We start from the raw sequence: 115,343 nt of genomic DNA on the forward strand, positions 1-115,343 counted from the left end.
GAAAAAATTGAAATTGACTCTCTGAATGTAACACACAGAGAATTAGAAAACATAATAAGAACATATAGAATACGAAATAATAAAAACTACCGCTAACAAAGTACTGTGGTAAAAAACAAGTAAATCTAGGTCAATTTTTCACTAAATTACTTCTATGAGAATCATCATAAAGCAACCCTGATTTTGCTATGGCAAAAGCTTGTTTTAGTAGCTTGTTGTATACAGCAATTAAAGCCAATTTTTTGCTCTTTCCATTGTAAGCATCCCTTAAATGCTGTTTAGGTGCTAATCGAGGCTGTATATATTTGTTTTGGCGCTGTTTTAGATAAAAGATAATTTAATTATATTTGGAGAAGTGATATAGGGTAGATAAACGCAATAGCGTTTATTTGCATGTTGGCAATAATTATGAAGAACCTACTATTATTAAATTTTATTATTCTTCTATGTTCATCAAATCTGATTGGGCAAAGTAGTTCTGAAGTTTATCGAATTGTAGAAGGAGGAACTAAAAAAATAAATATTGACACTAAGACTGACTTAGAAACTTTGATTTTGAAGCTTGAAAATGATTGGGAGTTAGAAATGACAGGAAAACGATATTGGATTGGTTATACAGATTTGATGTATTCAATAGCTTCAAGAAAAGAAGAAGCAATAAAACCACTTACAGATTTTTACAATTCTACAAGTACTGAAAATGGGAAATTCGGTGTTCTGTACACTTTACATTTAATTGGAATTGAAAGTAATATCACAGGAAGATTTACTGAAAGCTTTGTAAATTCAAAAGCTCGAAAAACCATTCTTGAATTTGTGTATTCAAAGAATGAAAAAATAAGAGATTTGTCTATTGAACTGCTTATGAGAGACCCTTGGCAGTCTGACGTTCCGATTTTAATGGATGCAATGCAAAAAAGTATTAATGACTCTTGGACTATTGTTAACGCATTAATTAGATACATTGACAAAGATGCACCTATTCAAAATGAAATAAACGATAGTTTAAAACAAAGGATAATAGAATTTAAAACGCCGGATGATATTTGCGATAAAGAGTTTATTCCTAACATTTTAAAATCAATAAAAAGTAATTTATCTGAATCCGTATATATTGAGAAAGAGTTGTTCAAACAGAACTTAAATGGATATTCTTGTACAGGATTCCAAAGCGGTCGTTTTGGAGAATTAATCAAGGATATAACAAACAACAATGTATTTAATTACTGTAGTCTTGGTTATAAAGTTCAATATTATGTAGAAGATAATAAAGTCTATATATGTTCATCAGAAACAGCTAAGAAAAGATGGCTGGATTGGTGGAAAAATAGACAAAACGATTGGAATAAAAAATAACTATTGCCAACAATGTATCCTATGAAAAGCCTTAGTCCAAGTTCTTTAAAGGGACTATTTAAATTTTAATTATCTCATAATAATGATGTTGTGGTGTTGAAATGTTTATAATTCCGATAGGCTTATCCATCTTCCATACCTATATCACTTGCTCATATTCCTCTTTTAAGCATCCCTTAAAAGCTGTTGGGGGGCTAAGCGAGGCTGTATATATTTGTTTTAGCGCTGTTTTAGATAAAAGATAATTTAATTATCTTTGGAGAAGTGATATAGGGTAGATAAACGCAATAGCGTTTATTTGCATGTTGCCAGTAATGCGAAAAATGAAAAAAGTCCTAAAAATAATACTTGGAATTATTTTAATAATAGTTCTCATTCTTGGCGGAACTTATCTCTATCTGACTGATTTTGGGCGAAAAGGGATTTTATCTAATGAACCTCGAAAACCAAAAATAGAGATACCTATAACTTACAATGTCTCTTGGTGGTCTTACCAAGAAGATTTGACAATAGAAGATTTAAAAGTAGATATTGTTGAAAGTAAATTGAACTTATTTAATAGTAAATCATTGATCTCTTATAAAATTAAAGGAGAAATAAAATATGACGGACATTGGAAACCATATATAAAAGAAGTTCACATATCCGAAAGAATTAATAAAGACAGTTTTCAAAATATCAATCGAATAATTGAATTGACGCCAATAGTAAAAGTTGAGAATGACGAAAATGCAAATGGTGGAATTAAAAAATTTGAATTTAAAAATGAACATATGATAACCTCGGGAAATTGGGGTTTAAATAGAATAAAAGTTATTTGCGGAAATAAAGAAGTAATTATTGAATTGCAACAGCGGAAATAAAACACTACTGGCAACAAAGTACTGTGGTAAAAAACAAGTAAAAACTCATTAATTTTTCACTAAATTACTTCTATGAGAATCATCATAAAGGAGTCCTGATTTTGCTATCGCAAAAGCCTGTTTTAATAGCTTATTACATACGGCAATTAAAGCCAATTTTTTACTCTTTCCATTATAAGCATCCCTTAAAGGCTGTTTAGGTGCTAAGTGAGGCTGAACATTTGCTTTGGCGCTATTTTAGATAAACGATAATTTAATTATATTTGGAGAAGTGATATATTGTAGATAAACGCAATAGCGTTTATTCGCATGTTAGCAGACATTTTCAAAAAAAATCCGTTATATAATAAAATATGAGTTATGGAATTTAAAACTTTTGATGAATTACAAGCACACAATAATCGTTACTTTGAGAACAGTCCATTGGGTCAAATCCAATTGCAATCGCCTGAAAACATTGATATAGATGGATTGACTTACTTTGAGCGTATTACTTTAAATTCACAACCTCATAATGTATTTAAATTAGATTGGTCTTCTTATGGGAGTTTAGATTTTGCTGATACTTTTCTACCAAAAGTTGGTGGTTATAAGGGAAAAGCAATGTGGATTTTTGATGGAGCAGAACTATTTCCTAATCTAAAAAAGTCTGACAGAAAAACTCTGTCCCTATCAAATGACAACAAACTGATTAACTTATTATCATACACATACCCTAAAGGAGTATTAGCTGGAGAAAAAAAACAATCTGTTTCCGTTGGCAAACATGAAATATGTGCATTTATAGAATTGAAAAAGGACAATTCAATAGAAGTTTCGTTCAAATTTGGAGATAACTTCAAGGATTTTCTAAAAAATAAATTTGTAAGTATTCCAAATTCACAATCCATTTCTACAATTGAAACAACCACATATAAAACTAATAAATTAGAGTTTCAAAATTACTTCAAAAATCAATTAGTGCATTATGATATGATGTGTTTTCTAATTGATACAATTGGTATCAAAAAAATAGAAAAAACTTTAGATGAAATAGAGGATGATTTTATTCCACTAATTTCAGTTAACTCTGAACAGAAAGAATTAGGTTTCAAAATTTCAAACAATCTAAAGGAAACAATTGAACTATCAAAGTATATCGATGAAGATAAAAGAACTATTAAGCTAAAAGGTATCAAACTTGAAACTGATGCTACCATTGAATTTAATGTAGAACAAGGAAATGAAAAAGCGAAAGACAATGAAGGGAATATTACAATTAAAGCAAAAGGTGTTGAATTTATTAGTAAAAAGAAAATAACAAAACTTAATGACGGTTTATATAATTACAGCATAGATATTAATGACGTTCAATATGGTTGGAAAATAAAACTTAAATTAACAGAAAGAACTTTAGAGAAAGATGCGTATTTAGATTTTTATGCAAATGATGACGATTTTTTGTTTTATAGCGTATCGAATGTCCATTGTGGTCGTGTATTAATTTCAAGTGGTAAAAAATGTACTTGTCAAAAATCAAATCCTGCAAAAAACTTCGCAGGATTAATTAAACTTGTAAAACAAAGCGAAGATATTCTGATTGAGAATGGTTACGATGATGTAAATGATAGAATAAGCATAATTAGAGGAATATACTATGGAACAGAATGGAGTTTAGATTACCAAAATGAAAAGAGTAAACAGAGAAATTTTGCGTTTAATGAATATACAAATAGCGAAGTTGTTGCTGATGCGAGAAAAGAACTAAAGTGTTCTAGTACTTGCGAAGCAGATCTTTTCGAATCATTATTTAATAGTTTTGAAGTCTTTGACAGCAAATATAAGGCTGTAGATTTTGGTCATTTAATTATCGGTTTAGATTCACGAAGAAGTTGGCGTTCAATCAATTTCAGTATTCCTACTCAAGGTGGAACTGGGTTGGAATTAAATACTTGGGTTGGCGATTTAGGTGCTGGTACAGGTAAACTTGCTTTAGATAGGGTTACAACACCTGAAAAGCGTTCTGCTACGTTATTTCCAGTCTTTGGTAGTAGTTATGGAGCAATGGTAAATCTTGAAGGAGATATTGCATCTTATGTCGTAGGTATGGACATAAATAATGAAAATAAAATAGATGATGCAACCGATAACTTCCAAACAATCCACGAAGCGTTAAAAGATTATTTTGAAAACAAATGGGATAAACGAACTTATTATTTTTTAAAAATGATAGATGGAGAGTTTGAAGGAAATATATTAATAAATCGTGATGAACTAATAAATAAATGTGCTGAAAATTTTGAGGACTTTGCTTATTGGTATCTTGGAGTGCGAGAGGGGTTTGAAGCTCTAAAATCTGCTATGGGATACTTTAAACCTATATCGGAAGAAGTAGCATCAATTTTTATCGATGGTTTAATACACGTTATTGAAAACCCACAAGATATGATTACAAAAAGAACTGACCCAGACCCAAAACCAAAAGAAGTTACTGCGACGGATAAAGCAAATGATATAATAAATAATATTAAAGATTGGTTCGATTGATTATGAAAAAAATATGGAAATACAACATTATCGCAAGTATTATTTTATTTTTCTTGTTCGTTTCATTATTATATTTTGGGCTTAAAAATGACAATGTCATGTATTTATCTATTTCAAAAAACATTGCACTAATAACCTTCATTCAATTAGTGTTATGTGTTATATATTCTATTTTCAAATATAAATCTCAATCTTTTTGGACATTCATTTATTTGGGAATAATAGGATTATTATGTTTTATTGAAATAAATTTATTTTATGGAGTTTTATCTGGTTTACTGGGAGATATGTAACTAAATGAGCGAACAAAACGTTTGCCAACAAAGTACTGTGGTAAAAAACAAGTAAAAACTCATTAATTTTTCACTAAATTACTTCTATGAGAATCATCATAAAGTAGTCCTTATTTTGCTATCGCAAAAGCCTGTTTTAATAGCTTATTACATACGGCAATTAAAGCCAATTTTTTGCTCTTTCTATTGTAAGCTACCCTTAAAGGCTGTTTGGTTGCTAAGCGAGGCTGTATATATTTGTTTTGGCGCTGTTTTAGATAAAAGATAATTTAATTATATTTGGAGAAGTGATATAGTGTAGATAAACGCCATGCGTTTATTCGCATGTTAGGCAAAATTTGAAAAAAATAATTTACATATTAATTTTTATATCAACTACAGTATTTATTTCCTGTAAAACAGTTAAAAAATCTGTTGAATTAAAAAGTTTTTTAAATAAAATGATTTCTGAAAATGAAAAAATTGCTAAAATTAAATTTAATAAATATAATTCTGATTTAGTTGATGATATTGAAAGTCAACTTAAAATTGATCTTTGTGATAGAAGTAATTTTATCGCATTATCAAATACGAACGGGCTTAACATTAAATTTCCAGCATTTGTACTAAAAGAATGTGATTATTTTACTTCGGTACACGGCGTAGTTACTATTCAAATTAATTCTAATAACGAAACTTTAGTTGATAATGAGTTTGTTTCATCTGGTTCAAATATAGAAAATGAAGTTTTAGAAGCTACAAGAGGATGGATGCAAAATGAGTATAGAAAAAGACTTGTATATTTAATTTCTTGGGATAGTTTGACAAAACCTACCCAAATAGAAAATAAACTTAAAGAAACACTTTTTGCTGTAAAAAGTTATAGTGATTCAATTGCAATCTCAAAATTCAAAAAAAAAGTAGCTGAATTAAACTTGAGTGAAATTAAAACATTGAAAGATAAATTTGATTTTAAAGTAGGTTTTCGCGGTTATAAAATGCCTACTCCGCCACCTCCACCACCAGAATCAAAGGATATTGAATAAAAAAACATTGCCTAACAGCGTATCCTATAAAAAACCTTAGTCCAAGTTCTTTAAAGGGACTATTTAAATTTTAATTATATCCTAATGTTGTTTTTGGATTGTAGAATCGTTCATAATTCCGATAGGATTATCCACCTTCAATTCCTATGTCATTCGCTCATATTCCTCTTTTAAGCTTTCCTTAAAGGCTGTTTAGGTGCTAAGTGAGACTGAACATTTGCTTTGGCGCTGTTTTAGATAAAAGATAATTTAATTATATTTGGAGAAGTTATATAGTGTAGATAAACGCCATGCGTTTATTTGCATGTTGGCTATAATTAGAAACAAATGAATTTAAAAAATAAACAAATGAAATTAAACACATTATCAATCATTGTATCAATTTTCTTTTTATTATCATGTTCTTCTGACGATAACAATGATAATCAAAATACTATAGCAAATGTTGAATTTGAAGTTGTTATTACAAATAACGGAGATTTTGGTCCTGACGCAATTATTACAACCCAAATAAACAATATCTCTGAAGAACAAGCGGTTGGAAGCTTTCCTTTTTCCAGAACTTATAGTGAAGTTGAAGCTAGTGAAGGAAATATTCTCATTCTCAACTATGAAGATGATAGTGATTGTGCATCCGGAGTTAACTGCGACTATTCAATCCGAATGAGAATTTACGTAGATAAAGAAATTGTTGAAGAACAATCTGCAACATTTGCGGGAAGTGTTAGTTCTGCAAATATTAGTTACACATTCTAAAATGACATAACTATAGCCAACAAAATATAAATGTAATAGCGGTTAAAGTTTTAACAATAAAGTTAATGTTTAAAATAAAATTTATACATTAACTTAAATCTCGGACATTTTAAGCCACTAGTACATTTATACAAAACGTTATAAGTAATTAAAGCGAACTCTTGAAAATTGAATTGGATAATAAAAAATATAAGTAAATTAGAATATCACACGAATTTAAGTGTATTGCTAAAGCCGATTGAAAAAGATATTCAAAATTTGAAATGGCTGATTTCGGATTTAGAATTTAGCAGTTGGAATGCTGAAAACCTTCCAATTAATCACGAAGAAGATTATTTTATAATTTCATCGCAAGAAATGAAAACGATTTGCGAAACTAAAACTCAAATTGTTTGGGGAGCATTTTCTGGAATTGACAAAAATTTAGAATTAGATACTGAAAAAATAAAAACACCATATGCAGAAGGAAATGCAGAAATTTGGAAAAATGGAAATTTACAAATTGAGAATTCTAAAGTGGAAATAATCGCTTGGGACAGTTCTTACACAATTGTAAAATTTACTGAAAAAGGAATGTCTGATAGGTTTAAAGCATATTTTGACGAAGCAATTGAATTGGAAAAGTATAAATGGAAGAAATAACTGCATACAACATGTATAACCGTAATTACGGCAGATTTTACTACATCCGGCACGAGCACGAAGTGCGAACTGGCAAAGCAATCAACTCGAAATTGCAAGCGTCAGTGCTTAACCGAAAAACAGTAACTTTAAACCCTTAACTGACGGTTATACGAGACCGTTGGGCATAATTTGAGAAAATTGTAAAAATGAAAAAATTGAATTGGAAAAATATTTTATGGATTATAATTGAAGTTATGATTTCAGTATCCATTTATTATTTAATTCAATGGACTCTGGAGAATACGGAATTTCCTTTTACGAATGATATGGTGGCTGGAGTATTTCTTTTATTTTTAGCAACTGGAATTGTTTACGGAATTACGATTTTTGGATTTATTAAAATTGACGAATTAATTACTGGAAAGAAACTGAATATTGGAAAAGGAATTTTACTTCTGATTATCGGAGCAGTAGTTTCAATAATTGGAATGAACTTACTTGTGGAAATGAAAATAATTGATTCAGACTTTCCGCTGTTATTGTTCATTTTAATTGTAATGACTATTCCTGTGATTAATTTGAACTATGGATTACGAATGAAAAAAACTATGCACACATAGGTCATTGCTTCTGACTTTACTCGCGGAAAGTCCTCGCAAATTTGCTATCCCTGCCCGCCGGCAGAGGTAGGTTCGGTTTACGACGGAAAATCTTCTCGGATATTCATGCCACAAAACCATATCCAAACACATTATCAACCAAAAATGCTTGGATTCAATAACACCTATAATTAATTACTTTGATCGTTGCTTATTTGGAAAATTCCGAAGGAATTTTCTTTGCAAGTTTTTGTTTGCTAAATTAGTCGACTGACAAGCAACTAACCACAACACCGTTATATGAAAACGGAAGAGCAACACAGAAAATAGAATTAAAGTATGAATACCTTAAGTTCACACGACGTTGATTTATTGCATACTTTTCTAAAAGCAGACCATCAGCTTACTGATAAAACATTTGAAGAAATAAGCAAATATTTTACGAAGTATGTATACAATAAAGGAGAATCCATTTTAAAGATTGGAGAGGTCGAAACAAAGGCAAACATAGTAGTAAAGGGGGTTGTGCACCAATATATTTTTGACGAAGAAGATTCTAAGACCATCAATATTACGCCTGAAGGCTTGAGTTTTAATAATCTTAAAAGTTATCTCGATGGCTCACCATCGCTAGAAGTGCACGAAGCCATAATGGATACAGAAATCATTTCAATTGAAAAGAATGATATCGAAATTTTAGCGCAAAACAACCATGAGTTCAGTTACGTCATGTTTAAAGTATATGAACAAATTCTTCTCGATCGCGAAAATAGAATGATTGTATTGCAATATCGAAATCCATCAAAACGCTTTTCACTTTTTCATGAAATAGTAGGGAGGGCCAACTGGATTCTGAAAAATACACAAGATAAATACGTAGCAAGTTATTTAAATATGACACTGCAACAATACAGTAGGGAAAAGCATATTTTTTTAAAAGCAAAAAAGCTCAATAACTTATCCTGAGGCAACTTCACACTGTAGAACATTCTATTAATTTGCAAAGGCAAATAACTTTTAGAATGAAAACAAAAATCACAAACAACATTAAATCCATACTATTTGCAGCAAGTATGGTACTTACTGTAAACACAACTCATGCTCAAACACAAAAAGGTGCAGATATAGACGGAGAGGCGGCTGGTGATGAATCAGGCCACTCTGTAAGCATGCCCGATGCCAATACCATAGCCATTGGGGCTTATAGGAATGACGGAAACGGAGAAAATGCTGGCCATGTTCGTATTTATCAATGGAATGGCACAATATGGACACAAAAAGGAGCAGACATTGATGGAGAGGCGGCTGGTGACCGGGCAGGCTACTCGGTAAGTATGCCAGACGTCAATACCATAGCAATTGGAGCTCCCTACAATGAAGGAAACGGAACATATGCCGGTCATGTACGTATTTACCAATGGAATGGTACAGTATGGACACAAAAAGGAGCAGACATTGATGGAGAGGCGTTTGGTGATGAGTCAGGCCATTCTGTAAGCATGCCCGATGCCAATACCATAGCCATTGGAGCCTTACGGAACGACGGAAACGGAACATCTTCCGGTCATGTACGTATTTATCAATGGGATGGTACCATATGGACACAAAAAGGAGCAAACATTGATGGAGAGGCGGCTGGCGACCAATCCGGAAACTCGGTAAGCATGCCCGATGCCAATACCATAGCCATTGGAGCTTTTAGAAACGACGGAAACGGAGCAGATGCTGGTCAAGTGCGTATTTACCAATGGAATGGTACCATATGGACACAAAAAGGCGCAGACATTGATGGAGAGGCGGCTGGTGACAACTCAGGCCATTCTATAAGCATGCCCGACGCCAATACCATAGCCATTGGAGCATTTAGAAATGATGGAAACGGAACAGATGCTGGCCAAGTGCGTATTTACCAATGGAATGGTACCATATGGACACAAAAAGGCACAGACATTGATGGAGAGGCGGCTGGCGACAACTTAGGCTATTCTGTAAGTATGCCCGATGCCAATACCATAGCCATTGGGGCTCCCTATAATGACGGAAACGGAACAACTTTAGGTCGTGTGCGTATTTTCCAATGGAATGGCACAATATGGGCACAAAAAGGCGCAAACATTAATGGAGAAACCGCTTTTGGCCAATCAGGCCACTCTGTATGCATGCCCGATGCCAATACCATAGCTATTGGAGCTCCCTTCAATGGTATAAGCGTAAGCTTTACTGGACATGTGCAGGTGTATGATTTATCAGTCTTAAGCGTTATAGATAGTGGATTTGAAAGCAGGCCAAAGGTATATCCCAACCCAACCAATGGCACATTAACCATTAATTTAAATGAAAACTATAATCATACCAATGTAATTGTACGCAATACATTAGGGCAAGAAGTACTTAAAAAATCATTTGCAGCTACTAACTTGTTACAACTTAATATTCCAGGAGAAGTAGGTGTATATTTTTTAGAAATAAATGCAGCAGGTAAAAAGGCATTTATTCGGGTGATTAAAAGATAACATTCGTTAATTTTGGTTGACGACCTAACAGTTATGTCGTTCCATTCCAAAAAGAATCTAGATTCAATAACTTAACGCAACAACTCCAAAGCTTTCATCGCTAAAAAGCTTAAAAGAGCCAGCTGCACCATAACCCGAGAGATCAATAAATGGATGATCTCTTCTGATGATAAATATGATACAACCTTAGCTAACAGGATGGCCAAAGATGATTACCTCAACAAAAAAACTTGATAAAATAAATACATATAAAAGGCTCAAGTTCTTTGTTTATAAAGGTTTATTAAAAGGCTGGGGTCCTAATCAAATTCATGGAGATGAAAAGATAAATACCCCAATGATCCGGTGATGACTATTTCTTATCGAGCTATCTATATGCATATTTATAGACACAGGCTAGTCTGAACAAAATACGAATCAAACTACTACCTTATCTAAAATCGCAGCGGAGAAGGCCTAATGTGAAGACAAAATCAATAACAGATATAGGAAAATTATTAACTATAAAACCCCTAACGAAATATTTAAGCAAAATGCAGCTTAATTTTTATAAATTATACTAAATTGTACTAAACCCAAAATAGCAACACTTGTTGCGTTAGAACCTTGAATGCGCCAACTCGCAACAATAATATTTACATCATTTTTGATATTTAGTTATAATCAAAACACGAAAAACGGTAATCCAATGGGAATATTTGAAAAATTTTTCGGAAAGAAAGAACCTGCCCAAAAACAAGCGCCAAAAACTTACAATCACGAAATTGAGAAAACGAGTGAAATGTTGGACGAAACAATATTCTGGAATATAATTGACTCTTCGGTAAAGAATACTAAAAATCAAGATGAACAAGAATGGTTTTTAGTGAAAGAAATTGAAAAATTGACACCAAAACAAATGATTGGTTTTAGATTGAGGACTGACAAACTTCTTTACGACACATATAATTCTGAAATGTGGTGTGCTGGATATATAATGAATGAAGGTTGTTCGGACGATGGATTTGAATATTTTAGAAATTGGATAATATCACGAGGTAAAGACACTTATTATAAAGCAAAGCAAAATCCAGACAGTTTAATTTCGGAATTAGTAGAAGGTGAAGAATATTATGACTTTGAAAGTTTTTGGTATGTAGCATTAACAGCATTTGAAAATAAAACAGGAAAAGAATTATACGACTACATATCTGACGATTTCAAAACAAACGAAGAGAATTATCCGAATTTCGAGTTTACTTGGAAGGAGGAAGAGCCTGAAACTTTGAAAGCGATTTGTCCGAGGTTATTTGAGAAAATGTGGAATTAAAAAACTGGTGGCAACAATAGTAGCCGTTGCACAAGCCTATATTTCTAAAAAAGAGTTGTCCTGATTCATTACAACAGTTAAGTTGTTGTTTTTTCAGTTGTATAGTATTTCTTAAAACTGTTTTTAATTCGAAGTTTGATTCAAAAAGAACTTATGCAACAGCCACACCGTATAACAATAATTTCGGCTCTGTGCCCTGAGTACACAATCACGTAAGCATAAAAGTCGGTAATTTTAGCTATCTTAGTTTCTAAACAACCTGCAACTGATTGTTATTAAATAACGTTATTATACATTTGAGAAAAACGTTAAGCATATCATTAATTTTAGTTCTATTCCTTATAGCTTGTCAAACTGATAAAGACTTAAAAGGAACTTGGATTGGAGAATATACCTCAAACTCAAAAACTGGAAAAATAAATATGGTTTTTGCGGAACAAAATCTATTGACTTTTAAAAACAATAAGTGTTTTGCAAAAGGCTCAAAATACTCTTATGGAACTAAAATCAGAGAAAGTAACAATATGACGTTTTCCAATAACATCATTTTTGAAAGTCAAAACGTTGACGAAATTCCTGAACAATATGAAATTGTTAAAATGGAAAATGATTCGTTAGTCATAAAAACACCGAATAGTGACTTTTTAAAAATTTATAGGAAGTTACCAAATAATCTAAAACATAATCAAAAGATTGACTTGATTGGAAAAAAGTTCTTCTGGAAAAATAGAATGTTTCAAGACACAATCTATTTTAAAACTGATTCAACTCTAATGAGAGTATCAATTAAACAACAGAATTACAAAACATCGTCTTGGGAACGGATTAACTTTGAAGGTTTTGACATACTTTTTATGGATGGAGATGTCCCGTATTTGATTGAAAATCAAATTGGAAAAACAATAAATTTAAGAACATTTCACAAGACTGATATTGGACATAAAATGATAGAACTGAAATAAAAAAACGTGTAGTAACAATCTATAACCATAATTACGGCAGATTTTACTACATCCGACATGAGCACGAAGTGCGAACTGGCAAAGCAATACACTCGGAATTGCTAACGTCAGTTCCTAACCGAAAAATAGTAACTTTAAAACCGTAACAGATGGTTATACGAGACTGTTAGCGGTAATGTGAAAAAAAAATTAAACGTCACACCTGCCATGAAAGATCAGGACATGAAGAGAATTTCAAGACTGACTGCAATTTTAACCCAATTGCAAACAAAACAACTTATTACTTCCACAAGTCTTGCTGAAAAATTTGGGGTAAGTGTTCGAACAATTTATCGCGACATTAGAGCTTTAGAAAAAGCAGGAGTGCCTATATTGACCGAAGAAGGAAAAGGATATTCCCTGATGGAGGGGTATAAAATTCCACCAATAATGTTTTCTGAAAGCGAGGCAAATGCTTTAATTACAGTTGAACAATTAGTACTTAAAAACAGAGACAGTTCACTTATTAAAGAATATATAAAAGCCATCAATAAGATAAAAGCAGTTCTGCGATATTCCACCCGGGAAAAAACAGAATTGATAGCAAAACGAGTTGCTGTAAGTCCTGTAATATCAGGCGTAAATACAAGTAATTCGCTCATGTTAATTCAAAATGCGTTGACAAACTTTCAAGCGCTTACGATTACCTATCAAAGTGAAGGTGCAAACAAAACAACCGAAAGGCTAATAGAGCCTTTTGCGTTCTATTACAGTTTACAAGAGAATTGGACACTTATAGCGTATTGTAGGTTAAGAAAGGATTACAGAATGTTTCGGTTGGACAGAATTCTGAAAATTGATCAAACCCAATTAAAATTTACTCCTCATACGCTCACCGTACAGGAGTATTTGGCAGAAAAAGAAAAAAAGTTCAAGACCCCTGACATACCTGTGTCATAACCTGAAATTACTTTTGCAGCGTAATTAAAAACCTAAAAAAATGAGTTTAGTATCCATTCGTATCATTACTGCCAATTTAAACGGTTTGGTAAAATTTTATGAGCACGTAACAGGTATGCCCGTAGTGCAATACACACCTGATTTTGCCGAGCTGCAAACAAAAACAGCAACCTTAGCTATAGGAAGCACGAGAACATTACAATTTTTTGGTGGAGCAGATGTAGCACAGGCTTCACAAAACCGCAGTGCGATTATCGAGTTTTTAGTAGATGATGTAGAAAAAGATTATAAACGCTTAGTTGATTTCTTAAAACCTTACCTCGTTCAGAAACCCACAACAATGCCTTGGGGAAACAAATCGCTTTTATTCCGTGATCCTGACGGTAATTTAGTTAATTTGTTTACACCGGTAACTCCTGAAACAATTAAAAAATTTGAAACTAAAACATAAGCCCTAACCATCACAAGCCATATGAAAAACGTTGGCAGAATTTTAAAACAAAAAATAGATGAAAAGAAAATATTTAAGAGATAAGGTAACGGTAGTCCTTTTTTTTATACTCACGCTCAATTTCTCATTTGGCCAATCTTTAGAAGTACTTTCTGTAGACAAAGAATATCATGACATTTCCCTTAAAAAAGATTCAGATGTTACATATCAGCTAAATCTAAAAAAAGATGGGCTTTATAAATTTAAAGTCTTACAAAACGGAATAGACATTAGACTTCAATTATTCGATTCAGATGGGCGTGAACTTTTTAATAAAGACACCCCTAATTCCTACACGGGTTATGAATTAATAGAATACTCGCCTACGAAAACAGATAATTACATTTTAAAATTTGTTCCTCGTACCTATGAAAGAAACCCAGAGCAGGGAAAAATTAACATCTTTATCCATAAGTTGACCAAATCAGAATTAAAACGAAGAGAAGAAATAGCCAAAGAACTTGAAGCCGAAAATGAAAAACTAATACAGACTTTAGATATAGAACATTTTTGGGAAGCTTTTGATGCTTTAAAAAAAGCAAAAACGTATAGAGATAGCATTAATTTAATGCAGACGGTTTACATTGACAGAGCAACTAACGGATTTAAGGATTTTATTAAAAAGTGGAGCATTACGCCAGAATCGATGATTAAAGCAATTGCTAAGTATCCCAAATTTTATAATTCTATAAAGCAAAACACGTTTAAAGTTAAAAATTCAGATTCAACGATTAAGGAAATCGTAGAAAACTTCAGAGCAATTTATCCGGGTTTCAAAGACAAAAGAGTCTGTTTTTTTATTGGAAATATGAATGTAGGGGGAACAGTATCAGATAATTTTTTATTGATAGGAACAGAAATTATGGCAGCCACACAATTTAATGATCTTTCTGAGTTAAATCCATCCTTCAAGGAAATGTTTAAAGATAATGTAAATGTAGTTCAGGAAATTAAAAAATTGGTGGCTCACGAATATGTGCACACACAACAAACCGACCAATATGATGAGGAAGCTATAATTTGTCCACTATTATACGATACTTTACAAGAAGGAATAGCCGATTTTATTGGCGAACTGATTTCAGATGTCAAGTTAAATTCTGAAATGTATAGTTATGGTGATAAACACGAAGCCGAACTTTGGGAAGACTTTAAAAATGAATTGTGTAATACAGTTAGTGATAATTGGCTTTTTAATGGTGAAATCAAAGATAAACCAAGTGATTTAGGCTATTATATCGGTTATAAAATTGCAGAAGAGTATATGAAAAATGCTGAAAATAAAGATGAAGCAATCATTGAAATGATAGAAATGAATGACCCGATACGTTTTTTACAAAAAAGCAACTACGACCAAAAGAAAAAGCAATAATACGTCTGTCGTATCTAGCAAATAGCGGGCTTTGTGGATAAACCGGAAATTTTGGGCTATTTGATTTGCCGTCAAATCCTGTGATGTACGGTCGTTGTTGTTTTCTATTTGGGTAACTGTAGTCCTTAGGTGGGATTTTTGAACTATAAAAGCTAAAAACAAAACCTGATCGTCCGGCAGGCGTTTAAAAAAGTTTTGGTTGGTGGCGAGATTGAAAAATAACTCATAATAACTCGCTACTTGCTATATATAAATACCTTGTAATTAATTGTATATGAATGGAATAGAAAAAATAATTGATAAAAATCTTAAAAAAGCTATTATTGATACGGGTGCTAAAAGTTTAGATTCAATCCTGGCATTACATGCAAGAAATAAAGAGATAGAAGATCTTTCTGGTATTGAGTATTTGAAAAACCTTAGAAAGATTCACTTAGGTAGAAATAAGATAGCTGATATAACTCCAATTGGTGAACTCAAGAATCTTACGGGACTTTTCCTGGAAAAAAACTCAATATCCGATATAGCTCCAATAAATAAGCTTGTCACCTTACCTGCTTTGAATCTGGCAAATAATCATATTAATAGCCTGGATTGTTTTTCATCCAAACACAAAATTACTTGGTTGGATCTTAGAAATAACAATTTAAAAGATGCAACAGGTATTGAACATTGTGAATTTCTCACCAATTTAGATCTAAGTGGAAATCAGTTAGTTTCTTTTGATCACTTCAGAAAACATAATAGGCTTCGCTATCTGGACATTTCTGATAATTTTATTAATGGAAAACTTAATATTGAACATATACCCAATCTGAAGAGTTTAACTATTGAAAAAAATCAGATTGACGAAATCATAATTCATAAAGAACATGTAAACTTAAGCAACTTAAATGTTTCGTCAAATTCAATCAATCATCTAAAATTTCTAAAATTTACTCCCCATTTAAAACAGTTTATAGCATCTGATAATCCTCTTAAGGAAATTGAAAGCATCAATTATTTAAAAGAAATTGAAACGTTATATTTATGGCACACAGGTATTACTAATTTAAATGGTTTTGAAGAATTAGAAAACCTTCAAGAACTTGGAATAGCTGACAACGAACTACAAACGGTGAAGCCTCTCAATAAGTTAAAAAAACTGGATATGTTATTACTAGGTGGAAACTTGAATATTAGTCAGGAAGAAATAAATCAATTACAAGAAGCTGTTAAGCAGGATTTTAGAACGCCAAACTGGAAAGAAAAATAGGTATAAAATATATAATCATTGCCAAACTGTTGTGCGGCATACGAAGAATCACTCAAATGCATACATATCCAAATCTAATTTTAATAATTTCAATGCTTTTCATTTTTAATACATGTAAAGCTCAATCGGATACAAATGACAACCAATTAAAAAATACGATTGAAGTTAGAGCAGATATTGCAAAAAAATTGAGTGAATCAAAATCAAAACTTGAAAAAATATATAAAGAAACTGTTGAGTTTCTCGACAGTATAGGATCCTCTGATGCTCAAAATTATAAGACTTATCTGATTCAAAGCCAAAACGGTTGGAAAAATTATTGTGAAGGAAAATGTAGAATAACAGAATACAAAAGTAGGGATGCTGCCCAAGGAGGTTTTGCTTTTTACAATATTTGTATGACGGAATTAAATGAAAAGAGAACAATGGAGTTGAAAAACTTGTTGATGGAATGGAAATCTGAACTCGACAACTAATTAATGATAAAACGTGCTAAAAAGTACTACTGAAAACACCTTATCAAATAATTGCAAATTTCCCCCATAGTAGATTGTAAGAAATCATAAGCTATAAAGAAAATTTTTTTTCCTGTTCCCACAACCACGCAAGCATAAAAGCCGTTAATTTTAGGTTCTTCTAGCATAGGCGAATAAGTATAAAATCAGAAATTTTCTTCCTTCGCTTTAAATAGGATTACTTATCTTCACAACATTAAATAAACCATCTAAGAATGAAAATATTAGTTACCGGAGGTCTTGGATTTATAGGGTCGCATACGGTTGTTGCCTTATTAAACGAAGGCTTTGAAGTAGTTATTATCGATAACCTTTCTAATTCATCCATTTCGGTATTAGAAGGAATTGCTTCCATCTCTAACCAAACCCCAGAATTTTGCAAATTAGATTTAAAGGATAAAGCACTAGTTTCCAATTTTTTTGAAGAGCATTCCGATATCAAAGGAATCATTCATTTTGCCGCCTCAAAGGCCGTAGGAGAAAGTGTAGAAGAACCTTTATTGTATTATGAAAATAATATCAACACCTTGGTGTATATACTTCAGGAAATGAAAAAAAGGGAGTTGACTAATTTTATCTTTAGCTCTTCGTGTACAGTCTATGGCCAAGCTGATGAATTACCAATTACAGAAAATGCGCCGGTGAAAAAAGCAGAATCACCTTACGGCAATACCAAACAAATAGGAGAGGAGATTCTTAATGACTTTGCGAAAGCCAACGATATTTTTAAAGCTATTTCACTTCGGTATTTTAACCCTATAGGAGCGCATCCTTCTGCAGAAATTGGGGAATTACCCATAGGAACCCCACAAAATTTAATTCCATACATCACGCAGACCGCAGCCGGGATAAGAGAGGAACTTTCAGTATTTGGAGATGATTATCCTACAGAAGATGGTACGTGTATTCGGGATTATATTCATGTGATGGATTTAGCAGAGGCTCATGTAGTCGCGTTAAAACGTTTATTGGAAGATAAAAACAAAAAGAATTATGAAGTTTTTAATCTAGGTACCGGTAAAGGAAACTCGGTATTAGAGGTAATCAATACTTTTGAAAAGGTATCCCATCAAAAGCTTGCTTACAAAATTGTAGGAAGAAGGGAAGGAGATATTATGTCGGCATTCGCAGATACTACCAAAGCAAATTCCGATTTAGGCTGGACAGCCCGTTTTAATATAGAAGATGCTTTGGCTAGTGCCTGGAAGTGGCAACAAAACCAGTAAATTATCTTTTACTGGTTACATAAAAAGCATGGATTACACCAGGCAACCAAAAAATAAGGGTAAGGATAAGATTAATTAAAAAATCTTTTCCTAAACCTTTGTTTACGAAAACACCTAAAGGTGGTAATACAATGTTTAAAATAATAGTTAGTATAGACATAGTTTTTTGTTTAAAACTAGACAATATCTACTTACTGTGAAACTATTTAAAGATAAGTATAACACAATTTAACTAGAATTTAATTACAGTTAAATTCAATATCATACACAGGATAGCTGTAAGCAGCTCCAAAATCGTAATGCCACCATTCCGTTCGTATGATATGGAAGCCGAATTTTTCCATTCCTTCCCGCAAGGTTTTTCGGTGATTCAAAATCTCTTCCGTTAAGTTTTTATAATCCTGATGAGCCTCTTTACCAAAGTAATCGTAAGAAGTACCCATTTCGATAGGTTGCCCGGTTTCTAAATCGACTAAGGTTAAATCTACGGCAGCACCCCGATTGTGAACAGATTTTTTAGTGTAGGGATTTGCCACATAACGAGCATCCGGATAAATCTTCCACATTTTCTTTTGGGCACTTAAGGGTCGGTAACAATCAAAAATTTTGATTTGATAACCTAAATCACAAAAATAATTATTGGCTTTAGCTAAGGCTTCGGCTGCTTCCGGAAGCAATAAACATTTCTCACACTCGTAAATAGGTTCTTCTAAAAAATTATTCGAAGTCGCATACCGAATATCATACGTAAAGTTATTGGCATATTCCTCTAAATCTATAAATTGGGATAAACTGTCGTTTGTTTGAGAAAAGCAGACAAAAGAAGAGAAGAACACAAGAAGAAAGTATTTCATAAAGTATGATTTTGAAATTTCAATATATACAAAATGAAATTAAAAAGCCTTTAGTAACATACCAAAGGCTTTTCAATAATTCATAGAGTAGAAGGTCTATCCTTCGTATTCTTGAAGGGCATTGTTGTATTCCCTAATTTCTTCTATGTTCATTTTATTATCAGAATTTTTAATCAGGTTGATCAAGTATATTAAACTCTCGTCTGCATTAAAATCATCTGTTTCAAAACCTTCTTCTTCACCTTCAATTGGATCATCCTCGGGGATAGGAATATCAAATGTAAAATTTTCTTCTAGATGTTCACATGTAAGACGTATAGCTTTTGCTACCACGGGTTGCTTTTCTTCAACAGCATAAGGGCGCAAGGCTTTTAAATCTTCTACCAAAGTATTGGTAATAATACCAACATGATCCAAATCGTCTAAAATTTTCTTTATTAATTTCTGTGCTTTCGGATTATTCACAATAGGGGGTTTTATAGTTAAACGCACTACAAAAATAATTTAATAAAACTTCCTTGCTTTATCATGCCACCAAAATTTTCATAAAAATGGCATATTTTTTTCAACTACTTTTTTTGAACGTTTTTTTCTGAAATCTATTAGATTTTAAGCTTTTGATTACTAGTGATATAGATTAAAATTAAGATTTCAGGCCAAAAAATTTCTATAAACCTTTAAAACTCGTTAATTTTGCAAGGTTTTATTTTAATAATGATAAGTTTAGGAATACGTATTTATGGCAGAAAAAGTTGCAGAAAAAACTTTATATGATTATCAGGAAAAGGATTTAAATAAAATTTTTGAATACCTAGAGGAGGAGTCGGATGATTTTAATTTGCTTTACCAACTTCCTACAGGAGGGGGTAAAACTGTGGTTTTTTCGGAGATCATAAGAAGGTATATTGAGCAAACCAATAAAAAAGTAGTTATCCTTACCCACAGAATCGAGCTTTGTAAGCAAACATCTAAAATGCTGAATGGTTTTGGGGTGCGCAATAAAATTATAAATAGTAAAGTAAAAGAACTACCAGATCAAGACGAATACCAGTGTTTTGTAGCAATGGTAGAAACCTTGAATAACCGTTTGAGTGACGATAAATTAGAGGTGAGTAATGTTGGTTTAGTCATTATTGATGAAGCCCATTACAATTCGTTTACCAAGCTGTTTAAGTATTTTGAAAAGTCTTTTATTTTAGGAGTAACCGCAACTCCTTTAAGTTCTAACATTAAGTTACCGATGAAGGATAACTATAAAGAACTTATTGTAGGAGAGTCTATTCCTTCTTTAATTAATAAAGGTTTTTTAGCCCGGGCAAATACATTTAGTTATGATGTGGGCTTAACTTCTTTACAGGTGGGAATTAATGGAGATTATACCGTAAAGTCTTCAGAAGATTTATATACCAATTTTTCGATGCAAGAAAAATTGATGCAAGCCTATGAAGAACGTTGTAAAGGTAAGAAAACATTAATTTTCAATAACGGTATCAATACGTCATGGTATGTTTATCAAACTTTTAAAGATGCTGGTTACGAGGTAAAGCATTTAGATAATACCCATAGTAAGAAAGAACGTAAAGAGATTTTAAGATGGTTCCGCGAAAAACCAGATGCTATTTTAACTTCTGTGAGTATTCTTACTACCGGTTTTGATGAACCAAGCGTAGAAAATATTATTTTAAACAGAGCAACAAAATCACTGACCTTATATTACCAGATGATTGGTCGTGGATCACGTAAAATTCCTAATAAAGATGAATTTAATGTGATTGATTTAGGAAACAACGCTGCTCGTTTTGGTCTTTGGGATGCTCCCGTAGATTGGCATTTAATCTTTAAAAATCCTGATTACTTCTTAGAGAACATCGTTTCTGATGAAGACATTGAGCGAGAATTTAAATACAGAATGCCGGAAGAGGTAAGAGAGCTCTTTAAAAACACTGAGAATATAGATTTTGATATCAAAGAAGAATATGAGTCTGCCGTAAATAATGGCGAGAAATCGAAAATGGTACTCGAGAAATCTATAGATCAGCATGCGCAAATGTGTGCCGAAAATAGTGAAGACGTTTTTGATGCGCGTATTTTAGCAAGAGAATTAAAAGATGATATCCGTGATCGTGTAAAACGTTATTCACGTTGTATTATTAACAATACCAAGAATTATAGAGATTGGCTTTTTGAAGATTATAACCGAAAGTTACGCTCTCGAATTAATGAAATGTTTCAGGAATAAAATAATTTCTGATAATATTAAAAAATCCTCTCAAGTTGAGAGGATTTTTTGTTTTTATGAGTTGATGAAGTTTTCAGTTTACTTCAAAATCACCCGAACAGATTAATAGTTAGTATGATTTCCATCGACGTTATACACAAAAGCCCTATATTTTAGTAAAGCTACAAATACTGCTCCGCCAATTGCATTTCCGAGGATGGCAAAACATATAAATTTTAAATAATCGATAAATTCAATTTGAGGAGAAGTAATCATTCCCGAGAAAACTTCAATATTCCCAATAATACTGTGATGCAATCCGGTAAACGACATCGTTGCAGTGATTACAAAAATAATAACAATTCTACTTATTGTTTCAGAAGAAGAAGTAAGGAGCCAAGATAAAAGTCCCATAAGCCATCCTGCCAAAATAGCACTTACAAAAATGGTTAGGGAATCAGGTTTGGTTACATGTTTGGCAATAGCTTCAAAAGTAGAAAATTCAAAAATACCGAGTTTGGGACCAATCCAAATCAAGACCAAGGACATTAGATAACCACCCAATAAATTTCCGAAGATCACCAACCCCCAAATTCTAAATAAACTTCCGGCTTCTCGCTTATTATTAAGTATAGGTAATGTTAAGAGGGAAGTTTGTTCCGTAAAAAGAATAGATTGCCCCAGGATGACAAGAATAAATCCTACCGGATACACCAGTGAAATGAGCTTAAAAAGTGTTTCTTCAGAAAAACTACCTCCTGCATAATAAAATAAAGTACAAATAAGTAAAAAACTAAACCCAATTTCTAAGCCCGCGGTTAACGAACTTAATATAATACTACTGGCTTTTTTATTATAGGTTTCTTGGCCCTCACATATCTGTTCTTTTAAAATCTCACCGTGTGATTTTTTAGAACTATTATTCTGTTTTGAGTCAGATTTTTTTAATTCTGAATCTATATTTTCTTGAATTTCTTCTTCCTGTTTGGTCATGGGTCAAAAGTAATCTCTAAGCATTATATTTTTATTAAATTAAAGATTTTTTTAACAGGAACAATAAACTTGTGTTATATAACAAAGTATTAATAAAAATTGCCTAAACAAGCCATAGTTTTGAAGAAAAAACAAAAAAGCTATGTCACAGAAAATTAAAACCATTAATCCCGCTACAGAAGAAGTAATTAAAGAATATACCTTAATGCAGGAAGCTGAAGCAATAAAAGCGGTAGAAGATTGTCACGAAGCATTTTCCAAATGGAAATTCACTTCATTTGAAGAAAGAACAAGTAAGTTAAAAGCAATTGCTGCTGAGTTGAAAAAAAATAAGCAACAATTAGTGGAATTGATGACCCAAGAAATGGGAAAATTGTTGAAACAAGGAGAACAGGAAATAGATTTATGTATCGCTATTTGTGAATGGACCGCAGAGAATGGACCTGAAAATTTAAAAGACGAAGAGAGAACTTTACCTGAAGGAGGAAAAGGATTAATCACCTATTCACCACTAGGGGTGATTTATGGTATCCAACCTTGGAACTTCCCTGCATATCAAGTAATAAGATATGCTATTGCTAATCTAATGGCAGGAAATGGAGTTTTGCTTAAACACGCCGAAAGTGTTACCGGTTCAGGATTAATGATTGAAAAAATATTTAATGATGCCGGCTTACCTGAAAATCTTTTTAAAGTATTAGTCATAGATCACGATTTATCCGATAAAATCATTGATCATGAACTAGTGAGAGGGGTAACCTTAACCGGAAGTCCATCTGCTGGTAGAATTATCGCCAAAAAAGCAGGAGAAAAATTAAAGAAAACCGTATTAGAATTAGGTTCTAATGATGCCTATATTGTCTTAAAAGATGCTGATCTTGAATTAGCCGTGAAAAAATGTGTACAAGGTAGGGTGTATAATAATGGAGAAACCTGTGTAGCTGCCAAACGCTTTATTGTAGAAGAAGAGATTTATGAAGATTTCAAAAAAGCATTTGTAGAAAAAATGAAAACCATCACCTTTGGAGACCCTACCGGTGATGAAGCAAAAATTGGTCCGATGGCTAGAAAAGATCTACGTGACGAATTACACGATCAAGTTCAGGAAAGTGTTAACAAAGGAGCTAAAGTATTATGTGGGGGAGAAATACCTAACCAAAAAGGATACTATTATCCCGCTACTATTCTCGACAATTTAAAACCGGGAATGCCGGCTTACGACGATGAACTTTTTGGTCCGGTAGCTTCATTAATAAAAGCAAAAGATGAAGAAGATGCGTTTAACATTGCCAATTCCAGCAAGTTTGGTTTAGGTGGCGGAATTTTCACGAAAGATGAAGAAAAAGCCTTTGAACTAGCTAAAAAGCATTTTGATACCGGAATGGTATTTATTAATTCTTTCGGACTGGCACAGCCCAATATGCCATTTGGTGGTGTAAAAGATTCCGGTTATGGAAGGGAACACGGAGGTTTTGGCGTAAAAGAGTTTGTAAACTCCAAAGCAATTATGGCCTTAAATAAATAAAAACTCTTTTTTTAAAATTTTATAAAAACAAACCCTGAAGTGAATTCTTCAGGGTTTTCTATTTTAGTCAATAACTACTTCGGTTTGTTTAAAATTGTTTTCCAGAAAAACATCCTTAACATAAGAGAAGATTTCGGGTAAGTAATCAAACGGAATGCTAGAGATTTCGTGTTTTGCTCCTTTAAACGTATAAAGTAAGTAAGCAGTGTTTAATTCTTTTAATCGGTTAGCAATACTTCTAGAACCATCCAAAATTAAATAGCCAGGTTGTGATTTTTCACAATAATGATGTGCAGCGGTAGCATAAGGCACCAAATTATCATCAGTTCCGTGGAAAAAGATGGCAGGTGTAGTATTTTCATCATTCATATACCGGGTGTCCAATATAGCTCCGGCTAACGAAAATACCCCTGCAAAATCGATGTCTTCGTAAGTTGAGTTTTCTTCCCATAATAATTCTTGCTGATAAACCGCATGTAAAATAGCTTCAGCTCCGGCACTGCTTCCTCCGGCGATAATTTTATGAGGATCAATATGAAATTCATCTTTGTGTTGAATCATATAAGTAACGGCATCAAGGTAATCTTTAGCAGCTTTCTTAAAAGTTTCCCGTTTTCCTTCCGCAGAAAAATCACAACCAAAAGATTTCCCCTTTCGGGTTAACCGGTAGCCAATTTGTACTGCTACAAAACCCCGTTGAGCACATTCTTTGGCAAACTTCACCTCATCCTTGTTATGGGGAGATCCCACTCCAAATCCACCGCCGTGCATAAAAATGATCACCGGTCTTTTGGTTGATTTATCATTTTGAGGTTCATAGATGTACAGCTTTAAGTCTTCTCCGTCTTTTTGGGCATACGTACGTTCAATTGCTTTTTTGGACTTAAAAAGAGGATCCACAAAGCGCTCCTGTGCATGTAGGAATAAAGAGGTAAACAGAAATAGAATTAAAAATTTAAATTTCATGAGTTAAGTTTTAAATGAAAAATAGGATATAAAAATACCATATCAAAAATTGTTTTAAACGAAATTGATTCATCTTTTGTGTGCAATTTCTCTGTTGATACACAAAAAAAGGATTGATATTTTAAAATAATAAAAACAAGTAGAACTACCTGTTTTTGTCTAAATAAGAGAAAAGATGATACGTTGATAGAAATAATGATTTAATTTTGAGTAGGGACTAGATAAAATATTCAAAAACCAGCTAAATTATAATCGGTTTTAGGGTCTGTGGGGTAAGAATCTAAAACTTTGGGTGACTATAATCGCTGGTTTTTTTATTTTAAAGGAATCCAAAAATCATATCGTATTCCTTTTCCTACTTTTGATGCTAGTTGAGATTTTCCTTTTAGAAAAAAGATTCTGTTTTCAATATTTTTAAGTCCTAATCCCGATTTTTTATGATCTTGTTTCTCAATATTGAAACCAAATCCATCATCGGTATAAGAAAAATTTATAAATTTTTCTAAAACTACAACTTTTATCTGAATGTGAGAAGCTTGCCCGTGCTTTATGGAATTATTGATGAGTTCTTGGAATATCCTATAGATATGGAGTTGTTCTTCTGTTGTAAATAAATCTAAGTCATATTCATTCTCAAAATCAATACGAACTACATTACTAAAGTTGGTATCGTCAATAAGCTCTTCCATCGCTGCGCCTAATCCAAATTTCTCCAGTAATGGAGGGAAAAGGTTATGGGCAATTTTTCTTGAACTTTCGTTGGCCTTCGTAATTAAAGCTAACAGATGTTTTCTTGTATTTTGTAATTCTTCCGTAGTCATTTGAGGCCTATTTAATAATTGAAGATCCATGGCCATCAAATTCAATTGTGAGCTAATATCGTCGTGAAGTTCGCCACCAATACGTTTGCGTTCCTCTTCCTGTACCAAAAGGTTCGCTTCCAATAATTCTTTTTGATGAAGTATTTCTAGATTTTTTTTCTCCAATTCTTTTTGAACGAGTTTCTTTTTAGAGAAAAAGAAAAATAAGGCTACAACTATACTTAAGACCAGTAAAAAGCATAAAAGGCTAAATACCATTATTGAGGTTTCTCCTTCGAAAAGTGAAGCTCTTTCCACTGCCAAGAAATTAATACCTGATATCCCAAGTAAAGTGATGCGTTGATAATCCATATATAATAATTCAACTCATTATTGATATTAATAATATCTGTTGCACTTATAAAAATAATAGAACTACTAATAAGGTAAATTAGTAATCCCAGTACAAAAAACAAATAATAATTTTTTCTGGACAAGAGTTCATAAAGATAAATCACCGCAAATACAATTAATACCAATGACGTTATCAAAAAACCTATGGGATTAAATTGATAATAAAGTGTAGGCTTCATGAGGTATTGAGACAAAACTGTAAGCAAAGCAATACTACTAATAACGAGCACAGTATTTTTTAATCTATTTAAGCCAATTTCTCGAAATAAACAGAAGAAGAATAAACTCAATAAAGAAAATCGAATAAGTAAATAGTAAGTCGATAAAAAATGATTATTTAGGCTTAATTGTGAAAAAACTAATGCTATCCCTTGAATTAAAAATGACAGAATGAGGTACAAAAAAACAACCTTATAGGTGTTAGAAGAATTTCTAAAGCCTATAAGGTAAAGTATAACATTAATTAATAAAGCACCTGTACTTATATAAGATAATAAAGTATCTATGCCCATCAAGCAATTAATCTAGTTTATATAAAGTACTGTTACGGTCACACATGTGAGGACATGGGGAAGTGAAATCTAAAATTATACCGTTTAACCTACCGGTTCTATCGGGTAACATGTCTTCATACTTATCTGGAGAGTCAGGATTTATATTATGTTTGGTACCTACCATCATTAGTTTTTCCTTATCGTTTTCATCTACACCTACATAAGCCCTTATTCCATCAATACCTTCTGCCAATAGTGCAAGAATATCTTCTTTAGGAATAAAAAAAGCTTTTAAGGAATGATGTGCATTGTAAGTTCCTTCTACTTGTCTCCATTTTTTAGCCCAATCAATGGCTGTGTCAAGGCTAATCTCATTTGAATTTCCGTTCATAATAAATAGTTTTTGGTTTATAATTTCTTTAAATATATAGCAGAAAATCTAATTTTTTAAATGAAATTACGTTTTTCTATACAATTTAAAAACCAAGTATTTATACGCTAGTTGTTTAAGTTGTTAAATTTTACCTTACCGTATATTAAAAAATATGGAAGATTTACATGAAAAAGGGATCAATCTTTTTTTAGAAAAAGAATTTATCTGGCTCAAACAACTTATACTATTTCGGTTTGAAAGCTTTTTTCATGAACAAAGCAATAAGTCTATCGATGAGATTCAACCTCCGATTATTGGAATAGATACCGCTTACGAGCAATTTTTATTAGATCATCAGTTAGATATGGAAGAGCGGGTGATCCTCGCTGTTGCTTTGGCTAAAAATCTAAAGCCTGAAATTTTCAACCCGTTTCTTATTGAAAATTCAGTTACTCAAAAAGCTTATCCGGAATTTGGCGGTATCATTAAAGAAGACAAATTTATCCCCACGTACCGTACCGTCGCATTTTTATTGAATGATATTCCGGAGGCTTTACCTTTAAAAATCTATACTTTTTTTGAGCAGGATCACTTTTTTTACCAAGAGCATATTTTAGATTATGCCCATACCAATTTTCAAAACCGGTTAAATACTCCTGTAGCTTTAACTTTAGAAATAGAATATTTATTACTCACGGGAAGCAAATACAAAGCTGAATTTAATGCCGATTTTCCAGCGCAGGAAATCACCACCAACTTAAACTGGGAAGATTTAGTAGTTTCACCAAAAGTGCAACGTCATTTAGAAGAAATTTTAAAATGGCACACCTACAAAGGGCTTTTCCAGGAAAAGCAATACTATGCTAAATGGCTTAAAAAAGGCTATCGTAGCTTATTTTTTGGCCCTTCAGGAACCGGAAAAACCTTGGCTGCTTCCTTATTGGGAAAAAAACTAAACGTTCCGGTATATCGGGTAGATCTGTCGATGATTATTTCTAAATACATTGGAGAAACCATTAAAAACCTTGAAAAGATTTTTGCGAGGGCAGAGCATAATCAATGGATTTTATTTTTTGATGAAGCCGATGCTATTTTTGGGAGTAGGAGTCAGCAACAAAATGCGAACGATCGGCATGCCAATCAAGAAATTGCTTACCTCTTACAACGTATAGAAAACTATCCTGAACTTATTATTTTGGCCACCAACCTGCAACATAACTTAGATGAAGCCTTTATTCGTAGATTTCAGTCGGTAGTGCATTTTAAAACACCGGAAGTACAACAGCGTATGAAGTTATGGAAAACTATTTTTCATAAAGACTTGGGGCTTTCAGAAGCTTATTTAGAAAAAATGGCTGAAGAACATCAGCTCACCGGCGGAACACTCATTAACATCCTGCAAACCGCTCGCTTATTAACTGAAGATACCACAGAACAATTGAGTGAAGCTTCGGTAAATTTTGCTATCCAACGCGAATTAAAAAAAGAAGAAAATATATTTTGATATGGTTGAAAAAACCTTGCATACGGGTTTCCGTAATTTTAGTTGATGTAAATGGGGTAAGTTTGGGTTGAACTCATAAACGATTATAAATAACTATAAAGTTATGGAACTATTCAACCAACTTAAAGGGCTTGCCGATAAAGTAGAACAACTAAAAGAGCAAATACAAACCGAAGAATCTACTAAACATGCATTTACCTTACCTTTTATCAATATTTTAGGTTACGATGCATTTAATCCAACAGAAGTTATTCCGGAATTCACGGCCGATTTAGGACTTAAAAAAGGGGAGAAGGTAGATTATGCCGTTTTTCAGAATGGAGAGCCTATCTTAATTGTAGAATGCAAACATTGGAAACAAGATTTAAACGTACATAACTCTCAGCTTTTCCGTTATTTTCATGTCACCAAAACTAGATTTGCTTTACTCACCAATGGCATCACCTATCGGTTTTATACTGATTTGGAAGAGACCAATAAAATGGATGAAAAACCATTTTTAGAGTTTGATATCACCAACCTTAAAGAAACTACGGTAAAGGAAATTGAGAAATTCCATAAATCTAAATTTGATGTTTGTAAAATTGTAGATAATGCCAGCAATCTAAAATATACCCGTGAAATTAAAAGCATTATCGATCAAGAATTGCATTCACCTTCTTCAGAATTTGTAAGGTTATTTGCAGGAAGAACCTATGGGGGCCGATTGACATCTAACGTAATGGAAGAATTCACTGATTTGGTAGAAAAAGCATTCTCTCAAATCATTAGTGAAAAAGTGAATGATCGTTTAAATTCTGCGTTAACCAAAGAAGAAGAAAAGCAGAAAATAGAAGAACAAATAGAAGAGGAGCCTAAAAGTAAAATAGAAACTACCGAAGAAGAATTAGAGGCCTATCAAATAGTCGTGGCGATTCTTCGAAGAAAATTGCCTAAAGAAAGGATTGTACATCGTGATACCCAATCTTATTTTGGTATTTTACTAGACGATAACAATAGAAAACCACTTTGCCGATTACACCTAAACGGCAGTAAAAAATACATCAGTCTTTTTGACAGGGATCGAAAAGAAACCAAAGAACCTATTGAAACGATAGACGATATTTATAAATTTGAAGAACAATTATTGCAAACTGCAGATAATTATGATGAGGAATAGTAGGTAAAAGAAATCATATATAGTTATCCGTAGGTATATCGAGAAATTAAAATTCGTCTGTTCGAGTAATTTTGTGCAGTGAAACGACGCAAAATTGTATCGAGAACTGAATTTTAACTCCAAGTCCTATTCCCGCTACAAAAACCGTTGCCAATTTTCACACGAAATGACGGTGTTGAATTTAAAAAATTAAGAAGCACTAAAAGTAAATAACTTATAAAAGTCATGCCTTTTGATTATTTTAAGCTAACTAAATATCTCTTTATAAATAAAAGATTAAATAACAATTCTTCCGCGAAAAAAAGTCTATTAAACCAACTCAATTCTGGATATTTTAAAAGAGTAGAGGAGTTTTAAAGTTTCTTATAGATATAATACTTACTTCATATTATTATTCATCAAAAATTGACGATTACAATTAAAAAACTTTTCTAATTACATTTAATTATATACAAAACAGAAATTTTAACATTATATGTTTTTAGGAGTTAATTGTTTGTTTTAGTTTTATGTAAATCAACAACTTACAAATTAATTTCTATTATGAAGAATACACTTCAAATTTACTTTATATTTATTTCACTTATACTTTTGATAAGTTGTGAAAAAGATGAAGAAGAATCTTTAAATAAAAGTTCTAGCGATAGAATTAATAAAAATTTTTCTAATAAAACATCAAAAAAAGCAACAGAAGTAATAGATTTTCAAAAGTATGTCAACAAAAATGCGCAGAAAGATAACTTTACGCACTTATTATATGGCAATACTTATGTTTTAGAAAATGAGTCAGGTACCTCCTACAGTACAGGAATAGTTCCATTAGAGAAAGAATTTTATAATGGGAGAAAATCATATTATGAAAATTTAGTAGTAATTGAAGATAATCAAGCTAATGCCAATGGTTTTATTGTACGTTACGATATAGATACAGACGAGCCTATAGGATGGGAGCCTGTATTCGGTTATATTTTAAGTAATCCTTGCCTTCCTATGGCTACTTCTAACGAGGTTCCATGCAATTGTTCTGGAAGTCATACCTGCGATGAAATCTCTCAATGTTGTTGTGGAGAACCGGGCTGCGAAAGTGGCCACCAACCATTATGTGGTAGTGGAGGAAGTTCCATCCCCTGTGCTAAATTGTACACGGAAGATGGTAGCGTCGGAGTCGTTGGCGGTGGCGGCGGTGGCGGTGGCGGTGGTGGAGCACCATCGCCCGAGAATAATCCCATACATATGCCAAGTGGGGAAAGTTACCCGAGTGGGATGGTTGTTGTACCTTTTACCCAAGTTCCAGAGGTTAAGGTAATAGATGAATTTACCGAAATGAAAATAGCCACAATTGTTACGCTTATAAATGCCGACGAAACAGTAAAAGATTGGCTTATAGATAATAATCAAAGAAGTAATATCTTAGCGATAATAGATAATCTTTTTGATATGGTACTTTCGCCATTTATAACGCCAGAATTAAACGATATACTTTTAGAACTACTTATATATCTTACAGAAGATAATACTAGCCTTAAAAATGAAAATACATTGACTATAATTGAATTTTTGGAAGAAAATAGAGAAAATGGGCAAATACCCTTAGCAGTCATGGAAAAAATACAGGAATTTCTAGAAATAACAGAAGAAATTCCGGAGGCCCGTTTTGATAGGTTTAATGAACTGAACGATATTTTAGAACAAAATCCTTGGGCATTAATACAAGACTGTGCAGAACAAAACGGAATGGATACTTCCAATTATCTAGACCTATACAATCATACCATACCCCAAGCTTGTCTGGATCGACTGAATACATTAAACCAAATTACACCAGGTTATTTCAATCAACCTATTTCAGAGGGTAATGTACCCTTGGCCAATATAGATTATTATGGTGTTGAAATCACCAATTATCCAGATTTTAATAACGATGGAAACCCCGATAGTGAAGACGAAATTTATCAAGCCTTTCGGGAAAAATTTACCGATTTGGCTAGTGGAGAAAAAGAGGACTTTCAGTTTAGTTGTGATTCTAATTTTGATGGGAATATAGATTTAGAAGACACAGGAGATATTAATTGGGAATTTATTCCGTTAATATCCCAAGATGGAGATGATTTTGTTTCAAGTAATCCAATAGCTTCTATTTTGCTAATTGAAGCTGAAGCTTCGGGCTTTTTACCTTCAATTGCTACTGATGATGGAGCAATTATGGTTTCTGATTTTACTAATAACTACTGGACAATTTCTACCATTTCAACACCAAGTAATGGTACTCAACCTTTTTCAGGTAATCGACAATGGGGTTGGTTAATCAATCAAAGTGGTAATTTTGAATTTTTCACCAGAGCTGTAGATGTTGCTAATATAAGTATATTATTAAATATTGGGGCAAATACAGAATGCCAACAAGAAACTTACTATGATATCGCTGAAGCCACTTGGCAAAATTTACAACAAGAAATTGCTAATTGGATAAACAGTAATGGCGGGCAAGCAAATGTTAATACACCAACTACTGTAAATGTAAAAAAAGAAACCATTAAAGAAGTATTGACCAATAACGAATCTATTCAGCAAATATTGAGTAATTGCAATTAATTATGAATTCACTGAAAAATAACATATTATTATTCGCTAGAATTATTTTACCTGCTATTTTATGCGCATCAGTTGTGTTTTTATTTGGAAGTATTGAATATTTCAAATACAATTCTATATATTTTATAATATCTCTATTTGGTATTATATTAATTATTCTAAATCTAAATAAAATAAAATATAATATTATTATAAGTCTTGTGCTGTCATTAAATCTATGTTTTTTAGTTTTTTTTTCATCTATGGCTATAGGTTCTGGAATATATTATTTTTTTAAAAAAATAATATTGTTTTTTAGATTAAACATTACACAATTAGATAATATCTTTTTTAATTCAAACAATATAGTATCGATTGCTATAATAGCTCCTTTATTAACGCTTTATCTTTATTCATTTCTATTTAAAACAAGAAGAAGCAGTTTCTTTTATTTAATAGCATTTAGTTCAATTGTTATTTTGGTTATTCTTGTATTAACAAAAGCTCTATTAGGAAACAATACTAAAATGTTTATTATCTGGCAATTTATTGTGGCTTTAGCTTTACAGTTGATTTTGTATCAAAAAGAATTAAAAACATTGTTTAAGTCTAAAAATTAATAATGTTTAAAACTTTTATAGACAATAGAATAGCGGTGAGGCAGGTTAATCTACCAAAACGGTAATCTTGTACTTTTTACAAGAGCCAGAGATGTTGCAAAAGTTTCTGCTTTAGTCAATGCATTGTCATTTGGAAGTGATCCTTGCCAACAAGACACCTATTATAATATTGCAGGAGCAACTTGGACGAATATGCAAAATGAAATTAAAGAATGGATTGAAAATGAAGGTGGAGGGCAGGCAAGTGTTAATGAACCAAAGGCTATTCTTGTCAAACGAGAAACTGTTGAAGAAATACTTACTACCAATGAATCTATTGATCAAATATTAAGCAATTGCAATTAGTTATGAAATCATCATTGTTAAAAAGCATATTTTTAGTAAGTAGAATCATTCTGCCTGCAATTCTTTGTGTGTTATTGATACTGGGATTGAAACAATATGTGAAGTATCAATTAATATTGATATTTAGCATCATTATTGTATTTTTTAATTATGGAAAAACTAAATACAATTATTTATTAAGCTTTTTAATTTCTATCATATCATCTTACTTAGTTTTCTTTATATCCTTTGGGATATATTTAGGGATTGGATTTATATTTCAAAACATTGATTTAGAAAAAACAGGTTATGGTATTATAGAGAAATTTATTTTTTTGATTATGGTTTTGGTCGTACCTCCTTTACTCATGTTTTATTGCTATAGAATTATTTTTAATGCTGAAAAAACTAATTATTTTAAATATATTAAATGGAGTTCTATAATTGTTTTAGTCATATATGGAATAATCCGATTTTTTCATAAAGATGATTATTTATTTGTTGTATGGCAATTTATAATGGTTCTAGCATTACAGTTGATTTTGTATCAAAAAGAATTAAAAACATTGTTTAAGTCTAAAAATTAATAATTTTTAAAACTTTTATATACAATAGAATAGGGCTGAGGCAGGTTAATTTACCAAAACGGTAATCTTGCACTTTTTACAAGAGCCAGAGATGTTGGAAAAGTTTCTGCTTTAGTTAAAGCATTGGCATTTGGAAGTGATCCTTGCCAACAAGACACCTATTATAATATTGCTGAAGCTACTTGGAAAAACATGCAACAAGAGATAAAAAACTGGATAGAAAATGATGGAGATGGCCAAGCAACTATAAACGCACCGAAGGCAGTTCAGGTTGATAAAGAGAAAATTATAGAAATACTTACTAGTAATGAGAATATAAATCAAATAATAAGCAACTGTAATTAAAGAGATGAATACTGTGATAAAAAAAACAATGTTATTCTATTAAGTAAAGTTATTTTCCCTCCTATTATTTGCTGGTTAATTTTATACTACTATCAAGGTAAAAACTTATTCATGTTTCCTTTAATTTTTACTTTAGTTATTGGCTTAATTAATATAAATAAATTCAAATTTAACTTTTTAAAAAGTTTGTTACTTTGCGTGTTCTTCTCATATCTTTCTTTTTTTGTTGGTTATTTTGGAAGTTTTTTTCTAGGAAAATTATTGGGTGGTTTTGGTGATTTAGGGAATATAAGTGCAATAATAATTTCTGCATTTATCATATCTCCTATACTATTGTATTACAGTTATTCATACATATTTGAATTATTTAAAACAAAATTCAACATCTATGTGATGACAATCACTTTAACTTTAATGTTTATTATATCATTCTATACATTTTATATAATGGATTATATTTCCGATAACAATTTTTTCGACACTAAACTTCTAAACCCTTTTCTTCTTTGGCAAGTGATTATGGCATTGGCTCTACAATTAATCCTTCACCAAAAAGAATTGAAAGCTTTGTTTAAAACTAAAAACAGGTAATGGCTACTCAACCATTTTCAGGTAATCGAAAATGGGGTATATTTATAAATGAGAATAACAATTTTGAATTATATACTAAAGCAGTAGATGTTGCCAAAGTTGCTGATTTTATTAAATTAAATCCATTTACTAGTTCAGATTGTGATGAAAATACTTATTATAATATTGCCGAAGCTACTTGGGAAAATATGCAGGAAGAAATTAAAGATTGGATTGAAGGTGATGAAAATTACGAAAATAGTGGAGGTCAGGCAGTAACAAAAAATCCTGAAGTTGTAAAGGTTGATAAAAACGACCTTAAACATTTACTGGAAAGTGAAAATACAATAACTATCCAAGATTTGGGGTGTAATTAATATGAACATGATTACTATAATTAAAATAATTTTACTTCCCGTAATTTGTGCATTGATTTTATTTTTTATAAAATTCAATTTTTATACGTATCCAATACCACTTGGTGTTTTTCTAGGCATTACTTATGTGATTTCTTATAAAAAAAACAGGTTTCTCAACTTATTTTTAAATGTACTGTTTTCATTTATAGTATATTTCACCGGATACCTAATACTATTATTACTAGGAATGTTTTTAAATCAATTAAGTAATTTAGGAACAGTATTGGCTTTTGTAATTGCTGGATTTTTTGTATCACCAATATTATTATTTTTTGCTTATAATTTCTTATTTACATTTCCTAAAACAAAATTTTCATTTATGGTGAAAACAATTTCAGTTTTATTTTTAGCTATATATTCTTTTGTCATATTTAAAGATGGAAATACAGAATATATCAAAATTGCAGACAAAAATAGTTTTTTAAATCCTTACCTACTTTGGCAACCAGTTATGTTATTAGCTATACAATTAATCCTTCACCAAAAAGAATTGAAAGCTTTGTTTAAAACTAAAAACAGGTAATGGCTACACAGCCTTTTTCGGTTAATCGACAATGGGCCGGTTAATCAATCATATCAAATAATTCTAGTTTTATGTAAATGAAAGAAATATACGATCCAAAATTTGTAGAGAAACTATTTGATAAAATGAGTAGTTCTTATTCAAGAGTAAATTATATAACATCATTCGGATTTAGTGAAAGATGGAGACGTAAATGTGTGGAAGAAATTAAAATTAAAGAAGGCTCTATAATTGTTGACTTGATGACAGGAATGGTAGAATGTTGGAAATTTATTTTAAAAAATTCAGGAGATAATTCTAAATTAATTGGATTAGATTTTTCAACTGAAATGATAAACCGAGCTGAATTAAATAAATTAAAGTTTAAAAATTCAAAAATTGAAATTCTGAAAGAAAATGTATTTGATAATTCGATTTCTGATGAAACAGTAGATTTAGTTATTTCAGGTTTTGGATTAAAAACTTTTAATAATGAACAACTACGAAAATTATCAATTGAAATTGAACGTATTCTTAAACCTAATGGAGAGTTCTCACTCATTGATGTTTCCGTTCCAGAAAATAAATCATTAAGAAGTATGTATATGTTTTATCTAAAAAATATTATTCCAGTTTTAGGAAAATTATTTCTTGGTAATCCAAATACATATAAAATGTTAGGCATTTATACAGAAGCATATGGAAATTCAAAAAATGTATTTAAAATTTTTAACGAAAGGAAATTTCAAATTGAATATATAGAGTATTTTTTTGGTTGCGCAACCGGAATTAAAGGTAAAAAACTAAAAAATTAATAAATTTTATCGAGAAGTGAGTTACAGAAAAATTAATTTTCTCAATACATTTTTCTTAACTCTTATTTCTATTGTACAACAAAAAGAGTTTAATAATCACCGCCACGAACTAAAAATCGTTTCCTTTAGCCAAGGGAGCTTTATCATGGAAAATGACCAAGGAAGCGAATCCAGTAAAATATCGGTGCCGCTTTTTTCTACCGTTAATTGGTAAGCGTTTTCGACCTTTTCAACAAAACCTTTACGCTGGAGAAACGTATAGCGTAACGAACGAATACTACTGTTTTTCAGTTTTTCCCAATGCATCAAACAAGCTTTTAAAAGATCGGTAGCTATGGCCATTTCTTTTTCAGTTAAGGCAGAAGGAACAATCACTTCTGTTACGGGAAAACCACATAAAATTTTTGGGAAAGTAAATTCTCCTTCGTCTATTTCTTCTTCCTCACTTATTGTTTTTCCGGTGGCAAGAAAATGCAAAAGCAATACTGCTCTTTGCTTTTCGGTGGTAGATTTAAATTTTCCCGTCGGTAAAACATACCCCAATCCTGTAAAAAGCTGTTTTAAAAACGGATGAAGAATCACCAAGCCTGTGTTGGTCATTTCCCATCTTCCTTCCGGAAGTTCTTCTTTTACTTCTTCTTCAGCAGAAATCTCTAAAGCTTTATCCGTATTTTTTTGTTGAATTTCCTTCCAGTTTTTCCATTCTTGTTGCCGACAAAATTGAAAGCCAACTTTTTCTATTTTCAAAATGAAATCAGCAGGATGTTGTAGTTTTAAAGAAGCCAACCAATTTATAATTATAGTCCAAGCTTGGGGTTCTTTCTTTTGTATAGCATAAAAAAGCACTTTCCAAAAGTGAGCTTCAAAGAGTTGAAAACGATGCGGACGTTCATTGGCAGGTAATGCTGCATATATTTTCTCTAATCCTATATAAAATTCCTTTAAAACAGTAGCATTTTCAATAAAAGCAGTGTCAAAAAGCTGTTTTTTAGTAGAAGTAGGACGATTTAGCCATACTTCAAAATAATCTTTTTGCATCAGCAATACTTGAGTCCATGGCTTCAATTCCTGTGATGAAATAGAAGTGAATTGAAACTTGATTTTTTCTAGTTCTTCTTTAGTAACCATCGTTAGCAGGAACAATTCAAAAGAATTTAACCTATAAATTTTATTGAATTTTTTCCACGTTTGTTCCAGTTGGTAACGCTGTTGTAAAACCTGGAGCAAGTACAAGAATTCTTTAGGTAAATGCGGTATGGTTTTTCTGAAATCTGTTTTGGAAAAGTCAATAAACAATCGCTTTTCCCATAATTCTTGATACGGTAATTCGGTTAACTTTTTTAATGAAATCACGAGCGTTTTCCAATCCTTCTTACCTTCAGTTAAAAACTTTCCTTTCGGGAAAAATTTCTTTAAAATTTTAAGCGCTGCCAACGTAGGGAAAGAGGTTGGTGAAGTATCGGTAAGTCTCGACAAAAACAAGAAATGTTGATAAAATCGTTGAGGATAGGAGCTATGGTAGAAACTTTTTTGCAATAGCCGCTCCCGTAATTCAACTGAAGATAAACCCAATTGACTAGCTATTTTCGGAAGTTGGTTTTTCCAAAAAGAAGAAGGAGTTTCCCTAAAACCGATTAGGATGAATTCACTAAAAAAATACTCATAAAGTTTTTTGTATTGAGGTAGAGGAAATTCAGTACTCAAAAGTTGCCAAACTTCAATTAAAAAGCGATGATGAGGCGTGAAAATCTTCATAAAATTCTCTTGTTCTACCGTAGTTAAGGTAAACATCCATTTTTCGAAAAACTGAGTTTTAATTTCTTTCTGCTGAAATACCTTTTGAACATTTTTAATCGTTTCTATACTTAAAAATGATTCATGATGAAGGATTTTTTTAAAAGTATAAAAGCTTAGTTGATGGTTTTTTAGTTGTTTTAATTCTGTTGAAGTAGCAGAAGAAAGAATCACTAATTGGTCAGTAAATGATAGCTCAGGAAAGCTTTGTAAGGTCAATTTCTGTAAAAGGACATTTAATTCCTTTAGCATTAATTTTGCAGTTGAAGGTTCCACTTTTTTAGACGTATTCAATTCTTCTATCAATAGGTAAATCACTTCGATGCTTGATTGATTTTTGCTTAAAAGTTGAATCTGTTTCAGGATTTCTTCCGCCGTAATTTTTCCTTTTTCACGGGTTATATTCACGATCTTTTCCAAGATTGTTGAGTACTTCTCTTTATTCGCTGGTTTTTTTATAAATAATGAAGTTTGTGAGAGTTGCTTAATTACATATAACAATTCTAACTGGGAGCTTGCTGAAGAAAAAAAGCTTTCGGCACAGTAAATTAGTGTAGTTAAAAATTGGGTATAACTCAGGTTATATTGATTACTTATGGCTTTGGTGTGGTAAATTATAAAGGATTTAAGCTGAAAATAAGAAGAAAATGAATAGCTAAAATAATCTAGCGTAAACTCCCAAACGGCTTTTTTAAAATTAGTTTCCGGTGGTTTTTCTTCAATCAATTCCCGCTGTTTGTATAAAAGTTGATGGTATTTTTTTATTTGTAGGGTAGTGGTTTCGCCAATGTTTACCTGCAATAATTGATAAAGTTTTTTTTCTTGAAGGGGCGATAACCATTGTAACTTAATTTTTTGACGTAACCGGTAAGAAAAAAGGCTATTTTTTAAATGTTGATTTTCAATTTTCCTATTACTAGAAGGAGCTTCTAAATAGCATTCAATTTCATGAAGTTGAAGGTTTTTTTGCTGACTTTTTTCCGCAAAAACAGGCGTTAAAATATCTTCTCGCATGCTACATAAAAGCATGTATAATTCTTGTTGAAGAAAGGATTGCTGTGGAATATTTTTAATATGGTTAATAAATAATTCAACTAAAGTCTTGTATTCAATATGGTAATGATTCGCGATTTGTTGTAACTGATTTTCAAGGAATTGCTTTTTGGAGAAAAAAGAACCCCGCGTCATAAAAATATACGTGAGAATAAACTTTTTCACCAGAAAGCTAAGTCGATATTTGGATAAGCTTTTTAAACTTATTTCTTCTTGAACTTTTATAACTTCTTGTTGGTAGGTACTTATAAATTCAACTTGTTGAGGAACAAAAGCTTGTAAGGTTTTTTGCCAGTAGGGCTCAATTAAGTGTAAGCTTAAACGGTTAATTTCGTTGGTTTTCCAAGGATGTTGGAAAGCTTCTGTAATAAAATTTTGATATGGAAGCTTTCTTCCCCAGAGTGTTAAAAAGCTTTCTTTTTCTTGATAATACCAAGGGAAAAATCCATAGTTTAAATAATAAAATACGGATGATGAAATTGATTTAACGAGCGTTTTATCTTTCTGTTTTTTTAAAGTGGGATAGACGTTTTTAAAGTATTGGTTTAGCTGTTCTTCCAAGGCTTTTTCAAAAGCTAATGGCAATTGTTGTTCTAAATCTTCTTGGTAAAGTTCACCTAAATCCAGTTCCAATTTTTCAAGGAAAATTTCCTCGTTTTCAGCATATTTTGTAAAAAGGTTTTGGGTGGTTCTTCGTAAACTCTGATCAAAAATTTTAACGCACCGGTCTTCCGTATGATGATGTGATTTTTCACTCAAATGAAATAAATCAAATTGAAAAGCTTGGATATATGGATCTTTAGCGTTGCTCATCGATTCTAGTAGAAAGGAATTGTACGATTTCTTCTGAAAAGTTGATTTCTTCGGAAGCCGATTTTTCATAAATCAAAGATTCCATTTCAAAAAACTTCATGGCTTCATAATCCAACCACACAAAATTTATTTTTAAATGAGCAGGAAGACAATCACAAATAAGTTTTTCTGTCTTTTTTTGAAAGGCAACCGACTGAAACCTTATGCTCCAGGCCGGAAAAATAAAGCTAACGGTATGTAAGCTATATAAGCGTTTATTGGCAATTCTAGAATGGTCTAATAAATAAAAACCTTCACTTCGTTGATTGATTTGGTAAAATTTTCTAACCGCTAATTTAATAGCTCCATAAGCTTTCTGTTTGCGATGCGTTCGGTAAATAATGTTTTTATAATTGGTTTCTCCTGTTTGCAAGCAAACCGAATATTCATGATGTCCGGTATTTTTTTCAATGGTATAATTAGTTTTATCGATGCCCGATTTTAAGATATTTTCTAAGGGTTTTTCATCCTTTACATAAAACCAGTATTCTTCCCAATAGGGGGCTTGGTCGTAATAATCACGTAAGTAATTTTGCCCGATAACCTGTGCGTCTTCATTGAGTTGATAAATGGAAATCTCGAACTTATCGAGGCTTTTGTAGAATGGTTTTTGCGGAAGTTTATCAATCCATAAACGCAATAAAATTTCCAGCTCCAGAAAACTGATTTGTTCTTTAAATTGATGAGAAGTGTAAGCCGTTGCAGAAGTTAATTCCGGGAGGTATTGAAGAAACAGTTCTTTGCAGTTGAGTTGTTGCTGTAACGAGCGTCGCAATTTCCCGTAAAATAAGTCATGAATTTTATAATCCAGCTGAATGTTGAACCGGCTAAGTAAATGATCCAGCACTTGATTTCGTTTTTTTAAAAAATCAATTTTATGAACCGTTGCATAGCTTAATTTAATTTCTGAATTTTTTAGCGGCTGTTGATTGTAATATACAGAAGGACTTTTTACTTGGTAATATTTTCCAAATTCTTCAATGCTTTTCATCACATTGGCCATGAATTGCTCCAAGGGTAGAATAAAGTTTTTTAGCTGCGTATTATCTAGATCTTTAGCAGTAGAATAATTGCTGTGCAATTCGTTTTTATCGGTAATTTTATAAAGTGTGGGGAGATCTTCCAGAAGTCGATGAAATTTGGAAATATTCCGCTTCTTTACATGCTCTGAGAAGGAAAAAGTCTCACTATCGTTATTTAAATGATATTGACGTTTTAAATTTTGAGTGATTTTTCCGTATTGATAAAACACTTCCTCCTTATTCAATTCAATTAACTTAGCTTCTTGATATACTTTTACCGGATGAAGCATATTTGGAGCCAAAAAAGGAAGTTCATTTTTAATTTTAAAGTGCGGATCTACTATTTTTTGTTCATTTTCCCGGCTGATTCCAAAATGAGTAAAATTTTCTACCCATTTACTTTCAATAAGGTGATGTTTGATTTCATTTAAATCTAAAACTTCGTGGTAAGCTTGTAAATCTTTATCAAGAATAAAGCCTTGTTCCATGAATGGCCCTTCAAAAATTTCTTCCAAAGGCTCACCTTTGTTCATTAAATTAGATAAAGAATAGGAGGTAGGTTCTACATTGACCAATTTCTCGTTAAACAGGTAAAGCAGTTGGGCAAAGGTTTTTTCTGGTGAAGCTTGGGGTTCAATATATAATTGGCCGTGTAATTTATATTTTTCAATCTTTAGAAAAGTGATATTATCTACATCTATTTCCAACCCTAAGATTTTATGTCTTTTTACAAAATTGGTTACCCGTTCTTGCTCCTGTTCTTTTTGAGCGTTGTGGCTAAGCTCGATGATAATTTCACTTTTCAGTTTGTTGTTTTTGCTGTTGTTAATTATCCATACATTTCTAACGCCTTTTAGTTCATCGAGGATTTTCATTCTAAAATCTTCGGAGGTTACGGGAGAGGTAGGGAAAATAAGTTCAGCGGGATACAAAGCGTTTGCTGTAAGAATTTCTGAAGTAGGAATGCTGGAAGAATAAAGAATATCTTCCATCGAAAATTTGGTTTTGTATTCAATTTCCGTAAGGATATAACAGAAAGCTTCCAATAGGGTAATTCCCGGATCGTGAGAATTATAATCGGTCCATTCGTCACCGCTAATTTTCTCTATCCAGGATAAAGCCTCTTTTCGAAACTTGTAATAATTAGAATCTTTATTTTCTATTTGATCAATCTTCAAAGTTTAAGATTTAAACATTTACGGTGGTTTGTCCGGCATTCATTACAGAAATCATTCCACCCCAAGCACACATACAGGTAGAAGAATTACTTATACAAGGTTGATTTCCAATCATCAACGTAGGATTTCCCGGTGTCCATGGCGCAGGAACTACAGGAATGCATGGCATGGGGGTAAGTACACCAAAAGCTGCTGTAGTAGCCGCTGCCACTGTTGGATTGGCTATGGAAGTACACATGGCAAAAGGTAAAATATTGACTAATGGAATATGATCCATGATATTGGCAGCAGGCATATGGGAAGTTAAAACCCGATTGAGGGGCAAAACCATAAGTTGGGCCGGTGCGGTTCCAAATGAACAACTGAGTTGTGCACCCATACAAACTTCAAAACTCATAATGTCAAGATTTATAGTTGGTTAGTAAAATAGCAATTATCGAATCCAATAATTTTACTACGATAAAAAACAAGAGGTAAAAAAGAAAAATTAAACCCCAATATTCATCAACTGAAATATGGGTTTCTTTTAGTAGATCCGGTAAATTTTTAAATTCTTCAGACAACCATTGATGCGTGATCAGACTCAGCAAAATTGCCAATCCTAAAATGATCATTGCGGTTAAAAAAAATTTAGCCAATACTTTTTGTAGGGTTTTCATCACGGCATTTTATGATTGAAAAATTTTATAAATGTGGTGTTTTTGTACAGCATTTGAAATGCAAAACCAATCACTAAACCTATAAGCCCAATAATTAAATAATTGGTGTATTTAAAATGAAATCCCAACCAGCAAAGTGCAATAGTCACACTAAGTAAAACTAACAAGCTGGCGTATGCGTGCTGAAGCAAAAAGTTTCTTACCCGTTTTCTTCGTAAGGAAATTAAAAAGGCCAACAGAAAAGCAAATACTATTGCCAAGAGTATGCTTTTAATAAGAAGATAATTTCCTGTAAATGGATTTTTTTTAATGGCTAAATCTACAGGAACAGTAAGTTCTTTTTTAGGAATTTTTAAATCGCCAGGAATGGTTCCATCTTTGCTTCCAAACTTTTTGTCGAGTACCGACCAAAGTTCGTTATAACCATTGTCGTAACCCAACGCCCAGATCCCTACTCCAGCTAGGTTTTCACGATTAATAAAATCGTATTTGTGAGCAAGGCTTGTAGAATCTTCAAACCATACTTGTTGGTGACTCCCATCTTTTAAGTAGCTGTAATAGGCAGATTTACTCAATTTATCATAAGAAAATACGTGGGGTAATTTCTCTTTGAGCTGTCGGTAAGTTAAGTGGGAGTCAAATTTCTTTGCTTTTGCAGGAAGTGATGAGTCTTCGGTTTGCCATAGTCCCCCATAATAGGGAACCGTTAAAATTAATTGATTTCTGGAGAGTCCTTTTTTTAGGTAATCGTTTACCGATTTTTCTACACTATAACTTCCCCAAATGTTTTCACTATTCATAGGAGCGATAGGTCCTGCTGTATTACTCCAAGAACCAAAGTAGTCATAACCCATCAGTAAAAAATAAGCGACATATTTTTCTAGCAAGCTAACATCATAAACTCCATTATTAATAGCGGGCAAGGTGATGCAGACGGTTTTTTTCTCTTTTTCAAGGCTTTGGGATAGTTGCTTGATAAAAGCTTCAAGATTACTTTTTTGTGCTTTGGGAACGTCTTCAAAATCTAAAACCACACCTTGTAATTCATGTTTTTTTAAGATTTTTAAAACCTCTTCTTCTGTTTTTTGCTGCGCTTTTTTGTTTTCTAGAAAAGTAGTATTGTTACTATTGGTAAAATTTGATATTGTAAAATATAGGTTGCAGTGATATGCTCTTGCAGAATCAATTAAGGATGTTTTTTTCCAACTTTCTGTTTTTTTTAATGTCCCTGATTTTGGATCGAGTTCAAAAGAGAAATACGCAATATCGGTAAGTAATTCAAAATCATAATTTTTATAAGCACTTCCCATCCAATAGGGGTGAAAACCAAATACCCGTTTATGCGTGGTGTCGTTTACAGAGTGGTACTTTAGTTTTTTAATATCTTGTATAGAGTCCCAATCTTTCTCTAGAAAAGAAGAGGAATTTTTAAATTTTTTGAGATTCTGAAATCGAGTAGCAATTAAGTGGGGCAGACGCTTTTTAAGGACTCTAGGCCTAATTATTTTTTTCTTTTTAAATAAATGAATAAAAAAATTAGCATACTTAATTAAATTGGTTTGAGGCTTTTTAATCGTATCTTTTTTCTCTACTTTTTCATTTATTTCATAGGCATAAACATTAGTATTAGTGAGACTAAGACTAAATAGTAGAGCTATACCTAGAAATAACAAATATCGTTTTACCATACGATGAATTTGCTAAAGATAGAGCTACAATAAAAGAGTATAAATACTTAATTTAACTTGATTTCGAATAGGTGAAATTTGGAGTTAAGATAAAAACTTATAAAATATCGAAGCTTTTTCAATTTAAACTATGGTATAAAAAGAAAGTAGTTGGTGAAGAATAAGAGTGGAGTAGTGTTGGTGAAATTTATATTATACACTGTTAAGTGTTTGGTTTGTTAAAATTTTAGAGCATAAATATTTTTATCGATAATATGCGTTTTTTAACGATTAAAAATGTTATATTTGATAAGCCAACCAATTAATTTATCATTTAAAATGATACGCCTTGCATTAGCTGATGACGAGATATTATTTAGAAACGGATTGGTTCGTATTCTAGAAGATTATGAAAATTTTGAAGTAGTCTATAGTACTTGTTGTGGTGATAAACTTATCGAGAAAATAAAAACAAGTCCGGTTCAACCTGATATATGTCTTCTTGATCTACGGATGAAGCCGATGGATGGTATAGAAACTACGAAGCAGCTGAATAAATTATCTCCAGACATCAAAATTATTATCTTAACGTCTTATTATAGTCCTAGTTTTGTTAAATATATGGTGAAGTTAGGTGTTAATGCTTTTTTACCCAAACTTACACAACCGGAAGAATTGACCTTAGCTTTAGAAACTGTTTACCAAAAAGGAATTTATTTAACCAATGACTTTGCGGAAGCAATAAGAAGTCAATCACAACAGCAGCAAAGGCCTTTTTTTGAAATTAAAGAATACCTTACCAAGAAAGAAAAAGAAGTATTGTATTGGATTTGTCACGGCTTGACCAATCACGAAATTTCTGAGAAAATTTTTAGATCGGTACGTACCATTGAAGGTCACCGGCAGCATATTTTAGATAAAACCGGAGCAAAAAATACAGCAGGATTGGTTGTTTACGCTTTAATGAACAATGTGATTAATATTGATGAAGAATTTTTGAAAAAGAGCATGTATTATCAATTATAATAACTTGCAAATATTGTATTCCATAAAAGCATTTTTGCCGTAATCACTGGCAGTTCTAATTTCTAGGCTATAATTAAACGGAGTTCCTTTCCATCTTAATTGTAAGCGATGCCACCATTTCCATCCAAAATGATTATGCGTTTTCTTAATTTTTCCTCTTTTTCCGGCATAAGCATTCATTAGAAAAGCGTGTAATAACGCATATTTACCTTCTCCTTTTTCTGCATACGCGTGCGCTACAATTTCAAAAGCTTGTATATCTTTTAAATTTTCAAGTATAGGATGCCATTTTCCATCTGCCAATAATTTACCTTGAGCAAAAGTTCCCACTCGGCTATGCATACCTATTGCTCCGGCTACATCTAAATTATATTTTGGTTTGGGATTGGAAATTCCTACTCGCTGTGAAGAATGAAAAGTACAAAGTGCATCTGAATTATCACCTGATTTAATTTGTAGTGATTTTTCATTTTCTATATTCTCCAAACCCAGATTCCAATCGGATTCTTGTTGGTTCAAGTCTTCATAAAAACTAATGAGTTTATTACTGTTTTTTTGCGAAGGCGCAAGCTGCAAACCATCGGTGAAATTATTGGATAAGCCGTCATCCAATTTGTTAATGGTAGATTCGATAAGAGCTTTAAAATCATTTTCTTGAGGACGCGAACCGTTTTTAAATTTTTCAATAAGACTTTCGCGGTTATATAGGTGTTGATTAGTATTAGTAGTTTCCATAATTATTTTTTTTAGGGTTTACTTTTACCAAATGGTAATTTTCTTTTTTCTCTGTGTTGGTTTTATTTTCTTGCTTTTGAATATCCTGTTTTTTAATAATTAAATCAGAACCGACAACCATACCTCCAATAGCGTTTCCTAAGATTTCATTTGAACACTCTTCTTTATAAAAACTTATTTTATGATCTTCTGCAGGAATAAAAATATTTTTATAAGAAGTAGGTTCTAAAATTTCCTCTCCTTCTGCAGTATCTGTGTAATTATAGTTCCCTTGCGTATAGGAGAGTTTAATAGCGCCACAATTTTTTACTTCTTTTACAAATGCTAATTTTTTTAATCTTGAAGTAAGTTTTAGGATGTTAAATGAGTTATCCGGTGCTTTGTCACTGTTTTTAAAATCATGATTAGCTAACCACGGAGCAATTTCTTCATTGATCACTTGATTAATTTCTTCTAAAGAAGGAATAGAGTGATGGGCATTAATTACTAAGTTGGCATACACTTTTACGATTTCAGGCAATGGTGAAAATACCTTGATCCCTATCCCCGGAAATGTTTTAGCTTGTATAAAATTTTTAATTTGGTTTATTCGGGTGCCATTAAATGATAATTCAGACATTTCATGAAGGCTTTTAAACCTTGGCATCATGACCAGATGTACTTCTCCGGCTTTCACTTTTTTAGAACTAGCAGGAGTAACTACTTTTACCCATTTGATATCTTCAAAATTTTCATAGAGTAAGTTTTTATAGTCATTTGTTTTAACCATTCGGTTTTTATGTTGCAAACGCTGGGAAACCCGCTTATAAAATTCTTGTTTTTTTTCAGCATTTTTCCCTCCAATAGAAGGCATAGGTTGCCTAATTTTATCAATTTCTTTGATGGTTTCTTTCGTACTATTGATGCGTTGTGCAGGAATATGTTGATAGGAATTATAGTTTTCAATTTGATGACGGCTCACGGTCACCGGATTGGTAACAATACATTCACAATCGCCGATGTATGATATGAATTTTTGATCAACAGAAAACCGAAACCAGTAATTTTCAGTACTAAAAAAAGGATGATGGCTTGATAACGAACTTGGGGTTTTAAAACTTAGCGTTCCCGAAGAAGTTCCTTCACTAATGCTAGATTTTAGTATTTTTCCTTGATCAAGCACTTTCCAGCTATCTCCATCAAGGTATTCAATAAGAAATGTGTTTTTTGCATAATCGGTATTGGCAAAACTCTTTTTTAGTTTAAAGTACAGCGATAGGCTTTGTCCAGGGATTAATTGCTGAACACCCATATACAAATAGCCTCGTTTTTTTAAATTGGGAATTAACCGATTGCTGCTTATGTGATTGTTTTTAAAGGCAGGAGCAATTCCCAATGGATGTAAATGGTAAATAGAAAATGGTACTGTATTTTCTTTTTTACTAATCGTTCCTAAATTTATACTATTACTGCTTTTATAATTAACGATCAACCTTTTTGCATAAGGGACAAATGGTGGATTTGGCGGAACGATAGGACGTTTCTTTTTGGAGAATTGAATTTGTTTTTTAGAGAAATTAATCATTTCGTTTCTATAGATTCCTTGCCCAAAACCATACTTTGGAGAAACCAGTTTAAATGGAATAAATGCGTCTCTATTTTCATTTAAATTTAATAATGACGCGGGAGGAATACCCGGCATCTTTTTATTGATCAGGATATTTTTCCAAGAAGTAGAGGTGTTTAATTTTCCTTCTTTAGTTAAGTTAAACAATTGATGAGTTTGAGGAGGTTTCTCCTCCGGTGTGACAATCTGGAAGTCTTCATCTTTAAAACATCCAGTTTCATATTCTTGATAATAGTTTTCAAAATTAGGGTATGGAAGTTGGTCCCATTCTATGGCTATCGTTAAGTTCTGAAGGTTTTTGTGTGACCATTCTGTATTTCCTATATAAAATTCGTCATTCGCAGTAGGGTTTACCCCTAAAAGCGGAAACGGTGCACTTTGGTCAATTAATCCATGCTTGTTATAAAGTTGAATGGAAGTACTATTTCTTACTTCAATTTCTATATCACATTTTTTCCAAACCAATTGTTTTAAAAAAGAATAAGGATAGTAAGAAGTGTTGTTTTTAGGAACAATTTCTATAAGTGGATATTTTTCTTCATACGCAGAGGGATGAATTTTTTTGTTGAAAGAAATCCAAGCTTCTTCTTTTGCCGATAAATGAAATATTAATTGAATGCTGTTGGATTCTTCGTTTAAAAAATCATGAACTTTAAACGCATACGAAACAGATTTCCAACCGGAAAGGGCGGTGATCCTCACTTCAAAATTTTCATAAAAGAAATAATGATAGAGTTGTTCTAACGAATAAGAACTTTTATCTGCCATTTTTTTTAGGAGTAGCCTTGCTTTCTGACTACTTTCTTCGGTAAACTGAAAATTGAGTTGGTAGCTTCTTTCTCCGCTGGTAGTATAGAAAAGGGGAGAGGCGATGGCCCAACCCATAGTAGTCAGGCTGTTTTCGCTGGGTTTCCCAAAAAGTTTCCAAGGTTTTGGGTTGTCGAAATGATTTCTTTCTTTTAACGGAATGTTTTTATAATAAATTCCGCTAATTCCTTTGGCTGTTTCCAACGGATGGTTTTGGGGTGAAGCATGAACCAATAGGGTACTTAAATGGGTGATTTTGGCTCCCGATAAAGTTACCGGTTGATAATTGCTGAATTCAATAGGAGTTTCATCAGGGTTTGTTCCGGCTTTAAATAGGGTATGATTAGGTAACTCATACTGATAAACACCTTCTTTTAACTGAATAAAAATATAGGTGAAATCAGGAGTGGCTTTTTTCTTTTGCTGCTGTAAAACCGTTTGGTAATAAAAATCAAGATGCCGTTGTGGAAGTTGATTCAACTTTTTTTTAACCAATTCAAAGGCTTGGGAAAAACCATAGAGCAATCCTATATGCGGCGGATGTTCTTGGGTAGAAATCCACTGGGCCCAATCTTTTCTTTTTACATTTCGCTGTAGGTGAAGCAAGCAGTTTAATATACGGTAGCTGTAATCTTCAAATTCTTGTTTTTTATAAGCTATATTATTTTCAACACTAAAGGCTTTTTCGTCTTCTCGCAAAAAAGTTTTCAGTAACGAATTTTGTTCCTCGTTAATGTTATGAAATAGCTGTAAACGATCTGAATGGATATCTTTTAGACTATCCCTTATTTCTTTCCAAATCCATTCAATTCCGTAGGCTAGCGAAAGAGATAACCATCTTTCTACTAGTTCAATTAATTCTGAAAGAAAATTTTGATACTTGGCGAACGGAGTTACTTCCCAATTATTCAAGAGAATTTCTCGTTTTCGTTGAAAAACATCCAGTTTTTTTTCAAAAAGTTCTATCTGAAAGAAAAGCAACTGATCTTTAAACAATTCATCCCAATTCCCTTTCACTTGATGATCTTCTCTAAAAGGAATCTGCTGATAAAACTCCAATAGGTGTAACATCAATTGGTTGGGTGTCCTGGTTTCAATATCGGGAGGTTTTAAAAACTCCATAAATCAGTTATTTTTTTGAAGTTTCTAATTGTTCTACGTGCGTACCTTGAGACAGGTAAAATGGAAAAACCACATTATGCCGACTATTGGTTTTTCTCACCACATACAGTAATTCTATTTCTATAAAACCTTCTTGAATGTGATGGTTTAATTTAACTTGTATTAAATCTATTCGGCTTTCGTATAAAGTAATGGCTTTGGTAATGCTGTCTTCCAAAAGATGGAGTAGGGAATTGTCTATTTTTTTAAACACTAAGGGAAGTAAATCGTGACCATATTGTGGTCGCATCACGCGCTCTTTTTTTATGGTATTAAGTAAGATAAAAAGACTTTCTTCAATATCTTTTTCAGCGGTTACCATTTCTACATTTTTGGTGGCCCAATTAAAGCGAACAGGAAAGCTCCAACCTTTTCCTAAAAAAGCTTTCTTGTGATCTATGGAAGTTTTTTTTGAATTTATCATTGCTTTTTTGATTACCCGTAATTTTTAATAATTCTTTATTTTCGTCATTCCAGACTTGCCAGCCGGCGAAGCAGGCTTGATCCGGAATCTTATACTGTATTGAAAAATAAACTATTGTGATGACACCCTGAATCAAGTTCAAGGTGACGACAACACCTTATGATTTATTGAGGACATTCCATTATTTTTTAATTAATCATTACCATTGCTCCTTTAATCGAGGTATTTCCGGAAGCTTTTATTTCTGTACTGGCTTGCGCTTGTGCCGAAAGGCTTGCATCGGCTTTAACCGAAACGTTCAATCCTTTTAAACTAAGTGCATTATCAGCGGTAACCGTATTGCTGACCGATTTTTGAGTGATTCCGTTATCGGCTTTTAAAGAAATATTTTGTGCTTGAAGGGAAATATCACTCGTGGCTTTCATCGTGATGTTTTTATTACTGGATATAGTGATGCCATCTTCGTTCATCTCCCAAGAGTTACTGTGTTGATCTTTACAGCTAATGCTTTTCTCTTTATCGTTGATCACTACCGTATTTTTTGCAGGGGTTTCTAGGGTGATGATTTTATTTTCATCATCAAAATCAAGTTTTAGTTTACTTTTGGTCAGAATGGTTTTGTGGGTATTTTTTTCATCCGGCTCTTGATAGCTTTTATTTTTTTTACTGTACATACTTCCTAAGATAATGGGAGCAGAAGGCTTGTCTTCTAAAAAGCCCACAATTACTTCGTCACCTACTTCGGGATAAAAAAAGGCTCCCACTTCATTGGAAGCGTAAAAACTGTTGAGCCTGGCCCAAATTCCATCAGAATCGTCTTCTAATAGAGGAAAAGAAATTTTTACTCGATAACGTGATTGAGGATCTTCTTGAATTTGTTTTACCGTGGCAATTTGCAATCCTGTAATTGCTGTGGAAGTAGAAGAGGAGGGATTCTTATACGAAAACCATTCTTCATGAAAACCTATGCCCAGTTCTGTTTGCCAGTGTCCTCCTTCTAATTGATGAACAATAGAATTGACAAACATATCTCCATTTAAGGTTTTTGATAAACCTTCTAAGCTTACCAATGAATTTAACTTTACTTCAGAATTTCCCGTACAGCTAATGTAGCCACTGAATCTTGCCAATCGGTTAAAAAGAAACTGTGCGTCTGCCCAAGATTTAAGTTCAGCTTCTTCCTGAAAAGTGGTGGTTTGTAGTTTCCTTTTTTGCTGAAGTACGCCACCCAGTTTTTTTCCGTCCAGTCTTCCTTCTTTATTAACGCTTGGTTCTGTGGCGGTTTGGGAGGTTATTTTTTGCTGATCGGCATCCCAAGCTTTTGCAGTAATCCCCGAAACTTGATTCTCGCTATTGATAGCAATATCCATATCGATTAAATTAGTTCCGTAGCTAATGGTGTAAACACTTTCTCCAGATACGCCAGGTTTTACAATGTTTACTTGATCTTGTTCGGTATAAACAAGGAGTCCATTTAAAGCCGCCCGATTCAATATAAAATCCCAATCGGTGGTATTGTACTGAAGAATGGTTTCGTGGGTGTTGGATGTAGCATCAACCGAATTTTGAAGGCTATAGGATTTAAGTATTTTGCTAATGATATCACTGTCTTTGGATTTTTGATAGTAGGCACTATTGGGACATAAGGTGGTTTTTAAAATATGATGCCTGCAAGTAAGCATCATCGATGGACCTTCTTGCGGATGAACTTGAATGGACTGGTTAACGATAATACCTTTAAAAATCGATTGTTCTTTATTGTGATAACCTGCCTTGACTTCTATACTTTTCCCGGGATCGTACTTGCCGGAATCACTTAAATCGAAACTTTCAGCGGCTTTACTACCGTCGTTTAGAATAATGGTAGCTTCAGGAATTTGATTAATGGCGTTATGGATAGTAATGCTTCTAATTGTTCCCGAAGCTGCAGAGCCTTCGATAAGTAATTGTAAAGTAAGTAAGTCTGTAGCAGCCATAAATTTATTGTTTTAGTTGTGGAAATGCCAATTCTAATCCGGGTGTTAATCCTCGAAAACTATCTAAGTCATTTAGCTTAGCAACTTGTTCGTATAAATTAGCATTTTTATAAACCTCCTCACATAAATTGGGAAGGCTAGAAGTAGCCGTGATGGTTTTAATATGGTTCATATCGGGCGATTGCTTATTGGCATTGGCCGATAATAGTGCCGGATTGGTATAGCCTACAAAACTGAAATCTATTTTTGCCCGTAGGGGTTCACCGGAAGAAGAAAACATGGTATAATGAATTTGCATGCTTTCTAGGTTGCAATAGAATACCAATGCCCCAAAGGATAATTTTAGGTATTTCGTACGATGAATTGAACCCTCATATTGATAGACCACTTTTTTTAGACTCGTAATTTCTTTGGCAATGCTTCCTATATTGTTTTTAATACCGGTCCCGTCGATATACATGGTGAAACTGACTTTTTCTGATTGAACGGTATTGAATTTAGGAGCATTTCCCGCACCTTCTGCTACCGATTTGGTTTCAGAAAAACTCACCCCGTGTTGATGGCTATAACTCTCCGGATTAATTAAGGTTTTATAACTTCCTGCCGAAGAAGAAAAAGCCACATCGGTATAAGCATAAATGGTTAAGTTGACGAGTCCTTGGTTCATGGAAATAGTTTATTTTGGTAGGGGTAATATCTTGATGCTTGCCCCCACTAGTGAATTTTTAAAGTGTGAAAACATGTTTCTGTGAAATACTTTATAAGGTTGATTCATAGAAATTTCGCTTAGAATCAGGTATCTGATTTATCAATATGAGATTTATTGAGTATCATCTACTTTTTAATCGAATAATACGATAGTGTTGTTTTTTCTAAAGAGTTAAGTTCCCATTCATGATCTTGTTCTTGAACTTGTTTCTTACCTTCTTTCACCATTTTTGTAACCGAACTTCCTTTACTATCTGCTTTTAAAAGAGTTTTTGCTTGTTGAAAACTTTCAGCACCTCCATAGTTAGATGCTGGCACAAGTTGAATATCAGGTTTAATATCAAGACCTCTTAAACTCTCATAAGCATAATCAGAGCAAACCTGAAGGGCTATCTTAATACCCTTGTATTCACGTACAAAAGGAGCAGTACCATGTTCAAAGAGTTTGCCGTCATCACCTTTACCTCTATCTCTTTCTCCAGAGACAGATTCAAACATCTTATCATAAACTTCCATAGTTTGATTATAAAAAACCAAAGCTCTATTGAATAGCTTTTTTGTACTACTCTTATCTTTTAATTGTTTGGTTTCATACTCCCAGTCAAATTCATATTCTTTTTTTACATATTCCCTCGTATATAAAGCTATGTTTTTTTCATTTTTTTCAACATCTCTATAAGAAGATACATAATTCAATAATTGATCATGCTTTATTTGCAATTTGGCTACTTCCGATTCCAGTTCCTCTTTTGTAATAACTTCGGAATAACCTATTGTCCCTGGAACCATAACCAAATTGGGTGGTAAAGAGGAAGCAATGGATTGCAACTGACTAGAAATATAATCAAATTCTTTCTTATCCATAAAATGGCTATCCTTACTTGGAGCTGCAAAGAAATATTCAGGCGCAGTCAGTATATATAGTTTGGAGGCATCATATACTGAATAAATAATCTTTAAAGCTTCCCTAATACAATTTATTCTATTATTATATTGGGTTTTACTCTGCCAACCCTTATCGTGAGTGGGAGCACTAATCGTGAATGCACGAATTTCTGACATCTCATTATTAGTAATATCAGGAGAATAACCCAAAAGTTCTTTTACGCATTCAACATTTCTTCTATCTGCCCAAACAAAACCTCCTAATGGATTAATCACTCTGATGAAGCCTATATCCTCATAGTACTTATCATTTTTATCACTATTTTTTATCCTATGGGATAGAAAAGAATAAACAAATACTCCTTGTATCACATCAAAAATTATTTTTGAATTTGAATCAGAAACTTGAGATTGAGATAATCTACTATTTTTAAAATTCATCGCTGATTTAGTATTAACTAGCAATTGAATAGCTTTCGCACCCATCTCATCTGCTTCTTTTTCCAATCCCTTATCATCGTTAATATTCACTTTTCCTTTTAGCTGCATCGTAGGTTGTACTCGTCCTTGCTTTTGTTGAACGACGTGCCAAGCTTCGTGTGGTAAATGTTTTTCTTGTCCTGATGCTAGATGAATATTGGTTCCTTGTGCGTAAGCGTGCGCATTTAACTGAGCGGGTTTAGCGGAGTTGTAATGTACTTTTACATCATCCATGGAATATCCGGAAAGGTTTTCAATTCCTGTTTTTAAATTGTCGGGTAAACCAGTGTTGTTAGGCTTTTTCTGAATAGCATTTTTTTCTTCTAAAGAACTTTGATAAGTCTTTTCCTGAAGCGAGCGCAATTGCGAAACCTGATTGCTTTCATTAGCCATAGTTTGCAGCTTTCGCTGGGTTACTGCTTCTGAACGCTTATCCATCAACTGAAAAGTAGCCGGGCCATTTTTCTGCTTTTTATGCGTAGCCACCGATTTACTTTCAGGCTTTTGGATTTTGTCTGCGTGTGTATTCATCATTCATTTGTTTTAAAATGGAATATGGTTCGCCATAATCTATACTGAACTTGAACTTGTTTTAAGTAATTTAAAATCAATAGTGCTATGAGATGCTGAAACAAGTTCAGCATGACAAGAAGTAACCTTATTGCTAAAAATGGAATTACTTTTTCTGCTATCAAGAAACTTTCCTTATCTATTTTTATAGCGAAGTTCCCGTTTTAACTTCTTTAAACAAGCATTGATGATTTCTTCTTTTTCTTCTGGTGATATCTCCTTGTTCCGCTTTAGGGAACGGTCGATAATCGTAGATTTTACAATCAGTTCTTTTATAATGAGTGTCATAAGTTTTATTAAATAGAGTGAAAATGATTGTATGAAAAAGTGATTGATTCCATCAAATAATTGTTTTCCATTGCATCCAAGTTTCCCAACTTCCATTTGGAAGGCACCGGCTCGTAAAAAATCCAACTTTGCGAAGGAGTACCTTCTTTATCCAGTAAATGCACAATAATGGGATACATTTTTAATTTAGAAATGACCGCAGGCGAATTGATGATCGAAAAATTTAAAAATTCTGCCAATAGGGAATCCCTCGGAATAAAGCCTTTCTTTAGTTCTAAATCTGAATATTTTCTTCTGCTAAAGGCTTTATACTTAAAATCGTTTTCCCCTCCCGAAGCTATTTCTTCGAAATCTGTACTAAACTCGATTCCACTTACTTCTTTAAAAGAATAAGTTTGTAAACCTATTTTTACTTGAAAATAAAATCCGGGAGCGGGATACGAAAATTCCATACTTATGCATTTGCGATCACTAATCCTTCGTGAGCTACTTCTATGGTTTCTACCGCTACTTCATTACCATCAGATTTTAAATCTGTCCCGGTAATTTTGGTAGGCCAAGCATTATTTAATGTCCACGTCATTGTTGGGCTACCGCTTTCATCTAATAATTTAATGGTTACCGTTACCCGTTTGATGGTATTCATTTTAATTTGCTCGTACCAAGCGAAGAATTGGTTGTCTTTTACAAATACTCCTTTTTTAAAGGTGACATTTCCTGATTTGGTAATACCGGGCATTTTAATTGTTGAAAAAACCGAACTGTCCCCAGCTCTATATTCGATAGGTTGAGATTCTATATCTAAACCCGATATTTCTTGAAAGGAAGTGTTTTTCATTGCTCCCCCAAAATCTACCGTAAAATAAAATTTTGAAATAGGCCAATTTTGGTCGGAAGTACTTTGTTTTGAGCCATCGTCTGCCATGATATATATATTTAAAGGTTAGTTGAATTAATTTTTTTATGATTTTTGCATTTCTTGTTCGAACGAGATAACAATGAATTCTGCAGGTCTAGAGATGGCAACTTTTACTTCTACTATCATTTTGCCTTCTAAAATATCTTCTGCGGTCATCGTGGTTCCTAATCCTATTTGTACAGAGAATGCATCTGCAGGAACAGCTCCGGCTAAGGCTCCTTGTTTCCACATATTGATGAGGAAATTAGAAATCATTGCTTTTACAGAAACCCAAGTGCTTTTTACATTCGGTTCAAAAACATAAGCTTTACAAGCAAATTTTATAGATTGCTCCAACATAATCATCGTCCGACGTACATTAATATAACGCCAGTCCATACTATTGGCATCTAAAGTCCTTGCACCCCAAACCAAATTCCCCAGTCCTACAAACGGACGAATAGCACAAATGGCTTTTCCTAAAATGGGGGCGTTAAGGTCTTGTTGTTGATTATGGTCAATAAGTACTGCCGGTGAGATCACACTGCTCATGGCTACATTGGCAGGAGCTTTCCAGACTCCATCTTGGTTATCTACAGAGGTGTAAACCCCGGCGATTCCTCCGGAAGGCGGTAGTAAGTTCTTTTTTTGAAGAATGGTATCCATCACCATTTTATAATTGGGAATGGCTATGGAAAGAACGCTATTGATTGTATTTGGATCTGCAGGTGGAGCTGAAAGATTTTTAGAATCATCGGCTGGTTTTGCATTTCCTTTCTTTTTAGGGTCTTCCGGTTTTGAATCGTCTCCAGCATCAGCTTGAGGAGTGGCATCCATTTGCGAAACAAAATCCTGAATGGTTTTTTGCTGGCCGGGATTCAATTTATCTACATAGGCATTAATAATTCCTTTTAAGGTGGTAAGTCCGCTATCACTTAAATTTTGATAGGTAATTTCATTAGATTCAGTAATCGTGGTATGTACGTAAGGATAATAAGCGGCTCCGTAACTTAGGTAATCGGAAGCAACTTGATTTCTAAATTCATCTACCGGATTATAGTCAGGATCTTCTAGCCCATGATCACCATTGTAAACATCTAAAATGGCCACCCTGTTTTGTTGTTCTCCACAATGCATAAGCATTTGTTGCTGTAAAGAATAACAATTATCAGCATCCAATAAAGTAGCATCAGGAATCACCAACATAGTAGGTTCGGTTTCTTTTTCTAACCTTTTAATTCCATCTTCAAAAGGAGATTTATTAAAATCTGGAGCAACAGTTTGATTGCCGTAAGTTCCCACAGCGATAATAAAACATGTACCGCCTCCGTTTTGGTAGAAAAATTTTAAGGAATTGTAAAGAAGAAAATCACTATTATTGTTTACGGCAATAGTATATCCTTCGCCGTCTATTTTTAAATCAGGCTCTTGGCTAGCGGTATCATCACCTGCTTTACCATCATCTTTTTTATCGGAAGCATCCCCTAATTTGGTTAAATCGTATTTGGTTTGTGGACCTTTTCCAAACATTTGTTCGTATTGCTTAAGGGATTCTATCCTTACCGGTTTCTGCAGCAAGGATTGTCCTTTAAAATCGGCTATTTCGGTATAACCTATAAAAGCAGGAACTGCTGTCTCAACACCGACTACCGCATTGGGGAATGCACTTTTCTCTTCAATGTAAACCCCGGGAGTTTTTAAAGTTAACGCCATAGTTTAAAATTTTAATTAGTTAAATATTTATATAAGTAATAGTTGTGTACTCGTTATTATTAAGTTGTTGGTGCTGATAATTGGGAAAAGGAATGCTTTTTGAAAATTCTTTACTTTCAAAACTATTCTGCTTTTTATGCCAAGTTAGGGTGATGCGTTTTTCTGCTTTTGAATAAAAGGGTAGGGTAGCTGCTGATCGAAAAATCGATTTATTATTTTCTTGTGCTATTAATTGAAATTCCCATTTTTTCTGAACATCTTTAAGACTCCATTCACATTCCTTAAAATTGATAGCTGTAGAAGGAGCATACACATGGTATTCCCAATAGGTTTTTTTACTTTGAAAGTTCAGTTGAAAATCAATAGACTCTTGTTCTATCAATAAAGCTGTTGGGATTTGAATAACTCCTAAAGTATTTTGCGGAATAGAAGTTTGTTTTTCGGTATCAAATCCGTTAGCATTAATGCTTAGTAATCTATTACCACTCTTATTTTTATCAGGATTCCATTTCAATAGATTTTTTGATTCTGTTTTGGGTAGCTCTGTGTAATAAATAAAATCTTCATGCGTATACGTTAACCAAAAGCATACATATTCTAATTCTTGTAATGGAGATTCATCTTCTTCTATGAATACCTGTATGGAGCCGTTATTTATTCGGAATCTAAAGCGGTTATTTTTTTCAAATTCCCAAAGTTGGGGGAAGGGACGGAGTTGAATGTGCGGACATATTCCTTTATCATATTCGTGGAAAACGTATATGTTGAATAATTCCTTCATTGTTTTCCTTGAATGTTTGGTTGATTGATTTCTGTTTCTTTAGTAATAATGCTTTCAGCATCAATACTTAACATTCGCATTTTGTAAATCACCGAGGGTTGGTAATTGGCTCCTAAGGCTCCCCAAAAGTGGCTCATATGCTCAATCTTCATATTGACCAATTCAAAATTTAATTTGGCAATGGAATCGGGTAGGGAATATTGGGAAGCATCAAAAACACTATGTTGCTGAAAAAAGCTAATGATATGGGAAAGTAAGTTTAAGCCTTTTAAGTAAAACTTATCTTTAAAGTTCACCGAAAATAAAAGGTAAATGTTTAAATATACAGGAGGGTTCTTTTTAATTATTCCGTTAGAAGTTTTCATATGTGGATTTCGGTGAGCCATACTTTCTTCTTCTTCTATATTAACAATGGTTAGGTTAATTTTATTAGCCTGCAAATCACTATCAGCAGAGTTTTTTAAGTTGGAAAAGTTTAAAATATCTCCATCTTCTGTTTGAATGGCAAGGTATTCTTCCAATTGATTTTTTATAAAACCTAGTGCCTTGTTCAACATATTTTTAACTCTTTATTAACAAACTTAGGATTAGTTGATTAAACCTAATAGCGTAGAACTACTCGAAATAAAAAACAAGTAATTTTACTTGAGTTGTTTTTCTTTTGAAAATTTCTAGTGCGTCTTATTATTTTAACTTCAAGACCGTCATTTCGCATGAAAATCGATTAAGATTTTTGTATGGAAACAGGACTTGAAGCTAAAATTCTGTTCTCGATACAACAGTTTTTCAATACTTTCTTCTCTTTATTTGGTAATCTTTAGGATATATCTTTCCATGTAATGCTCTAAATTTACTTCTTCCGGTTCTTTTAGCCGCATCCCGGTTACCTTTAGAAGTATTACAAGTGCCACATAGAACTCTCGCATTTCCCATAAGTGCTCTACCTCCGTGAGAGGCTGCAACTTTATGGTCTATATGAAATGAGCCATCACCGGTTCTTCTTCCTCTATAAGTAGCGTAGCGAATTTGACGGTGTTTAAAACCACAATTCTCACAGGTATAAAAGTTGTTATTTTTTTTTCTGTTTTTAGCTAATATTTTTGCTTTTTGTCTTGGAGTAAACTCTTCTCTTCTTCTTGACAGTTGAAATACATGATTTGTGGGATGGTTATAGTTTGTTTTTTCTTGAATTATAGATGGATGGTAGTCCAAAAAAATATCTGAAATTTTTTGAAGTTGCAAGAGTTCTTGATTTTGCAAACTAACTTGACTAAGGTCTTTCAATTTTTGAAGTTGAATAGCTTGAGGGCTATTATCTTTTAAAATTGAAGTAGTTTTTTTATGAATAGCTAAAGCTTTTTTATAGCTTGGTTGACTTATGTTTTTTTGAGTATACATAATTATTGCGTTAGCTAGCTGTGTTCTATTATAAATTAGAACTGAAATTTAGAGTAGTTTCAACTTTTTAAAAACCGTAGAAATACGTAAAATAACTATACTTGATAATAAATCTTAAAATTTTATATAAAAAAAGGTTGTTGTATTCAATTTTAATTAATACTTTAGTAAAAGTAATATTGTATTACAGAATCCACGATTAAAGCCCCCACCTTTTTTAGTAGATGATCTAATTGCTATGTATTTGGTAATTAGTGAAAATTTAAACATAAACTAATTAAATCTATAATGTTATTATTTGATTAAATTATATTTTATGTAGTTAATAACTATATAGTTTAATAAAATAAATGATTAGGTTTATAATGTTATTAAAATTACTACTTAAATTATGTATTTTTTTATAGATCCAGCAAACTTAACAACGCAGAGTGATACTGAAGCTTATGGTCCAATTAGTATAATTGATAATCCAGACGGATCACAAAGTAGCGTTGACCCAAGCCAAAAATTTAATGTAACCTCTTATTTTAGTTTAATAAATGAAGCAAAAGCCTTTGCATGTGTTGATGGTCAATTAATTGTTCAGCAATCTAATGTTGATAATTCTTTAGTAAATATTATTATAAAACCATGTTCTATACTTGATGTGCCGATTGAAGTAGAATACTATATTTATAGGGGTATATTGAAGAGCTCACTAATCGATGAGCAAAACAATTCTATATTGCCGCAAGGAACTGGGGTAAATGATTTAATTAATAGAATATGGCAAGATCCACCTTCTGATGCTTCTTATGGTACATTAGGTTATGATGATGGGGAGTTAAATAGTAATGTAAATATAGAAGATGTGTTTAATTTTTTAATTCCAGGTATTGATTCTGTATATATAATGGAGGGTGAATGGTTAGGAATGTTTTCTAATATTCACAAAATTGGATTTGAAGTTATATTAAAATCAGATAATTTTTTGGTTAACCTTAATTATGTTAGAAGTTCAGGCTATGTTATTGATGTAACAAATTTATCGGGTATCAATGAAAGGGTTAAAAGAGAAGAAATATTAAATTTTTTAGATCCCGCGGCTTTATATGGCATGCATTTTAATGAGGGTGTGAAGTATTATGACATAAATGCATCTAATAATACTCAAACTACTAGCACAAATGCTAGTAATAATAAGTTTTTATATACTAAATTAATTGAAAAATTTTACTCGAAAAATAAGATATATATTGATATACGAAGTGAAAAAGGATACTCTTATAATTTTTATCAAAATTACAAGGTGTCTGGTACAGACTCTAATAATATCCAAATAAGAACTCAATCAGGCAATAGCTCTCTTAATGCACAGGAATATCAAACAAATCAATGGCCTATACTCATCTTAACAGCTATCCACGCTTCAGGAAATGAAAACTCTTTAAAACTTAGTTTACGAATAGATGATAACATAAGTCCTATTCTTTATACTAAAACCAATCTCAATAAAGATGTTCGAAATGTAGCTAATACAAGTAGCACTAATGTTGGTTCTCGTTACTTTAAAACGAATCAGCTTATAGGTAATGAAACGAATTCAGATCACACAACTTGGACAAATGTATTTAGAATACTTTTTCCAAATACACAGTCAGGAACTTCCCGTGCTTATATAAGCAATTATGTGAGATTGCATTATTATAGAACTAAGCACAATTTTAATAATGCTAATAATAGTGTTTTAGAAAATATACATTATTATGATTCTGCATTTTGTTCTATTGATATCCCACAATTTAGCTTGCCAGATAATTTAGATGTCGGATCTGTTGAGAGCACTAATCCTATATATGTTAGAGAGCCACTGCATTATGATGCAAATCATCCAAATTATGATGCTAATTATAACCTTGAAGGAACTGGGAATTTTGAGCTAAATATGATTAATGGTGCCTACTGGGGAGATAGCCTTGTACTTATGTATGCAAGAATTGAGTATGAAAATACAGCAAAAACTTCTGAAAAAGAATATTTAAACACTTATGATCAGCAACTATCTTCGTTCGAGCAGAATTATTCTTACAGGTTATTTAGAGACAGACTAAAATTCTTATGTAGAGAATATAATATCACAGGCAATAATAATACTACTAAAATACCAAGCATCAATTTTTTTAGAAGTAATGATTTAGCTGATTCAGGAAAAAATTATAAGGAAAACTGTATGCTATTAGGTTTGACTATTGATGAAATGATTTCTATAAAAGCAGATACACAATTAAGTGATAACCATCAACGTTTTATTCATTTAGAACCTTTAGCGGGAAACCCCCAAGAAGATAATAATAACAATAGATATTTTTCTTATACAGTAAGACTACAAGGCTTTGATTCTAATCAGCATGCAGATATTGTAACACCACAATATAATAGTAATGACATTATAGTGTATAGCAGGGATAACCAATTTTTTAGTTCTTATGCCTTTGCAGAGAATGAAGATATTACAGCATTACAAGACGGAACTATTTTAGATCATCGAATAGAATTTCGAGTTTATCATGATGGAATCGTCAAAATAACTGATAATCTAGATTTAGCGTTGGCTTTAGCATATGACCAAAATAGGATTCATTATGTATATTATGATGCCAATGATAATACTTCTGAAATGCAAGGAATATCTGAAAATGCAGCTGGTACAGAAAATGGTTTTGAATTGGTTATGGCTGATAAAATGAGGCGTAAAAGGTACTCAAGAACAGCAATAGATTATCCAGAAGCTGAATTCCCTAATTTAAATACGTTAACGTTCATAGATAATTATCAACTATATGGAATAACTAATGTTAGTGCAGGAAACACGTATTCTAATGAGAGAGGAGATATATTGGCGAAGCCTGCTTCTAATGTTGGTTTTAGATGGTATAGAAACCAAAAGTGGGAATATGAAAATGAAGTAGCTAAATGCTTTTTAGTAAAATTTATTAGTAATAGAAATCCAGACCAAGGTAATCCAATTACATTATTAGAGTTTACAAATATTAATCCCAACATTAACCTCCGCTATCATCAAACAATGAGATTGTATCCTAGTCTTGAAGTAGCAGCTGCCATGATAGGCGCTCTAATTATGTTTAATAATAATGTTCAATGTACAGGATTTGCCTATGTGGATGCTAGTTGTTACCCTAGCGCTTTACACGTTAATGGGGAGTCAATTGATACAAGCTATCAAGGCACTACTGAGTTAAATGTTAGTTTTATTAATGCGCTTCGTGCTTTTGGATTTAGCTATTTTAGAATAGGTGTAACGGGACATAATACTTCAGATAGTATTTACAATCATACCGATTTTAACAACATCAGAAGAGATATATTTAGGAGAGACTCATCAGGTACTTTACACTCTACTCATTTACACTCAGAACAAGTTACACTTAAAAATGGAGACAGGGTTATATGATAATACGTAATTATATATTGTCTTTTTTGCTTTTGTTTCAACTATCATGTAAAGATAAAAATGAAACAAATAATCAAATAAATATTGTAAGTGAAGACAATGTAGCTGAAGAATCTTATATTAAAAAATATTTTAGTACTACTGATATACCATATCTTTTAAAGGAAGAAGTTGATTCAATTTTGGTTAATGAAGAAAAGATTAAGAATGATAAGAACTATAGAAATCAATTTATAGGAAAAGCAAGAGGTAGAAAAAGTGCTATAAGAAAATTTCATTTCACATCATATAAAGGAAAGAAAGTCCCTGCACCTTTCAAAAGGTTTTTATTGCCTAATGAATTAGAACAATTCAATAAAGATTCTTTAGCCCAATTTATAATTCTGTATGAATTATATAAACAAAGGTTAAAAAAGGTTGCCACTATTATTAAATATGATTTATTGACCCATGACGAAATTCAAAAGTTAATTCAAAGCTCATTTAAAGATAGTATTCATTACAAAGAATTAGCAAAAAAGCGTTTTTTAGAAGATAGTATTAAATTCTCAATAAAGTATAATAGAATAACAGATAGCTTACAAAGTATTATTCATCCTATAGATTCTATATTACCTTTTGGTCCCAAACCTCTAGGCCAACTTGTAGAAAACAATAAAAATTTTTTAGGTTTTTATATTAAACAAGGTGATTCTATTACAGAAAAGAAAAAAAAGGAAAGAAAAGATATCTATGATATTTGGATGTATTTTCTAAAACTGCATCCTTATGTAGATGCAGATTTATCTGAAGATTATGAGGAGAAATTATTGCCGCCAATTGAAAACTACGAAATAGTAGAGAATACTCTTTTATCTACGTTGATACAAGATGGTTATCAAAAGGAATATAACCCGGTAAATGGAAGTTTTGTAACACGATTATCTAATATTAATAATTATGAACTTTATTATACAACAACAGGAGTAGACTATCCTATAGGTTGTGGTGCGTTTGCAAAAAAAGAAGAAGATTGCTGCTTTGCTAAAGATGGTTATGATTGTAACAGTACAGGCTATTTAATTCTTTATAATCGTGAAGAGAAGTTCGCCACAGTTATTCCTGCCTATATTTTAAATAATTCGCAAAGTTATGGGTTTCAAATACAGTTTTTTTATGTAAGTAATAATACAATTTTTATATATCAAGGTTATTCTATGTATAATTGGTTTGTAGATAAAAATGGAATGCTTGATCGATATCTACATCATAAAGATGGAAGTACAACTAGTGCCAGAGGTTACAAATCTGTTGGTCTAGCAAAGGCTTATGAGATAAAAATTCTAAATAATAATGAAGTCAAAGTATTTAAAATAAAAAAATAAACATATATTATGCCTAGATATATACCACCATTATCATTACTTATTTCAGTAAATGATTTACCTTCTAGCTTAGGCTTTGTAGAAAATAGTTTAAACTCGATTTTTTCCAAATTATACTTTAAAGACTTCTATTCTGAAGGAAGCATTCATACCCATGAAGTTAATTATAATATTACAATTGTTAGTTTTGAAAGATTAGGACTCAACATTGGTGGCGAAGAAGGTTTTTCTTTAATACTTAATCCTAGCTTTGTAGAAGGAAACACTTCAGAATTTCCTATGTCAATACTGTATAATTGGCCATTACTAAATTATATAAGAAGTTTTGATATTGAAACATTTGATTTCTCAATAGAAGCTATTTACAATTTGCTATTAGATATAGGGAACATTGATGAAGCTCAACTATTAAGTACACTAGTTAATGTTTTCTATCCTGATTTTGCAGAAGATGAAAGCGAAGACACATTTCAGAAATTTATAGATGATTTTAATACCAATAATAATCCTGCAACACCGCTTACATATAATATATTAAGTAGTGAAAAAGAAATAATAGAAGATTTAATTACACAGTTATCTTCTAATGGTAATGAATATTCGGTTTTTGACATTGCACTAAATGATTACTTATCAAGCGATGATGATTTTGGTTCTGTTCAAAAAAAATTAGAACGCTTATTTTATGATGTATTTGGAAATTTTAAAATAGATAACTTCCAAAATTTTCTTGTTCCAAATTTTTCAGCTTCTCTAAACAGTCTATTTTTAGCTCTTGAGTTTCCTAGAACTTGGTTAAAGCCAATCAATCCATCTACTTTAGAAGTTATAGAAGACGAGGCGGTAAAATCAAGGTTGACATACAATGCAGGAAGTTTATCATATCATTCAGAAAAAGGTTTTGAGTTCGGTCAATTGGATTCCTTTGATTTGACTCCGTCCCAAATAGGAAATACGGGACTTTCAATAGATATTAATAATTTAAAATTTGATTTTAGAACTGATAAAAATATCCCAGAAGCAGATGCCGATGGTCGCCCAACAAATTTTCAAGGAGTTTATGCTGATTTAGTTTCGATTGGCCTACCAAAGGCTTGGTTCTCCAATACCGATGTATTCAGTCTTCAAATTGTGGGAAGAAACCTTCTTATTGGTACCGGTGGAATTTCAGGGACAATTTCTTTAGAAACCGTTGCCGATAACAACCCCAATAATGGAAATGATTATTTAACTACCGAAATAGGAGGCTGGGGGATTGGCTTTAATTATTTTGACCTTACTTTTAAGCAAAATGTCATTACTTATAGCCGTTTAGAAGCACGTTTAGAGATTCCTGGGCTGGCAAAACAAAGCGGGGGTGACGATTACTTATACATGAGTGGTGATCTTAACACAGAAGGTGATTTTAATTTAACTTTTAGCAAACCCGATGGTATAGAATTTACCCTTTTCAATTTTGTTACGTTTAATATTACTTCTGCAAAATTGGGTAGGTTGGATAATGATTTTTATATCGGTGCTTCCTGTGAAATCTGGTTCCAGAATGGGATTATGGACAAAATTTTGGGAGGGCGGAAAATAGTTGTTCCAGAAATAAATTTTTACGATAACGGTCGGATGGAAATCGTGGGGGGTACCACTTCTATACCTGTTAACGTTAGCCTTAATCTTGGTCCGGTAGAAGTAGCAGTCACTGGCATTCATTTTGGTTCTCACCAAGAAAATGATAGAAAATATAATTATTGGGGATTTGATGGAGCCATCAGTCTTGACCCATTAGGAATTGATGCCCGTGGAGAAGGTATAAAATATTATTATACCGTCGATAATGATGAGCATGGAGGCAATGGAGATTCTTTTTTAAGGATACAAACCATCGAGGTTGATATGGTGATCCCAGGAAGTGCCAGTCCTGAAAGTGCGATGGCCATTATTCACGGAATGTTATCCATTCCCCAGCCCGGTGATTCTCCGGAATATATTGGGGAAATGACTCTTAAATTACCTCAACCAAAGATAACTGCCTCGGCATCTATGCGATTAATGCCCAAATATCCCGCTTTTGCTGTAGATGCTGCCGTAAGTTTCCCGGCACCTATACCTTTAGGTCCAGTAGGGATTTATGGATTTAGAGGTTTACTAGGGTACCGTTATGTAGCGGAAAAAGAAGCTGTAGGATTAACCTCAGGACAAGATTCTTGGTATGATTATTACAAATATCCACCACAGGGAATTCATTTATCTAAATTTAGTAATCCTGAAGAAACCGAAGGTTATCAAAATCCAATAGCAGTAGGAGCGGGAGCAGTAGCAGGAACATTATTCGATGGAGGAGAGACTTTATCGGTTCGGGCGATGTTGCTTCTTTCTTTACCCTCAGTATTTATGATCGATGGTCGTGCCAATATTTTGAGTAAACGACTGGATATTGTAGGAAGCCCTGAACCACCGTTCTTTGCAGGAATGGCCTGGGGAGACAACTCCATTGAAATGTGGATTGGTGCCGATTATCAAATAGGAAGTAACGGATGGATTTTAGACTTATATGCTGAAGTGCAAGCAGGGTTCTTTTTCAATAATCCTTCTAATTGGTATGTGAATTTTGGTACTAAACAAAAACCGATGACTGCCAAAGCACTTACGTTATTTGAATCACAATCCTATTTAATGCTATCTGCCAAAGGTATTTCTACAGGAGCTAGAGCAGATTTTAAATTAGAGAAGAGATTTGGTCCAGCTAAAGTAAAAGTATCTGCATACGTAGAGATTGGTGGAGATATTAGTTTTGAAAGATCACAAATAGGAGGTTATGTAGCTGCAGGAGGTGAAATTAAGGTAGATATTTGGATTGTAAAACTAACGATTGGTTTAGATGCACTATTATCGGTAGAAGCCGCAAAACCATTCTTGATCTATGCTGAATTAAAAATAAGAGCATGTGTGAAAATTGTTTTTGCAAAAGTATGTAAAAGCTTTACCGTTAAACTGAAATGGGAATTAAACTCTTATGTAGATAGAACTCCAATTCCTCCTTTACCTTATCAATCTTCTGGTAATCAAAAAAATCGAACTAAAGAGTTGGTGAAAGGTGTACATATGCTTACCAACGAAACTTTTGATGTTCAATTTTTAGATGTAAAAACCAATAACGCTACTTGGCAACCCAATGCTTCAAGTATTAATGAAATAATACCATTAGATACGTATATAGATATTAAAACCATAAAAGGTTTAATTCCTAATATACCTTCTAGTAAAATTGGTGGTTATACTTCAGGAGCTAATAACTATACAGATATTATTCCACCGGAAAAAGTAGTTCGTGGAGGGATGGAGTTACGCCAAGTAAAACATAAATACTCTATTGAAGAAATAGAGCTAAAAGCTTACGACGGTAGCAATTGGGTAGATTATGAACCTTTTAAAGCAGTAGTTAAGGAAGCGGATAGGAGTGGTTTGCCTAGTCTTATAGGATACTGGCAGAAATCTGGTAAACAGTATGATACGATTAGAATTTTGGCTAGCAATCCGTTCACTTATACAGAATCTGGCGAGCCGGGTTGGTTTATTCCAGAACAATATGGGATTACTCCTTCTTCTTTATTCTGTGAAGGAATTCAGCAAGAATTAACCTGCTTAGACTTTCTAAATAAACCATTAGGAAGTACTTATTACCCACCTTCGCAATATATTGGTCATTTTATTAACGGAGCTTATTTTACTCTAGATGGAATATATTATATTAATGAAGAACCTACTAATCAATTTGAAATTGCACAAGTTGATAATCCCCATGGAAAGCAACAATCTCTAAAGTTTAGTAATGAGGACGATTTAGTGATCATTTTACCTAATCCGGTAGCTGAAGTTCATTTAAAGCTGACCACCGATGCACAAGGAGTTAGGATTGATTTTTATTCTTCGTTGGTTACTGATAACATATTACCTAATCATCAATTAGTAAATCAAGTTTATAAAACGAAAACAGAATTATCTCAAGAGGTTACTTATGTAAATTCTACCAACCCCATTATAAAAATAATTATTCGTCCCGATGAAACCGACACCGATACTATCGACAATCTGCAATTACAAATAGCAGAGCTTTATGATGTTAGTTATCAAGAAGCAAAAGGTGAAGTAGGAGGTAGTGTACCAAAAGATATGGAACGATATAATTACCTATTAGAGCAAATAAATAGTTTACAGTCAGTGGGGTGTAAAACCGAGAAAAATAACGATAAAGAATGCCGTCCTGACGAAAAGTTGTGTAATGATCTATACGACCGGTTATTATATCTTTTTGAAAATTGTTTTCCGATCCCCTTAAATTCTTTTCAACAATTAGACACCAAATGTTTTGACGAATTCTTAGGTTTATTAGAACAATATTCTAAAAGTATTTATGAAAATATTAAGGAAGAGTGGAATACTTACTTATTCCTATTAGAAAAAATTAAACAATGGAAAAGTGATAGGGATATTGACATGGATATTTACCTTCATTTTAGAAACACTGCTTATACAATTATCGATATAGTTAAAGAGGTAGGTGATTGTGATTGCAAGGATAGCTGTGATATTAATGAAAGAGTTTGTTTTTATAAGAATCAATTTACTGTTTTTTATATTTATTATTTCAATATCTCTAATCCTGAACAAATAAGGGATAACTTACCTTTCTTTAATTATTTACTGAATATAATGGAAAGAGATATATTAAATTCTTCTTATCCTTTTGATAAAGAATTTATTACTGAATTTTATCCACTTTTCGAAGCTTTTTATAGTTTAAATATTAAACTTAGAAAAGAGAGTAACTGGGAACTATATTTAGAGTTTAAATCTTTATTTGAAAATATAATTAGCTTTTTTAATGTTCAAGGAAATTGCAATTGCGATGAAGGAGGAAGCGTAAAATTAAATTGTAGCACCTCTCTTCAGGAGTTATGCTGGCTAACATTGGAAGATTATGAATACAATCAAACCATACCCGGGCAAGGAGATATAGATCAGCAATATGAAGACATGGTTGCTGCTGTTCAAAATACAGCACAGCCTATCTGGAGACCTAACACCAAGTATTATATGCGCTTTAGATTGAAAGATATAGTAGATAATGGGGAAAACGAAAGAAATTTTGATTATTACTATGCTTTTAAAACAGTAGGTCCACTTGGGCATTACCATAAACATCCAGAAGTAGCAGAATTACCAAAAGAACATCCATTAGCGTCACTTACTAATTATATAGATTACGATAAATCTTATCCTGATGCTAAAGGGAATTTGTTAAAAGCAAAACCTGTTTTTTATGGAAATGAAGAATGTAAAATTAGTCTTTATTTCATTAAACCGATGGTTTATCATATGCTGAAGAGTTGGGATTCTTATGACTCGCTAGATTCTTTAATGGGTAAAATGCATATTATTATTAAAGATCCTGTAAATAATACAGTGATCCCTTATCCATTACCGGTAGAAGAGTATGAAGATAGCATACCCCTTACCGATAGCGAAGATTGGAACCAAGATGAAAACCCTATTACTTTACTTCATTTGCAACAATTGAATAATATGATAGATTTTGTCTCTAATAATGCAAATGAAATTACTTGTACGCCAAAGCTAGGAGAAAGTTTAGTACCTAATGTTCCGGTTTATGAAACGGTGCTTACCAATTTAAAACCGAATAAACTCTATACAGCCTTAGTCTACAATGCTTTTGATAAGAATGGTAATGATGAATTATCCTTAGATGAAAGTGAATTGATACACGAGTATGTTTTTAGAACTTCTAGGTATTTAAATTTTGAGGAACAAGTAAATAGCTATCAATTACAAAGTCAAGAGAAAGATGGAACTATTAATTATGCTCAAGCAGTTTATTCAATAGAAAAATCTTTTTCCACTTCAGAAATAAATGAAGCTTATCAGGCTATTTCTAATCCTAATTATTCAGGAGATGAGCAATTAGCGCTTCAATTTTATCATTTATTTGATAGAGTATTTGAAGGGATATTAGGTTTTACTCCTTGGGATCCTCCTACCACAACAGAATTTAATAAAATAATAGATAAGAATACCAATAAGGTCATCGCACTTTTAATTAGAAATCCAGAGCCTTTTAATATTCCTAAAATACCTGAGGATATAATTTCTGATACATTAAAAGTAATGGAAAATCAATCTTCCGAAGCTTCAGGTTATCATTATCTGTATGCTAAAGATTATTCACAGGTGCTTGTGATGAATAATAGTAAATCAATCATAGACATTTCCTTAAATTTTATGTTCAAGTATAAAGTTTGGCTGGGAAATACCTATAGCAATCAAAGTCAAGTTTACGTAGAGAACATTATCATCAATCCAGAAAATTAATAAAATGAGCTATTTATATCAATACGATCAACCTGGTGTGAGAATAGAAAACATTAAAGAGATTAATGGTTATTCTTATGTGCTAGGTTGGGAATACAATAATAATCAAACCCCTAAGGTAAATTTATATGTTTCTAAAATTGATTCTTCTGGAAATCAAGTTTGGCAAAAAAGATTTAAATATCCCGACGCAGTTAATAGTGGTAGTGTTAAAATTCATTTTGAAGATATCACTGAAGCAAGTTCCAAGGAATTGCTGTTACTTGCCTATGATGATGTGCAGGCTTTGATATTAAAGATTGATGATGATGGAAATTTAATTTGGGTAAAGAAATATTACGATAAAAATAATACGCAATTATATTATAATAGGTTAAGCTTCCGGCCAAGACTTCATACACTCTCAGAAGAATATTCCATATTGGTTGTTCAAGATATTCATTCCTATAATGGTGGGGTAAGAAGGTTAGATTATCGTTTTATAAAATTTCAAAACGATAATGGAAATTTTGTGGATAATAAAATTTTAGAGACCACAAATCCCAAAATAATTATCCGTGACCAACAAAGTTTTAAGGAGACCATTGTTTTGGCGGGATCTGATGGTAAAAATATCTGTATTTTTTATGTGGATATTAATTTAAGATTATCAAATACTTACAAATTTAATTTAGGTAAAAGTAATTCAAAGAGAAATTACTTGCATTTGTTTAGACTTTCTTCTATAAAAGAAGGAAAGTTTTCAGCAATGGGAGGTTACTGGTCAGATCAAGGTAATTATATATTTGTAATGAATTTTGACTTTTATGGTCTTAAGGCAACTAATTCCATAAATATTTCAGATAAACCTTGGAGTCAAATTGCTCAAGATATAGAAAATGTTAGTGATGATCATTTAATCTATTATAGAGGTAATCTTCATTCTTTAAGTAATTCTTTAAATTTAAATTGGACAAGAAAAGTTGAAATAGCCGCTATCAATAAAAGGCTTACACCAATTAATTTAAATGAAAATTATATTTACTCCTATTACTCTTATCCTTATCAGAGAGGGTATTATATCATTTCCAATTCAGGAACGGACTATAAAACTTGTGAAACTGTAGAAGTAGAGGATAACTTCAATTTTGAAAGGTATGAGCTTATTGCATCAACTAATCGTATAGAGCTGAATGCCTTTAATAGTATTGAATATCCTCAACCACAAATTAGTTTACAGACTATAAATATACCTAGTTCAACAGAAATTTGTAAATATCCTACAAAGCAACCTGAAATTGATCTAAAGCAATCTACTATTAGAGTGAAAAATGATTGTTTGCTTCCCGGAAGAATGCAATCCTTAATTTACCTGAAATTAAGAGATACTGAAGGCAATGTTTTAGGAAGTGGAGGAGATAATGTTTCGTTTACTACTAATTTAGGTCAGTTAGGAGCAGTAACCGATTATGGAAACGGTGTATATTCCGTAAGTTTTTCTAGTAATTCTTCGGGAGTTTCTACTATTAAAGCTTTTTTAGATGGTAAAGAACTTCCTGCTTCGGTACAAATAAGAGTATCTAAAGAATGTTTTGATCAGGAAGTAGATATAAAGTTATGTACCATCCAAGCATCTAATAAATGTTTACGCCGTAAAGAAAAATCAATTATAACTATTCGACTTTATGATTCTTCTGGTAATGCCATTATCAATGGGGGAGATCAAGTAGAGGTTTTTACTTCCTTGGGAACTATTTCTTCCATTCAAGATAACGGAGATGGAACTTATACGTGTGAACTTTTAAGTGCTTATGAGGGAATAGCTACCGTATATTTTACAGTAAATGGAAAAGAATCGGTTCAAACCATTGACATCACAATTTCTAAGCAATGTGGATCAACAAAGCCCAATGCAGATAATAGTACCATAACAGCTAGCCCTAATTGTATACATCCCAAAGAAGGACAATCTTTAATTACTATCCAATTATATGATGATAATGGAAACCCAGTATTAAATGGAGGTGCTAATGTAGCTATAAACAATACTGCAGGAAATATTTCCAATGTAACAGATCAAGGAGATGGTAGTTATACCGCTATATTAACCGCTACCGGAGGTTCAGGTACTTTTGTTTCATTTTCAGTAGATGGGGATTCAAGTCAAAATTATATATGGATTAATTTTTCGACTTCTTGTAATATATCAGGGGGTGATTTAACTAACAGTCAGATAAAAACTTCCTCCAATTGTATTGTACCCGATGGGGAAACACCAACAGAAGTTACCGTATATTTACTGGACAATTCAGGTAATCCTTTATTGGTAGGTGGTGATAATGTAGAAATACATACCACACTAGGTAATATTTCTAATACTATTGATAATAATGATGGTACTTATACGGCCTACTTAACCAGCAATCAATCAGGAATAGCTACTTTAACTTTCCTTTTAAACGGAAGTCAAGCCATAAGTTATCGAACAGTTGTGTTTTCAAAATCCTGTGGAGTAGGTATAAATTTAGAGTTGAGTACTATTCATGCTTTACCCTCCTGTATTACCCCTAATGGAGAACAACAATCAACCATTACTGTTCAATTAGTTGATACGAATGGAAATCTAGTAGTAACCGGAGGGCAAAATGTAATTATTCATACTTCCTTGGGTAATATAAGTTTGACTACAGATAATGGGAATGGGACTTATTCAGCTTTACTATCGAGTACAATTACAGGAACAGCTACTCTAAGTTTTTCTATATTAGGGGAAAGTGGGGCTCAACATGCTCAAGTACAAATAAAAGAAAGCTGTGAGGCAGATCCTCTAAATGAAGTTGATTTAGAGAAAAGTACTATCCAAATTATTCCAAATACGGTAGTAGCCAACGGTCAGGATCAAGCAACTATAAAAATTGTATTAAGAGATCAAAATGGAAATCCTGTTAATTTACTCCCCAATAACTTTGGTAACTATCTAGTAAGCATACATAAAATCAATAATTTTGGAGCTGTTAATCCCAACAATGCTGTTTTTGAAAGCACTACTGGTTCTTACATATCATATATCAAGAGCAGTAATATTGGACAAGCTCAAATAGGTTTTTATGTAAATGGAATGCAGGCTTCAGCCTCAGCTACTGTACAGTTTGTTAAAAACGACGATGGTGGCGGTAGTGATGAAGGAACTAAAATTTCTAACACTAGTGTAACGTGGTTGCAATCTCCTAACTTCTATTTGCAAGCAGCAGGATCGCAAGGAAATGACAGTACAAAAGGTATTCATTTAAGGTGGGTACTAAGAGGTGTGTTGGGAGAATTACACTTGCCTAAACGTAATTATGCCACCAATCAATATAATTTTAATAAGCCTAATGATGTTATCAAACTTTACCGAACACGGTACAGAAAATATACTTTTATAGTAAACTTCCAAGAAACTGCACCCACAGTAGTAGATAGTACTAATCATTTATGGATATACCGATATGAACAGCGGGATATCTATATTCATTTTAGAAATACAACTAAGTATGATAATGTAAGAAATAATACAAATCCTATAGAAGACCATGTTTCATTTTTACAAAATTATGGTTCAGAGTTAATTGAAATAGAAACAAAAGAAGAACTCTTTTTTAAAGTAACTTTAAAAGTAAATGAAGAGTTAGCCAATAATGGAAGTGTACAAGCAGAAACCTTATCGGTTTCAAAAAATGTTCCTTTAGCTAATAAAACAGTTTCAGCGAGACAAACATTTACCGGGATTTCTGAAATTTCAAAAATGGTCTTTACCTGTGAAAATGGAATAGGCGTGCGCTATAAAGCATATAATTGTATGCTAACAAGCATTGAGTTTGAATTTTATAGTGATTTCCTTACCCAAGTAAATTCCCAAAGTGATTGGTGGTTTTTAGGGGATTACGCATTAAGCAAAAATGACCAAACCGTATTTAATGCCTTAGAACCTAATTCAGGCGATGTTCATGCGAATTGGTTGCGTTTTAATGATAATGAACATGTAAATGTTGAGAATTATAAAAAGCAATGGAATGGCATATCTGAACCCGGCGACCGAAATATTAAGGAAGTAGTAAGTAAATACATTGATTTAAGTGATAATCAAAATAACCCAATTGCCAACGAATCAATTGCTTTAGATGGTACTGGACAAGATACTACACAAATTTCTAATTTAGATTTATTAAATATGGCAGCGTATGACTTCCATATTGCAAGAATGTTAGGACTGGGTAGTTTAGATATAGACACTGAAGTATTTACAGATCAGTATATTTATGTAACAGAATACGTCACATTTGGAAATCTTCAAGATGGAGAAGGGGCTCGAGAAGTTCAACATTTATCCATGAGTTTACCTACAGGTATTTCAGATGAACGCTTACCTATTCCCATAGATTTAAAAAATATAGTACCCGGCGTATTTTATGGTTATGAAAATGCCCAACCCATTAATTTAACCGATGAAAACGGCTATACTTTTGATGGGAAGACGCGTTACGTAAGTTTATTTACAGAAGAAATACCGGAAACTCTTTCTAATTTACCATTTTATAATAGTTACCAAGAATTTTCTGCTCATTTATATACCTTACCTATTTATGGAGGTTTAGAATACAAAATGGATAATGAAACCACTTGGCGAAAACCAGAACTTTCGAATACAGATGAATATCAAAATGTATTAGGCAATGGAAGCCTAGGTGCTAATGAAACAATTCCCTTGTTACTTCCTGAGTTAGGCAAACCATTCTATGTAGACAATCATACTATCAAAGGTTGGTACAGATACAAGTCTTATGCAATTAATTGGTTTTACAGAGCAAGCCAAAGTGAAATCCAAAAATCGATATATTCAGATATAAAGCCTAATAATTCTTTAATCGCGCCTACTAATGTACGTGCAGTTTTAGTTCAGCCTGAAAGTCCTTTACTGTTAACCTCCGGGAAGGAACAAGAAATGTTAGCGACACTTAAGGCAAATACTAACATAGAAGATAAAACACTAGTTAGATTAACTTATGATTATCACGCATTTCATGAAATTATTAAGTACAGTCTTCCCAATGATTCAACTATAAGTAATCAGGATTATGAGAATGACCCTACTTCAATTTTCACTGATGATGATGAAGTCTTTGCAGAAAGGGCAGAAATCTATTTCAGAAATCAAGTTCCTAATAATATTAGAGGTAAAATTACAGCAGTCAATAATGATTCTAGCAATCCTTTATTGGCAATTTTACAAACAGCTCCTTATAATTTGTCAAGTCAAGGCAATAATGAACAACTTGTTCCTCACATAAATAGCTCTCAGGTAAGTAATTATATAGGTGGAGTTATTAATATTGACGAAAATAGCTATATCATACAATCGATAGATACAAGTGCTACTTATCCTAAATTTAAAGTATATAAAACTCAGGTAACCGATGCCATAACAGGTGAAATCCCTTCATCTACCATTAATCCCGAAGAATTAGAACTTCCGGTAATTACCAATGATGGGTTGTTTATGGCTGTAGAGAATATGCAAAATGCTAGCAGTTGGGGGAATTCAAACCCATTAGCTACAAAAATATTAATTGGTGACAATTGGCCTGTTCACCGTGAAGTGATTGAAGAAAATAATGCAGATGGAAGCGTTCAACGTAAACTCGAAAAAACCAGAGGAATATGGTCTAAAGCAGATGAAAATCATACGACTATTGAAAAAGTACTAGAACCTCAAGAAGTACTTGATGCTAATGGAAACTTGCAATATGATACTAATGGTAATTTAATTACGGAACAGGTTCATAAAGGACTCTATAAAATCACTTTCCACGGAATACAATTGGATCACCATCCACAGCATACTACTTCAATAGGTCAAACCTCGGTAGATTGGGATAAAGGAATAGCTAGAGTATTTACGGAATCTTCTTTAGATTCGAGCAATACTCCTATAAAAAGTCGAAAAACTTTAAAAGTTGGTAAAATAGAAAATATAGGGGAAGCAGAAGATTTAGTAATTTATGTGGATGATCCTGATACGGTAGCCGTACCGGCACAAGATTTAGATCCAATTCCTACAGGAACAAATATCTCGGTTAATTTTTATCCTTCCTATAAAGTATATTTATATGAACAAACTAGTGTAGGTTTAAATGAAGAATTAATTCCTACTTCTAAAGATGTAGATTATTCCATTTTTGGAGTGAGAAGTGAAGATACGAACTATAATTATTTTAGTCCGGTAAGTACACCCGGTTTAATGATGGCTCAACGTATAGTTTTACCAGAACCACCCCAACAACCTTTGGGATCTGATTACGCCACTAGACCTGATTATTTTGGAAGATCTACTTATACTTTCACTACAGAATACAATCATCAACCTTATGGGGTGTTATTCTATCGTAGTAACGATGAAGTCTTATTAAATTCAATCTACTCCAAAGCAACTGTTCAACAAATCAGAACCGCTTTAAAAGACTTGGGAGGACCGGAAGAACCTTTCTTTACAGATCGATGGAAAAATTTTGTAGATTTTTCTACTATTAAAACCGATGGAGACTTCAAGGAATATGACGAAAACGGAATTTCTCAAGGAAGCGGATATAAATTTCCCAACCCGGATAAGCAAGAGTTTTTTGATTGGGCCAATCAAATTCTTCAAAATTTAAATGAGCCCCTTATTACCGAATCTCCCGGACAACTTGCCGTAGGAGATCCTAAAATAGTTGAGTTTTTTAAAGGAGCCATCTATAATGCTTTTGTGCCCTTAACGCGGCTTCCCATCATATATGAACATATTGAAGGGGCTAGTTATCAACCCAAAGATGAAAAGCAAAATATAAAAGATGAAAACGGGTATGCTTTAGCGCCGAACCATCCAGATTTTAAGATGGCGCCTATGATGAAAAAAGTTGGAAATTATAAAACCCAGTTCACCGATTTTAAATTAGATGGAACTTCTTCCAACTACTATTTCTATGGAGTTAAAGAAATGGGATCCCAAATGAAAATAGGGCAATTCAGTCCATTTTTAGGCCCTATCAAATTAGTAAATACCAATGCTCCTAAATCACCTGAAGTAAAGTCAATTAAACCGGTATTAGCCAATGAGCTTACAGGTACTGCTCCTTCGGTGAAAATTAGTATCAATTCTTATCCGAAGGTTCAAAATATTAAAAAAGTAAAACTCTTTCGTTCCCATACGAAAATTGAAGCTCAGTCTATTAGAACAATGAAATTAGTAGCTACTTCTGTTCTTGATGAGATTTCAAATAATGAAGAAGTTTGGACCATAGCAGATACGTTCAATGATCTTCCTCAAGTACCTTACGGAGATGCTTTATACTACAGGGTAATTGTAGAAAGGGAAGTAAAATATGCCGATAAAAATGCGGTTGTCATTACAGAGTTTGCACCCTCACAAGCTTCTAAGATATTAGCGAGTTTAATTGTAGAAAACAAAAAGCCGGAATCCCCTGTATTGGAATATTATTCTACTCCGCCTAATAATCAACATATCATAAGTTATGTAACCTTAACTTGGAATGCCACTTGTTATAAAGGTAAGTATCATGTGTATAAAATGAATAGTCAAGGAAATTGGACTAAAATACATACCGTTCCTAGAACAACTGAAGAAACGATTTATTTAAATTTAGAAGATACTGATCTTCAAGATAGTAGTCTCCTTATTGAGAATGAAGGAAACCCTATTTATCATCACTTTAAAGTAATTGCAGAAAATACATCGGGAATGCTAAGTACTGAAGAAAATATATTAACTATTCATCAAATAGATAATTGGAAAGATATTGGAGGTATTGGAGATATGATTAGCGAGATAACATTTAGAATTAGATAGATAATATTATAAAAACAAAACTTATGGCACAACAAAACCGACAAACCCTAAAATCATATTTTGAAACAGGAGATAAACCTACTGAAGATGAATTTGCAGACCTTATAGATAGTTTTGTAAATAGGTTAGAAGATGATTATGTAGAAAACCTACCCAATGCTTCTACTTCGCAACGAGGGATAGTGCAACAAGCAAGTTCGAGTGAAGTAAATTCAGCGACAAATAATAATAAATATGTCACTCCTTTAGGAGTCAAGAATTCTATTGAAAACTTTGCGCCAGTAACATCGGTAAACGGTAAAACAGGAGAAGTTATTTTAAATATAGATGAAAGCACTTCAAGAGGAACAGTTAATCAAGGTATTGCTAAATTTTATTCAACTAATAATAGTCAGAATTACATACATATACGTCTACCTTATAAAATTAATTCAGATAGTAAAATGTATTATGTAAAAGCCTCTGGTTATGAATACTACGGACATGATATTATAGATGTAATATGGGTGGGGTACTGTTATGCAGGTAATGGTGAAATAATAAATGATAAAACAGTAGTTAATAATTCTAATACTATAACTGCTGGACAATATGCAGGTTCTGATAACCATGTTTATTTGTGGTTTAAACCTTCACGTACTTATTATGTTACTTTCAAATTAGATTTTATGAGAGTAGGGAATGGGACATTCTTAAATGATGGAGATATTCAAATTATTCAGGATCCAAATGCTGCTTTATAGATTTATTTTTATTAAAATAATTCTCACTCAGGATCTTAAATTTTATATTTCATTAATATCTTAAACAGCAGATTTTTATGAAGTATGGATAAAAGATTTTAGCGATCCTGCAAACGTCATTAACGAGTTCTTTAGGTTTACTAAAGTGAATAGTGTAAATAAAAAAATTAATAATCTAAAACTAGTAACTACTTACGAAATAAGATTAAAAGTAGTGGACTATGATTATGGCAAAGTAGAGTTTTCAGATACGATAACGATTCAAACCACTAGTTAAAACTAATTTAGTTATATTAAACCGTAAAGAGAACATATAATTCTTTTCGTTTCTTTAGAATATTTATTTCTTTATATAAGATCATTAGGAATTTTAGTTATGAATAAAAATTATTTTAAACGGTAATTTTTTATTTATTAGGGCTTTACAAGTTTATAAATTGAAATTATAATATAAAAATTAAAATATTAACAATAAATACTTATTCATTTAAGTTAATATATAAGAATCCCCACAAAGTATTTTTTTTTCATTAATCTGCAAATAGTCATGAATTATTTGCACTAAAACTTATTTTCTATGTCAGAAAAACCCATTAAGTCTACATTGTTCAATTTTGTTTCAATTAGAAATCCGCAACTGTTATCGAAAGAAGAGAAAGAAAGGGGATTTATATTTTTTCCAGATACCAGTTTTTCCGAAAGTGCTTATTTAGAAAATATAAGCACTATTAATACACGTGATCAAAGAAGGCAATATCTGTCACAAGTCAGTAATTCATTTAGTTATTATACATCAAGAAAGTTCATCAGAATAAATCGAGAAGAACTTTTCGATTTTTCCTTATGGCTAATGAAAAACAAAAACACCATTACTAAAGCAGAAGCTGAAGAAAAAACAACTAGTTTATCGACATTATCTCTCCAAGACGAAATAGAATTGTGGGATAACCTTTTCTATCAAATAAATACAAAAAAATCAGATGCTGTACGAGAAGCCGCTATTCAATTAATTGTAGCTAATAACTTCATTAAAAAAAATGATTATTCTTCAGATTCAGCTATTTTAATTACTTCAGATGAGCAATTAAGGAGACTCGCTAATGCCTATGTGGTAATTCCAGATCCCATCCCTAGTAATTATATGATAAAAATAAATCCATCGCGTAGAGCTTCCTATAAAGATTTTCAGGTACTGGAAAGTCAAATAGATGCCCATATTGCTAGAATGAAAAAAGGGTATATATCACAAGCTATAGAAGAAATTAACCAAGCTATTCAAATTACCGAAATCACTAATCAAGATGCTTATAATAGGGCTTTACAAGAATATAATGTAAAAGTTGATGAAGCATATAACCAAGCTAAACCTGTAGAAGATCCCGAAACAGGAGAAGTTCATTATGAAGATTTAAACTTACCTGAATTTAGATTTGAAAGGCAACATGTATTTAATGATAGCTTTTTACAAAAAAATGTATCAGGAGAAACCTATAATTTGGTTAAAAATTTAAAACTGGAAGCAGTTTCTGAAGATGAAGATGTGTTAAAGATGCTTGAAGAAAAAATTAAAGAGCAAGAAAATATAATTGACCAAGAAGATAAAAATTTAGCTCGGGATATTTCCTATAGAGGGGTGAAATTTAAAGCAAAGTCTAGAAATATTCCTAAACATACATCTGTAGCTAAAATTACTAAAAGCAATATAGATAAAAATAAAGGCTATTTTTCTTTAAATATTGCCACAGGAAATTCAGATATGGGTGTGACGGCAAATGAATTTATTTTGAATTTTTCAGATAGCTCTTCAATACAAATGAAACCAAATTTTAGTCAAGGATCGGATGATACACTTATATTAACTAGTGATCTTATAGATATTAGTAATACTCCTATTAAAGCAGATGTACTTATTGATTTTGAAGATGGTAGAGAAATTGAAGTTAGTGTTCCTGAGGTAAAAGTTGAAGAACTTCAAATTAAAGACTTTAATGTAAGATCAGATGAATATAATCCAGAGCAAAAAGATATAATTACCTACGGTATACAAAAACTGGGAGTGGCAGACTTTAGAAAGGTAGAACAGGAAGTTTGCTGTTATGTTCCCGGTGAAGTTTCTCATATAGAAAATATATTGGCCAGAGAATATAAAGAACGCTCTACAAGGCAATTGCTAAGTACCGAAAATATAATAGAAGAGATTGAAGAAAAAGAAGTAGAAAAACTCTCAGATACTACCACTACAGAGAGAAATGAATTAGCTACAGAAGTTAGTTCAGTGATTGATGAAAATCAATCTCAAAACCAAGGGGTTTCTACAGGAGTAAGTGGCTCTTATCCGGGAAGCGGGATTAGTTTTTATGCAGATGCATTTATGGAAGGAGCTTCCTCTTCTGCAACCTCAAATTCTAATAGCACATCCCAAACCTATGCACAAGAAGTTGTAGAAAGGGCCTTAGAACGTGTAGTGACCAAAACAACCAAAAAGAGAACCACTAGAATACTTCGTGAATTTGAAGAAAACAACAAACATGGTTTCGACAATAGAAATGGAGATTCTCACGTAACCGGGGTATATCGCTGGGTAGATAAAATCTATAAAAATAAATTAATTAACTATGGCAAACGATTAATGTACGAGTTTAGTGTTCCAGAACCTTCAAAATTCTTTAAATCTGCCATTTTAAAAGAAGTTGCTTCCAATTCAGGTACTTCTAATACTAGACCAGATGGTATTATTTTACCCAGTATGCCAGAAGCACCCACTATTAGTAGTGCAAACAAAATAACCCGATATAATTACATAGATATTGCCTCTACAGTGAATGCTGAAGTAGAAGAGCCACCTAAGGAATATATAAAAATTGGTAAAAGTTTAAAAATACAGTGGTCAACCTCAGGAACAGAAAATAGAGATAAGAAATATAGTTCTGTAAGTGATAAGATTGAAATCCCTGAAGGGTATGTAAGTTTTTCAGGAAAATCTAACTGTCAAATGATGTTTCATCTTACAGGAGCAGAAAGTCCGAAAATTATAACTATGATAGGAACAGACTCCAAAGAATTCAATATTAGTCGAAGTGGTCAAAATATTTATAAGAATAACTCTAGGAGTCACTATATTTCTGGTGATGAATTTGAAGGTGAAATCCCTGTTGGAGCAATGATTTATGATAATTCTTCAGAGGCTTTGGTACAGTTTGAGGTAAAGTGTAAACTAACAGGTGAAGCTTATGAAAGTTGGAAAGTAAAAACTTACAACGCTATTATGGAAGCTTATGAAGAGCGGGTACAGGAATATAACGATGCATTATACTCAAACTTTACTCCAGAAGAGCAAACACAAACAGAGAGAATGCAATTTAATCCGCTTTTTAACCGTACTTTAGAAAAAAGGGAATTAAAAAGGTTGGCTATACAAATGCTTACCAAGCCATTCGCTATTAATTTGGCCAACAATCATTACAGTAATAATACTTCTCTTAATTTAACAGAAAACTTAGACGAACACGCTTCCAGAATTAAGTTTTTTGAGAATGTTTTCGATTGGGATATTATGGCCTATAATTTCTATCCGTACTACTATGCACAAGAAGATAAATGGGCAGAATTATTAAAAGAAAGTAATGGTACAGATAGCGTTTTTCAAGCATTTATGCAAAGTGGGATGGCACGAATGGTAGTGCCGGTACGTCCCGGTTTTGAAGAAGCAGTAGCCTATTACCTACAAACAGGTGACGTTTGGATGGGGAATCAATTGGCTATAGATATGGATGACGATTTGTATGTTTCTATTGCAGAAGAGTTACAATCTACCGAAGGAGAAGTAGAAGAGACATGGGAAACTCGTGTGCCTACAGATCTAACTGTCGTCCAAGCCGGTACTATAGGTCTAAATGTAGAAGGCCTGCCTTGTAATCCGGAATGCGGCGGTGAAGGTACCAATCCTATTCAGCAATCAAACAATTTATTGAAAGGTGTAAGCGATGGTAACAAAACCCGCTATACCCAAAATACGAGTAATGTAATAGATTTAGGTTATGTAGAGGGTAATTTTTGCAATATGGCAAATCCTTCAACAGAAAATACTTATACCTATGTAAATGCTGTAGAGGGAGGTTGGGCACGTGTACTAATAGACACTACCGGAAAAACGGCATTCCCATCAGTGAACAATGCCGAATTACTGTCAAGCGATGAATTTGAACCAGATAGTTTATTTGATTTATGGTTGGAAAATGATGGTGAAAACATTAATTATTTTTTCACAAAAAGATGATCTTAAAAGACATACATAGAAGACGCAAAGAAGGCTATAAACCCAACACCTTTATAGGAGGTGTTGGCGCTTCTCTAAGTTCTCCAAATCATTTTGAACAGTATTTTATTGGTTTAAATGAAGAAGATATTCAAAATTTTCAGATAGATGCCAATAACAATATTTCTTTTTATATAGAAAAGGACTATGACATCAAACAGTTTTTTTTTAAAAATGAAAATGATGCAAGCTATTATATTGATAGTGAAGGATATTTAAAAAAAATTAACCAAGGCTCTTTTAAAGGTTTGCCAAACTTTAAATGTTTTTATTCTCCATCCATGATTTCACATCGATCTGGTGGTGGATATGGAGGTTTTGGAAACATGGGACTTTTAAAAAGCATGTATTTGCCATTATTGGAACATACAGAAAATAGTTTTATAAATAATAACGAGAAAGCAAAACTTCTTTATTTTCCAAACCTTCGGGAAATTTGGCTACAAAACGTTGGACGTAAATCATTTTATGGATTAAAATCGGCTAAACACTTATATATAGCGAATTGTAAAAAACTTCCAGAGATATACAAAGGGTATAATTCCTTACACATATTCAATCAAATATCAAATGGATGTAAAATTTATGCGAATCCAGCTTTGGAAAAAGGTCAAGCTTATTGTGAGTACATTGTCGGAAGTTTAGTTGCTGGCGATACATTTACCGTTAATGACTTAACATATACTGCCGTTGACAGAGCAGCATTGGATACTTCAGAATTCGATATTTCTACTGCAAAAACAGAACATTTAGCGTATGCTATTAATAATGATGAAAGAGTAGGTGAAATAGGTAAGTTGAAGGCACTGTTTTATAAAAATAACATAATGGTTCAATCAAGTGAAACAGGTGAATTGGGAAATGAAACTAAACATTCGTATATAGGTGATTTTGTGTTAAAAAGTTCATCAGCCACTCATTTTATAGGAGGCAACGAACCTAGTTACTGGTTAAAGCTTGCCCGCGATAATTTTGGGGCTCAACTCATTTTTCCAAACGATTTAGAAGATCCTACTCCGGTTGGGGTTCCTAAAGGTTTAAATGTTTCAAGTGTAACTTCTACTTCATTTGACTTGAATTTCACACCACCTATGCCGAATGTAAATGGTAATAACGGATATGAGATATGGCTATATGATGGAATAACAGTATGGCAAAAATATACTCCTTTTGATGTAATTGAAAAATCAGGTGATACTGTAAACGATTTAGAATCTGGAAAGAAATATACATTAAAAATTAGGACGTTTGATGGATTTTATAATCTAGGGAAGTTTAGCGAGGAAACAGTCTTTAAAACTTTATAAAATGATCTTAAAAGACATACATAGAAGACGAAAAGAAGGCTATAAACCCAACACCTTTATAGGAGGTGTTGGGGCTTCTATCAACTCTATAGAAAAATTAGCAGAACTAATAGGGATAAATGAGTCTATTATAAAATTTTTTGAAAATGAAGGGGTTAACATTTCTTTTTGCATAATAGAAGATTATCATATCTCAAGATATAAGTTTAGGAATGATGGGCAATATAAAGACTGGGGACACGGAGACATATTAACATATTATATAGATATTGAAGGAAAATTAAAATCAATTGGTGAAAATTCGTTACAATCACACCCTAATTTAGAATTACTTTATCTTCCAGGTATATTGACATTAAAAAATTCTGCTATAAGGCAAAATGGTTATGATTTTGTTAATTTAAAAAGTCTGAAAGAATTAGGAAAAAGATGTTTTAATGGTTCTCACGTTACTGCAGTATTATCTATAGCACCTTTAGGAGAAGATGGAACTGAAAGTGGAATTTTTAAATATATAAACGACAATGTAACTATATACTGCCCAATCGAAAATGCGACGATTAATAATGGAGAACCTGATGGGGATATTCAATATTTATTAGAGAGAGGCAGTAATGTGGTATATGTTAAGAATTACACACCTTCTGAAAAAATCTTAGATTTATCAATTTCAAATCTAGAAGGAAGCACTTGCCGCTTATATTTTACTCCACCTAACTCAATCAACCCTCTCGATTTTTATGAGGTTTATATTGATGATGGAAGTGTTCTGTCAAAATACAAACCTTTTACTAAGATTTTAGAAAGTGGGCAAACTATTACAGGACTTGCTTCAGGACATTTAAAAATTTCCATAAAAGCAGTTGATGTATATTATAACCTAAGCGAAAAAAGTAATGAAGTATTGATTAATGTATAATAAAAATAAAAAATCTCTCTAAACTAAAAGCACATAGATTTAGCTTATCAATGACTGAAAGACCTATTGATTTATCACTTTTATGTTGAGATATTTTCTAAAAAATCTTTTATAAATATAGATTTTACTACCCTAACAAAGTGCTACAAAAAATTACGGTTTTTAAACCAAAAGTAGATTGATTAAAATATTAACTGATTTTTATAAAAATGATTTTAAAAGATATACATAGAAGACGAAGAAGAAAAACTGAGCTTTGGTAATCAGTACTATGTTGGGAAGTTCAGAACCAATACTTAATTTTTATTAAACAACAGAGGTAGCTTTAATTGCTATCTGTATTAATATTTTAGATGATGACAGATAACGAATATAATATTTTACTTGAAAATTCACGGCCCCATCAAGTTTTTAAACTTGATTGGAGCAGCTATTATTTAAAAAAATTTTCAGATACTTTTTTACCTAGGGCTTATACCCAAAACTTAACAGGAATAAATCTAAAGGATGTGGCCAATATTTTTGAAAACACTCCTAAAAGTAATGAACAACTTACTTTATTAAACAGCAAAATTAAACTAAGCATTTTCACATATCCTAAAGATGCCTTAATAGCAAGAAAAAAAGATTTATTAAAAACAGATCCCGAAGATTTAGTAATATTTATTGAAACAGATAAAAACGATAATCTAACCATATCTAGTAGCTTAAATAGTTCTTTGAAAAAATTATTATTAAAAGATGATGATAAAACTTTAACAGATAGGCAGCTTACTAAAACACAGTTTTTAAAAGAGTTGAATTATGAAGTAAGACCCTTAACTTTAATCGAATTTATCACAGGTAATCAACTTAAAACAGCAGATTTAACCAATCCGGCAAGTTTACGACAGTTACAGCAAACCTTTAAAGAGATGGAAGAAGAGTTTGGTGCTGGAAGGGTTAAAGATAAGCATCCTGAAGCGTTTGGCCATGGTGATATAGAATATATAGCTTTAAAACAAGTTGGTTTTAAAGAAGAAGAGATAGATATAATTTATTATGGTAACTGGCTTCGAGATTACTCACAAATTATAGTGCCAGAAACCATAGGCTTAATAGAAAAAGATTATTTTTATTTAAATAAAAAAGAAGAAAAAAATACTAATTTTAATAGTTTAAAACCTGGTATTAGTTATCTACCATTACAGGAAACCTGGAGCAAAATATTACAAATCTTGGCTGTAAAAGAATTTATTTATAATAAGCTTAAAGATAGTAATAAAACTCCTTCTCAAGATTACGAAATTCATTTAGAAAATTTTATAAAAAAATATGGCGAACTTACACCAGATATTTTAGGTATATATAGACCAGAGGAACACCTAGACAATCCAAAAGGAATTGAGAACTATAGTTTTTTAGGAGATACAATACTTAAAAAACCTATAAACTTCAAGTATAATCTTCCTGAAAATAATTATGAATTCAAAACATTTTATAAAGGCACTCTAGAGAAATCATTAGATTATAATCAAGATAGAATGTTGAAAAACTATCTTTTTAAAGATTATGAAGATCGCCCATCAAGCACAACCTACTTTTCTCAGCAATTACGGTTAGCGTATGAAAATGGAAAAACAAGACAAGGTTTTATACATTTAGGAGCAGCATTACATGTGTTAGAAGATTATTTTGCTCATAGCAATTTTATAGAACTAACATTAATAAAATTAGGTTGTACAAAAGTGTATCCTTGGGTACAAATAGATAAAAAAATAGAAAAAATTAAAGATGGAAAGATAAAATCTTCAAAAATTCCAGTAGTTACAGGCTTATTTGGTTTAGACGATACTCTTTATAGCATAACCCCAAAAATTTCAGAAGAGATTTTTGATATTAACTATGAAGAATATATCGCTCTAAAGCCAGGCGAAAAAACTTTTTTTGATAGTATGGTTTTAACGTTGTTAAAAGATTTATCTTCTAGGGAAAAAAATGTTCCTAAAAATTTGCGAATAGAATATTTAGGATTAACGTTTACAGATCTATTGAGAGGTTATAATAAATATTTGAAATTAAGAGACAATATTTCATCAGAACAACAAGCTGATACAGTTCTTGGAAAAATAATTACTTTTCTTCAGAAGAATTTAAATTTTATTCAACAAGGAATAAAATTCTACAGCAATATTATATTTAATATCACATTAAATATCACTGATGATGCAATAAAAGAGTCGCAGACAAGATTTAATAAAAATTTTGGCACTAATCCAACACATAGCCAGCTAGCTAAAGATCCTGTAGATCATCCTTTAAACCCTTTAGCAGGGCAACTAGCCATAGAGGCTGTTAAAGATGTTGGTCGAGAAATAACTAAATGCTGGAAAGAAGAATTAGCTATAGATTATTTAATAAACTATAGTTTAAAAAAATATTTTGTTCATCCTAAAAATACTACTTGGATGGATAACAAAGTTGAAGATTGGGCAAAAAAAAATAAACAAACTATTAGAAAATTAGAAAACAAGACTAATATTCATTACCATGAGAAGCAAATCAAAAAAGAACTATCTAAATTTCAAAGTTTTATTAAAAACTTATAAACCTATTTTAAATTTTTGTTTTTTTTATCTTTTATTTATTTTTTTCTCCTGTAAACCCAGTTGTAGTAAAAATGACATTCGAGTCATAAATTCGGCAAAAAAAGGAAATGTAAAAAGTGTTAAGGACTACTTGGAAAATGGAGGAGATCCCTTATTACATTGTAAAGATTATAAATCAGGTGGTAAAGGGAGTTTTGGAGTACTTTATGATCTTCCTTTTAATATTAGCATTTCAAAATCTACAGACCTTTTAAAATTATATTTAAAATATGATATACCTGAAGATATAAAGTCTGAAATGTTCCAAACGGCCATCCTAGCTAAAGAAACTGAATTCATAAAAATTTTCATTAATGAAAATTCTGATGCCATAAGTATTGCCAGTAGTTGTTATAGAGGCGATTTAATTAAAAACGAACTTAAAGAACTTTTACGTTTAGGATATGAAGTTAATAAAATAAATAAGGAAAGCGGTAACACTCTACTTATTGAATATGCCTATTGTCCAGTAAATGAAGATAGTAAAGAGCTTATTGAAACGATGAAGTTTTTAATAGAAAATGGAGCACGAACAGATATTAAAAACAATAATGGAAAAACAGCCTACGATGTAGCCGTCAATAAAAATGTTAAAGAATTTTTGAAAGATTACAGGTAATTTTATGAAATTGAAACACTTAAAAACCCTCCTAAGCAGAAGTAGCCAATTTTTACTAGTATTATTTCTTTTTTCTTGTAAAGATTCTTGTGACGAAAAATTTTTAAAAATTATTGATCATGTTAGAAATAACAATTATGATGAGGTTAAAAAGTATATGGAAAGTGGTAAAAGTGCAACGGAGAGTTGTTATGACTATAAAGGAGGCAAATTTGGTTCATCAACCTCATTAATAAATAAATGTATACAATTTGAAAAATTAGATTTATTGAAACTGATATTGAATTATGAAAATAACTTAGATAATTATTCAAAAAGTGAAATTTTACGTATAGCACTTAATGAAAAAGATAAGGTATTTGTATATAAATTAGTGAATAAATATAATGCACACATATATATAAATGGACATAATGAATTTTTAAAGATAGAAAAACTGAAAATTCTAAAAGAAGCTAATTATAACTTTAATTATACTGATCCTTTTGGAAACACATTGTTAATTGATATTATACAACATTCAAAATTAGAAGAAAAAAAACTATTAAAAATAGTAAAATATCTTATTGAAGTAGGGGTGAAAACAAATATTAAAAACAATAATGGAAAAACAGCCTACGATGTAGCCGTCAATAAAAATGTTAAAGAATTTTTGAAAGATTACAGGTAATTTTATGAAATTAAAACACTTAAAAACCCTCCTAAGAAGGAGTAGCCAATTTTTCCTACTCTTTTTTTTATTTTTTTCCTGTGCCCCTAATTGTTCGCAAGAAGAGCTGAAAATATTTGAAGAGGCCGAAAAGGGTAACTTGCCAGCAGTAAAGCAGTATTTAGAAAATGGAGGTGACTCTATTTTGGATTGTCACAATACTGCAGGAGGTAAATTTGGTTCTCGTAAGTGGTTATATATCTCAATATGTAAATCTAATTCTTTAGAGCTCATTGAATATTATTTATCAAAAGAGATACCTTTTGAAACTGAAAAAAAAATGTTTTATTATTTTTTAGGGAAAAATAATAAAACATTTTTAAAATACTTCATTGAAAAAAAACATTATCCATTAAAACAACCAAATAATTGTTTCTATATTGGTATGTTATCCTGTTTTAAAATACTCAATGATCTTGATTATAATTTCAATTGGATAGACCCCGAAGATGGCAATAATATATTAATGAAATATGCAAAATGCCCTGCTACGGAAAATGAAGAAGAGTTAATTGAAATTATAAAATACTTTATAAAAATAGGGGTGAAAACTGACATTAAAAACAATAATGGGAAAACAGCCTATGATATTGCCGTCAATAAAAGGGTTAAAGAATATTTGAAAGATTACAGGTAATTTTATGAAATTGAAACACTTAAAAACCCTCCTAAGCAGAAGTAGCCAATTTTTACTAGTATTATTTCTTTTTTCTTGTAACTAAAAATTTTTAAGCATTATTGATCACGCTAGAAATAACAATTAGGACGAGGTTAAAAAGTATATGGAAAGTAGTAAAAGTGCAACGCAGAGTTGCTATGACTATAAAGGGGATAAATTTAGTTCATCAACCTCATTAATAAGTAAATGTATACAATTAAAAAATTAGATTTTTTGAAACTGATATTTAATTATGAAAATACAGAGTAAAAGGAAAAATGAATGATGCTATTAGGGGTGGAATAATTGGACCTGTTAAAGAAACAAAAAAGAATAGTCGATTCTTTCAACAAATACTACTTGGTGCAAATATTATGGAAGGATGTAACTAACTAAAATAGGCACTAGACCATTCAAAATTTAACAAAATGGGAATATGAAGATTGGCAAGTATATTTAACAAGAATTGAAGAAAAAATAATAAAATAATGAAGTTTGAAGTTTACGATTATAGTTGGGAAAAATTAAGATATCTAAAAAACGATATTAATCAAAATATTTTAGGAATTTCTCCAAAATATATTAAATGGAATTTCAACAATCAAAATTTTATAATTAACACTAAAGATCCATCGGCGAATTTTGTGTTGATAGGTGAAGACTATTTAATATTACAATACAGAGAAAAAAGCGAAGAATATCCCTATCCTCGCAATATGGTAATCTATAATTTTAATGCAGTTGTGGAGCATGTCGTAGAAGTTCCATTCTTAAAAACTCCTGAAGTAGCTTTTAACCACCAAAACTTGCAAGCCAGTTTTGATGGTTTTATGCGTTTAGATAGAAAAGATGATACTTCCCCTTATGAAATACTAATAGACAATCAACGCCATGTACTGGTTAGCCTATATGATGAAAAGCATGGGGATTCATTTGATGATCGTGCAGGAAAGCCCCACGAGTTACAAGCCCTAAATGTAGAAACCGGAAAGTTTCACCCTACTTGGTGCAAATATTATGGAAGGATGTAAGTAATCGATATCAATTAAAAATCATGAACAAAAATTTTTTAGAAGGTCCAGAGATTACCCAATTGGTAAAACAGGCCCGTCAACTAAGAGAAAGCAAAAAGCAATTTTCAGATATTTATGATGAGGATGGTAACCAATATATAGATTTGGTACAAGAAGGCGGTGGTGTTTTGGGCATTGCTTTAGTAGGTTACACTTATATTTTAGAACAAGCTGGAATACGATTTTTTAGTTTAGCAGGAACTTCTGCAGGTGCTATTAATACCCTATTTATGGCCGGAATTTCAAATATAGGAGATCCCGTTGCCGTTAAAATCCTGAATATTTTAAGTAATCAAAATCTATTTGATTTTGTAGATGGCCCACGAGGTATTAAACGTCTTATTCAACGAAAAGTAGATGGCAAAGGCGGACTTATACCTGGATTATTATGGAATAGTTTATCTATTTACTTTCAGTTAAAAAGAAATTTAGGACTAAATCCCGGTAAGAATTTTGAAAACTGGATGGGAAACCATCTAGCCAAAGAAGGTATTCATACTTATGGAGACTTAAAGAAAAGAAGAAAAAAGTTACCTGTATTATATCATCGCTTTCAAAAGGAAATTACACCCGCACAATTAGCCGTTGTAACTTCAGAAGTAACCACGCATACCAAAGTAGATTTTCCGAGAATGGGTAAACTATACTGGGAAAACCTAGAAGAAATCTGTCCTGCTAAATTTGCTAGGGCTTCTATGGCCGTACCTTATTTTTTCTACCCTTATGTAGTAAAAAATATTCCTAACCAAGGAAAAGAAAATCAAGAAAATTGGATAAAATATGCCGGATACAGCGGTGATGTTCCCCCGGAAGTAAAATTTGTAGATGGCGGATTATTGTCTAATTTTCCTATTAATATTTTTCACGAAAAAAAAATACCTTCAAGACCTACATTTGGGGTTAGACTAAGTGTTTATAGAAAAAATTATAGTCAAGCAAACGGGTTTTTTAGTTTTGGAGGGGCTATGATTAGTACCATGAGACAAATTTATGATTACGATTTTATCCTTAGAAATCCTGATTATAAAAATCTAATTTGTCATATCGATGCAGATGATGAATTTAATTGGTTAAATTTTAATATGGAATTTAGTAGACAAAAAGAATTGTTTTTATTGGGAGCAAAAAAAGGACTGGAATTCCTTGAAAAATTCAATTGGGAAGAATACAAAAAAATAAGATCACAATTAATTAAATAAAATACTTATAACTAACAGTAAGTATTACTCTGAAAAATTATTAAATTAGGGGACTCAACCTTTAAAAATTTCATAAATTATGCTTGTCTTATTAGATAATGGTCACGGGGGGCTCATTAATGGGGTTTATCAAACTCCCGGAAAAAGAAAAGATTGGGGGGAAAGCGGAATCATATATGAAGGGGAGTTTAATCGTTCTATTGTTAATGGATTAATTGAAAAACTTACCCAATTAGGAATTAATTATGTGAATATAGCACCAGAATATAGAGACGTAAGTTTATCTACCCGAGTAAATAGAGCAAATAATTATAGTGGAGAAGATTGTTTTTACCTAAGCATACATTCCAATGCTGGAGGAGGACAAGGTAGCGAGGTATATACTTATTATGGTGAATCTACAAGCGATCAAATCGCAACCATTTGGGGAGAAGAGTTTAAAAAAGAATTTCCCAATAAGCCCTTACGTACCGATTATAGTGATGGCGATTTAGATAAAGAAGCAAACTTTTATGTCTTAAGGAAAACATGGATGCCAGCTATTTTAACGGAGAATTTTTTTATGGATAATTTTCTGGAATTTTCAGAAATCCTCATGACAGCAGAAGGAAGACAAAAAATTATCAACTATCATTTAAATACCATACTCAGAGTAAAAAATGAAATTTTTTAAACCAAATAAAATGATGAAGAAACTAAAACTCTTTTATGTAGTCATCTTAGCAAGCCTATTATCAATTTCTTGTGAAAGCATAAAAACCGCAGCTTTCGATCAATATTCCTATCAAAAAGCTACAGAAATTAAAGTAGAGTCCAATCATCTTATAGAAAATGCCACTAATCCTTATGGCAACTATGAAACAGAAGTTGAAGAACTACTTTCTGACTTAGATAAAATCATAGAATACGAAAAAAATAAACCCTATAATGATGTAAGTTTACAACTATGGCAAATCCTTTCCGATGATGAACGTAACCTATTGGCCGGTTTTTTAAAACGCTGGAAAGAAAAGGGACAGATGTCAGAGGTTTTCGTAAGCGAAGCGAAATCACAAGTGATGGAAGCTATAGATTTAATAATTCAATATGAAGCCAATAAAAATAAACAATCAAAAGAACAATTAATAAGTTTAATAAATAACTACTAGGCTATGGACTTTGACGAAATATTAAAACAACTGAAGGAAAACTTACTAAAATTAGTGAATGACGAATATGAAGATTTTAAAGGTTCTGGAGAAAAAGTTGTCAATGACTTTTTAAATAATTCAAAACAAAAATTAGAAAAGTGGACTAATTTGTTAGCCAATGAAATGATTACCCTCGAAGAATACGAATGGTTATTAAAAAGCCAAAAAGATCTTTTTGAAATGAATGCTTTATATACTGCCGGTATTTCTAAAATAAAGCTTGAAAGATTTAAAAATAAATCCATCAAGACCATTGTAGATGTAGTTACAAGAATAGTTTTATAGGAAAAGTTTATATCTTATAAACTTTTCCTTTTTTAAGATTAATAAATCATCCTAACTCATGATTCAACAAAAATGGGAGCCGGAACTATCCAGCTTAAAAAAGCGATAATAGCAATACCAATAATAATAACGATGACTGCAAACTTTCGAAAACTCATTTCTCTGATCTTTATCTAATACTATACTTGCTTAACTTCTTGTAAAAACTTATTTTAAAATCAAAAAAGCTTTTATCGGTGTTTATAAATTCTACCCTTTTCTTTTCGTGATGATTAGCTAAGCCCAAATCATACATTCCATAACTGTATTCCAAAACTTTCTTTAATTCTTGTTCATACTTACAAAGACTGGCGAAGGCCAAGGTGTTTTTGCGTCTTACTTGTTGTAAATTGTACGCGGTTTCTGAATCTTGAATGATCTTTTTATGGATAAGCTGAAGGTAATCTAGCTCTTGATGGTTTTCTTCCAGTTTTGTTAACCAATGTCGCAGTGCCATTAAATCTTTCTTTATGCACAAAGTTTTTGTTTCGCTTATTTTTTCAAGATTCGAATTCAAGAGCATATCATGAGTTAGGTTATTAAATTAAATAGATTTTCTTTTATTTCACGATACTCAGAAATAAACCGGAAGTACTTACTTCGATAAATTTCGTGATGATGTATAAAAAGCCGATCGCACTCCATATCGTCACATTCGTTAAGTAGGTCTCGGCTTTTACTATACTTATCTAAGGTTGAGATAAGTTGCTGATTTTGAATATTTTTTCTGTCGAGTTCTATGGTTAAAAAGTAATATTCTTTTCCTTTATATGCTTTACACAATTTGTGTAAATAGTTGATTTCTTTCTGAATAAAAATCAGATGACTTACCCAATGTTCTAATTCATTGGTATTTCTTTTATGCGAAATATTATGTTCGTCATCGTGTAAAAAAATGGCTTGTGATTTATCGTTCATAATTATATGGGAATATCTATTTTATGGGCTTCTATATCTTGTTTTACTTTCTGAATCACATAGGAAGCAGTAGTTTCATTGGTAAAAGCTAGCGCTACGATATCCCCTTCCGAATAGCCGATTAAAGCTACAGGAAGGGGGCTAAGTACAGATAATTTTTGATTTCGGAGGTCTTCCTCCATAGGAATCACTATTTGCAAGGGCATCGTAGAGGAATTGGAAATGGACTTAATGATTAATTTACTGTTTAACCTTACAATATCCGCAGGCATCTCTTCTTCATCTACAATAATGGAATCTTCCAGTTTGAGGGCAAGCTTTTCTAAAGCCATTTTATGGGCTAAGGTATGGTCATATCCAGAGATGTTAAGCAGTCTCTTCATATAGACATATTCCTTTTTTTCTATGATGTGGCTACCGTATTTCATAAGATTTGTTTTTATGGGAAAAGGCCTCTTTGGATATAGGCTTTTTCTATTCTTTTAATAGCAATACAATAAGCGGCTTTCCGCATATCGATACCTTCCTTTTGTGCGTAATGAAAAACACTATTAAAGGATTCTTCTAATTTTAGATCTAGCTTTTTTAAGGTATCTTCTAACTGCCAAATCTCTCCATTTTTGTTTTGGAGCCATTCAAAATAACTAGCTATCACTCCGCCGGAATTACAAAGGATATCAGGAATAATCGTAACGTTATTCTTCAATAGAATTTTCTCGGCATTATTGTTAATGGGACCATTAGCACCTTCAGCTATAAGTTTAGCCTGAATGTTAGAGGCGTTTTCTTCTGTAATTTGATTGCCTAATGCTGCTGGAATGATGATATCACAATCAAGCTGAAAAAAATGAGCGTCATCTATCATTTCGGCTCTTGGAAAGCCTCCAATACGTTTATCATTGATGTTTACATAGTCGTTTAACGAAGAAACATCTATACCTTGCGAATTATATAAAGTAGCAGAAGCATCTTGCACGCCTACTAAAACCGCTCCTTCTTTTTCTAAGAAGTTAGCTGCCCAATAGCCTACATTCCCAAAACCTTGAACTATAAATGTTTTGTTGAGTAAAGATTGGTTTTGTTTTTTTAAATACTTTTTAATACTTAAAAATACGCCATAGCCTGTTGCACGATCTCTGCCTTCAAGTCCACCGATGCCGTCTGGTTTTCCCGTCACCACGTGTTGGTTGACAGATCTTTTAGCCGGTAAACGCGTACTCATAAACGTATCTGCCATCCAGGCCATAGTTTGACTATTGGTATTTACATCTGGCGCAGGAATATCATGATCGGGTCCAATATTATCTCCTAAAGCATAGGTAAACCGTCTCGTAATTCTTTCTAATTCGGTAATAGAATAGTTGGAAGGATCTAATTGAATACCTCCTTTACCACCACCAAAGGGCAGCCCTGCTAAAGAAGTTTTCCAAGTCATCCACATGGCCAAAGCCCGTGCGGCATCAATATCTACCGTAGGGTGATATCGCAACCCTCCTTTGTAAGGACCCAAAGCATTATTGTGTTGCACACGATATCCCGTAAAAACCTCTACGGTGCCATCATCCATTTTCACAGGAAAATGAATGACGATTTCGTTATTGGTGATTTTTAAAATTTTTTGAATATCAAGATGTAAATTAATGTATTGAGCCGCATCGGTAAATTGCTCCAATACATTTTCCATCATTCCCTGAGAAACTTTTACTCCGGGTTTTTTATCGTTTATGAAGGTTGTATTCATGATTTTTCACTTAAATAATTAGGCGTTTTTAGAAAAATATTCATCACAAGACAAAACTTGATCTTTATGAAGGGTAAGCACACAGTAGGCTTTATGCTTACAGTTTTTACAAATAGAGTGAATAGGGTTGATCATAGTACATTTAATTTTGATGTACTAAAGTCAATGCCTATACCAAAAAAAATGAATAGAAATAGGGGAGGTTTGAATTACTGAAATACAGTATGTTACGACTTAAGAAGTATTTCAAGCTAATTGCAAGACCGGGTAAGAATGTACCAACCGGTACTTTTTTACCCGGTTTTTATTGACCGAGTTTTAACCGAATGGTTTTTCTATCGATCCCTAATATTTGGGCGGCTTTGGTTTTATTTTGATCGGTTGCACGCAGTACTTTTTGGATGTACTTTTTTTCCATCTCTTTTAAGGTAATGAACTCGTCCTCGGGAAAGTCGATTTTATATTTTAAATGTTCGGGAAGATGATGAACATCAATAATTTTATCTGATAAAATAACAGCTCTTTGAATTACATTTTCTAATTCCCGAATGTTACCCGGCCAATGATACCTTTTTAAAATACTTAATGCTTCCGGAGTAATTTTTACAAACTTATCTTTATACTCCAATCCATATTTTAATAAAAACTTATCTACCAATAAGGGGATGTCTGCCTTTCGTTCACGTAGCGGTGGCACTTCGATTTCTACCACCACGAGACGGTAATACAAATCTTCCCTAAAAAGATCTTTTTTACTCATTTCTTTTAGGTTACTATTGGTGGCTGCAATGATTCTTACATCTATTTTCTCGGGCTTTTGTGCTCCTACTTTTATCACTTCTTTTTCCTGTAATACCCTTAGTAGCCTATTTTGAACATTTAAAGGGGCATTACCAATTTCATCTAAAAAGATAGTTCCTCCATTTGCCGCTTGAAAGAAACCATTTCTATCAGTTTCAGCTCCTGTAAAGGCTCCTTTTTTATATCCGAAAAGTTCAGCTTCTAATAAATTTTCAGGGATGGCACCGCAGTTAACCGCTATAAAAGCTTGTTTAGAAAATTTCCCTTCATAATGGATCGCCCGTGCCAAAAGCTCTTTTCCGGTTCCGCTTTCGCCATGAATAAAAACGGTAGCTTTATTGTCTTTTACACGTTCTATAATTTCAAAAATCTCTTGAATAGCCTGAGATTCACCGATGATTTCTTTCGGGAGTTTTTTAGCTGTTTGTGCTTTGTCTTGGGTAAAAGCAATTTGTTGTTTTTGGGACTGCATCGATTTTTCTACCGCCAACCTTAGCTCTTCTTTGGTAAAAGGTTTGGTTAGATAATCTGCAACTCCATTTTTAATAGCTTTTAAAGAATCTTGTACAGAAGGATAACCGGTCACAATTAATTTAGGTAGGTGAGGGTAGTGCTCACTTACAAATTTAATAAGTTCAAAACCATCTATTTGTGGCATTTTTAGATCAGTAATCAAAAGATCGATGTTCGTATCTTTTAAAATATTGACTGCTTCTTTAACAGAGACTGCTTTGAATACATGAAAATCCCAAGAACTTAAATGCCGATGCAATAGTTCAACGATAGAAAGATCATCATCTACCACTAATATATTTTCTCTTAATCTCATAGGTTGTTAGTTGATGGGAAGTTTAATCTCAAAGGTAGTTCCTTTTTCTGTATTGTTTTTAGCACTAATACTTCCTTGATGACTCGCAACAATCCCGTGCACTACGCTTAATCCCAACCCGGAACCCTCGCCAATAGGCTTGGTGGTATAAAAAGGCTCAAAAAGTTTTTCTTTTGCTTCAGCCGTAAGTCCGCTTCCCTCGTCTTTCACGTTAATTATGATCTGTTCGTTCTTTTGAAATGCATTTATCTCTATAGTTCCTTGTTCCGGGGTAAAATAAATAGCATTCATAACTAAATTAAATAGTACTTGGGTAATTTGTAATGCATCTGCCTTTAAAAATAATTCTTCATTGGTTTTTAAAATACATTCAATTTGTTTTTTCCTAAGCGTGGGCCTTAACAAGTCGATGGCACTTTTAATGGTAGGGACAATGTTGACGGTTTCTCGTGCTTGTGGCATTTCACAAGCAAAGAACATTAATTTTTTGACTACTTCCCTAGAGTAAATCGCATTTTGAATAATTTTATCTAAGTCTTTACTTTCTTCTTCTTGCTTACAGTTTTCTTTAAGAAGTTCTGAAAACCCTAATATATTGGTCAATGGAGTATTGAGTTCGTGGGCGATTCCTGCGGTAATTTCCCCTAAAATATTTAACCGGTCGGTGCGTTCTACCTGGCGCCGTAAAGAATTTTCATTGTTTTTAATCTCAATTCTTTCCAATAGGTTACTAATTTTTAAAGCCACACTATCTATCAATTGCTTCTCTTCTTTTAAAAAAGAGCTTTTCTCTTCTTTTAAGCTGGCTGTTAGGCTTCCTTTAGGTTGATTAAATAGTTTGAGGGGACTGGTAATCGTAACCTCATAATTCATATCACCCGTGGTATAAGAAATTCCTTCATAAGCAATTTCTATTTCGGTAAACTTAGGGTATTGAAAAGCCTTTTTTAAGCTTTTTAATATCGCGTTGAGGCTGTTGGGTAAAGAATGAATATCGGTATTCCCAATAATGGAAGAGACCTCATAAAGGCAAGTAAGCTCTTTTATTCTTTCCCGTAATTTAAGTTCTGTACTGTTCATCAAGCTTAAGTTTTGCGATACGTGGAATAATATAAAATTAATTTGTAATGAAGTACTTATCTATAAAAATTTTCATCAAAATTTCACCCCATTATTTCATTATTGATACATTTTAATTTTCTCATCAACAGAAAAAAGACCTCTTAGAAGATGCATAAACTACAATAAAAATATTAATGCATGAACTAAACAGAGGCTTATGCTGATTGATTTTCTCTTCATGTGGTCTCGATTTAGAAATAACAGGTCTTAATTTAAGCTTCAGTTTTATTGCTGAGGTAAAGTCGTTTTATTATTCTTAATAAATGATTTAGGAGACTGCCCCGTAAAGCGTTTAAACGTTCTACTAAAATTGCTTAAGGTGTTGTAGCCAACAGTGTAACCTACTTTTTCTATGTTTTCTTTATGATCTGTAAACATTTCTATAGCGCGTATGATGCGGACATAATTTAAGTAATAATTAAAAGTCATCATTTCATTTTTGAATAGTCGGGTTAAATTTCTTACCGAAAAACCATATGCTGTTGCGACCTGTTCAAGTGAAATTTGCTCGCTATAATTCTCATCAATGTAGTGTAGTACGTTTTGTAGCCTTTTATTACTTGTTTTTATGATTCCTTTAAGCGGAAACGCCTGCAAATTATCCATCGTTTTGATCATCTTAAGGAAAGCGTAACTAAAATTATATAATTCCGGATTAATTTTCTTTGTTAGGTGATTAGTGTTCTGGCTTATAAAAATAAGATTTTCATAAATAAAGTCATTTGAACTTAACACTAAAAACTGATTCAATGGTATAGAAGAAGGGAAATATATAAGAAACAATTGCACCATTTCATTTCTACTTTCTAAATTATGTATTTGATTAGCCGGGATAAGTCCTATAAATCTTTCGGGTAAAAAATATTGCTTTTCAGCTACAGTAACATGCAGGGTACCTTTTAACATTAAAATAAGTTGGTGATGATCTTTATGAAGGTGATTACCTATATCTAGGTATTCATTTTCAGTTATAGTGGTATAAATATCGTTTTTCTTCATAATAGATTAAAAGTAATTAAAATGGCCGGATTTGTCAAAAAACAGGCTTTATTTACTATATAAACTTGATGTCTTCTAGTTAATTTTGTTAAAAAAAGATATGGATATTATAAAAGATTTAAATGAATTTTTAGGAGGTCACTTTCTTTACACCTATGATAATGGGTGGAATTACGAAATGTATGTAAAGAATAAAAATACCATAGATTATAGAATTCATACGGGTATGGTAGGTGGTCGTTGGGTAAGAGATCAGGAAGTTGATATTGTGAAAATTGTTGATGGTGTTTTTAAAATCTGTTGGACAGAGCCTACAGGTACCGATGTTAGTTTAGATTTTATCCCGAACGAAAATAAATTACACGGGGTGATATTTTTTCCGAAGTGGGTTCACGAGAGACCTGATATTACAGTTTGTTTCCAGAATGATCATATCGCTCTCATGGAAGAATCCAGAGAGAAGTATGAGACTTATCCAAAATATGTTGTACCCGAATTCGGTAAGATTTTCTTTAAAAAGAATGAAGGTCAGAATAACGAAAAGGTCATTGCTGAAGCTCCTCGTGAAGGAATGATAGAGGAAATGCTAAGTGGAGAACTAAGCTTTTCATAAAAATGCATCTAGCAAATAGTATGAAGCTATTACGGATGCTCAGAATATAAAAAAAATAGTTATGTCAAATTTAAAGATTAAAGTTTTTAATGGGGGAGATACCCTAGCTGGTTTTGCTGTAAATTCTGTTTTAATTTATGGCGAAAACGATGCTGTACTATTAGATACACAATTTGCACAAAGCAGTGCCCATAGATTTGTAGCTATGGTGACCGAAAATGGTGTAAAACCCTCTCGTATTTATATAAGTCATTTTCATCCAGATCACTTTTTAGGTTTAAACGTCATAAAAAAAGAATTTCCAGATATCGAGGTGCTATCCCTTCCCGGTATAGCAGATTTAATAAATGGTGCATTCGATTTTAAAATAGACTATTGGGGTAAAGAAGTTTTAAAGCTAGATGGAGCCAAAGAGGCCGTGAAAGTAAAACCTGTATCGAAGCCTTATTTAGAATTAGAGGGTGAAAAAATTGAAATTTTAGGCCCTTTAAGAGGAGATTCAGATGATGCATCTGCCCTATGGATCCCATCTATAAAAACCTTACTGGCAGTAGACGCGGTATTCTCTGATGCGTATGTTTGGATTGCCGATGCCAAAACAATTGCGTTCCGTAAAGATTGGTTTAAAGTTTTAGATGATTTTGAAGCTTTAAATCCAGAAGTTGTTGTGCCCGGACATTCTCCTTCCAACGATCCTAAATATTTTGATTCGGAGAATATCAAGTTTACCAAAAAATATATCGAAGACTTCGAAGAAGTATGGAAAAATGCCAGTTCGAGTGAAGAAATCATAGATACAATGACAGAAAAATATCCGGGACTTGCAGCAAAGATTTGCCTTGAAATGAGTGCGAAAATTCTAAAAGACCGCTATGAATGGCCAGGAGAATATCCACAGGAGTTAAGAGATCTTGAACCAGAAATTTAAGAGTAACCAATAAAAAAACAGAATTATGGAAAGTAGTATAAAGTTTGATTATAGTAATAAAACGGTCGTAATTACCGGTGCGGCATCAGGTATAGGAAGATCTACAGCTATCGCATTTGCCCAAAATAATGCGAATGTAGTCATAGGAGATATTAGTGATGGTGGTAAAGAAACCGCACAAATGATCCAGGATCTTGGCTTCAAGTCCGATTTTGTAAAAACTGATGTTTCCAAGTCTGCAGCTGTGAAAAACCTTATCGATTATGCTGTAGAAAAATATGGTAAAATTGATTTCGCCTTCAATAATGCGGGAATCTTGCCTCCAACAGCTCCATTTGCAGAAGTAGAAGAAAAAGACTTCGATAAAATTATTGATGTCGACTTAACAGGAGTATTTCTTTCCATAAAATATGAAATTGAAGCGATGCTAAAAACGGGAGGAGGAGCTATCGTGAATACGGCATCTGTAGCCGGTGTAGTTGCAGATCCGGGGATGGCCCCTTACGCTGCTGCTAAACATGGAGTTATTGGTTTAACAAAAGCTGCTGCTTTAGATTATGCGCAAAATAATATTCGTGTAAATGCAATAGCACCAGGGCTCATAAGAACACCAATGACAGAGCGTTGGTTAGATGATCCGGAGATTAGTGAAGCATTAATGAATAACAGTCCTATGAAACGTCCGGCAGAACCAGATGAAGTTGCTCATCCTGTGTTATTTTTATGTTCACCCGAAGCTTCTTTTGTAAATGGAAGTGTCTTTACGGTAGACGGTGGACAAACCGCTCATTAAATAGTTTCATTGGGGTTATAATTCCTATGCTAAGTTAAAAATTAAAAGCTTTTCTTAAATTAGAAAAGCTTTTTTCTTCTTTTAAGCTGGCTTTAGGGCTTCCTTTAGATTGATTAAATAGTTTGAGGGTACTGGTAATCGTAATCTCGTAATTCATATTACCGGTGGTATAAGAAACCCCATCATAAGCCATCTCAATTTCGGTAAATATGGGGTATTGAAAAGCCTTTTTTAAACTTTTTAATATCGTATTGAGGTTGTTGGGTAAAGACAAGTAAGTTCTTTTATTCTTTCCCGTAATTTATGTTCTGTACTTGTTCATCAAGCTTAGGTTTTTTTATAGAGAAATTAATGTCAATAGTTGGTTCTCAATATAATTTTGCTTTGTTGCATTGCATACAAGTATTCCAGCAACTGACGAACTTTAATTTCAATGGGCTATGGGTAATATATTGATCTTTTATGCTTGTTATTCACACTCTGATTGAGTGGTCTTATTTTTCCATTGAATCCAATATTCTTGTAAACCTTCAGGTGTTTTTTTAAGCTTGCTAATCTCTAATTGATGTCCTTTTAAAGTTAGCTTTCTAAGCTCATTCTTTCTTCTATTCAAGGCAGGTTCGTGATTCCATCCGCCCACGTGGTCAAAGGAGGTATATGCATCACATTTTGAATTGACAGCGATGAAAGGAATCGTAAGCTTATAAATTACTTTTCCACTTCCCATTCCTTGAGTGGACATTTTAATTTCTGAAAAGTTTACCTTTTTATACTTCTGCTCGTAATAGAGTTTTTTTAACTGATCACCAACAGCTTTACTCATCTTGTTGGAAAATTGGTGAGCAATATCTTTTCCATCTATAAATTCAGGCCCTGAATAGGTTCCCTCACAAGCATTTTCAGAACACTTGATTTCATTTTTTTGAAGTACCTCTCTTTTAATTGCTGTGGAGCTTACTTGAAATAAACTTATAATAAAAACGTATAATACTAATTTCATAGATGAGTTTAATTAGAATTAATGAAATTACTAAATTTAATTACAATTAGTAACCGAGTTGTTACATATAAATTCAGGAGGAAGCCAACCTTCCAATTCATCTTTTTTTACATAAGCCCATTTGTGATGACAAGCGAGAACATTTAAATAGGACTCTTCTTTTAAAAATCCAGTTGTTTTTGCATTTTTATTAGGCTGCTCAAATAAAGGTATTTTTTGATGGTTATAATTGGTGGTTTCAATCTGAATATACTTTGATTGAATCCAGTAATTTTCAAGCTCAGGGTTTAATTGATTTTTTCCAATTTGTAACCAATCCTTTGTCGCGTTTTTAAATAAAAGTGTACCTCCAAAATCATACTCGGGATTATCTTCAAATCTAAAGTATTTTATAATTTTTCCTTTGGGTTCAAGAAATACGGGGACAGAGTCATCATAAATGAGGTAAGTTTCAAAATTACATGGGGAGTTATTTTGAGTTTTTATCATTTTATGGCTGGTAGCGCTTGTTTCTTTATGATCACTCTTTTTTAATCGGTTACAAGAAGCCAAGCATAGCAAAATCAATATAGCATATAAAATTTTCATGCTTCAAATTTATGCCGGTGGACTAGTATAGGGTTCAGCTGCGAATTGTTTAAAAACCAAAATCACCAAAATTTATATTCCTTCTATTTTAAAAAGTTCTGTTTCGGTGGTTAAGTTTTGGTTTAAGCTGCAAGTTGATATTATTTTGCCGTTATAAAAACTTTCAAATTCCATGACGATATTTTTATTTTCTATTTCACAAATAATATCTCCATAGTTTACAATATCTCCTGGTTGAACAAACCATTTTGTTAACACTAACCCTTTTTGATCTCCTAAATCTGGTGAAAAGATGGATTCAACTTTTCCTTTTTCCAACTTTAAGTTGGATGGATTAAACTCAGTAGATTGTTCTTTAATTTCTTTTTTAGTTTTAAAATTTGGATTGCTTTTTAAGTCATTTAAAATTCTATCCAGTTTATTATTGGATGGAAAGAGTTTACGAATGAAAAATTTTATCATTTGTTTTAAGTATTTATAAAACTTTTAATAGCGGTTGAGTTTAAACATTAAAACACCCAAAGTCACTATATTTTTATTGTCTCTTACCCTGCAATTGTGAGATGATGGGTGGAGGTTGAAGGATAAGTTAATTAAAAGCCTTTACTCCATTTGTTCGTATTCCTTTATTCCTATTTGGTTTTCCATAAGATGCATTTCTGGTTTTCCAACAGCCACTCCCATTTTAATTCCACATCTAACAAAATATTCTTGACCTTTTTCAATATTAATTACAACTGAATCTTGAGATTCAGTTTTACCCCAAAATTTATGTTTTCCAAAATCTTTGATTTTATATTTAAATTTTTCGCCATTTCTAACTCTCCCTATTTCTGTGTCATCGTCAAGTCTTATTTTATAACCAATCAGACTACCTGTATATATTTTAGGTCTATAAAAATATACTACTGCATAATCAGCGTCTTTAGATAGTCTGGATTTATTTTGCAATTTTCTTTTTTCCAATAGCGCAGCCATTGATTGACTGTTGTTTCTATAAAGTTTTGTTTTTATTCGATAACATGTACTTGCAAAATTTGGTTCTTTAATTTCAATTAGTTGAATAATATTAGCTCCAGAATTTTTAGCGGTGTTTATTGCATTTTCAATAACGGTTTGATAACTACAATCGGTTGAAAATCCTGAATCCCCTATTTTTAAATCTCCAATTAAAACTGAATTTTCGGGAACTTTATCTTTTTCATCAAGTAGAATAATGTCCTCTTTAGATGCTATCGGAGCAAAAGAGGTATTTGTTAGATGAGTTCTAATTTTAGGTGAACACGCCATTAATAAGCTTAATAAGATAAGTAATAGGAAAGCTTTTTTATTCATTTCGTTTGTAGGTTTTTAATAACAGATTTTTATAAATTTTACTTACGGCATTGTTTAAAAATAAATAATTAAAAAATGCTTGTGTTTAACCTTATACGGTTTCCTGTACAAATATATCACCTTCGTTGAAATCTCAGACTTTAAAGACAAGCAAGTTTGCTATCCTATCTTTAAAAAGCGACGTCCTTAAGGAATGGGAGGGAAGAAGGGAGGTTTTTCAGAATAAGGCGAGAACAAGCAATTACTTATAGCCATTGTGACTGTTGCACAACCTCTTTAATCAAACTTCGAATTAAAAGCAGTTTTAAAGAATCCTACACACCTAAAAAATAACAACTTACCTCTTGTAATAAATCAGGATAACTCTCTTTTTTTAGAAATATAGGCTTTTGCAACGACTACCATTGTTGTGGGCATTATTTTTTATCTAATAAATTTGTTTTCATTAGTTATTTCAATAATATTTTGTTTCTCTGTGTACCAATCTACAAATTTGTCATATTCACCTCGGTTTAATTCTAACCAATTACTAAATTCTTCTTGTGCTCCAATTTGAAATAAATAATGGTTGTAAGCATTAAAGAGATTATTATCTATTAGTTCTTTTTGATATTCAAAAAGAACATTGGGATAATTTTTAAAATCTTCCTTAAAATAATTTTCTATAAATTTTTGTCTTATTTGCGATAACGAATTTAAATTGATTGTTTTTTCATCAGTAATTGCTAAAATAAAATTTTCGGCAAAAATTGCACAAAGTGGTAACTTAATATCTTCGTTTGGCTTTATTTCTGAAGCATCAATAATAATTTCACAAAAGTCAATCTTGGATTCATTTTCGCTTAAAGTTATTGATGATTTATATGCATTAAAAAGAAGTTCACTCATTTCTTGAGTTCGTGCTGTAGTTCTCTCTAAATTCATAAATATCTCGCCATAAATTAAACCTGAAAGTTTATCGGTAGAATTCAAAAATAATTTTGCTAAACGAAAGTAGTTTGAAGTAAAAGTTGGATCTACTTCAATTCCTTTTTCATAATTTTCAATTGCTTTTTGATATTCCTTTTGTTGTAAAAATATATTACCTTTTTCTAAATGTAGATTTCCTGAATTCGGAAAATGTTTCATTCCGTCTTCATATTCTTTAATTGCCTTTTCTGGTTTACCTAAATAACTATAACAGTTACCTGACATCTGATAAACTTGGCTATTTAAGGATTTATATTTTTTTACTTTATTTAAAATCTTAATTGCTTTTTCATACTCTTTTTTTTGAACATAAGCATAAGCGATTTCATAGGGATATATATAATTTTCAGAATCAAGCTTTTGACTTTCTTCCAGTAACTTTATACTCTCTTCTAATTTTCCTTCATCCATTATTTTAATTGCTTCTTTTGCTTTCGAATATGCAATTTCCTTGTCCGTTTGTGCAGATAAGGAAATGGATAAAAAGCAAAGCAGAAATCCAAATATTATTTTATTCATAAGGTCTGTTTATATTGCCCACACCATGCAAATAAACGCATGGCGTTTAGCTACACTAACGCACTACCTCAAATATAACTAAATTATCGTTTATCTAAAACAGCGACAAAACAAATGTATGCAGCCTCACTTAGTATCCACAAAGCCTTTAAGGGAAGCTTAAAAGAGGAATATAAGCAAGTGATATAGGTTATGGAATAGATGGATAACCCTGTCGGGGTTATCAACATTCAACACTACAACATCATCATTATGAAGTGATTAAAAATAAAATATTATATATGAAGAACTGGACTAGAGCTTTTCATAGGAGCTATTATTGTAAGTAGGTTTTTATTTATTCCAGCATATTGTTTTTAATTAGCGAGTCCATTTCCATTTGGTATTTTTTTCGCCAGTCTTTTCCGTTTCTTTTATTCAGATATTTTTCAATTTCAATATTATATGCGTTAATTCCACGTAATTGTGGTGAAGTTACAATACAACCAACATTTGATTCGTGAAATCCATATTTTTCTTTAAGTCCAATGCAAGGAACTCCGCAAGTATATGAAGTTGTTCCAACCATAGCAATTCTTGGCGATTCATGCCAAATGTCAATTTCCGATTATTATTTTCTTTTTGCGTTTCATTGGCCAACTTGCTTACAATAGGTCTAGTGTATGATTTCGTTACGTGTTTAAGCGCTAAAGTTAGCAAATAATACAGATAGAAAGTCTGCGAGGACTTTCTTAAGTAGGCAAGTAAAAGCAAATTACTTACAAACAAGTTACTGCATATTATTATTTTTTCTTTCTAAATATATTTTTAATTCCATTCCAAACTCTTTTATAAAATGGAGCTTTTTCATACACTACATATTCGATTATTCGACCTTGTTTAAATTCTATGTCTATAGTTCTATTTTCCTTATTTTGTAGAGATTCATAATCGACAGTTATTTCCGTTGTTTCAAGTCCAACGTATGAGTAGATTAAAGTGATTTCTTTTAAAGAGTCTATCTCTTTTGTTACATTCAGTCTGTAAATTCCATCAAAATCTGACGTAATTCCTGTCCGTGTTCCTTTGATAATTACATTTGCATAGGGTAAAGGTTGAGAATAGTTATCTGTTAATTTTCCGGAAATATAAATACTGTCATTTTTTATAGCATTTTTCTTTTTGAACTGCTTTTTTTCAGAGTTATTTAATAAGTCATATTTTTTTTCAGTTTGTTCTGTTTTTATTGGTTCAGCTTTTTCTTGACTGTAGCTACTAAACGACAAAAAACTAAATAGTCCAAAATAGAAAGAATTCCAATTATTGATTTTGATATTCTTTTCTTCTTTTTTTGGTTTAGCGAGTTGTTCCTTTGTGTAAAGTCCACAAACTTTTTCTTCCGAAAAAAGATGAGTTTCTGCAATTTCAGAATCTGTCATTTTTCTGAAATCAATAATTGTATTACTGCACTTTAAACAAAGTTTCCCTTTTTCATTTTCGGGCATATCAGCCCAAACTTGATTACACTTTTTTAAGTTAGAAAGATTAATTTTAGTTACTCTGTTCATTTTTTTAACGGCTACGTGTTTGTTTAATTTCCCCACCGAGGGGATTTGAGAATTAAAGATAACAAAAACCTCCAACTTTTACGCTTACACGGTTTTCTATACAAATATATCACCTTGCTTAAAACTATAGAGGATTACTTGCTCGTGTAATTAATTTATAAGTTATGCACTCTTCCTTTTAGTTTTCTTCTATTAAAATTACTTACTCTTGCTTGATCTTGTTTATTTATAATAGCAAAAGCAATCACTGGCACAAGCATAAAACCTCCGATAATATAAACGACATAATTATTTTTACTGGATGCAAAGATGGGATTAATGAGTAGCCAAAGTAGGGGAGTTCCTATAAGAAAAATTAAACCGGCCATCAATTGAGCAGTTTTAGAAGGTTTTGCATACAATTGGTCCACCTTAAAATCATTTTTTTCTTGACAGTTTTTACAGGTTAGTTTTTTAGTTTCCCCGTCCTTCATCGCAAATTCCACCCTTGTATAGGCAGCTGTTCGATAAGGGATTTCTTGCTTACAATTTTTACACTTTCCGTAAACTTTCATCTATATAAACTTTCTTTAAAGTTAAAATATTAAAATAACTTGAGTTCGAGCTAAGAAAATTTCGGAGACTGAGTGAAATCTTTGCAAAAGATTTTCTATCGAAGTTTCCATGTGGGTGGCTTTTCGATACAAATTTTCCTTGAAAATTCACTCCATGCTCCAAAATAGCTTAAAGTTAACATTCGGTTCTCTCTACAATTTTACTAGGTTTTCCTACTTAAAATGACTCAAACGGACTAATTTAATTTCTTAAGCTTACCTCTGATAAAGTTCTTTTAAAACCTCACACGGGTCAACATCGATGGCTAAGGCAATCAGGTAAAGTTCTTTTGCCCTTAGATGTGTTGACTCATTTAAAGTAAGTTCACTTAAGGTTGACCTACTGATTCCTATTTTTTCAGAAACACCGGCTTTACTAATTGACTTTTTAGCTAAATACAATCCTAGTGCAGTCATAAATCTTTGGAATTTGTTGATATACATGTAATCCCCAAAAGAAAAATATAGAATTTCTAACCCTGTTATTTAGTACTAATCAATAAGCTTCTTACATCTACGTCTAATTTGTTTGCAATTTGAAATAAAGTTTCTACTCGAGGCTGCATTTCATTTCGGCACCATTTAGAAACCGTAGTGCGGTTCATTTCTAACTGGTCTGCCAGCCAATTATTGGTTTTTCCTTGTTCAGCTAAAACGGCCTTTATCCGGTTAAAAACTTCTTTTTCCATCCTAAATAATTATCATCTATACCAAATGTAATAACTTTCTTTTCAATGCTAATCGCATTATTTTAAGCTTTATGGTATTCAATAAAATATTTTTAGTATATTTGTTATGCTTTAAAAGCATAAAATAAATCTATTTAAGTTTTTTTTGAATATTTAAAAATTAAATCATGAGCAGAAGATACACGAAAGCCGATTTAGATGAAATTGTTTATTCGCAATTAGAGAACCTGGATGCAATGCATGACTTATTACGGATTATGAAAGTACAAAATGAGTTACTGGATAATGCCAATAAAAAATTACGCCAAGAAATCTCAGATTTTAAGAACAAACAAGTGCGCTATACCATTCCCAAAAAGAGACGTTCTTAAGGAATGGGAGAGAAGGGGAAGGATTTTTGGGATTGTTGCTTTTATAATTATGCGGTTGTGCCCGCAAGACATAAAACCACAATTGCTGTTATACAGTATTGTGTTTTCGTGCTTTATTTGTATTCAATTGCTCCATTTTTTATAAATCCATCTGTTTTATCACAGACTATACCAACACTATATTTCGCTCTTGTTATTCCTACATAAAATTTCGCTCGGGCTTCATTACTAAATTTACTGACTGAAATTTCATTGTTAATTATCCATCCTAGCATTCCTTTTGTTGGATAAATTAAAACCCTTTCAAAAGTTAAACCCTTAGATTGTCCAAAATTAGTAATTGTAAATTCAGGATTTGTATCCTTGGTTGAAGAGTTCCATCGTAATTGAACAGGATTATATTTAGCTAAATATTCATCAACTTTGTCTTTACTAACTATATAAATGCCATCATGTTCTGTTATTTCGTCTTGTTTTGAGCCACATTGACTATGTTCGGGATAAAGTCTATTTGCAAAGTCACATATAGCCTGATTACATCTGTACGATTCAGAAAGTGATGTGTCATCAATTTGAAAACCTAATTTACTGCATTCTGTTGTAATGAATTCTTTTAATAATCCATTTCTGTATTTTTTATATTTTGTAGAATTATGGGTTAAATAGGTAACTTGTCTTGGGTCACAAACTAATGATAGATTTGAACTGCATTGTCCAAAAATCTTTAGTAATTCCAAATCATATCCCGCCAAATCTTGGCATTCATCAATTAGTATGTAGTCGTATATTTCTGTAAGACGGTTTATTATTTTGCCCTTTGTTTCTTTGTTAACTCTAACAGCAAGTTTTGCAACCTTATCAGAATAAATCCTTTTGTTTTTTGAAAAGTAGAATTTATCAAAATTATCAGCTTCTGCATAAGGAATTTTTCTTCCAGTTCTTTGGTCTGTGTATCTAATGCCTGATTTCTCGTTTACAAGTAGAAGTCCCTTTATTTTGTAGTCAAATAGAATTGTCTGATAGGGTTTTATACATTGCTTAATTAAAAATGAAAACCAAGTAGAAACATGAATATTTGAAGGAATACAGCCTATTAATTCAAAAAATTTATTTTTAATTTCTTGAGCATTTGATTCTGTGTAAGTGGTTATTAAAATTAATTTTTCAGGGTATAGCAAAGCTTTTTTGATTAAAGCTGTTGTTTTACCCGAGCCTGCTGATGCTATGATTAATTCATTAGTCATTGTTAAATAACATCTGAAATAAAATTGGGGAATGAAATTATTTCTTGTGTATCAAATAATTTTAAAGCGCATTCTGTTTTATTGAGCTTCATATATTTATGAAATTCGTCATCAGTTGTATAAGCTTTGTCAAAAATCAAATTGAACAACTCAATAGAATTTGATTTTAATAGTTTTGGTTCTAGCGTGTTGTAATTAAATGGTTTACCGTAAATTTCAAAATCCCCTTCATCTATTTCGCTATCGTAAGAAATTGTAATGTTGGGTTTAGCGTTTACTCCAATATAATCTCCATATTTTTTTTCAAGCTGTTCCAGACTCCAATCTGTATCAGTTATTACAATTACTGGCTTATTTATTTTTTCTGCTATTTGTAAAAATCTTAAAAAAGAAGTGCCCACTGAAATTACATCTATTCCATCTTCTATTGGTAGTTTACCGTATTTTTGAAAATATGCTTTTTGAATAATTAATTCGTCTGAATCGCCTTCAACAAGTATTGATTTATTACTCAGAATTAATCTAAGGGTATCGTAACCAGCTAGTCTTTTGAAGTAGGTAAAAGTATCATCTTCTAAATCTTTAAAAGTTATTGTTTTCTGTTCGTTTAATAAGATTAGGCTGTCTAAGCCTAGTTTATTTGCAATAAAACTACTGTGAGTAGTAACAATTATTTGTTTGTTTTCTGCACCTTTTCTTAGGTCATGAATTAGTTCATTTAATTTTGCGTGAGATAAATGATTTTCTGGTTCTTCAATTAAAAGCACATTGGATTCTAATGTTTTTTTATGTGATAGAGCCAATTTAGTTTTTATCACACATTGTTCTCCTTTTCCGATATGATGAAATGGAATTTCATCCAAATATGTTACTAAAGAGTTTTCCCACGAATTTTTTGAGGAAAGTTCAACTGACAGTTCTACTTTTTTGTTGGAAATATTTGAATCAGTTTGAATTTTTTTATTAATGTTAATTATAGAATCCTCTTGCATGAAAACGTCTTTCATTTTTCTGTGTGCTTGGGATACATCTACAATTTCTTTCTGTTCTAAAAAGTCTTTTATTATTCTACTTATATAAATATCGGAACCATTCTGCAATCTACCATTTGATGAGTCGATTAATGCGGGCTTAATAGGTATCAGCCTTGGTGTAACTCTTTCATCTCTCGCGAAGGACTCCCAGTAAAAATTATAGTACTCAATTGGCAAGCTTTTGATGCTTTCAGTTTGAATTAAAATCTGATATTCAGGTAAATATTTTTCATCAAATGCAATATTAAATGAAAGTCCTATTGAATCGGATTTTTCAGAGTTTTTATCTCCTTTGAAAATTGAAGGTGCATCAGGTGATAAAAAAACTTCTATTTTGATTGAAGGTGGTGCTAACGGTGTTTCAGTTTGAAGACTTTCAATATACTCTTTTACTGTTTCTTTGTTGAATATATATTCATTTAGTTCATTGTGGATATATCGACCCTTAAGCCAGCCAGAAAGTATAAGGTTTAGAGCTTCTATAATTGTTGATTTTCCTGCTTCATTTTCTCCGACAATGATATTGACATTTTTGTTCAATATCAGCTCAAACTCATTTTTGAAACATTTGAAGTTTTTTATTTTTAATTTCTCAAGATGCATCTATTTTGGTTTTTATGCATGAAACACAACTTCTTGTATATTTGTCAGTTGTGGGAATTTGAGATTAAAGATAGCTAAAAATTCCGATTTTTATGCTTGCGCGGTTGTGTCCGCAGGACATAAAGCCTCAATTGTTGTTATACGATGGTGTAAGCAGTTTTTTTTAATCCGCTTATGAATAGAATCAAATTTATTTGCTATTTGTATATATTCATCACTCCAACCATTTGACATTGCCAATTCTTGATAAGTACTGGTCGGTAAAAACTCCACCTTTATTTTCTCAAGAGTATCAAAGTCTAATAGTTCAATTTGTTTTTTGTCATAATCAAGTTCTTTTATCAAAGCTTCCGTATTTTCAAATCCTGCCCAAACGGTATCAGTTTCATCATTAATTCTTAATTTGATATTAGCCACTATTATTGAAACTTCTTTAAAGTCCGAATAAAATGGAATTTTAGATTTGAAATATTCTTTGGTTTCCAAATCGCAATTTTTATTCAACTTGATTAAAGCTTTTTCTCTATATTCTTTTGATACAACCCTATCAGAAATCAATTTTATATCCTGTTCAAATTCATCAATTAAAGACCAATCATTGTCATTAAATAAATTTTGCTGAGACATTTTTCTTCCGCGAGAGAATCCATCAATATCTCCACCAAACTTGTTATATATTTTTATTTTTTTAATGGTTAGCATTGATTTGTTTTAATTGCTTACAACGGTATTTTGTAAAAATAATTTGGATTGTTTAAAAACTAAGATAGCTAAAATTACCGACTTTTATGCTTGCGCGGTTGTGTCCGCAGGACACAAAACCTTAATAGGAATAAGGATATGTAGTTGCTAGTAGTTTTTATTTATTCAAAAGATTTTTTATTTTTTCTGTTGTAAAATTATTTTGTTCTATCTCAGAGGCATATTTGTCAATGTTTAGTCCAAAATTAAATCTTAATTCAAAATTTTCTCCTGTTGGTTGAGTCAAGTTTATGAAGAAAAGTCCA

98 protein-coding genes and 3 pseudogenes (1 of these 101 running past the window's edge) are annotated in these 115,343 nt (G+C 32.2%); 52 read left to right on the forward strand and 49 right to left on the reverse strand.

The genetic code is table 11. From position 1 onward, the window contains the following. Positions 1-130 precede the first annotated feature (130 nt). Positions 131-253: pseudogene (locus FVB9532_RS19635) on the reverse strand (IS110 family transposase); the annotation flags it as partial. A gap of 155 nt (positions 254-408) precedes the next feature. Between FVB9532_RS19635 and FVB9532_RS01970 the strand changes: the two are divergent. Together FVB9532_RS01970 and FVB9532_RS01975 are read left to right on the forward strand one after the other, a co-directional pair. Then, a complete protein-coding gene (locus tag FVB9532_RS01970) occupies positions 409-1,356 on the forward strand; it encodes a hypothetical protein (protein ID WP_150543539.1) in 948 nt (315 codons plus the stop codon). 323 nt (positions 1,357-1,679) lie between these two features. Beyond that, entirely contained in the window at positions 1,680-2,219 is a 540-nt protein-coding gene (locus tag FVB9532_RS01975; RefSeq protein ID WP_150543540.1) for a hypothetical protein, read from the forward strand. 48 nt (positions 2,220-2,267) lie between these two features. Here FVB9532_RS01975 and FVB9532_RS19640 read toward each other — a convergent pair. Next, positions 2,268-2,390, reverse strand: a pseudogene (locus FVB9532_RS19640) (IS110 family transposase); the annotation flags it as partial. A 189-nt stretch (positions 2,391-2,579) separates the two neighbouring features. Here FVB9532_RS19640 and FVB9532_RS01985 point away from each other — a divergent pair. From FVB9532_RS01985 to galE, 16 genes and pseudogenes are all read left to right on the forward strand, one after another. Then, on the forward strand, positions 2,580-4,745 hold the full coding sequence (locus tag FVB9532_RS01985) for a hypothetical protein (protein ID WP_150543541.1): 2,166 nt from the start codon (positions 2,580-2,582) through the stop codon (positions 4,743-4,745). A 631-nt stretch (positions 4,746-5,376) separates the two neighbouring features. Then, on the forward strand, positions 5,377-6,063 hold the full coding sequence (locus FVB9532_RS01990; protein WP_150543542.1) for a hypothetical protein: 687 nt from the start codon (positions 5,377-5,379) through the stop codon (positions 6,061-6,063). Between the two features lie 348 nt (positions 6,064-6,411). Further along, positions 6,412-6,819, forward strand: coding sequence for a hypothetical protein (locus tag FVB9532_RS01995; protein ID WP_150543543.1), 408 nt, complete (start codon positions 6,412-6,414; stop codon positions 6,817-6,819). Between the two features lie 168 nt (positions 6,820-6,987). Continuing rightward, on the forward strand, positions 6,988-7,461 hold the full coding sequence (locus FVB9532_RS02000) for a hypothetical protein (protein ID WP_150543544.1): 474 nt from the start codon (positions 6,988-6,990) through the stop codon (positions 7,459-7,461). 188 nt (positions 7,462-7,649) lie between these two features. Then, positions 7,650-8,063, forward strand: a complete 414-nt coding sequence (locus tag FVB9532_RS02005; RefSeq protein WP_150543545.1) for a hypothetical protein — start codon at positions 7,650-7,652, stop codon at positions 8,061-8,063. A gap of 318 nt (positions 8,064-8,381) precedes the next feature. Continuing rightward, positions 8,382-9,008 (forward strand): Crp/Fnr family transcriptional regulator, encoded by a 627-nt coding sequence (locus FVB9532_RS02010; RefSeq protein ID WP_150543546.1) that lies wholly within the window; start codon positions 8,382-8,384, stop codon positions 9,006-9,008. Positions 9,009-9,064: 56 nt separating this feature from the next. After that, positions 9,065-10,555, forward strand: coding sequence for a T9SS type A sorting domain-containing protein (locus FVB9532_RS02015; protein WP_150543547.1), 1,491 nt, complete (start codon positions 9,065-9,067; stop codon positions 10,553-10,555). A gap of 78 nt (positions 10,556-10,633) precedes the next feature. Next, positions 10,634-11,014, forward strand: a pseudogene (locus tag FVB9532_RS20080) (IS30 family transposase); the annotation flags it as partial. Positions 11,015-11,165: 151 nt separating this feature from the next. After that, entirely contained in the window at positions 11,166-11,864 is a 699-nt protein-coding gene (locus FVB9532_RS02020) for a DUF4240 domain-containing protein (RefSeq protein WP_228482235.1), read from the forward strand. A gap of 296 nt (positions 11,865-12,160) precedes the next feature. Continuing rightward, positions 12,161-12,826 (forward strand): hypothetical protein, encoded by a 666-nt coding sequence (locus tag FVB9532_RS02025; protein ID WP_150543548.1) that lies wholly within the window; start codon positions 12,161-12,163, stop codon positions 12,824-12,826. Between the two features lie 207 nt (positions 12,827-13,033). Next, positions 13,034-13,765 (forward strand): helix-turn-helix transcriptional regulator, encoded by a 732-nt coding sequence (locus tag FVB9532_RS02030; protein WP_150543549.1) that lies wholly within the window; start codon positions 13,034-13,036, stop codon positions 13,763-13,765. A 40-nt stretch (positions 13,766-13,805) separates the two neighbouring features. Continuing rightward, positions 13,806-14,216 (forward strand): VOC family protein, encoded by a 411-nt coding sequence (locus FVB9532_RS02035; protein WP_150543550.1) that lies wholly within the window; start codon positions 13,806-13,808, stop codon positions 14,214-14,216. 58 nt (positions 14,217-14,274) lie between these two features. Then, positions 14,275-15,627: a gliding motility protein GldB-related protein gene (locus FVB9532_RS02040; protein WP_150543551.1), complete on the forward strand. Its 1,353-nt coding sequence runs from the start codon at positions 14,275-14,277 to the stop codon at positions 15,625-15,627. A gap of 274 nt (positions 15,628-15,901) precedes the next feature. After that, positions 15,902-16,882, forward strand: a complete 981-nt coding sequence (locus FVB9532_RS02045) for a leucine-rich repeat domain-containing protein (RefSeq protein ID WP_150543552.1) — start codon at positions 15,902-15,904, stop codon at positions 16,880-16,882. 56 nt (positions 16,883-16,938) lie between these two features. After that, a complete protein-coding gene (locus FVB9532_RS02050; RefSeq protein ID WP_150543553.1) occupies positions 16,939-17,358 on the forward strand; it encodes a lysozyme inhibitor LprI family protein in 420 nt (139 codons plus the stop codon). Positions 17,359-17,612: 254 nt separating this feature from the next. Next, positions 17,613-18,623, forward strand: coding sequence for a UDP-glucose 4-epimerase GalE (galE, locus tag FVB9532_RS02055; protein ID WP_150543554.1), 1,011 nt, complete (start codon positions 17,613-17,615; stop codon positions 18,621-18,623). Position 18,624: 1 nt separating this feature from the next. Here galE and FVB9532_RS02060 read toward each other — a convergent pair whose 3' ends face one another. The 3 genes from FVB9532_RS02060 to FVB9532_RS02070 all read right to left on the reverse strand — a co-directional run bounded on the left by FVB9532_RS02060 (position 18,625) and on the right by FVB9532_RS02070 (position 19,942). Beyond that, positions 18,625-18,783, reverse strand: coding sequence for a YqaE/Pmp3 family membrane protein (locus FVB9532_RS02060; protein WP_150543555.1), 159 nt, complete (start codon positions 18,781-18,783; stop codon positions 18,625-18,627). Between the two features lie 79 nt (positions 18,784-18,862). Then, positions 18,863-19,477 (reverse strand): M15 family metallopeptidase, encoded by a 615-nt coding sequence (locus tag FVB9532_RS02065; RefSeq protein WP_150543556.1) that lies wholly within the window; start codon positions 19,475-19,477, stop codon positions 18,863-18,865. Between the two features lie 96 nt (positions 19,478-19,573). Then, positions 19,574-19,942 carry a hypothetical protein gene (locus FVB9532_RS02070; protein WP_150543557.1) on the reverse strand — a complete coding sequence of 123 codons (369 nt, stop codon included), beginning with the start codon at positions 19,940-19,942 and terminating at the stop codon, positions 19,574-19,576. Positions 19,943-20,216: 274 nt separating this feature from the next. On the opposite strand from FVB9532_RS02070, the gene FVB9532_RS02075 reads away from it, so the two are divergent. Further along, positions 20,217-21,716 (forward strand): DEAD/DEAH box helicase, encoded by a 1,500-nt coding sequence (locus FVB9532_RS02075; protein WP_150543558.1) that lies wholly within the window; start codon positions 20,217-20,219, stop codon positions 21,714-21,716. Between the two features lie 102 nt (positions 21,717-21,818). Here the strand turns inward: FVB9532_RS02075 and FVB9532_RS02080 are convergent, their stop codons facing one another. After that, entirely contained in the window at positions 21,819-22,688 is an 870-nt protein-coding gene (locus FVB9532_RS02080; protein WP_150543559.1) for a formate/nitrite transporter family protein, read from the reverse strand. Between the two features lie 142 nt (positions 22,689-22,830). Between FVB9532_RS02080 and FVB9532_RS02085 the strand changes: the two genes are divergently transcribed. Continuing rightward, the gene (locus FVB9532_RS02085; protein ID WP_150543560.1) at positions 22,831-24,213 is read left to right on the forward strand and encodes an NAD-dependent succinate-semialdehyde dehydrogenase; all 1,383 of its coding nucleotides are present in this window, start codon (positions 22,831-22,833) and stop codon (positions 24,211-24,213) included. A 63-nt stretch (positions 24,214-24,276) separates the two neighbouring features. Here FVB9532_RS02085 and FVB9532_RS02090 read toward each other — a convergent pair whose 3' ends face one another. From FVB9532_RS02090 to FVB9532_RS02100, 3 genes are all read right to left on the reverse strand, one after another. Further along, positions 24,277-25,179 (reverse strand): alpha/beta hydrolase, encoded by a 903-nt coding sequence (locus FVB9532_RS02090; RefSeq protein WP_150543561.1) that lies wholly within the window; start codon positions 25,177-25,179, stop codon positions 24,277-24,279. Between the two features lie 314 nt (positions 25,180-25,493). Next, positions 25,494-26,351 carry a sensor histidine kinase gene (locus FVB9532_RS02095; protein WP_150543562.1) on the reverse strand — a complete coding sequence of 286 codons (858 nt, stop codon included), beginning with the start codon at positions 26,349-26,351 and terminating at the stop codon, positions 25,494-25,496. Between the two features lie 561 nt (positions 26,352-26,912). After that, positions 26,913-27,278, reverse strand: coding sequence for a hypothetical protein (locus FVB9532_RS02100; RefSeq protein ID WP_150543563.1), 366 nt, complete (start codon positions 27,276-27,278; stop codon positions 26,913-26,915). Positions 27,279-27,432: 154 nt separating this feature from the next. Between FVB9532_RS02100 and FVB9532_RS02105 the strand changes: the two genes are divergently transcribed. The 10 genes from FVB9532_RS02105 to FVB9532_RS02150 all read left to right on the forward strand — a co-directional run bounded on the left by FVB9532_RS02105 (position 27,433) and on the right by FVB9532_RS02150 (position 36,676). Beyond that, positions 27,433-28,764 (forward strand): ATP-binding protein, encoded by a 1,332-nt coding sequence (locus tag FVB9532_RS02105; RefSeq protein ID WP_150543564.1) that lies wholly within the window; start codon positions 27,433-27,435, stop codon positions 28,762-28,764. A 103-nt stretch (positions 28,765-28,867) separates the two neighbouring features. Beyond that, complete coding sequence (locus tag FVB9532_RS02110; RefSeq protein ID WP_150543565.1) at positions 28,868-29,923, forward strand: type I restriction endonuclease; 1,056 nt, start codon at positions 28,868-28,870, stop codon at positions 29,921-29,923. A 543-nt stretch (positions 29,924-30,466) separates the two neighbouring features. Beyond that, a complete protein-coding gene (locus FVB9532_RS02115; protein WP_150543566.1) occupies positions 30,467-32,515 on the forward strand; it encodes a hypothetical protein in 2,049 nt (682 codons plus the stop codon). A 2-nt stretch (positions 32,516-32,517) separates the two neighbouring features. Further along, positions 32,518-33,114 carry a hypothetical protein gene (locus tag FVB9532_RS02120; protein WP_150543567.1) on the forward strand — a complete coding sequence of 199 codons (597 nt, stop codon included), beginning with the start codon at positions 32,518-32,520 and terminating at the stop codon, positions 33,112-33,114. Between the two features lie 123 nt (positions 33,115-33,237). Beyond that, positions 33,238-33,459, forward strand: coding sequence for a hypothetical protein (locus FVB9532_RS02125; protein WP_150543568.1), 222 nt, complete (start codon positions 33,238-33,240; stop codon positions 33,457-33,459). Positions 33,460-33,461: 2 nt separating this feature from the next. Then, on the forward strand, positions 33,462-34,025 hold the full coding sequence (locus FVB9532_RS02130) for a hypothetical protein (protein ID WP_150543569.1): 564 nt from the start codon (positions 33,462-33,464) through the stop codon (positions 34,023-34,025). Positions 34,026-34,148: 123 nt separating this feature from the next. Then, the gene (locus FVB9532_RS02135) at positions 34,149-34,370 is read left to right on the forward strand and encodes a hypothetical protein (protein ID WP_150543570.1); all 222 of its coding nucleotides are present in this window, start codon (positions 34,149-34,151) and stop codon (positions 34,368-34,370) included. Between the two features lie 590 nt (positions 34,371-34,960). Next, entirely contained in the window at positions 34,961-35,317 is a 357-nt protein-coding gene (locus FVB9532_RS02140) for a hypothetical protein (protein ID WP_150543571.1), read from the forward strand. A 7-nt stretch (positions 35,318-35,324) separates the two neighbouring features. Beyond that, on the forward strand, positions 35,325-35,882 hold the full coding sequence (locus tag FVB9532_RS02145; RefSeq protein ID WP_150543572.1) for a hypothetical protein: 558 nt from the start codon (positions 35,325-35,327) through the stop codon (positions 35,880-35,882). A 77-nt stretch (positions 35,883-35,959) separates the two neighbouring features. Further along, positions 35,960-36,676 carry a class I SAM-dependent methyltransferase gene (locus tag FVB9532_RS02150; RefSeq protein WP_150543573.1) on the forward strand — a complete coding sequence of 239 codons (717 nt, stop codon included), beginning with the start codon at positions 35,960-35,962 and terminating at the stop codon, positions 36,674-36,676. 96 nt (positions 36,677-36,772) lie between these two features. On the opposite strand, the gene FVB9532_RS02155 is transcribed toward FVB9532_RS02150, so the two are convergent. The 5 genes from FVB9532_RS02155 to FVB9532_RS02175 are packed head-to-tail and all read right to left on the reverse strand — an operon-like array spanning position 36,773 to position 44,922. Beyond that, entirely contained in the window at positions 36,773-40,405 is a 3,633-nt protein-coding gene (locus FVB9532_RS02155; RefSeq protein WP_194716462.1) for a contractile injection system tape measure protein, read from the reverse strand. Then, positions 40,323-42,575, reverse strand: a complete 2,253-nt coding sequence (locus FVB9532_RS02160; RefSeq protein WP_150543575.1) for a hypothetical protein — start codon at positions 42,573-42,575, stop codon at positions 40,323-40,325. The genes FVB9532_RS02155 and FVB9532_RS02160 overlap by 83 nt, the downstream gene beginning before the upstream one ends. Positions 42,576-42,585: 10 nt before the next feature. Next, complete coding sequence (locus FVB9532_RS02165; RefSeq protein WP_150543576.1) at positions 42,586-42,972, reverse strand: DUF4280 domain-containing protein; 387 nt, start codon at positions 42,970-42,972, stop codon at positions 42,586-42,588. A 4-nt stretch (positions 42,973-42,976) separates the two neighbouring features. Beyond that, entirely contained in the window at positions 42,977-43,234 is a 258-nt protein-coding gene (locus FVB9532_RS02170; protein WP_150543577.1) for a hypothetical protein, read from the reverse strand. After that, on the reverse strand, positions 43,234-44,922 hold the full coding sequence (locus FVB9532_RS02175) for a glycosyl hydrolase family 18 protein (protein WP_150543578.1): 1,689 nt from the start codon (positions 44,920-44,922) through the stop codon (positions 43,234-43,236). The genes FVB9532_RS02170 and FVB9532_RS02175 overlap by 1 nt, the downstream gene beginning before the upstream one ends. 318 nt (positions 44,923-45,240) lie before the next feature. Here FVB9532_RS02175 and FVB9532_RS02180 point away from each other — a divergent pair, with 318 nt between their 5' ends. Then, positions 45,241-45,927 carry a response regulator transcription factor gene (locus tag FVB9532_RS02180; protein WP_194716463.1) on the forward strand — a complete coding sequence of 229 codons (687 nt, stop codon included), beginning with the start codon at positions 45,241-45,243 and terminating at the stop codon, positions 45,925-45,927. Here FVB9532_RS02180 and FVB9532_RS02185 read toward each other — a convergent pair. The 13 genes from FVB9532_RS02185 to FVB9532_RS02240 all read right to left on the reverse strand — a co-directional run bounded on the left by FVB9532_RS02185 (position 45,922) and on the right by FVB9532_RS02240 (position 60,357). Continuing rightward, positions 45,922-46,662, reverse strand: a complete 741-nt coding sequence (locus FVB9532_RS02185) for a contractile injection system tail fiber-like adhesin (RefSeq protein ID WP_150543580.1) — start codon at positions 46,660-46,662, stop codon at positions 45,922-45,924. The genes FVB9532_RS02180 and FVB9532_RS02185 overlap by 6 nt on opposite strands. Beyond that, complete coding sequence (locus FVB9532_RS02190; RefSeq protein ID WP_150543581.1) at positions 46,649-50,197, reverse strand: baseplate J/gp47 family protein; 3,549 nt, start codon at positions 50,195-50,197, stop codon at positions 46,649-46,651. The genes FVB9532_RS02185 and FVB9532_RS02190 overlap by 14 nt, the downstream gene beginning before the upstream one ends. A 7-nt stretch (positions 50,198-50,204) precedes the next feature. Further along, entirely contained in the window at positions 50,205-50,660 is a 456-nt protein-coding gene (locus tag FVB9532_RS02195; protein WP_150543582.1) for a gp25 family contractile injection system sheath assembly initiator, read from the reverse strand. Between the two features lie 188 nt (positions 50,661-50,848). Then, positions 50,849-52,636, reverse strand: coding sequence for a type VI secretion system tip protein VgrG (vgrG, locus tag FVB9532_RS02200; protein ID WP_150543583.1), 1,788 nt, complete (start codon positions 52,634-52,636; stop codon positions 50,849-50,851). Between the two features lie 4 nt (positions 52,637-52,640). Next, positions 52,641-53,303, reverse strand: coding sequence for a CIS tube protein (locus tag FVB9532_RS02205; RefSeq protein WP_150543584.1), 663 nt, complete (start codon positions 53,301-53,303; stop codon positions 52,641-52,643). 167 nt (positions 53,304-53,470) lie between these two features. Then, complete coding sequence (locus FVB9532_RS19645; protein WP_228482236.1) at positions 53,471-55,243, reverse strand: eCIS core domain-containing protein; 1,773 nt, start codon at positions 55,241-55,243, stop codon at positions 53,471-53,473. 171 nt (positions 55,244-55,414) lie between these two features. Then, positions 55,415-55,567 carry a DUF5908 family protein gene (locus FVB9532_RS19395; protein WP_194716464.1) on the reverse strand — a complete coding sequence of 51 codons (153 nt, stop codon included), beginning with the start codon at positions 55,565-55,567 and terminating at the stop codon, positions 55,415-55,417. A gap of 8 nt (positions 55,568-55,575) precedes the next feature. Continuing rightward, positions 55,576-56,019 (reverse strand): phage tail protein, encoded by a 444-nt coding sequence (locus tag FVB9532_RS02215; protein WP_150543585.1) that lies wholly within the window; start codon positions 56,017-56,019, stop codon positions 55,576-55,578. A gap of 2 nt (positions 56,020-56,021) precedes the next feature. After that, positions 56,022-56,492, reverse strand: coding sequence for a phage tail protein (locus FVB9532_RS02220; protein WP_150543586.1), 471 nt, complete (start codon positions 56,490-56,492; stop codon positions 56,022-56,024). Positions 56,493-56,528: 36 nt separating this feature from the next. Then, a complete protein-coding gene (locus tag FVB9532_RS02225) occupies positions 56,529-58,178 on the reverse strand; it encodes a contractile injection system sheath protein (protein ID WP_150543587.1) in 1,650 nt (549 codons plus the stop codon). A gap of 19 nt (positions 58,179-58,197) precedes the next feature. Next, complete coding sequence (locus tag FVB9532_RS02230) at positions 58,198-58,959, reverse strand: hypothetical protein (protein WP_150543588.1); 762 nt, start codon at positions 58,957-58,959, stop codon at positions 58,198-58,200. Continuing rightward, positions 58,956-59,516 carry a contractile injection system cap protein gene (locus FVB9532_RS02235; RefSeq protein ID WP_150543589.1) on the reverse strand — a complete coding sequence of 187 codons (561 nt, stop codon included), beginning with the start codon at positions 59,514-59,516 and terminating at the stop codon, positions 58,956-58,958. Before FVB9532_RS02235 ends, FVB9532_RS02230 begins: the two co-directional genes overlap by 4 nt. Positions 59,517-59,745: 229 nt before the next feature. Beyond that, entirely contained in the window at positions 59,746-60,357 is a 612-nt protein-coding gene (locus FVB9532_RS02240; protein ID WP_150543590.1) for an HNH endonuclease, read from the reverse strand. A 391-nt stretch (positions 60,358-60,748) separates the two neighbouring features. Between FVB9532_RS02240 and FVB9532_RS02245 the strand changes: the two genes are divergently transcribed. The 17 genes from FVB9532_RS02245 (at position 60,749) to FVB9532_RS02325 (ending at position 95,061) form a co-directional block, all read left to right on the forward strand. Continuing rightward, positions 60,749-63,811 carry a hypothetical protein gene (locus tag FVB9532_RS02245; RefSeq protein WP_150543591.1) on the forward strand — a complete coding sequence of 1,021 codons (3,063 nt, stop codon included), beginning with the start codon at positions 60,749-60,751 and terminating at the stop codon, positions 63,809-63,811. Beyond that, positions 63,808-65,175: a hypothetical protein gene (locus tag FVB9532_RS02250; protein ID WP_150543592.1), complete on the forward strand. Its 1,368-nt coding sequence runs from the start codon at positions 63,808-63,810 to the stop codon at positions 65,173-65,175. Before FVB9532_RS02245 ends, FVB9532_RS02250 begins: the two co-directional genes overlap by 4 nt. A 9-nt stretch (positions 65,176-65,184) precedes the next feature. Then, positions 65,185-71,556: a hypothetical protein gene (locus tag FVB9532_RS02255; protein WP_150543593.1), complete on the forward strand. Its 6,372-nt coding sequence runs from the start codon at positions 65,185-65,187 to the stop codon at positions 71,554-71,556. Positions 71,557-71,560: 4 nt separating this feature from the next. Continuing rightward, positions 71,561-79,417 carry an Ig-like domain-containing protein gene (locus FVB9532_RS02260; RefSeq protein WP_150543594.1) on the forward strand — a complete coding sequence of 2,619 codons (7,857 nt, stop codon included), beginning with the start codon at positions 71,561-71,563 and terminating at the stop codon, positions 79,415-79,417. A gap of 23 nt (positions 79,418-79,440) precedes the next feature. Next, a complete protein-coding gene (locus FVB9532_RS02265; RefSeq protein ID WP_150543595.1) occupies positions 79,441-80,160 on the forward strand; it encodes a hypothetical protein in 720 nt (239 codons plus the stop codon). A gap of 577 nt (positions 80,161-80,737) precedes the next feature. After that, positions 80,738-84,436 carry a hypothetical protein gene (locus tag FVB9532_RS02270; protein WP_150543596.1) on the forward strand — a complete coding sequence of 1,233 codons (3,699 nt, stop codon included), beginning with the start codon at positions 80,738-80,740 and terminating at the stop codon, positions 84,434-84,436. Beyond that, positions 84,433-85,782, forward strand: a complete 1,350-nt coding sequence (locus FVB9532_RS02275) for a fibronectin type III domain-containing protein (RefSeq protein WP_150543597.1) — start codon at positions 84,433-84,435, stop codon at positions 85,780-85,782. Before FVB9532_RS02270 ends, FVB9532_RS02275 begins: the two co-directional genes overlap by 4 nt. A gap of 1 nt (position 85,783) precedes the next feature. Then, the gene (locus FVB9532_RS02280; RefSeq protein WP_150543598.1) at positions 85,784-86,701 is read left to right on the forward strand and encodes a hypothetical protein; all 918 of its coding nucleotides are present in this window, start codon (positions 85,784-85,786) and stop codon (positions 86,699-86,701) included. Positions 86,702-87,057: 356 nt separating this feature from the next. Further along, entirely contained in the window at positions 87,058-89,289 is a 2,232-nt protein-coding gene (locus FVB9532_RS02285) for an HET-C-related protein (protein WP_194716465.1), read from the forward strand. A gap of 130 nt (positions 89,290-89,419) precedes the next feature. Further along, positions 89,420-89,947, forward strand: coding sequence for an ankyrin repeat domain-containing protein (locus FVB9532_RS02290; protein ID WP_150543600.1), 528 nt, complete (start codon positions 89,420-89,422; stop codon positions 89,945-89,947). Between the two features lie 4 nt (positions 89,948-89,951). Then, entirely contained in the window at positions 89,952-90,617 is a 666-nt protein-coding gene (locus tag FVB9532_RS02295; RefSeq protein ID WP_194716466.1) for an ankyrin repeat domain-containing protein, read from the forward strand. A gap of 4 nt (positions 90,618-90,621) precedes the next feature. Further along, positions 90,622-91,293 carry a hypothetical protein gene (locus tag FVB9532_RS02300; protein ID WP_150543602.1) on the forward strand — a complete coding sequence of 224 codons (672 nt, stop codon included), beginning with the start codon at positions 90,622-90,624 and terminating at the stop codon, positions 91,291-91,293. Between the two features lie 509 nt (positions 91,294-91,802). Then, positions 91,803-92,345 (forward strand): hypothetical protein, encoded by a 543-nt coding sequence (locus tag FVB9532_RS02305; protein ID WP_150543603.1) that lies wholly within the window; start codon positions 91,803-91,805, stop codon positions 92,343-92,345. A 23-nt stretch (positions 92,346-92,368) separates the two neighbouring features. Next, positions 92,369-93,586, forward strand: coding sequence for a patatin-like phospholipase family protein (locus FVB9532_RS02310; protein ID WP_150543604.1), 1,218 nt, complete (start codon positions 92,369-92,371; stop codon positions 93,584-93,586). Between the two features lie 79 nt (positions 93,587-93,665). Beyond that, complete coding sequence (locus FVB9532_RS02315) at positions 93,666-94,259, forward strand: N-acetylmuramoyl-L-alanine amidase (protein ID WP_150543605.1); 594 nt, start codon at positions 93,666-93,668, stop codon at positions 94,257-94,259. Between the two features lie 10 nt (positions 94,260-94,269). Continuing rightward, positions 94,270-94,734: a hypothetical protein gene (locus tag FVB9532_RS02320; protein ID WP_228482237.1), complete on the forward strand. Its 465-nt coding sequence runs from the start codon at positions 94,270-94,272 to the stop codon at positions 94,732-94,734. Positions 94,735-94,737: 3 nt separating this feature from the next. After that, a complete protein-coding gene (locus FVB9532_RS02325) occupies positions 94,738-95,061 on the forward strand; it encodes a hypothetical protein (RefSeq protein WP_150543606.1) in 324 nt (107 codons plus the stop codon). A 169-nt stretch (positions 95,062-95,230) separates the two neighbouring features. Here FVB9532_RS02325 and FVB9532_RS02330 read toward each other — a convergent pair whose 3' ends face one another. From FVB9532_RS02330 to FVB9532_RS02360, 7 genes are all read right to left on the reverse strand, one after another. Then, on the reverse strand, positions 95,231-95,557 hold the full coding sequence (locus FVB9532_RS02330; RefSeq protein ID WP_150543607.1) for a hypothetical protein: 327 nt from the start codon (positions 95,555-95,557) through the stop codon (positions 95,231-95,233). A 74-nt stretch (positions 95,558-95,631) separates the two neighbouring features. Next, positions 95,632-96,018, reverse strand: a complete 387-nt coding sequence (locus tag FVB9532_RS02335) for a hypothetical protein (RefSeq protein WP_150543608.1) — start codon at positions 96,016-96,018, stop codon at positions 95,632-95,634. 2 nt (positions 96,019-96,020) lie between these two features. Then, a complete protein-coding gene (locus tag FVB9532_RS02340; protein ID WP_150543609.1) occupies positions 96,021-96,446 on the reverse strand; it encodes a GreA/GreB family elongation factor in 426 nt (141 codons plus the stop codon). 11 nt (positions 96,447-96,457) lie between these two features. Continuing rightward, positions 96,458-97,759: a Glu/Leu/Phe/Val family dehydrogenase gene (locus tag FVB9532_RS02345; protein ID WP_150543610.1), complete on the reverse strand. Its 1,302-nt coding sequence runs from the start codon at positions 97,757-97,759 to the stop codon at positions 96,458-96,460. A 304-nt stretch (positions 97,760-98,063) separates the two neighbouring features. Further along, positions 98,064-99,389, reverse strand: coding sequence for a sigma-54-dependent transcriptional regulator (locus FVB9532_RS02350; RefSeq protein ID WP_150543611.1), 1,326 nt, complete (start codon positions 99,387-99,389; stop codon positions 98,064-98,066). 6 nt (positions 99,390-99,395) lie between these two features. Continuing rightward, complete coding sequence (locus FVB9532_RS02355) at positions 99,396-100,469, reverse strand: sensor histidine kinase (protein WP_150543612.1); 1,074 nt, start codon at positions 100,467-100,469, stop codon at positions 99,396-99,398. A 267-nt stretch (positions 100,470-100,736) separates the two neighbouring features. After that, positions 100,737-101,510: a helix-turn-helix domain-containing protein gene (locus FVB9532_RS02360; protein WP_150543613.1), complete on the reverse strand. Its 774-nt coding sequence runs from the start codon at positions 101,508-101,510 to the stop codon at positions 100,737-100,739. A 100-nt stretch (positions 101,511-101,610) separates the two neighbouring features. Here FVB9532_RS02360 and FVB9532_RS02365 point away from each other — a divergent pair, with 100 nt between their 5' ends. The 3 genes from FVB9532_RS02365 to FVB9532_RS02375 all read left to right on the forward strand — a co-directional run bounded on the left by FVB9532_RS02365 (position 101,611) and on the right by FVB9532_RS02375 (position 103,844). Beyond that, positions 101,611-102,123: a phenolic acid decarboxylase gene (locus FVB9532_RS02365; RefSeq protein ID WP_150543614.1), complete on the forward strand. Its 513-nt coding sequence runs from the start codon at positions 101,611-101,613 to the stop codon at positions 102,121-102,123. 61 nt (positions 102,124-102,184) lie between these two features. Then, positions 102,185-103,051, forward strand: a complete 867-nt coding sequence (locus tag FVB9532_RS02370; RefSeq protein WP_150543615.1) for an MBL fold metallo-hydrolase — start codon at positions 102,185-102,187, stop codon at positions 103,049-103,051. A 25-nt stretch (positions 103,052-103,076) separates the two neighbouring features. Continuing rightward, complete coding sequence (locus FVB9532_RS02375; RefSeq protein WP_150543616.1) at positions 103,077-103,844, forward strand: SDR family NAD(P)-dependent oxidoreductase; 768 nt, start codon at positions 103,077-103,079, stop codon at positions 103,842-103,844. Positions 103,845-103,878: 34 nt separating this feature from the next. On the opposite strand, the gene FVB9532_RS02380 is transcribed toward FVB9532_RS02375, so the two are convergent. From FVB9532_RS02380 to FVB9532_RS02430, 11 genes are all read right to left on the reverse strand, one after another. Then, a complete protein-coding gene (locus FVB9532_RS02380; protein WP_150543617.1) occupies positions 103,879-104,118 on the reverse strand; it encodes a hypothetical protein in 240 nt (79 codons plus the stop codon). A 195-nt stretch (positions 104,119-104,313) separates the two neighbouring features. After that, a complete protein-coding gene (locus tag FVB9532_RS02385; RefSeq protein ID WP_150543618.1) occupies positions 104,314-104,844 on the reverse strand; it encodes a hypothetical protein in 531 nt (176 codons plus the stop codon). A gap of 36 nt (positions 104,845-104,880) precedes the next feature. After that, positions 104,881-105,432, reverse strand: a complete 552-nt coding sequence (locus tag FVB9532_RS02390) for a hypothetical protein (protein ID WP_150543619.1) — start codon at positions 105,430-105,432, stop codon at positions 104,881-104,883. A gap of 72 nt (positions 105,433-105,504) precedes the next feature. After that, on the reverse strand, positions 105,505-105,894 hold the full coding sequence (locus FVB9532_RS02395) for a biotin/lipoyl-containing protein (RefSeq protein ID WP_150543620.1): 390 nt from the start codon (positions 105,892-105,894) through the stop codon (positions 105,505-105,507). A gap of 141 nt (positions 105,895-106,035) precedes the next feature. Continuing rightward, a complete protein-coding gene (locus FVB9532_RS02400) occupies positions 106,036-106,767 on the reverse strand; it encodes a hypothetical protein (protein WP_150543621.1) in 732 nt (243 codons plus the stop codon). 423 nt (positions 106,768-107,190) lie between these two features. Continuing rightward, positions 107,191-108,255 carry a tetratricopeptide repeat protein gene (locus FVB9532_RS02405; RefSeq protein WP_150543622.1) on the reverse strand — a complete coding sequence of 355 codons (1,065 nt, stop codon included), beginning with the start codon at positions 108,253-108,255 and terminating at the stop codon, positions 107,191-107,193. Positions 108,256-108,592: 337 nt separating this feature from the next. Further along, positions 108,593-108,823 carry an FEKKY domain-containing protein gene (locus tag FVB9532_RS02410; RefSeq protein ID WP_150543623.1) on the reverse strand — a complete coding sequence of 77 codons (231 nt, stop codon included), beginning with the start codon at positions 108,821-108,823 and terminating at the stop codon, positions 108,593-108,595. A 214-nt stretch (positions 108,824-109,037) separates the two neighbouring features. Next, the gene (locus FVB9532_RS02415; RefSeq protein ID WP_150543624.1) at positions 109,038-109,838 is read right to left on the reverse strand and encodes a carboxypeptidase-like regulatory domain-containing protein; all 801 of its coding nucleotides are present in this window, start codon (positions 109,836-109,838) and stop codon (positions 109,038-109,040) included. Between the two features lie 119 nt (positions 109,839-109,957). Then, positions 109,958-110,356, reverse strand: coding sequence for a hypothetical protein (locus FVB9532_RS02420; protein WP_150543625.1), 399 nt, complete (start codon positions 110,354-110,356; stop codon positions 109,958-109,960). Positions 110,357-110,611: 255 nt separating this feature from the next. Further along, entirely contained in the window at positions 110,612-110,812 is a 201-nt protein-coding gene (locus FVB9532_RS02425; RefSeq protein WP_150543626.1) for a helix-turn-helix domain-containing protein, read from the reverse strand. 65 nt (positions 110,813-110,877) lie between these two features. Further along, positions 110,878-111,084, reverse strand: a complete 207-nt coding sequence (locus FVB9532_RS02430; RefSeq protein ID WP_150543627.1) for a helix-turn-helix transcriptional regulator — start codon at positions 111,082-111,084, stop codon at positions 110,878-110,880. 167 nt (positions 111,085-111,251) lie between these two features. Between FVB9532_RS02430 and FVB9532_RS02435 the strand changes: the two genes are divergently transcribed. After that, positions 111,252-111,455 (forward strand): hypothetical protein, encoded by a 204-nt coding sequence (locus tag FVB9532_RS02435; protein ID WP_150543628.1) that lies wholly within the window; start codon positions 111,252-111,254, stop codon positions 111,453-111,455. A gap of 113 nt (positions 111,456-111,568) precedes the next feature. Here the strand turns inward: FVB9532_RS02435 and FVB9532_RS02440 are convergent, their stop codons facing one another. The 4 genes from FVB9532_RS02440 to FVB9532_RS02455 all read right to left on the reverse strand — a co-directional run. Continuing rightward, a complete protein-coding gene (locus FVB9532_RS02440; protein WP_150543629.1) occupies positions 111,569-112,699 on the reverse strand; it encodes a UvrD-helicase domain-containing protein in 1,131 nt (376 codons plus the stop codon). A 2-nt stretch (positions 112,700-112,701) separates the two neighbouring features. Beyond that, positions 112,702-114,336, reverse strand: coding sequence for an ATP-dependent nuclease (locus tag FVB9532_RS02445; protein WP_150543630.1), 1,635 nt, complete (start codon positions 114,334-114,336; stop codon positions 112,702-112,704). 90 nt (positions 114,337-114,426) lie between these two features. Continuing rightward, positions 114,427-115,038, reverse strand: coding sequence for a hypothetical protein (locus tag FVB9532_RS02450; RefSeq protein ID WP_150543631.1), 612 nt, complete (start codon positions 115,036-115,038; stop codon positions 114,427-114,429). Positions 115,039-115,195: 157 nt separating this feature from the next. After that, a protein-coding gene (locus tag FVB9532_RS02455) for a hypothetical protein (protein ID WP_150543632.1) crosses the window boundary here: on the reverse strand, positions 115,196-115,343 show its final stretch. The gene runs 581 nt beyond the window's last position; the window shows 148 of its 729 coding nt (coding positions 582-729); the start codon falls outside the window, past its right edge; it ends in the stop codon at positions 115,196-115,198.

The organism is Mesonia oceanica, assembly GCF_902499555.1.
Lineage (GTDB): Bacteria > Bacteroidota > Bacteroidia > Flavobacteriales > Flavobacteriaceae > Mesonia > Mesonia oceanica.

Coding starts and splice junctions, on each gene's coding strand:
- FVB9532_RS02325 (WP_150543606.1), top strand. CDS start 94,738: ATGGACTTTGACGAAATATTAAAACAACTGAAGGAAAACTTACTAAAA.
- galE (WP_150543554.1), top strand. CDS start 17,613: ATGAAAATATTAGTTACCGGAGGTCTTGGATTTATAGGGTCGCATACG.
- FVB9532_RS02155 (WP_194716462.1), bottom strand. CDS start 40,405: ATGAAAAATCGGCTTCCGAAGAAATCAACTTTTCAGAAGAAATCGTAC.
- FVB9532_RS02090 (WP_150543561.1), bottom strand. CDS start 25,179: ATGAAATTTAAATTTTTAATTCTATTTCTGTTTACCTCTTTATTCCTA.
- FVB9532_RS02295 (WP_194716466.1), top strand. CDS start 89,952: ATGAAATTGAAACACTTAAAAACCCTCCTAAGCAGAAGTAGCCAATTT.
- FVB9532_RS02355 (WP_150543612.1), bottom strand. CDS start 100,469: ATGAACAGTACAGAACTTAAATTACGGGAAAGAATAAAAGAGCTTACT.
- FVB9532_RS02080 (WP_150543559.1), bottom strand. CDS start 22,688: ATGACCAAACAGGAAGAAGAAATTCAAGAAAATATAGATTCAGAATTA.
- FVB9532_RS02240 (WP_150543590.1), bottom strand. CDS start 60,357: ATGTATACTCAAAAAAACATAAGTCAACCAAGCTATAAAAAAGCTTTA.
- FVB9532_RS02350 (WP_150543611.1), bottom strand. CDS start 99,389: ATGAGATTAAGAGAAAATATATTAGTGGTAGATGATGATCTTTCTATC.
- FVB9532_RS02040 (WP_150543551.1), top strand. CDS start 14,275: ATGAAAAGAAAATATTTAAGAGATAAGGTAACGGTAGTCCTTTTTTTT.
- FVB9532_RS02285 (WP_194716465.1), top strand. CDS start 87,058: ATGACAGATAACGAATATAATATTTTACTTGAAAATTCACGGCCCCAT.
- FVB9532_RS02315 (WP_150543605.1), top strand. CDS start 93,666: ATGCTTGTCTTATTAGATAATGGTCACGGGGGGCTCATTAATGGGGTT.
- FVB9532_RS02425 (WP_150543626.1), bottom strand. CDS start 110,812: ATGACTGCACTAGGATTGTATTTAGCTAAAAAGTCAATTAGTAAAGCC.
- FVB9532_RS02435 (WP_150543628.1), top strand. CDS start 111,252: ATGAGCAGAAGATACACGAAAGCCGATTTAGATGAAATTGTTTATTCG.
- FVB9532_RS02220 (WP_150543586.1), bottom strand. CDS start 56,492: ATGGCAGACGATGGCTCAAAACAAAGTACTTCCGACCAAAATTGGCCT.
- FVB9532_RS02145 (WP_150543572.1), top strand. CDS start 35,325: ATGATTACTATAATTAAAATAATTTTACTTCCCGTAATTTGTGCATTG.
- FVB9532_RS02260 (WP_150543594.1), top strand. CDS start 71,561: ATGAGCTATTTATATCAATACGATCAACCTGGTGTGAGAATAGAAAAC.
- FVB9532_RS02300 (WP_150543602.1), top strand. CDS start 90,622: ATGAAATTAAAACACTTAAAAACCCTCCTAAGAAGGAGTAGCCAATTT.
- FVB9532_RS02205 (WP_150543584.1), bottom strand. CDS start 53,303: ATGAACCAAGGACTCGTCAACTTAACCATTTATGCTTATACCGATGTG.
- FVB9532_RS02310 (WP_150543604.1), top strand. CDS start 92,369: ATGAACAAAAATTTTTTAGAAGGTCCAGAGATTACCCAATTGGTAAAA.
- FVB9532_RS02265 (WP_150543595.1), top strand. CDS start 79,441: ATGGCACAACAAAACCGACAAACCCTAAAATCATATTTTGAAACAGGA.
- FVB9532_RS02400 (WP_150543621.1), bottom strand. CDS start 106,767: ATGAATAAAAAAGCTTTCCTATTACTTATCTTATTAAGCTTATTAATG.
- FVB9532_RS02180 (WP_194716463.1), top strand. CDS start 45,241: ATGATACGCCTTGCATTAGCTGATGACGAGATATTATTTAGAAACGGA.
- vgrG (WP_150543583.1), bottom strand. CDS start 52,636: ATGGCTGCTACAGACTTACTTACTTTACAATTACTTATCGAAGGCTCT.
- FVB9532_RS01985 (WP_150543541.1), top strand. CDS start 2,580: ATGGAATTTAAAACTTTTGATGAATTACAAGCACACAATAATCGTTAC.
- FVB9532_RS02005 (WP_150543545.1), top strand. CDS start 7,650: ATGAAAAAATTGAATTGGAAAAATATTTTATGGATTATAATTGAAGTT.
- FVB9532_RS02035 (WP_150543550.1), top strand. CDS start 13,806: ATGAGTTTAGTATCCATTCGTATCATTACTGCCAATTTAAACGGTTTG.
- FVB9532_RS02110 (WP_150543565.1), top strand. CDS start 28,868: ATGGAACTATTCAACCAACTTAAAGGGCTTGCCGATAAAGTAGAACAA.
- FVB9532_RS01970 (WP_150543539.1), top strand. CDS start 409: ATGAAGAACCTACTATTATTAAATTTTATTATTCTTCTATGTTCATCA.
- FVB9532_RS02450 (WP_150543631.1), bottom strand. CDS start 115,038: ATGCTAACCATTAAAAAAATAAAAATATATAACAAGTTTGGTGGAGAT.
- FVB9532_RS02115 (WP_150543566.1), top strand. CDS start 30,467: ATGAAGAATACACTTCAAATTTACTTTATATTTATTTCACTTATACTT.
- FVB9532_RS02100 (WP_150543563.1), bottom strand. CDS start 27,278: ATGAACGGAAATTCAAATGAGATTAGCCTTGACACAGCCATTGATTGG.
- FVB9532_RS02185 (WP_150543580.1), bottom strand. CDS start 46,662: ATGGAAACTACTAATACTAATCAACACCTATATAACCGCGAAAGTCTT.
- FVB9532_RS02390 (WP_150543619.1), bottom strand. CDS start 105,432: ATGAAAATTTTATATGCTATATTGATTTTGCTATGCTTGGCTTCTTGT.
- FVB9532_RS02140 (WP_150543571.1), top strand. CDS start 34,961: ATGGCTACTCAACCATTTTCAGGTAATCGAAAATGGGGTATATTTATA.
- FVB9532_RS02030 (WP_150543549.1), top strand. CDS start 13,034: ATGAAAGATCAGGACATGAAGAGAATTTCAAGACTGACTGCAATTTTA.
- FVB9532_RS02345 (WP_150543610.1), bottom strand. CDS start 97,759: ATGAATACAACCTTCATAAACGATAAAAAACCCGGAGTAAAAGTTTCT.
- FVB9532_RS02095 (WP_150543562.1), bottom strand. CDS start 26,351: ATGGATTATCAACGCATCACTTTACTTGGGATATCAGGTATTAATTTC.
- FVB9532_RS02215 (WP_150543585.1), bottom strand. CDS start 56,019: ATGGAATTTTCGTATCCCGCTCCCGGATTTTATTTTCAAGTAAAAATA.
- FVB9532_RS02190 (WP_150543581.1), bottom strand. CDS start 50,197: ATGGAGTTTTTAAAACCTCCCGATATTGAAACCAGGACACCCAACCAA.
- FVB9532_RS02150 (WP_150543573.1), top strand. CDS start 35,960: ATGAAAGAAATATACGATCCAAAATTTGTAGAGAAACTATTTGATAAA.
- FVB9532_RS02335 (WP_150543608.1), bottom strand. CDS start 96,018: ATGAACGATAAATCACAAGCCATTTTTTTACACGATGACGAACATAAT.
- FVB9532_RS02440 (WP_150543629.1), bottom strand. CDS start 112,699: ATGACTAATGAATTAATCATAGCATCAGCAGGCTCGGGTAAAACAACA.
- FVB9532_RS01975 (WP_150543540.1), top strand. CDS start 1,680: ATGAAAAAAGTCCTAAAAATAATACTTGGAATTATTTTAATAATAGTT.
- FVB9532_RS02195 (WP_150543582.1), bottom strand. CDS start 50,660: ATGATAAATTCAAAAAAAACTTCCATAGATCACAAGAAAGCTTTTTTA.
- FVB9532_RS02235 (WP_150543589.1), bottom strand. CDS start 59,516: ATGTTGAACAAGGCACTAGGTTTTATAAAAAATCAATTGGAAGAATAC.
- FVB9532_RS02225 (WP_150543587.1), bottom strand. CDS start 58,178: ATGGCGTTAACTTTAAAAACTCCCGGGGTTTACATTGAAGAGAAAAGT.
- FVB9532_RS02305 (WP_150543603.1), top strand. CDS start 91,803: ATGAAGTTTGAAGTTTACGATTATAGTTGGGAAAAATTAAGATATCTA.
- FVB9532_RS02330 (WP_150543607.1), bottom strand. CDS start 95,557: ATGGCACTGCGACATTGGTTAACAAAACTGGAAGAAAACCATCAAGAG.
- FVB9532_RS02170 (WP_150543577.1), bottom strand. CDS start 43,234: ATGAAAACCCTACAAAAAGTATTGGCTAAATTTTTTTTAACCGCAATG.
- FVB9532_RS19395 (WP_194716464.1), bottom strand. CDS start 55,567: ATGACACTCATTATAAAAGAACTGATTGTAAAATCTACGATTATCGAC.
- FVB9532_RS02065 (WP_150543556.1), bottom strand. CDS start 19,477: ATGAAATACTTTCTTCTTGTGTTCTTCTCTTCTTTTGTCTGCTTTTCT.
- FVB9532_RS02045 (WP_150543552.1), top strand. CDS start 15,902: ATGAATGGAATAGAAAAAATAATTGATAAAAATCTTAAAAAAGCTATT.
- FVB9532_RS02405 (WP_150543622.1), bottom strand. CDS start 108,255: ATGAATAAAATAATATTTGGATTTCTGCTTTGCTTTTTATCCATTTCC.
- FVB9532_RS02130 (WP_150543569.1), top strand. CDS start 33,462: ATGAAATCATCATTGTTAAAAAGCATATTTTTAGTAAGTAGAATCATT.
- FVB9532_RS02360 (WP_150543613.1), bottom strand. CDS start 101,510: ATGAAGAAAAACGATATTTATACCACTATAACTGAAAATGAATACCTA.
- FVB9532_RS02445 (WP_150543630.1), bottom strand. CDS start 114,336: ATGCATCTTGAGAAATTAAAAATAAAAAACTTCAAATGTTTCAAAAAT.
- FVB9532_RS02410 (WP_150543623.1), bottom strand. CDS start 108,823: ATGGTTGGAACAACTTCATATACTTGCGGAGTTCCTTGCATTGGACTT.
- FVB9532_RS01995 (WP_150543543.1), top strand. CDS start 6,412: ATGAAATTAAACACATTATCAATCATTGTATCAATTTTCTTTTTATTA.
- FVB9532_RS02430 (WP_150543627.1), bottom strand. CDS start 111,084: ATGGAAAAAGAAGTTTTTAACCGGATAAAGGCCGTTTTAGCTGAACAA.
- FVB9532_RS02020 (WP_228482235.1), top strand. CDS start 11,166: ATGCGCCAACTCGCAACAATAATATTTACATCATTTTTGATATTTAGT.
- FVB9532_RS02105 (WP_150543564.1), top strand. CDS start 27,433: ATGGAAGATTTACATGAAAAAGGGATCAATCTTTTTTTAGAAAAAGAA.
- FVB9532_RS02060 (WP_150543555.1), bottom strand. CDS start 18,783: ATGTCTATACTAACTATTATTTTAAACATTGTATTACCACCTTTAGGT.
- FVB9532_RS02010 (WP_150543546.1), top strand. CDS start 8,382: ATGAATACCTTAAGTTCACACGACGTTGATTTATTGCATACTTTTCTA.
- FVB9532_RS02230 (WP_150543588.1), bottom strand. CDS start 58,959: ATGAAGGAATTATTCAACATATACGTTTTCCACGAATATGATAAAGGA.
- FVB9532_RS02270 (WP_150543596.1), top strand. CDS start 80,738: ATGTCAGAAAAACCCATTAAGTCTACATTGTTCAATTTTGTTTCAATT.
- FVB9532_RS02075 (WP_150543558.1), top strand. CDS start 20,217: ATGGCAGAAAAAGTTGCAGAAAAAACTTTATATGATTATCAGGAAAAG.
- FVB9532_RS02395 (WP_150543620.1), bottom strand. CDS start 105,894: ATGATAAAATTTTTCATTCGTAAACTCTTTCCATCCAATAATAAACTG.
- FVB9532_RS02370 (WP_150543615.1), top strand. CDS start 102,185: ATGTCAAATTTAAAGATTAAAGTTTTTAATGGGGGAGATACCCTAGCT.
- FVB9532_RS02175 (WP_150543578.1), bottom strand. CDS start 44,922: ATGGTAAAACGATATTTGTTATTTCTAGGTATAGCTCTACTATTTAGT.
- FVB9532_RS02245 (WP_150543591.1), top strand. CDS start 60,749: ATGTATTTTTTTATAGATCCAGCAAACTTAACAACGCAGAGTGATACT.
- FVB9532_RS02050 (WP_150543553.1), top strand. CDS start 16,939: ATGCATACATATCCAAATCTAATTTTAATAATTTCAATGCTTTTCATT.
- FVB9532_RS02385 (WP_150543618.1), bottom strand. CDS start 104,844: ATGAAATTAGTATTATACGTTTTTATTATAAGTTTATTTCAAGTAAGC.
- FVB9532_RS02015 (WP_150543547.1), top strand. CDS start 9,065: ATGAAAACAAAAATCACAAACAACATTAAATCCATACTATTTGCAGCA.
- FVB9532_RS02280 (WP_150543598.1), top strand. CDS start 85,784: ATGATCTTAAAAGACATACATAGAAGACGAAAAGAAGGCTATAAACCC.
- FVB9532_RS02275 (WP_150543597.1), top strand. CDS start 84,433: ATGATCTTAAAAGACATACATAGAAGACGCAAAGAAGGCTATAAACCC.
- FVB9532_RS02320 (WP_228482237.1), top strand. CDS start 94,270: ATGATGAAGAAACTAAAACTCTTTTATGTAGTCATCTTAGCAAGCCTA.
- FVB9532_RS02420 (WP_150543625.1), bottom strand. CDS start 110,356: ATGAAAGTTTACGGAAAGTGTAAAAATTGTAAGCAAGAAATCCCTTAT.
- FVB9532_RS02365 (WP_150543614.1), top strand. CDS start 101,611: ATGGATATTATAAAAGATTTAAATGAATTTTTAGGAGGTCACTTTCTT.
- FVB9532_RS02165 (WP_150543576.1), bottom strand. CDS start 42,972: ATGAGTTTTGAAGTTTGTATGGGTGCACAACTCAGTTGTTCATTTGGA.
- FVB9532_RS02120 (WP_150543567.1), top strand. CDS start 32,518: ATGAATTCACTGAAAAATAACATATTATTATTCGCTAGAATTATTTTA.
- FVB9532_RS02250 (WP_150543592.1), top strand. CDS start 63,808: ATGATAATACGTAATTATATATTGTCTTTTTTGCTTTTGTTTCAACTA.
- FVB9532_RS02255 (WP_150543593.1), top strand. CDS start 65,185: ATGCCTAGATATATACCACCATTATCATTACTTATTTCAGTAAATGAT.
- FVB9532_RS19645 (WP_228482236.1), bottom strand. CDS start 55,243: ATGATGAATACACACGCAGACAAAATCCAAAAGCCTGAAAGTAAATCG.
- FVB9532_RS02340 (WP_150543609.1), bottom strand. CDS start 96,446: ATGAAATACGGTAGCCACATCATAGAAAAAAAGGAATATGTCTATATG.
- FVB9532_RS02085 (WP_150543560.1), top strand. CDS start 22,831: ATGTCACAGAAAATTAAAACCATTAATCCCGCTACAGAAGAAGTAATT.
- FVB9532_RS02375 (WP_150543616.1), top strand. CDS start 103,077: ATGGAAAGTAGTATAAAGTTTGATTATAGTAATAAAACGGTCGTAATT.